This is a genomic window from Micromonospora sp. WMMD1120 (assembly GCF_029626235.1).
Taxonomy (GTDB): Bacteria; Actinomycetota; Actinomycetes; order Mycobacteriales; family Micromonosporaceae; genus Micromonospora.
Map to the genome: position 1 here is coordinate 5,813,628 of NZ_JARUBO010000005.1, position 115,343 is coordinate 5,928,970.

Here is a 115,343-nt window from a genome sequence, read left to right on the forward strand (position 1 = left end):
TTCGGCTCCTGGTCGCCCTACCTGGTCAAGGACGGCCGCACGTGCCTGGGCCTGGAGTACTTCGTGTTCGAGGACGACGAGATGTGGCGTACCCCGGACGCCGACCTGGTGGCGCTGGCCACCGCGGAGCTGGAGCGGCTGGGGTTGGTCCGCCCCGGTGTCGTGGAGGCCGGCTACGTCGTGCGCATGCCCAAGGCCTACCCGGTGTACGACGAGCGCTACCAGCACAACGTGGACACCATCCGGGCGTGGCTGGCCGAGGCGGTGCCGAACGTGCACCCGGTGGGCCGCAACGGCATGCACCGCTACAACAACCAGGACCACTCGATGCTGACCGCGATGCTGACAGCGGAGAACATCGCCACCGGCAGCACGCACGACGTCTGGTCGGTGAACGTGGAGCGGGACTACCACGAGCAGTCGTCCGGCGGCGACGGCCGGCGCGGCACCGGCCGGGACGCCCCGGTGCTGCCCCGCCGGGTCATTCCCGCGCCCGAGGGCGTCGGACCCAACGGTCAGGGCGACCGGCCAGCCCACCTGCCGCTGGGTTGAGCAGAGCGGCCGGTGCGCGGGACCCGCGGAACCGTCAGACGCCCCACCGAACGTCCTGGTGCGCCGCCGATCCCCCGCGACCGCAACCCCTCCGTCCGATCCGAACTCCGGCCACAGGGTCAGGTCATGGGCTTCTCGTCCAGGGTTCCCGCATCCGGGCTCTGAGCACGTCGAACTCGCACCCCGGCGCGTCCGGGTCGAAGCCGTGCTCGATCAGCCAGCGCGCCGCCACCAGGCTGCGCAGCGACCACCAGGCGCGGATCACGGTCCGGTCCACGTCGGTGCCGTAGCCGGCGAGCAGGTCGTCCAGGCGCTCCTCGTGGCCGAGCGTCAGGATGGCGAGGTCGAACATGGCGTCGCCGGGGGCGGCCTCGGACCAGTCGATGACCCCGGTGACCTGGTCGTCGTCGACGAACACGTGGGTGATCTGCAGGTCGCCGTGGATGAACACCGGTTGCCACTGTCGGAGCGCGGCCCCGGCGATCTCCCGGTTGCGCCGGATCACCTCGGCGGGCAGCACGGCGTTGGCGAGCAGCCACGCGCACTCGCTGTCGAGTTCCGCCGCCACGTCGTCGAGCCGGCGCCCCGGCCACTGTGGCAGCGGCGCGTCGTGCAGCCGCCGGACGACGGCGCCCGCGGCGGCCCACGAGGCCGGCGACGCGGGCGACGGTTCGCCGAGGACACCGAGCGCCGTGCCGGGCACGGCGGCGACAGCGAGTACGGGCGGCCGGTGCCAGAGGACCGCCGGGGTGGGTACCGGCGCCATCGCCATCGCCCGCACCTCGACGTCGGCGTGCGCCGGATCAGCGTCGACCTTGAGGAACACGTCGCCGACCCGCAGCGTCGCGCGCTGACGGTGCGCGACGACGATCTCAACCTCGTCCATGGGGGTCAGCCTCGCGTGGATGGCCACCGATGTCGCCGGATTTTGTCGGTGGCGGCGGGAAAACGCTTACCGGAGCGCTATTGACGCTCGTCACTGGCTGTCAGTACCGTGATGCGGGCAGCGAGAAAGCGCTTTCCGACCCTCACCGTCCGACAGGGAGCGCCCCCATGCCCCGACACCTCCGCACGTTCGGCCTCATCCTGCTCGCCATCGCCGCCGTGGTGAGCACCACCACCGCCCTGCCCGCCGAGGCGGCGCCCCGTTTCCGGGTGCTGGTCTTCTCCAAGATCACCAACTACTACCACGACTCCATCCCGGCCGGCATCGCCGCCATCCAGCAACTCGGCGCGGCGCACAACTTCGAGGTCGTCGCCACCACCGACGCGGGCGCGTTCACCGACGCCAACCTCGCCACCTTCGACGCGCTGGTCTTCAACAACACCAACTCACTGCCGACCTCCGGCGACCTGCTCAACGCCAGCCAGCGGGCGGCGATGCAGACGTTCATCCGCAACGGCGGCGGTTGGGCCGGCCTGCACGCCGCCTCGGCCAGTGAACGCGACTGGACGTGGTACGAGGGCCTGGTCGGCACGATCTTCGACTACCACCCGGACTTCTCGTCGACCGGCGGCACCTACCCCGGTCGGGTGAAGGTCCTCGACCGGGCGCACCCCTCCACCCGCAACCTGCCCGAGCTGTGGGAGCAGAGCGAGGAGTGGTACAACTGGCGGACCAACCCGACCGGCAAGGTGCACACCCTCGCGCAGATCAAGGTGCGCGACGGGATCAACGGCCTGGACGAGGGCGTCGACCACGCGTACTCCTGGTGTCAGCGCTACGACGGCGGCCGGTCCTGGTTCACCGCCGGCGGGCACGCCAGCTCCCAGTTCAGCGACGCGACGTTCCTGGAGCACCTGCGCTACGGCATCGAGTGGGCGGCCGGCGCCGTCGCCGGCGACTGCTCGGCCACCAAGACCGGCAACTTCGAACGGGTCGGCCTGGTCACCGAGAACCTGGCGGACCCCTTCGAGCTGGCCGTCGCCCCGGACCGCAAGGTCTACTACATCCAGCGCACCGGCGCGTTGAAGGTGGTCAACCAGGACACGCTCCAGGTGACCACGCTGCTGGACTTCGCGTACACCTCGGCAATGACCGACCAGTCCGACGGGCTGCTGGGGATGACCCTGGACCGGAACTTCGCCAGCAACGGCTGGATCTATCTCCTGTGGTCGGACAAGACACTCAAACAGCTCAACCTGTCCCGGTTCACCGTCGCCAACAACAGCGTCGCGCTCTCCTCGGAGAAGCGTCTGCTGGCCATCCCCACCTACCGGGGTGAGGGCCGGGCCAACTCGCACATGGGCGGCTCCCTGGCCATGGACGGGGCCGGCCGCCTCTACGCGGCGATCGGCGACAACACCGATCCGTTCGCCTCCAGCGGCTACACCCCGATCGACGAGCGCTCCGGCCGCGCCGCCTGGGACGCCCAGGGCACCGCCGGCAACACCAACGACCTGCGCGGCAAGATCCTGCGGATCACCCCGCAGGCCGACGGCACGTACACGGTGCCGAGCGGCAACCTCTTCCCGGCCGGCACCGCGCGGACCCGTCCGGAGATCTACGCGATGGGCATGCGCAACCCGTTCCGGATCACCATCGAACCGCAGACCAACGCCGTACTCGTGGCCGACTACGGCCCGGACGCCCGCGCCGCCGATCCGAACCGCGGCCCGGAGGGGACCGTCGAGTTCAACCGGATCACCACGGCCGGCAACTACGGATGGCCGTACTGCGTGGGCAACAACATCCCGTTCAACGACTACAACTTCGCCACCAACACCTCGGGGGCGAAGTTCACCTGCGCCGCGCCCGTCAACAACTCGCCGAACAACACCGGCCTGACCACCCTGCCGGCGGCGAGGTCGGCGCTGGTGTGGTACGCGTACTCCGCCTCCAGCCAGTTCCCGGAGCTGGGCACCGGTGGTGGCGGGCCGATGAGCGGGCCGGTGTACGACTACGACCCGGCCAACACCCGCACCACGAAGTTCCCGGAGTACTTCGAGGGCAAGTGGATCACCTACGAACTGACCCGCAGGTGGTTCAAGACGCTCTCCATCCACAAGACGGCGCAGACGTTCCGCAACACGCGCTTCGGCCCGACCGCCGTCGGCGACCTCCAGTCGATCAACGGCATCTTCGACAGCATGAGCTGGATCCAGCCCTTCGAGGCGGAGTTCGGCCCGGACGGCTCGCTCTACGTCATCGACTTCGGCGAGGGCACCGGCAGTGGCCGGGGCGGCAGCAACGCCGGCGCCGGCATCTACCGGATCGACTACGTGGCCAACGGCCGGCCACCGACCGCGAAGATCGCCGCCACCCCGGACAGCGGACGCGCGCCCCTCACCGTCACCTTCTCCTCGGCCGGCACGGCGGCGGGCGACGGCACGGCGCTCAGCTACGCCTGGGACTTCACCAACGACGGCAGCACCGACTCCACAGCCGCCAACCCGAGCTTCACCTACACCGCCGCCGGCAAACACACGGCCCGACTGACCGTCCGCAACAGCGGCAACGGGCTGACCGCGACGACGGTCACCGACGTGGTGGTCGGCAACACCCGGCCCACGGTGACCATCAACGTGCCCGACGGCGGCTTCTTCGACTTCGGCGACAAGATCCCGTACACGGTGACGGTCACCGACCCGGAGGACGGCACCATCGACTGCGCCAGGGTGACGGTGCAGACGCAGCTCGGCCACGACCAGCACGCCCACCCGCTGGACGTCTACACCGGCTGCTCGGGGCTGCTCGCCACCGAGGCGGACGCCGGTGACGGGCACGGACCGGGGCAGAACCTCTACACCCTGATCACCGCGCAGTACACCGACGGCGGCGCGGCCGGCGCTCCGGCGTTGACCGGCTCGACCCGGGTGCAGCTGCAACCCAAGAGCAAGGAGGCCGAGCACTTCAGCGCCCAGTCGGGGGTCACCGTCAACGACCGGGCCACCGCCCGCGCCGGCAAGCGGCTCGGCGACGTCGACCACAACGACTGGATCGCGTACGGGCCTGTGGACCTGCGCAACATCGGCTCGGTGACGCTCGGGGTGACCAACGGCGGCCTGGGCGGCACCATCGAGCTGCGCACCGGCTCACCGACCGGCACCCTGATCGGCAGTGCCGCGATCGGCTCGACCGGCGGGTGGGACAATCTCGTCTCCCCCACCGTCACGCTGACCAACAAACCGACCGGCACCACCACGCTCTACGCGAAGTTCGTCAACACCGCCCAGTCCGGCGGCACCCCTGACCTGCTCGCCCTGGACTGGCTGCGGTTCAACGGCGCCGGGATCAAACAGGAGCCGGGCGGTACGTTGTCACTGGCCGCCAACCCGGCCAGCGGCACCGGGACGCTGACCACCACGCTGACCGCCACCGCCACGGCACCGTCCGGGCAGAGCATCACCGACTACGCGTGGGACTTCGGTGACAACAGCGCCATCACGCACGGGGCGACTCTGCGGTCGATCGCCCACACCTATCCGCGCAAGGGCACCTTCACCGCCCGGGTGACCACCACCTACACCAGCGGCGAAACCCGCTCGATCAACCTGACCGTCACGGTCAACTGATCGCGGAGCGGTGGCGGGCGGGTAACCCCGCCCGCCACCGCCACCGCCACCGGGTCGGGCGTGAGTCGAGCGCCGAGATCTTGGACAGTTTCCGTTACGCGAGAACGGAAACTGTCCAAGATCTGCGTTGCGTGCCGTCGCCGACCGTTTCAGGGAGCCCGCGTGAGCAATCGGTACGTCGTCATCACGGGTGGGCCGGGATCCGGCAAGACCACGCTGCTCGACAGCCTGCGGAGTGCCGGACATGCCTGCGTCGAGGAGGCCGGACGACAGATCATCCAGGACCAGCTCCAGATCGGTGGTCAGGCCCTGCACGGCGCGGATTCGCGGCTGTACGCCGAGATCTCGCTGAGCTGGGAGATCCGCTCCTACCGCCAAGCCAGCCAGCACACCGGCCCGGTCTTCTTCGATCGCGGCATCCCGGACGTGCTCGGTTACTACCTCCTGCTCGGCTGGCCCGTACCGAACCACGTGGCGGCGGCGGCACGGCAGTTCCGCTACCACCGGCGTGTCTTCGTCGCCCCGCCGTGGCCGGCGATATACGCCAACGACAGCGAACGACACCAGAACTTCGCCGAGGCGGTGCGCACCCACGACGCCATGGTCGCCGCCTACACCCAGCTCGGCTACGAACTGAGTGTCCTGCCGCTGGGCGACGTCAGCTCGCGCCATGCCTTCGTCGAGCGAATGACAGGCTGATGGTGGCGGAACGATGGGACGTTGACCTGGGCACCGTCGGTCACCTCCCTGGGGGCCGATGCGGTAGCGAGCGGTATACCTCAGAGTCATACTTATACCTCTGAGGTATACCGCTCACATCAAGATGCCGGGCCAGCCAAAGGGGGCGGCCAGCGACCTCCGCGTCCAGGACCGTTCCGGCAGATGGAAGCCCGCGCGTCCGCCTCGCCCGAACCTGAGCCGGCCCAGCCCTGACCGACCCCGTTCACCGAGCCTCGGACGCGGTGGTCGCGACCGTGAGGCGGTGCCGAGCACCACTTCACGGTCGCGACCAAGGTCTACTCCCAGGAACTCTGTTGCGTGTAGACGAGGTTGCCGGGGATCACAGTGCCGTTGGTGTTCCACTCGGTGTACGCCCAGAAGTCGCCGTCGGCGAGCGGCTTCTTCGGCTTCAGCGTGAACCCGTAGGTCAGTCCGCGCTCCACGGTGGAGGGCGCCTCCAGGGTGGCACCCGCATACGTGGCGTTTCGGCTGATGATGGCGTGCCCGAGTTGGAAGTCGACGACCGGGCCGCCGGGGTACTGCGCGAACACGTACGCGGTGTAGCGTCCCGGCTCGGGCAGGAACTTGTAGGCCTGCTCCGCGCTGGTCCAGAACCGGTCACTGCTGTAGACCAGCTTGTCGCCCTTGTACAGGTACAGGTCGAGGTTCGTGTTCGGGTCGTCGGTGTTCGTCTCGACCACGATGCCCGCGGTGTTCGGCGGCACGATGAGGTCGAACGTCTTCACCCCGGACGCCTTCGGGTCGAAGACGCCGCCGTAGACGCCAGCCGGCATCGAGTACGAGTCGCGCCGCATCGGCGTGTATCCGGTGCTGCGACCGGCGAACGGGCCGGTGAAGCCCGGTTGGACCGAGCCGAACGCGCCGTTGGTCATCCGGCCGAACTCCTCGCCGTCGTCGGCGTACGGCCGGGGGCTGATGCCCCACGGACGGGCGGCGACCGGGATGCGGGCGCTGTGGGCCTTGCCCTGCCAGGTGATCGACCCGGTGACGTACCGGTCCCAGGGGGCGTTGGTCCGGCGCACCGTGATGGTCACCGTCGCGGATGTGCCGGGCGCCAGCGTCACCGCTGCCGGCGTCACGGTGGCCTTCATGCCGGGCAGGCCGGACACCGTCGACCGGTACGTCTCCCGCGTCTTACCGACGTTGGTCAGGGTGCGGGTGACGGTCACCGGGCGGGTGCCGTCGTACTCGCGCAGCGAGATGGCTGGCAGGTTGAGCTCCTTGCCGTCCGGCTGCGCGGTCTCGCTGAAGGTGGTCAGCTCGGCCGCCGTCGGCTGGATGACCAGGCCGGGGTCGGCGGCCTTGGTCAGGTTGATCAAACCGCTGCCCTGATCCAAGGGACTGCTGGTGCCGACGGTGTCGGTGGCCGTGGTGCGCAGCGCCGAGGCGACCGCGCCGGGTGACCAGTCCGGGTGGGTGGCGCGCAGGATCGCCGCCGCTCCGGCGACGTACGGCGAGGCCATCGAGGTGCCGGAGTACGCGTCGTAGCTCCGCCCGAAGTTGCCCGCCGGCGACACCGCCGCGATGATGTTCGACCCCGGCGCGACCAGGTCGGGCTTGAACACGCCGAGGGTGGTCTTGTCCGGCCCAGTGGAGGAGAAGTCCGCCACGCTGGGCAGGCCCGGGACGCTGGAGCCGTCGCCGCCGGTCCGCAGCGACACCGTCGCGTCGGTCGGGTGGCGCATCAGGTAGTTGAACAGCGTGCCGGCCTGCTTCTCGGTGGGCAGGTAGACCACCGGGAAGCTGAAGATGGAGTTGATCCGGTAGTTGCCGACCGGGTCGAAGACGACCATCGCCGCCCCGCCCTTGGCCTTGATCTCGGCGGCGGAACCGAACAGGTCGGACAGCGCGCAGGCGACCACCTTGCCCTTGATCTTGGCGGCGTCGAGGCTGCCGGGCTCACAGTAGACAGCGCCCAGATCGGGCGAGCCGGCCTGTTCGCCGAAGACCAGCGGGCGCGAGCCGCCGGGGATCATATCCAGGGACCCGCCGACGAGCGTGGTGCCGTCGCCCAGCTTGACGGTGGCCTCGTCGGGCTTCGTCACGGCCGCGCCGACGGTGGTCACCCAGGGCGCGGCGTTGCTGATCGCGCCGCTCACGATGCCGGTGTTGCCCGCCGACGCCGCCACGAAGACGCCGGCCAGCGTGGCGTTGAGGAACGCGATGCCGATGGGCGTGTTGGCCTCCCAGTCGCCGAGCTGCGAGCCGATCGAGAAATTGATCACCTGCACGCCGTCGGCGACGGCCGCGTCGATGCCGGCGATGATGTCGGCGTCGTAGCCCATGCCACCCCAGAGCACCTTGTAGACGGCGATCTGGGCGTCCGGCGCCACCCCGGTGACCGGGTCGAAGCGGCGGCCGTCGATGGTGACGTCCGCCACCGGCAGACCCGCCGCCGTGGAGGCGGTGTGCGTGCCGTGCCCGGACATGTCGCGGGGGGACAACATCTCGCCCTCGGGAATCGAGCCGCCGTAGGCGAGCCACGAGTCGGCGAAGTACCGCGCGCCGACGATCTTGCCGTTGCAGTGCTCGGCCACGAAGCCGACGCCGGTCTGGCAGGTGCCACGCCAGCTCGCCGGGGCGGGCATCGTCTTGGCGAAGGAGGCGCTCTCCGGCCAGATGCCGGTGTCCAGGACGCCGATCACCATGCCGGCGCCGGTGCCGGGACCGGGCTTGCCGGGCTTGCCGGGCTTGCCGGGCTTGCCGGTCGGGTCCGGCATCGTCGACCGGTCCGGCGTCGTCGAGCGGTCCGGCGTCGTCGAGCGGTCCGGCGTCGTCGAGCGGTCCGGCGTCGTGGCGGGCGGGGTGGCCGCCGTGGGTGGCGGCGTCGGGGTGCCGAGCGCCCGGGATTCGGTGACCGCGCGTACCCGCTTGTCCGCCCGCAGGGCGCTCACCTGGGCGGCGGTCAGCTGTGCCGAGAAGCCGTTGAAGGCGGTGGTGTAGACGGCGGAGACCTGGACCTTCGCGGCGGCGGCGACGGCGCCGCGCTGCGCGTCCAGGTGCTTACGGTACGCCTGGGCGGGCGCTCCGGTGACGTCCAACCGGTCGCCCGCAGCGGGGCGGGTCCGGGCCAGGCCGGACACGCCACCGGCGTACGAGGTCAGGGGCTCCTCGGCGAGCTCGACGATGTACCGGCCCGGACGGGTCTCGTCCGCCGTCCGCCGGTCGGCGGCGTCGCGGCCGCCCGGCCGGCGGTCGGCACCGTCGGTCAGGGTGACCTTCCGGTCGGACCCGTCGGTGAAGTACCCGGCGGCGTCGTTGCCCCCGGTCGGCCCCACCGGGGCCGCCGACGCCGTTCCCGCGACGGCGGTCGTGCTGGCGACCACGGCGAGGACCAGCGCCGGTAGCGCCGATCTCCGCAGTCTGTTTCCGCTCGTGCTTGTAGCCACGAGGCTCCCTTCGATGGCTCCCGTGTGGAGCGTTTCTCCGATCGCGACCCCCGCTCATGGGAGCGCTCCCCCACTCAAGCCGCCGACGGTTAAACAGCGGTTCGGGAGGTGTTACGGATCGCTGGTGCGAATAAGATCACGTTCGCGGAGCCACGACTAGATCATCTTTGTGCGACCCCGCCATAGCACAGTGCACACTCCGGCGAGGGCGAGGCCGAGCAGCGGGGCCACCGCCAGCCCGGCGAGCGTGCCGGCCACCGCGAGCAACGCCGGCGGCACCCAGCACCAGGCCGGCACCGTACGCGGCGCACGACCACGCCGGCGCGCGGCGGCCTCGGTCGCCATCGGCACCACGAGCACCGGCAGCGCTGCGGCCAGCACCGTCAGCCAGGGCAGCACCAGCCGGTCGAACCGCGCCACGGCGAGCATCCCGCCGAGCACCGCGACGGCGAGCATCGCACCCCGGGCCGGCACCCGCGGCGTCAGGCCGCGGATCGCCAGCGCCCCGGAGTACGTGGTGGTCAGCGCCGCGGCGAAGACCGCCACCGCGACGAACAGATTCGCGTACGCGGCGAGCCCCGACCCGGTCGCCAGCAGCGCCACCACGTCCGTCTCGCCGGTGCGCAGCCACAGGCCGGCCCCGGCGAGCACACCGAGCAACGCCGGCCCGACCAGCAGCCCCACGCACCAGGCCAGGTCCCGTGGCCGGGCGAGACCGACGCTGAAGTCCGGCGCGCGCAGCGCGAACACCGCCGCGTACCCGATCAGCGCGGCGGCGTCGGCGAGCCCGCCGGCGGCGGGGCGGACCGGCGTGCCCGGCGGCGGCAGCACGGTCAGGCACCACCCGACCAGCACCACCGCGCTGAGCGTGGTGACCACCGCGACCCGGTTGCCGAGCCGGGCCGGCGCCCAGGAGACGGCGAGGACCGCCACCTCCAGCAGGACCGGACCGGCCCAGCCCGGCAGGTGCGTCAGCGCGGCCAGGGACGCGCCGCCCAGCCCCACGTTGAAGCCGTTCCAGCCGACCATCGACACGGTCAGCACCGCCGCCAACAGCAACCGCGAGGTGTCGCCGAGGTACGCGGGCAGCACCGCGGTCAGCGTCGCGCCATCGCCGAGCGGTCGGCGCAGACCGACGCGGCCCTGCCCCCAGAGCAGCGCCGCCATCAGCGCCCCGCCGAGCAGCAACCCGCCGGCCGGCACCGCGCCGCCGTGCCGGGCGGCCATCGCCGCGCCGAGCACCAGGGTGGCGGGCGCGGTGCCGATGCCCAGCCACGCGCCGACCGCCGCCGACCAGTGTCGTGGCGCAGCCTCAGACAACGTGGCGCAGGTAGCCGTCGATCGCCGCGTCCAGCGCCTCGACGCCCGGACGCGCCCACACCTCGGCGGAGAACACCTCCACCTCGATCGGGCCGTGGTAGCCGGCCGCGTCCACCGCCTCGCGCAACCGGCGCAGCTCGATGCAACCGTCACCGGGCAGCGCCCGGCCGAGCAGCACCCCCTCTGGCAGCGGGGTCACCCAGTCGCAGACCTGGAACGCGGCGATCCGGTCGCCGGCCCGCGCGATCTGCGCGTAGACGGTGTCGTCCCACCAGACGTGGTACGCGTCCACGACCACACCGACGACGGTCGGGTCGAAGCGTTCGGCGATGTCGAGCGCCTGGCCCAGGGTGGCGATCACGCACCGGTCGGCGGCGAACATCGGGTGCAGCGGCTCGATGGCCAGCCGCACCCCGGCCGCCGCCGCGTGCGGGGCCAGCTCGGCGATGGCGTCGGCGACCTGACGCCGGGCGCCGTCGACGTCCCGGCTGCCGGCGGGCAGACCACCGGAGACGAGCACCAGCTCCGGCGCGCCGAGCGTGGCGGCCTCCTCGATGGCCCGCAGGTTCTCCGCCCGCCAGCCGTCGGCGGAGAAGAACCCACCCCTGCACAGCGAGGTGACGGACAGGCCGGCCTCGCGGACCAGCTTCGCCGAGCGGGCGAGCCCGTACTCCGCGACCGGCTCCCGCCACAGCCCGATACCGGGCACGCCGGCCGCCACGCACCCGGCCACCACGTCGGGCAGCGGCCAGCGCTGGGCGGTCGCCTGGTTGAACGAGAACCGCTCCAGGCTCATTGCGGCACGCCCGCGACGGTGAAGAACGCCCGTGCGCGGGCGGCGGCCAGGTCCGCGTCGGGCAGCAGGCCGGCCGCGTCGGCCAGGGTGAGCAGGGTCGCCAGGTGCGCCGGGGACCGGCCGGACTGTGCGCCACCGACCATGGTGAAGTGCTCCTGCCGCCCGGCCAGCCAGGCCAGGAACACGATGCCCGTCTTGTAGTGCCAGGTCGGGGCCGCGAACAGGTGCCGGGCCAGCGGCACCGTCGGCGCGAAGACCTCGTCGTACGCCGTCAGGTCGCCCCGGTCCAGCGCGGCCAGCGCGGCGGCGGCGGCCGGGGCGATGGCCGCGAACACCCCGAGCAGCGCGTCCGAGTGGCCCACCTCGTCGCCCCGGATCAGCTCCGGGTAGTGGAAGTCGTCACCGGTGTAGAGCCGCACCCCGGCCGGCAGCCGACGGCGCAGCGCGACCTCCCGGTCGGCGTCCAGCAGCGACACCTTGATGCCGTCCACCGTCGACTGGTGCGCCTTGATCAGCTCGACCACCGTGTCGGCGGCCACATCCAGGTCGACGGCTCCCCAGTAGCCGGTCAACGCCGGATCGAACATCGGGCCCAGCCAGTGCAGCACCACCGGCTCGTCGGCTTCGGTCAGCAGCTCGTCGTACACCCGCAGGTAGTCCTCGGGGCCGCGGGCGGCGGCGGCCAGGTGCCGGCTGCACATCAGCACCGGCCGGGCGCCGGCCGCGCGGACGTCGGCCAACTGTTCGGTGTACGCGGCGGTGACGGCCGCCAGGGTGGCCGGACCGGGTGGGAGCTGGTCGGTGCCGACCCCCGCGACGATCCGACCGCCCACCGCGCGGGCCTCGGCGGCGCTGCGCCGGATCAGCTCCCGGGTGGCCGGGTAGTCCAACCCCATCCCCCGCTGGGCGGTGTCCATCGCCTCGGCCACCCCGAGCCCGTACGACCAGAGGTGTCGCCGGAAGGCGAGGGTGGTGTCCCAGTCCACCACCGCCGCAGCGCCCGGCACGTTCTCGGCGGTCGGGTCGGCGACCACGTGCGCGGCGGCGTACGCGATCCGGCCGGTCGCCGGCGCGGCCGGACGGGCGAAGCCTCCGCCGCCGGTGAGCCGGTGCCGCCGCCCGCCGGGCAGCACCACCTCCGCCGTCACGGGCGCAGCTCCGGCACCTCGACGCGAACGCCCTCGCGGGCCGCGCGCAGCCCCAGCTCGGCGAGCTGCACACCGCGCGCGCCGGCCAGGAAGTCCCACCGGAACGGCGCGCCGGCGACGACGTGCCGCAGGTACGCCTCCCACTGCACCTTGAAGCCGTTGTCGAACTCCTCGTTGTCGGGCACGTCGACCCACTGCGCCCGGAAATCCTCGGTGACCGGCAGGTCCGGGTTCCACACCGGCTTCGGGGTCACCGCCCGGTGCTGCACCCGGCAGTTGCGCAGGCCGGCGACCGCGCTGCCCTCGGTGCCGTCGACCTGGAACTCCACCAGCTCGTCACGGTGGACCCGGACCGTCCAGGACGAGTTGATCTGCGCGATCACCCCGCCCGCCAGTTCGAAGATCGCGTACGCGGCGTCGTCGGCGGTGGCCGGGTAGGTGTGCCCGGCCTCGTCGACCCGCTCCGGCACGTGGGTGGCGGTCACGCAGGACACCGCCCGGACCGGACCGAACAACTCCTCCAGCACGTAGTGCCAGTGCGGGAACATGTCCACGACGATGCCGCCGCCGTCCTCGGCCCGGTAGTTCCACGACGGTCGCTGGGCGGGCTGCCAGTCGCCCTCGAAGACCCAGTAGCCGAACTCGCCCCGGATCGAGATGATCCGGCCGAAGAAGCCGCCGTCGACGAGGCGCTTGAGCTTGCGCAGGCCGGGCAGGAAGAGCTTGTCCTGCACCACCCCGGTGCGGACGCCGGCCGCGTCGGCGGCGCGGGCCAGGTCCAACGCGGCGGCGGTGTCCTCGGCGAGGGGCTTCTCGGTGTAGATGTGCTTGCCGGCCTCGATGGCCCGCCGGATCGCCTTCTCCCGCTGCTGGGTGACCTGGGCGTCGAAGTAGACCTCGACGTCGTCGCGGGCCAGCGCCGAGGTCAGGTCGGTCGTCCAGTCGGTCAGCCCGTGCCGCCCGGCGATCTCGCGGAGCTTCGTCTCGTTGCGCCCGACCAGCACCGGCTCCGGCCAGATGGTGGTGCCGTCGGCCAGCGGCACACCGCCGGATTCGCGGATCGCCAGCAGCGAGCGGACCAGGTGCTGCCGGTAGCCCATCCTCCCGGTCACGCCGTTGACGATGATGCCGATCGACCTGCGGGTCATGGTGTTCCTTCCGTCGTGCTGGTCGTGCCGATCCGCGCTCAGTGGTTGGCGGCCGCGCTGCCGAGCAACCCACGCAGGTCGGTGGCGAGCCGGTCGAAGCGGGGGTCCGACATCACCCGCGCGTAGTCGCGGTGTGCCGGCAACTCGACCGGGAAGGTGCCGATGATCCGGCCGGGACGGGCGCTCATCACCACGACCCGGGTGCCGAGGAAGACCGCCTCGGCGATGGAGTGCGTCACCAGCACCACGGTGGTGCCGGTCTCCCGCCAGATCCGGTGCAGTTCGGCGTTCATCTGCTCGCGGGTCAGCGCGTCCAGGGCGCCGAACGGCTCGTCCATGAGCAGCACCGGTGGCGAGTGCAGCAGCGCGCGGCAGAGCGCCACCCGCTGCTGCATGCCGCCGGACAACTCGTGCGGCAACGCCTTCTCGAAGCCGGTCAGCCCGGTCATCGCGATCAGCTCGTCCGCCCGGCGGGCCGCCTGCGCCCGGTCCATGCCACGCATCTCGGCCTGGAGCAGGATGTTGGCCCGCGCGCCGCGCCACTCGAGCAGCGCGGCCTTCTGGAAGACGAAGCCGATGTCCTTCTGCGGGCCGCGCACCGGGCGGCGCAGCAGCGAGACGTCCCCGGTCGTCGGCTTCACCAGACCCGCGACGATCTTGAGTAGGGTGGACTTGCCGCAGCCGGACGGGCCGACGATCGAGACGAACTCGCCGGGCTCGATGTCCAGCGACACGTCGTCGAGCGCCGTGGTCTGCGACCGGCGGGTGGTGAAGCGTACTGTCACGCCGGACATTCCGATGGCGGTGCCGGTGGCGGCCGGCGCGGCGGTCACCGGGTCACCCCTGCGCCGCGTACGAGGAGTCCCAGTACGCGTTGGGCGCGCCCGGGTCCTTCAGCTCCGCGTAGCGGGACATCAGGTCGATGGTCTCGGTCCACTGGGCCTCGGTGTTCACCCCGGGCGGGCCGTCGCCGCCGAGCAGCGGCAGGTTGAGGGTGAGCTGCTTGGTGAGGACCTCGGGCGCGGGCTCGTTCTCGGCGAGGGCGGCCATCGCGCTCACCGCGCCCGCCGGGTCGCGGGCGGCGTCGGCCCACGACTTCTGGGTGGCCCGGACGAACTTGCGGGCCACCTCCGGATCCTTCTGCAGGGTCTGGGTGTTGGCGATCAGGCCGGTGCCGAGCAGGTTCATCCCGTAGTCGGCGAAGAGCAGCACGTCGACCTTCTTGCCGGTCTTGCTCTCGATGGTCGGCGCCTGGTCGTGGAAGAAGCCCATGATGGCGTCGACCCTGCCCTCGGCCAGGGCCGCGATCTTGCCGGCGGCGTCGACGTTGACGACCTTGACGTCGTCCTTCTTCAGGCCGTTCTTCTCCAGCCAGGCCGGAAATGTCGCGTAGAGGGCGTCGCCCGGGGTGCCGCCGACGGTCTTGCCCTTGAGGTCCGCCGGGGTCTTGATGTTCTTCTCGGTGAAGAACTCCACCGAGGACGGGCCCTTCTCCAGGTACGCGCCGAGGCTGCGCACCGGCATCCCGCTGGCCACCGACTTGAGCAGCACCGGGCTGTCCGCCCAGCCGAAGTCGGTCTGCTTCTGGGCGACCTGCTTGACGGTGTTGCCCGAACCGTTGCCGGGCAGGATCTTCAGCTCGATGCCCTCGGCGGAGTAGTAGCCCTTCTGTAGACCGTAGTAGAAGGGGGCGTGCTCACCGTAGGGCACCCAGTTGAGGGTGAGGGTCACCTGCTTCCTGCCGTCCGTGCCGGTCGGGCCGGCGGAGTCGTCAGCGCCGCAGCCGGTGGCGGCGAGGAGCAGGGCGGCGACGGCCAGGATGGTGGTGGCGGTGCGTTTCATCGGTGCCTCCGTGATGGGGTCGGTCAGGAGGTGGTGAGGGACACGCCGGCCCGACGGCTGGCGTGCCACGGGATGAGCAGCGCCTCGGCGATCTCGACGAGGACGAACAGGACGATGCCGATGGCGGACATCAGGATCAGGTCGGCGAAGAGCAGCGGGGCGTCGAGGTTGCCGTTGGCCAGCAACAGGACGTAGCCGAGCCCTTCGCTGGCGCCGACGAACTCGCCGACCACGGCGCCGACCACGGCGAGGGTGACGGCCACCTTGAGACCGGCCATCAGGTGCGGCAACGCGTTCGGAAAGCGGATCTTGCGGAAGGTGCGCCACCGGCCGGCGCCCATCGTGGCGGCGAGGTCGAGCAGCTCCGGGTCGGTGGAGCGCAGCCCGGCCACGCCGGAGATGACCACCGGGAAGAACGCGATGAGCACCGCCAGGATGATCTTCGGGGTGAGGCCGAGGCCGAACCAGACCACCAGCAGCGGCGCGATGGCGATCTTCGGGATGACCTGTGCGAACAGGACGATCGGATAGAGCGCCTTGTCCAGCGTGCGGGAGTAGGCGATGGCGACGGCGGTGGCCAGCCCCAGCGCGGCGGCCAGCACGAACCCGAGCACCGTCTCGTAGAGGGTGACCAGCGTGTGCCGGGCCAGCTCGGACCACTGCCCGGTCATTGTCTCCCCGACCTGGCCGGGCGTCGGCACCAGGTAGTTCGGCACGTACTCCCGGGCGGCCACGAACCACCAGACAGCGAAGACCGCCGCCAGCACCAGGCCCGGACGCCAGAGCGAGTCGGCGAAGGCCACTGCCCGGCGACCGAGGGTGGGTCGGGGCGGGCGGCCACCGCCACCGGACGGCGGAACGGCCACACCGGACGGATACGGGCCGCCGACGCGAGGCGACGCCTCGGCCGATCCGGGCGACGATTCAGCCGTGGCGGCCGAGTCGGCTGCCTGATCGCCACCCGCCTGGTCGGCGGCGCGCCGGCCCGCCGTGTCCAAAGAGTTCTCGGTCACGCGAAACCTCCTCGGGTCCGGCACGGCGCTCGCAAGCCGGGCCGGTCGGCGGATCAGGCAAACGCTTTCCTGGAGCGTAGGCGGCGCCCAGACGGCAGGCAAGGCCTTTCCTCGATCTATTCGTCGCCGGGCGTGGCGTCAGATGACGGGACTCCCGAGGTCAACTCGGCTTCCTGGAAACCGCGCCATTCCGGCCCCGAGGACACCCCGACTTCCCTGATCCCGAGTGGACCATGACCGGCACGGTCCGAAGAGGACCAGAGCCGGGATCAGCCGGCCGCCGGATAGGTGTCGAGCAGGCCGCACATGCCCAGCCGACCGCGCTCGACCGGCGCGTCCACCGCGTAGACGCCCGCCGCGCCCAGGTATGCGGAATCGCCGCGCGCCAGGGCGTCCAGCTGCGCGCCGGTGTCGGCCGCGGCCCGACCCGCGCCGTCCGCCCAGCGCCGCCGCCACGCGGACAGCAGCGGCTGGCGCAGCGCCACCGCCGCGCTGTGGAACGCGGCCAGCGCCGCCGGACCGCCGGCCCGCAGCGCCTGGAAGCCGGTCACCGCGAGATCCCGTCGACGGTACGCCGTCCGCACGTCCGACCCCGGCGCTCCCCCGGCCGGCAGCGCCGCCGCCCGGGCGTACGCCTCGGGGTCGGCGAGCACCTCCGGCGGGAAGGTCAGCACCGCGTCGCCGGCCTCGGGCAGGCCGCTGTTCTGCATGAGCACCACGATGGACAGGTCACCGCCGTTGACCAGGCGGTGCACGGTGCCCGGCTCGAACCACACCACGGCGCCCGGACGCAGCGGGGTCTCCCGGAAGCCGGCGGCGCCGAGCGTCTGCACCGCCCCCTCGCCACCGGTCACCACGTACCCCTCGGTGCAGCACAGGTGCACGTGCGGGGTGCCGCCGACCACGCCGTCCGGCGCCTCGGTGTCGTAGACGCGCAGCCGGGACACCCCCACGCCGCCGGGCAACACCGCGAAGCGATCGGACACGGCCGGGCCTCCCTGCGGGAAAGGGCTTTCTCTGCGGTACCGTGACGCTAGCCGGCACGACGAAACGCCGTCAACAGACCGAGGGGGCGGGCTATGGCGACCCTGTCCGATGTGGCCCGCCGCGCGGGCGTCTCACCCGCCACCGCCTCCCGGGTCATCAACGGCAGCAGCAAGCCGGTCACCGACGAGCTGCGCGAGCGGGTGCTCGCGGCCGTCGCCGAGTTGCAGTACGTGCCGAACGCCCACGCCCAACTGCTGGCCCGCTCGCACCGCAGCGCCGTCGGCGTGATCGTGCACGACGTCTCCGACCCCTACTTCGCCGAGATCACCCGAGGGCTGCAACGGGTCGCCACCGACCAGGGCCGGCTGCTGATGATCTGCAACAGCTACCGGGACCCGGACCGCGAGCTGGAGTACGTCGAGCTGCTGCGCGGCCACCAGGTGGCGGCGCTGATCCTGGCCGGCTCCGGCTACCACGACGAGGCGTTCACCAGGCAGCTCAACGAGAAGCTCGCCGCGTACGGGGCCACCGGTGGCCGGGTGGCGGTGATTGGCCGACACGAGCACTCCGGCGACGCGGTGATGCCGGACAACCGCACCGGCGGCTACCTCGCCGGGCGCGAGCTGTGCGGGCTGGGGCACCGGGCCATCGGGGTGGTAGCCGGCCCGCGCATCCTGACCACCACCACCGACCGGTTGGCCGGGCTCCGGCAGGCGCTCGCCGAGCAGGGTCGCGAGCTGCCCGAGCGACGCATCCGGTACGCGGAGTTCGACCGCGACGGCGGCGCGGAGGCGACCGCCCGACTGCTCGACGCCGACCCGGAGCTGACCGCGATCGTGGCGCTCAACGACTCGATGGCCATCGGCGCGCTGGCCACGTTGCGCACGCGGTCGCTCGCGGTGCCGGGGCAGGTCTCGGTGGTGGGCTTCGACGACATGCCGATCGCCCGGGACGTCACCCCGGCGCTGACCACGGTGCGGCTGCCGCTCGTCGAGATGGGCGTGCGGGCGATGTCGCTGGTGCTCGGCGCGGAGGCCCCGGTGCCCCGGGTCGAGGTGCTCCCCGCCGAGCTGGTCCGGCGCGACACCGCCGGGCCGGTAGCGCCCACCGCCCGTGCCGGCGCGACGCCACGCCCACGAAGGGGGAAGGCGACCGCGTGATCGAAGCCAGTCCGACCCAACGGGACATCACCAGCGCCGACGTGCGCCGTCTGGTCCACACATCGTTCGGGCCGCAGGTCCGGGTCCGCGACACCGGCGCACTGACCGGAGGTGGATTCGCCACCGTCTGGTGGGCGTTGCTCGACGACGGCCGCCGGGTGGTGGTGAAGGTCGCTCCCCCGGCCGGTACGCCACTGCTGCGCTACGAGCGCGGGCTCTGCGCGGCCGAGGCGGACTACTTCCGGCTCGTCGCCGAGCACGCGCCGCAGGTGCCGGTGCCGACGGTGCTGCGGCACGACGCCGACCCGGCGTACGGCGAATGGTTGGTCACCACGATGCTGCCCGGCCGGTCGCTGGCCGACCTGGCCGGGACGGACGTCGCGCTCGACGACGCCCCGGCGCGGCACGACCTCGGGGCTGCCCTGGCCGTCTTGCACCGGATCACCGGCGAACGGTTCGGCTACGACGGCGACCGGGCGGCCGGGTCGACCTGGCGGGCGGCGTTCACCGCGATGCTCGACGCGCTGCTCGCCGACGCGGCCGACTGGGACGTCCGGCTGCCCTTCCCGCCGGACCGTCTGCACGCGCTGGTGGATCGGCACGCCGACGTGCTGGACGAGGTGCGCCGCCCGGCGCTGCTGCACTTCGACTGCTGGGACGGCAACGTGCTGGCCGCGCCCGACTCCGACGGTCGGCTGCGGCTGTCCGGCCTGGTGGACGGTGAGCGGTTCCTCTACGGCGATCCGCTGCTGGATCTGGTCTCGCCGTTGCTGTTCCGCCGCGCCGAGGACGAGCCGGAGCATCCGTTGCTGCGCGGCTACCGCTCGGCGGCCGCCGAGCCGCTGCTGCTGGACGCCTCGGCCCGCCGCCGGTTGGGTCTGTACCGCCTGCACCTGTACCTGTTGATGACGGTGGAGATGCCGAGCCGTGGCATGACGGCGCGCAGCCACCCGGGGCGGCACGCCCGGCTGGCGGAGCTGCTGGACCAGGAGCTCGCCGCGCTCGGCGCGGACTGACGGCCGGCCCGGCCACCGTCTGGACGCACCCGGGGATAACCGATTGTCCGGGGTCCATACCGGGCTTAACCTCCCCGCGTGCTGATTCGGAAGTTCGTCGACCGGGACTGGCCGCAGGTACGGCCGATCATCGAGGAGGTGATCCGGGCCCAGGAGACCTTCACCTACGACCCGGCGATGACCGCCGAGCAGTCGTACGCCGTCTGGGTCGAGGCGGCGCCGGGCCGGACCGTCGTGGCGGTGGCGGGCGAGCGGGTGCTCGGCACCGCGAAGATGGGCGTCAACCGGCCGGGCCCGGGGGCGCACGTCGCCACGGCGAGCTTCATGGTCGCCGCGGACGCCCGGGGCCGGGGCGTCGGCACCGCGCTGTGCCGCGACGCCGTGACCTGGGCCCGCGAGCAGGGGTACGCGGGCATGCAGTTCAACGCCGTCGCGGAGAGCAACAGCTCAGCGGTGCGGTTGTACCGGCGGGAGGGCTTCACGGTGATCGGCACGGTGCCGGGCGCGTTCCGGCACCCGACGCTGGGCCGGGTCGGCCTGCACGTCATGTACCAGGAGTTCTGACGGCCCGACTCGGCGCACGTGGTTCGCGGCGGGCGGGCACAGGATGTGGTCGGACTCCTGTCGAGCTGCCCCAGGAGTGGGGCAGGCCGTCCGTCGCGGCCGGCGGAAGGCTGCGGGCCGGGTGACACGCCTACGGCGGATATCTGGCAGGCCACCGGTCCCGGCCTGCCCCACATCTGGGGCAGCTCGACAGGCCGTGGGGTCCGAGGGGCCGCGCCACCGACCGGGCGCGGTGCCGGCTCAAGCCGTCGAGGACTGGCTCGCCGGTGGCTGACCAACCTGACCCACCACCGCCGGGGCGGGCGGACCGGGCGGCTGCGCGCCGGCGCGGCGGATCGGGGTGACGAGGCCGGCGACGGCGACCAGCAGGCACCCCGCTCCGGCCGCCAGCGTGACGGCGGCCACCCCGAACCGGGCGGCGGCCCAGGTCAGCACGACAGCGCCGGCCGGACCGAGCGCGTAGTGCGTGCTCCAGAACGCGGACGTGACCCGGCCGAGCAGGTGGTCGGGGGTGATCTCCTGGCGCAGTGACATCGAGCAGATCCCGCCGACGCTGAGGCAGCAGAGGTACACACCGGTCAGCGCGGTGACCGCCGGCACGCTCGTGGCGATGCCGACGCCGGCCACCGCGACACCGCAGACGGCGTGGGCGCCGATCCAGGTCGCCCCGAATCCGCGTCGTCGGCGCAGCGGGGCCACCAGCAGCGCGCCGGCGACGGTGCCCAGCGCCGCCAGGCCGAGGACGGCGCCGACGGTGCCCTCGGAGCCCCCGAGATCGTGGGTGACGTGGTAGATCAGCACGTCGGTGAAGCCGTAGGTGAGGAAGATGAAGACCGACAACAGCACGGTCAGCGCGCGCAGCACGGGCTGTCGCCACAGGAACCGCGCCCCGGCGAGGAACTCGGCCACCGGGCGCTCCCGGGGCGCCGGGGCGGCATCGGCCGGTCGCAGCCGGATCAGCCACAGCCCGGCGGCGGAGAGCGCGAAGCTCGCCGCGTTGACAGCGATGGCGGTCGCCGGGCCGAAGCGGGCCGCCACCACCCCGGCGAGCAGTGGCCCGAGGACGGCCGCCGCCGCGAAGGTGGCCTGCAACCGGCCGTTGGCCTCGGTGATCCGGTCCCGGTCGACGAGGTTGCGCACGGCGGTCACCGCGGCGACCTGGAAGACCATGCCGGCCGCCTCGCAGACCGGCAGCACGACGAAGAGCAGCCACACCTGCGGGCCGGCGAGCCAGGCCAACGGCACCACCGCGTAGAGCGCCAGCCGGATCAGGTCCGCCACGATCATCAACGTTCGGCGGTCGTACCTGTCGACGAGCACCCCACCGAAGATCCCGGCGACGACGGACGCCGCGCCGGCCACGGCGGTGAGCAGGCCCATCCGCGCCACCGAGCCGGTCGCCTGGAGCACCAGCAGCGGCACCGCGAGATAGGCGAAGGAGTCGCCGGCCGCCGAGAGCGACTGCGCGATCCAGTACGTGCCGAAGGCACGGTCCCGCCACAGCGGGACGCGCCGGTCGTCGGCGGCGGTCGGCGTACTCATCGCAGTGGATGGTGGCACGACCGGAAAAGCGCGGAAACGGCCGCGGGTCGTCCCGCGGCCGTTTCCGAAGGGCGGAAGGCTCAGGCCTTGCGCAGCGGGGCGAGCGCGCCGCTCCAGGCGACCAGCTGGTCGAGGGTGGTGTTCAGCGCGTCCTGCTGGAACGGGCCGGGCTTGAAGGTGCTGAAGTTCTCGAAGTCGGTGAAGAGCGACAGCGCGACCTGCGACCGCACGTCGGCCATCTGCAGCTCACCGGCGATCAGACGCAGGTGCTCCACGGCACGCGCGCCGCCCACCGAGCCGTAGCTGACGAAGCCGACGGCCTTGTTGTTCCACTCGGCGTACAGGAAGTCGATGGCGTTCTTCAGCGCGCCGGAGGTGGAGTGGTTGTACTCGGGCGTGACCATGACGAAGCCGTCGAACGAGGCGATCGTCTCGGCCCACCGCTTGGTGTGCGGCTGGGAGTACTGGCCCATCGAGGGCGGGTACGCCTCGTCGAGGTGCGGCAGCTGGTAGTCGAGCAGGTCGATCAGCTCGTACTCCGCGTCGTCGCGCTGCTTGGCGATCTCCAGCACCCAGCGGGCGACGGCCTCGCCGTTACGCCCCGGACGGGTGCTGCCGAGGATGATTCCGATCCTGGTCATGGTGGCGCCCTTTCAGAAGTCCGTGCCTGACGGGCAGAACGCTAACCGGTTCTTGATTGGTCAAGCAAATACCCACGCTATGGTCGTTGTCACACGCAGAGTAAGCATTTGCTCAGTCAAGCAAGTATGATATGGGGATGTCCAACCCCTCCGCAGCCACTCCAGAACCCCTCACCCCGGACGAGGAGGCCCTGGTCCGCGCCCTCGGCCAGGTGATGTACGTGCTGCCCCGCACGATCGACGCGGACATGGTCGGTGACCGTCAGCTACCACTGACCGAGTACACCGCCCTGATGAACCTCTCCGAGGCGCCGGACCGACGGCTGCGCATGCACGAGCTCGCCGCGCTCTGTTACCTCTCGCTCAGCGGGATGACCCGCACGATCATCCGGCTGGAGACGCAGGGCCTGGTCAAGCGGGAACGCTGCGAGGAGGACGCCCGCGGCTGGAACGCCGTCCTCACCGACGCCGGTTTCGCCCGCCTGGAGGAGTCCTGGCCGAGCCACCTGGCCGCCGTACGCCGCCGGTTCCTCCAGCACTTCGAGGGTCACGACCTGGCCCGGCTGGCCCAGGCGTTCCGGCAGGCCGGCGCGGCACAGCGGAACGACTGAGCCGCGCCGGCACAGCCGGCCGCCGACCCGCGCGCTCAGCGCGCCGGGGCGTGCGCGGCCAACGGGTTGGTGAGGGTGCCGACGAACTGGAGCGCCGCCGAGGGGTCGGCCAGGTCCACCATCTGCTGGTTGTTCCGCAACTGGAGCCGGTTGAGGCAGGACAGCGTGAACTCCGGGGCGAACAGGTCGTAGTGCCGGACCCGCTCGGCCAGGTGCGGCACCCGGTCGAAGTAGTCGGCGGCGCAGGCCGCCGCCATTCGCCACAGGTCGTCCGCGCCGATCACGCCGGCCTCGACCAGGACCGCGTTGAGGTGGCGCAGGAAGCAGTCCACCACGTCGGTGAAGATGGTCAGCAGCTTGGTGTCGTCGGGCACCTCGACCCGGATCCGCTCGACCGCCTCCGGCAACTCGACGTCGGCGCTCATCACCGCGATCTCCTCGGCGATGTCCTTGAAGATCACCCGCTCGACGGTGTCCGACTCGTCGAGGACGAGGATGACGTTCTCGCCGTGCGGCATGAACGCCAGGTCGTAGGCGTAGAAGCTGTGCAGCAACGGGGTGAGGTACGCGTCCAGGTAGCGGCGCAGCCACGCCTCGGGGGTCAGCCCGGACCGGGCGATCAGCGCCGCCGCCAGCGACTCGCCGTCAGCGTCGACGTGCAACAGCGCGGCCATGGTGGACAGTCGACGCCCTGGGCCCAGGTCGGGCACCGGGCTCTCCCGCCACAGGGCGGCCAGCATCTTGCGGTACGGGGAGGTGCGGTCGGTCGCGGCCTCGTACCGCCGGTGCCGGTAACCGACGGCGGCCCGCTCGCGGATCACCGTCAGGCCGGTGCCGGTCAGCACCTCGTCGCCGGCGATCAGGTCGGCCAGCCAGTCGTTGATCGCGGGGGTGGCCGCCATGTACGCGGCCGACAGCCCGCGCATGAAGCCCATGTTCAGCACCGACAACGCGGTCTTCACGTAGTGCCGGCGCGGCTCGCTGACGTTGAAGAAGGTGCGGATGGACTGCTGGGCGAGGTACACGTCCGGCCCGGGGCCCAGGTGCACCAGCCGGCGCTCGGCCAACTCCCCGGCGAAGGTGACCGCCAGCTTGTTCCACCACTGCCACGGGTGCGCCGGGATCAGGTGATAGTCGGCCAGGTCCAGGCCGAGATCGGCCATCGTGGCCGCGAACCGGGCCCGGGTCAGCGCGTCCAACTCGCCCTCGATGAGCGTGTCGTAGTCGAGGTCGGCCGCGCTGCTGAACACCGAGTGGTCGCGGTGGGCGGCCAACCACTCCAACCGGACCGGGGCGGCGGCCTCCGGGGCGTACCTGTGGTACTCGTCCAGACCGAAGCCGAGCCGACCGTTGTTGGCCACGAAGCAGGGGTGGCCCTCGGTCATCGACGTCTCGATGGTCTGGAAGTCCGCCGCGGCCAGCTCGGCGGCGCTCGGCGCCGCCTGGGCCAGCTTGTACGCCGTTCCGGCCAGCGTCGAGGTGATCTCCTCCAGGTAGACCGGGAGCACCTGCGCGGAGAGCCCGAGACTGTCGCGCAGCTCGGTGATCAGGTCCACCGCGTCCGGGGCGAGCGGGACGCCGTCGCGGTGCCGGGTGATGCTGTCCGCGTCGATCTGCCAGTGCTGCAGGGCGAGCACCCGCGCGGCGAACCGGTAGCTGACGGTGCCGTCGTCGCTGCGGACCTCGTACCACCGCCGGTCGTCGGGGCCCGGCATGGGCTCCGGGGTGAGCAGCCGCTCGTGGCTGAACTCGGCGAGCGCCTTGCGGACCAGCAACCGGTTGGCCCGCGCCCAGCGCTGCGGGGTGAGGTGGCCGACCGGGCTGCCGGCGGCGGGCCCGGTGGTGACGGACGTCGGGGTGGGGACGGCGGTGACGGTCACGCCGGGGCTCCTTCGACTCGGGCGGCGGTGGCAGGCCCGACGGCGGCCTGGAACTGCGCTCTGGTGCAGACGCTGAGCAACGCGTCCTTCTCCGGCTTGGTGATCGGGCCGACGACCTCGAAGCCCACGGCCGCGTTCAGCGCGTGGACCGCGGTGTTGCGCACGTCCGGCTCGACCACCACCCGCGCGGTCGCCGGGTCGGCGAACAGCCAGGCCATGACGGTGCCGATCACGGCCCGGGTGAACCCGTGCACCGGGGCGTCGACGGGCGCGCAGAGCAAGTGCATGCCCACGTCGCCGGGCTGGTGGTCGTACAGTCCGACCAGCTCGACGTGGGCCGGGTCGTAGCGTTCGGCGAGGAAGGCGGGGCTCCCCCGCCACAGCCCGAGGTACGCGTCGTGGTGCGGGTGCGCGGCGATGCGCCGGTACTCCTCGCGTACCCGGGCCGGGTCGGCGTCCTGCATCAGCCAGAACGCCGCCTTCGGGTGGGTCACCCAGCCGTGCAGCAGCGCCGCGTCGGCGTCCGGGTCGAGCGGGCGCAGCGCGAACGTTCCGAGCCGGTCGTCGACGCGGGTGAAGACGGCGTTCACGACGGGACCCCGAACTCCTGGAAGGTGATGCTCTTCTCGATCGGGTAGTGCTCGCGGCCGAGGAGTTCGGCGATGATCCAGGAGTTGCGGTACGCGCCCATGCCCAGGTCCGGTGAGGTGATGCTGTGCGTGTGGGTGCCCGCGTTCTGCAGGAAGATGCCCCGGCCGCCGTGGTCGATGCTGTAGTTGCGGGCCACGTCGAAGCGGCCGTGCGCGTCCCAGCGGATCCGGTCGCGCACCCCGTCGAGGAACGCCGGCACCCGGTAGCGGTAACCGGTGGCGAGGACCAGGCCCTCGGTCCGCAACGTGACGTCGCGCTCCTGCTCGACCTGCCGCAACCCCAGCGTGTACTCCCCGTCCCGGTGGTCGGCGCTGACCAGCTCGGTGTTGGTGAGCAGGCGGGTGTTCACCGGCCCGTTGACGCTGAGCGCGTAGAGCGTGTCGTAGATCTCGTTGATCAGGTCGGAGTTGATCCCCTTGAACAGGCCCTTCTGCGCGGACTCCAGCCGGTAGCGGGTCGCCTCGGGCAACGCGTGGAAGTAGTCCACGTAGTCCGGTGAGGTCATCTCCAGCGTCAGCTTGGTGTATTCGAGCGGGAAGAACCGTGGCGACCGGGTCACCCAGGTGAGCTGGTAGCCGTACCGGTCGATGTCGCCGAGCAGGTCGTGGTAGATCTCGGCGGCGCTCTGCCCGCTGCCGACCACTGTGATGCTGCGCTTGGTCCGCAGCGCCGTGCGGTGCTCCAGGTAGCGCGAGTTGTGCACGGCGTCGCCGGGCAGCTGGGCGACGGCGTCCGGCAGGTGCGGCGGGGTGCCGGTGCCGAGCACCAGGCGCCGGGCCCGGTACGCCACCGTCTCCCCCGCGCCGGTGCTGGCCCGCACCACGTACCGGTCGTCGGCGGCGTCGTACTCGACGGCGGTCACCGTCTGGCCGAAGCGCAGGTTCGGCAGCTTCGCCGCCGCCCACCGGCAGTACGCGTCGTACTCGCTGCGCAGCGGGTAGAAGCTCTCCCGGATGTAGAACGGGTAGAGCCGGCCGATCTCCTTGAGGTAGTTGAGGAACGAGTACGGCGACGTCGGGTCGGCGAGGCTGACCAGGTCGGCGATGAACGGGGTCTGCAACCGGGCCGACTCCAGCAGCATGCCGGGGTGCCAGGCGAGACTCGGCCGGGCCTCCAGGAACACCCCGTCCAGCTCGTCGATCGGCGCGGTCAGACAGGCCAGACCCAGGTTGTACGGGCCCAGTCCGATGGCGATGAAGTCGTGGGTGGACATCGGGGTCTCCAGACGCGGGTTGGTGCGCACCGGCGTCAGCCGACGGGGCAGGTTCATCGGCGTCAGCCGACGGGGCAGGTCAGGGCGGCGGTGTGGTCGTGCACGTACCGCCCGGCGTGGGTGGCGATCAGGTCGAGCACGTAGGCGACGTCGTCGCCGGTGGTGGCCGGGTTGAGCAGCGTGAACTTGAGAAAGTGCCGGCCGTCCACCCGGGTCCCGGCTACCACGGCGAGACCGGATGCCGCGAGGGCCTCCCGGGCGTGCAGGTTGGCCGCGTCGGCGAGCTCCCGGGCGGGGCCGGTGGGCAGGTAGCGGAAGACCACGGTGCTCAGTTCGGAGCGCGTCACCACCTCGAAGCGCGGGTCCTCGTCGACCAGCCGCCAGGCGTCGGCGGCCCGGTCGACGACCTCGTCGAACAGCCCGCCGAGCGCGTCCGGGCCCAGTACCCGCAGGGTGAGCCAGAGCTTCAGCGCGTCGAAGCGTCGGGTGGTCTGCAGGCTCTTGTCGACCTGGTTGGGGATGCGCTGCTCCACCATCCGCGCCGGGTTGAGGTAGTCGGCGTGGTAGGTGGCGTGCCGCAGCGTCCGTCGATCGCGGACCAGCAGCGCGCTGGAGCTGACCGGCTGGAAGAACGACTTGTGGAAGTCGACGGTCACCGAGTCGGCCCGTTCGATGCCGTCGAGCAGGTGCCGTCGCGTCGGCGAGACGAGCAGACCGCAGCCGTACGCGGCGTCCACGTGCAGCCAGACGCCCGCCGCCGCGCAGATCCCCGCGAGGTCGTCCAGCGGGTCGATCGAGCCGAAGTCGGTGGTGCCGGCGGTGGCGACGACGGCCATCACCACCAGCCCGGCCTGACGACAGCGGACGATCTCCGCACGGACGGCGTCCGGGTCCATGCGCCGCCGCGCGTCGGTGGGCACCGCGACCACCGCGTCCGGGGCGAGGCCGAGCAGCTTCGCCGACTTCTGCACGCTGAAGTGACCGGCGGCCGAGGTGAGCACGCGCAGCCGGGGCAGCAGTTCGGCGCGCGCCGCCGGGCCGATCGCGTCGACGCAGGCCTCCTCGCGGGCCAGCAGCAACGCCTGGAGGTTCGACTGGCTGCCACCGCTGGTGAAGACACCGTCCGCGAGGGGGCCGAGGCCGATCCGCTCGGCGGTCCAGTCGATCAGCCGCCGCTCGATGAGGGTGGCCCCGGCGCTCTGGTCCCAGGTGTCCAGCGAGGAGTTGACGGCGGTGAGCACCGCCTCGCCGAGCAGCGCCGGGATGGCCACCGGGCAGTTGAGGTGGGCGAGGTAGCGGGGGTGATGGAACCAGACGGCGTCGCGCAGGTAGACGGTCTCCAACTCGTCCAGCGCCGCCCCCGCGTCGCCGAGCGGGCGGTCCAGGTCCACCCGGTCGACCAGCGGGGCCAGCTCGGCGGGGGTGATGCCGGTGCCGGGGCGGTCCACCGCGGCGACCCGGCGGGCGACCCGCTGCACACCGTCGGCGATCGTCCGGCGGTACTGCTCGACCGAGCCGTCGTGCAGGAGCTGGGCCATGGCGGCGGCGGTGGACGCCGTCGCCGGCGCGGTGGTCTCGACCGGGTACGTCGGCACAGTCATGGCGTCAGCTGACCTTCTTCGCGTTGCGGATGGCGGTGGCGAGGTTCTCCAGCAGCGGGGCGGCGCCGGCGTACGAGAAGCGGGGCACGGCGTCCCACGGGGTCACCTGGTTGGCCCGGACCGCCGGCAGTTGCTGCCAGGTCGGCTTGGCGGTGAGGTCCTTGGGTTGCAGCGCGGTGCCGCGGTTGTCGAGCAGGATCAGGTCGGCCGGGAACTTGCCGGCGCTCTCCCAGCTCAGCGCCTCGAAGTAGTCGCCGGCCTCGAGCTTGGTCGGGACGACGATGTCGACGCCCAGCTCGGCGAAGTACATCAGGTCGGTGCTGACCTTCGGGTTGGAGACGTAGAAGAGGTCGGGGCTTCCGGAGCAGGCCATCACAGTGATGCCGGGGTTGGCCTTGACCGCCTGCCGGACGGCCTCGGCGGCGGCCTCGAACCGGGCCTTCGCGTCGGTGACCTTCCTCGCGGACAGGTCCGCGCCGAGCGACTCGGCCAGCGCGGCGTACCGCTCGATGGGCTTGGTCATCGGCACCCGGGCGGTGGTGATCGCCACACTGGGCGCGAGCGGAAGGATCTTGGCTTTGCTCTCGTCCGGCACGTACCAGAGCGCGTCCGGGTCGTACATGTGGGTGACCAGCAGTTCGGGGCGCAGCGCCGCGTACTTCTCCAGGTTGAACTCGCCCCACACGTTGCCGAGGATCTCGACGGCCTCGACGTCCAGGTCGCCGGCCTGCGGGTCGGCGGTGCCGTCCGCGCGCCTGGTTTCGCCGAAGACGCCCACGAGCTGCTTGTCCAGACCGAAATCGACCAGGGCGGCCGCCACGCCGGTGAAGGCCACCACCCGGGTGGGACGAGCCTTCGCCTGCGCCTTCGTCGCGCGGTCGTCGGTGAACGACCACGGGCCGCTTCCGTTGCCGGTGGCGGGCTTCGGGGCGTCGTCGGCGCCGCAGGCCGCGAGCAGGGTGGCCAGCGTGGCGGCGCCGCCGGCGGCCAGCAGGCCGCGACGGGAGAGGCGACGGGCGGACAGGGCATCGGGCATGACGGTGTCTTTCGATCAAAGGTGGGCCGGGGTCGACCGAGGCAGCGGGGTTAGGTTAGCCTAACCTCGGTCATTGTCAACAGCGGACCGCCGAGTCACCACCACCCCGGAGCCCACACTGGACGCCACACAGACCGTCACCGGACCGACACCACACGCGTCGGTCGTGGGCGCCCCTCCGACCCGGCGCGATCGTCGTACCCCGCGAGCCGTCGGTCTGGTCGCCGCCGTGGCGCTGCTCGCGGTGGTCGTGGTGCTGAGCGTCGCGATCGGCGCGAAGGCCATGCCGCTCGCCGACGTCTGGTCCGGGTTGCTGCACCGCGACGCCGCCGAGTACGCGGTGGTGCACCGGATGCGCCTGCCCCGCACACTGCTCGGGCTGCTCGCCGGCGCCGCGCTCGGCGTGGCCGGCGCGGTGATGCAGGCCCTCACCCGCAACCCTCTCGCCGACCCCGGTCTGCTGGGCATCAACGCCGGGGCATCCGCCGCCGTCGCCACCGCCGCCGCGTTCCTGGGCGTCACCGCCATCGGCGGGTACGTCTGGTTCGCGCTGCTCGGCGCGGCGGTGGTGACCGCGCTGGTGTACGTCGTGGGCGGTGGGCGGGGCGCGACCCCGGCGCGCCTGGCGCTGGCCGGCGCGGCGCTCAACGCCACCCTCTACTCGTACGTGAGCGCGGTGATGCTGCTCGACACCGCCTCGCTGGAGCGGCTGCGGTTCTGGACGGTCGGCTCGCTGGCCAGCGCCGACGGCGCGACGGTGACCCGGGTCCTGCCGTTCATACTGGTCGGCCTGCTGGTGGCGCTCGGCGCGGCCCGCCCGCTGAACGCGCTCGCGCTGGGCGACGACGCGGCCCGCTCCCTGGGGGCCCGACCCGCGCTGATCCGCGCCGCCGTGATCGTCGCGGTGACCCTGCTGTGCGGGGCGGCGACCGCCGCGTGCGGGCCGATCGTCTTCGTCGGGTTGCTGGTGCCGCACCTGGTCCGCGCCCTGACCGGGCCGGATCTGCGCTGGCTGCTGCCGTACTGCGCGGTGCTCGCGCCCGCGCTGCTGCTCGGCGCGGACGTGCTCGGCCGGGTGCTGGGCCGCCCCGGCGAACTCCAGGTCGGCATGGTCACCGCCGTGCTGGGCGGTCCGCTGTTCCTGTGGCTGGTCGGCCGCGCGAAGGTGGCCCACCCGTGACGGTCCTGCGTACCCCCGGTGGGTTGTCGCTGCGGTTCCGGCCCCGCGCCCTGGCCGTCGGCCTGGGCGCGGCGCTGCTCGCGGCCGGGCTGGGCCTGGTGGCCCTGGGCAGTGGGGACTACCCGATGGGGCCGGCCGACGTGCTGCGCGCCCTGACCGGCGGTGGGGGCCCGGCGGAGCAGTTCATCGTGCGGGAGCTGCGGCTGCCCCGGCTGGTCACCGCGGTGCTGGTGGGCGCCGCGCTGGCGCTCGCCGGCGCGGTCTTCCAGTCGCTGGTCCGCAACCCGCTGGGCAGCCCGGACATCCTGGGCTTCACCCAGGGCGCGACGGCCGGCGCGCTGGTGGTGGTCGTGGTCGGTGGCAGCAGCCTGGCGCTGGCCGGCGCGGCGGTCGTCGGTGGGCTGGTCACCGGCCTGGTGATCTACGCGCTCGCCTGGCGACGGGGCGTGCACGGCTACCGGCTCGTGCTGGTCGGCGTCGGCGTGTCGGCGATCCTGACCGGCGTCAACGGCTACCTGCTCACCCGGGCGCCACTGATGGACGCCGCCCGCGGGGTGCTCTGGCTCACCGGCAGCCTGGACGGGCGGGGCTGGGCCAACGCCGGGCCGCTGCTCGCCGTCCTGCTCGTGCTGGCGCCCCTGGTGCTGGTGGTCTGCGGCCCGGCGCTGCGGATGATGGAGCTGGGCGACGACACGGCCGGCGCCCTGGGCGTGCCGGTGCGCCGGCTGCGCCTGGCGCTGCTCGCCGCGGCGGTGCTGCTCGTCGCGTTCGCGGCCGCCGCCGCCGGACCGGTGTCGTTCGTCGCGCTCGTCGCGCCGCACCTGGCGAAACGGCTGACCCGGGCGCCCGGCCCGAACCTGCTGCCGTCGCTGGCCGTCGGCGCGGCGCTGCTGGTCGGCGCGGACCTGCTGGCCCAGCGCGCGTTCGCCGGGCACCAACTTCCGGTCGGTGTGGTGACCGGCGTGCTCGGCGGCGGCTACCTGGTCTGGTTGCTGGCGACGCAACGCCGGGCGGGCCGGCTGTGACCACCACTGACGCCTCACAAGGAGCTTCGATGCGACCCGGCGGAACCCGGCTCGGCGGCACCGCGCTGACCCTCGCCTACGACCAGCGCACCATCACCGAGAACCTGACGGTGGCGGTCCCGGACAACTCGTTCACCGTGATCATCGGGCCGAACGCGTGCGGCAAGTCGACGCTGCTGCGGGCGCTGGCGAGGATGCTGCGTCCGAGCGCCGGCGCGGTGCTGCTGGACGGGCGGGACATCCACCACCAGTCGGCCCGCGCCGTGGCCCGTACGCTCGGCCTGCTGCCGCAGTCGTCGATCGCCCCGGACGGCATCAGCGTCGCCGAACTGGTCGCCCGGGGCCGCTACCCGCACCAGGGGCTGCTGCGGCAGTGGTCCCGCGAGGACGAACGGGTGGTGCACGAGTCGATGGCCGCGACGGGCGTCGACGACCTTGCCGACCGGCCGGTGGACGAGTTGTCCGGTGGGCAGCGGCAGCGGGTCTGGATCGCGATGGCGCTGGCCCAGCAGACCCCTCTGCTGCTGCTCGACGAGCCGACGACCTACCTGGACATCGCCCACCAGATCGAGATCCTGGACCTCTGCGCCCGCCTGCACGAGGAGCAGGGCCGCACCCTGGTCGCGGTGCTGCACGACCTGAACCACGCGGCCCGCTACGCCACCCACCTGATCGCCATGCGCGACGGGCGGGTGGTGGCCGCCGGGGACCCGGGGTCGGTGGTCACCGCCGACCTGGTGGCCGAGGTGTTCGGGTTGCCCTGCCGGGTGATCGACGACCCGGAGACCGGCACCCCGCTGGTCGTCCCCGCCGCCCGCCGACGCGCCACCACGCCGGCATGAGCGCGCGGCGTTTCCGCGACGCGTGGGGCGTCCCCCACCTGCGCGCCGACGACCCGCTCGCGCTGGCGGCGGCGCAGGGCCGGGTGACCGCGTACGACAGGGCCTGGCAGATCGAGGTGGAGCGGCACCGCGCCCGGGGCACCAGCGCGGCCTTCCTCGGCGTGGACGCGCTCGGCTGGGACCGGTTCGTCCGGCAGGTACGCCTCGACGACACCGCACGCCGCTGCCACGCCGCGCTGGACCCGGCGACCGCCGAGTGGGTGGGCGCCTACGTGGCCGGGGTCAACGCGGGGCTCGACGCGGGCGCCGCCCGGTCGCCGGAGTTCGCCGCGACCGGGCTGACTCCGGGCCGGTGGGAGCCGTGGACGCCCCTCGCGGTCTGGCTGGGCCACCACATCCTGTTCGCGGGGTTCCCCGGCAAGCTCTGGCGCGAGCACGTGGCACGGGTGCTCGGGCCGCAGGCCGTCGACCTGTTCGCCACCGACGGCCCGGCCGTCGCCGGCAGCAACGGGTGGCTGCTCGCCGCCGAGCGCACCGGCACCGGCGGCGCGCTGCTCGCCGGCGACCCGCACCGGTTCATCGAGGTGCCCGGCGTCTACCAGCAGATCCGGCTCTCCTGCCCGGAGTACGACGTGGTCGGCCTGGCGGTGCCGGGCGTGCCGGGCATCGCGCACTTCGGGCACACCGGCGGCGTGGCCTGGGCGATCACCAACGCGATGGCCGACTACCAGGACGTGTACGCCGAACGGCTGCGCCGCGACGGCTCCGGGGTGTCGGCGTTCGGCCCGGACGGCTGGCGGCGGGCGCACCGCCACGTCGAGACGGTCGAGGTGGCCGGGGCGGACCCGGTCGAGGTCGAGGTGGTCGAGACCGACCGGGGTCCGGTGATCGCCGGCGGGCCGGACGACGAGACGGCCCTCAGCCTGCGCTACCCGCCCCGGGTGCGCGGCGACCTCGGGTTCGCGACACTGCCGGAGCTGCTGCGCGCCCGCACCGTCGCCGACGTCGACCACGCGCTGCGGCACTGGGTGGAGCCGGTCAACGTGGTGCAGGCGGCGGACACCGCGGGCGGGCTGCTGCACCGGGTCGCCGGCGCGGTGCCGATCCGGCACCCGGAGAACGGCCGGCGGGTGGTCCCCGGCTGGGACACCACGTACGACTGGCGCGGCTGGCACGCCCCGCTGCCCCGGGCCGAGGTGGCCGGTCGGGCGGTGATGGCCAACGAGCGCGGGCTGGCCGCCGCGCTCGGGGTGGAGTTCGCCGCACCGCACCGGGCCCGCCGCATCGCCGAGCTGCTCGACGCCCGGCCGACCTGGACCGCCGACGAGTTGACCGCCGTGCACACCGACACCCACCTGGGTTCGGCCGGGCCGCTGCTGGCGCTGCTGGCCGAGGCGACAGGGCTCGGCCCGGCCGCCGCCGCGCTCCGCGAACGGCTGTCCCGCTGGGACCGCCGGATGAGCGCCGACAGCACCGACGCGGCGGCGTACGCCGAGCTGCGGGCCGCTGTCGTACGCCGGATCGCCGCGCACCCCGCGCTGGCGGCGCTGGCCGAGACGCCCGCGTACCCCGAGGTGTTCGCGCCCTGGATGGCACTGACCCCACGGGTCGGCTTCGCGCTGGAGCACCTGCTCGGCGCGGCCCGGCTGCCCGGTGTGGACCTCGCCGCGGTGGTGGTCGCGGCGACCGAGGAGGTCGCGGCGGCCGGGGCCGGGCAGGCGCCCTGGGGCGACGTGCACCGGCTGACGCCGTGGCGGGCCCTACCCGACCCGGACGCCGCGCCGGGCCCCCGCCTGGACGGCGACCAGGACTGCGTGTTGGCCACCTCCAGCGTGCCCGGGGTCACCCACCTGTGCTTCCGGGGGCCGGCGGCGCGGTACGTGTGGGACCTGGCGCGACGCGAGGACAGCCGCTGGGTGGTCCCGTCGGGAGCGAGCGGGGTGCCGGGCGACAGGCACCACGACGACCAGCGCCCGGCGTGGGTGGCCGGTGAGTTGCTGCCGGTGGTCACGGACTGGGACCGCCTCGTCGAGGAACCGGACCAGGACTGAACCGGCCGACACCACGACGGCCGCCGGCCGGGACGCCCGCGGCGCCCCGGCCGGCGGCCGGTCCCGATGGCGTCAGCGCAGACCGAACGCCCGGGTGATGCGCTGGTCGACGGTGTTGCCGGCGGCGTCCCGCGCGGTGACGCGCAGGCTGACGAAACCGGCCTTCGCCGGTGCGGCCAGCGTGCTCCGCCAACCGTCGCCGTGCCGGGTCAGCCGCTGCCGCTGCCAGGTCGTCCCGTCGTCGTAGGACACCTCGACGGTGACCGCACCCACCGTGCCCGGCACGTCGGGCAGGTGCGAGGCGGCCACCGTCAGCGGGGCACGCCGGGACGCCTTCCCGTCCCGGTCGAGGTCCACCCGGTAGTCGAGCTGGATCATCGGCAGCACCTCCGCCGACTCCTCCCCGGTGGCCGCCGAGCTGAAGCCCCACTCGGTGCGGGTCTGCCGGGAGTACGGGTTGGTCCAGGCCGCCCTGTCGTTCTCCACCACCAACCGGTACGGCAGGCGCTGCTCGGCCAGACCGGCCACCTGGAGGTACTCGGCGTTGCCCCACTTCAGCTCGCTGTCGCCCTGGTACAGGGTGGTCCGGTTGACCATGTCGAAGTTGGCGTACGCCTCACCGACGTGGCCGCCACCGTCACCCCAGCCGGGTGCCGGCAGGTAGACGGTGTCCCGGTACCGCACGGGCGTGTAGCTCCCGCCCATCCGGGGGCGCTGGATCGGCCCGAACCAGGTGACGCTGCTGGTCCTACCGGCCGGGTACTCGGTCACCCCCATCAGGTGCTGGCCGGTCTCCCCAACGATGTACGCGTCGTCGACCCAGCGCTGGTCGGCGCTCACCCAGTCGGTCCGCCGACCCTGCGCCGGGGCGGGCTCCTGGTTGCTCGACGCCCAACCCCGCCAGACGTCGGTGCGGAACTCCAACGCCTTGCCCGGCCGGTAGTTGCGGAACTCGACGTCCACCCGGGCCAGTTGCCGCTTCGCGGGCCGGTAGGTGGGATCGGTCGGCACCGCGCCGGCCCAGTGGTGCGCCACGTCGTACAGGTAGTCGGTCTCCGGGTGCGACTCGACGGTCAGCCGTACCGGGCCGCGCCCGAGGGCCGCGATGAGCTGGTCGCCCTCGTCCGCGCCGACGGTGGCGACAGTCAGCGGGGCGGGGCTGTCCGGGTCCCAGGCGAACTCGTCCCACGGCTGGAGACGCCCGACGCCGTCGTTGACCACCAGCAGCAGCGTCGCGCCGGCCGCGGCGGCGGCCCGCGCCTGGGCGGCGATGTCCACAGTGTCGCTGCGCCGGACCACCACCGCCCGGCCCCGGACCGGCCGCTCGGCCAGCGCCGTCGCCTCGGCGACGTAGACCGCGTCGAGCCGGTGGCGACCGGCCGGCAACGCCGGGGTCGCCCGCTTCACCAGCAGATCGTCGTACGACCGGCCGCCCGCGCTGACGGTGAGCGCCGGCTGCTCCAGCCGCCACCGGGCGCCGAACTCGAACTCGCCGTCGGTGACCGCACGGCCCGTCGGCAACGCCCACATGCTGTCGTACGAGTCGTCCGGCAGCACCTGGCTCTCGGTGAGGCTGGCCCCGGTGGACCGGTGGATGTCCATCCGCAGCGAGGTGGCGGTGGACTCCTGCGGGACGACGGCCCGCACCTGCCGGGCGGCGCGCGCGTCCAGGGTGACGGTGCGGTCCCGGTCCAGGTTGACGTCGACGAAGCTCAACATCGCCATGCCCTTGGAGCGCGGTCCGTGCGCGCCGCGTACGTCGGCGGAGATCCAACCGGACCAGCTCGCCACCGGCAGCCGCAGCGTCGCGGTGCCGCTCTCCGGCAGGTCCACGGCGGTGAACAGGCCGTCGGTGGTGAGGATGACCTTGCCGACGAGCGGCTTGCCGTCGCGGTCCTTCGCGACCAGCGTCAGGTTCTGCCGCTGGCCCTCCTTACCCGCCCCGATCAGGGTGCGCCCGCGCACCGTTCCGGTGTCGTCGGTGGCGACCACCATGCCGCTGACCTGCTTCTCCACCGGCAGCTTGTCGTACGCCGCGGTGAGGGTGACGGTGGCGGCGCCGTTCGCGGGCACGGTGACGGTGCCGGCGGAGAGCGCGAAGAGGCCGGCCGGCGCGGTGGCGGCGTCGACGGTCAGCGTCAGGGTGACCGGCGCGCCGCCGACGTTGGTGTAGGTGACCGTCCGGTCGACTGTCGTCCCCGGCTGGTGCGGCCAGCCCTGGAAGCCGGAGTAGGCGCTGGGCGTGGCGAAGACCGTGGCGCGCGCGGCGGCGACCGCGTCCACCCGGCCGGCGCCCGCCTGGTACGGGGTGTACCCGGGGGTGGCGGTGACCGTGCTGACCAGCGCCTCCTTGATCCGCTGACCGGTCCAGTCCGGGTGCGCGGCGGCGACCAGCGCGGCGGTGCCGGCCACGTGCGGGGTCGCCATCGACGTGCCGCTCATCAGCGTGTAGTCGCCGGAGCCGCCGCGCACCAGGTGCGAGCGGGCGGCCAGGATGTCCACGCCGGGCGCGGTGATCTCCGGCTTGAGCCCACCGTCACCGGCGCGCGGGCCCTGGCTGGAGAAGTCGGCCAGCCGGTCGGCGGAGTCGACCGCGCCGACGGTCAGTGCCGAGTTCGCGGCACCGGGGCTGCCGATGCTGGCCGGGCCGCTGTTGCCGGCCGCGATGACGAAGAGAGCGCCGGTCTCGGCGCTGAGCCGGTCGACGGCCTGGCTCATCGGGTCGCTGCCGTCGGTGGCCTGACCGCCGAGGCTCATGCTGACGATGCGGGCCTTCCGCTCCCGGGCCGCCCACTCCATGCCGGCGATGATCCAGGAGTCCTGCCCGCTGCCCTCGCTGTTGAGCACCTTGCCGATGTGCAGTCGGGCGCCGGGCGCGACGCCCTTCTCGACGCCGTCGGAGGCCGCGCCGGTGCCGGCGATCGTCGAGGCGACGTGGGTGCCGTGCCCCTTGTAGTCGAGGATGTCGGGCTCGGACGGCACGAAGCTGGCGGACTCGGCGATCTGACCGGCCAGGTCCGGGTGCTCGGCGTCCGCGCCGGAGTCGAGCACCGCGACGTCGACACCGGCGGCCGTGTTGCCCTCGGCCCACAGCGTCGGCGCGCCGATCTGCGCGGTGGAGTCGGCCAGGTCGGCGCGCACCCGGCCGTCCAGCCACACCTTGGCGATGCCGTTGGCCAGGGTCGGCGCGCCGGCCGTACGCCGGGTCGAGCCGGCGGTGAGCGCGGTCCAGAACCGCTCGGCGGTGGCCCGCTGCCGGGTCAACGCCGCGCCCCGCACGCTGTCCAGGGGCCGGACCAGCTCGGCGCCGTCCACAGCCGGGCGGGTACGCGCCCGCGCCGCCGCCTCGGTCATGGTGACGATCAGCGGCAGCGCGTCGGTGTGCGCGTCGTCGTAGCCGTCGGCGATGAGGTCGGTGACGTTGAACAGCCGCCGGTCCAGCACCCCGCTCGTGACGTACGACAGCGCGCTGCCCGGGTAGACGTAGGTGTCGCCGTCGAGCACGGTCCGGTGGAAGCTCGGCGTGCTGCCGTCCGGCCGGCGCACCGTCGAGACGGTGCTGCCGTCCGAGGCCGTGCTGACCGTGACCGTGTCACCGGTGATCAGGGTGACGGTCGAGGCGCGTCCGGCGGCGGCGGGCGGAATACCGACCGGGCGCTGCGGGCTGGTGGGCGGGGCGGCGGCCGCTCCCGCGGCGGGTGGGGTGAACCCGGCCGCCAGGGTGAGGGCGGCGCCGAGGGCGATCAGCCCGGTGCGGCGACGCCGGTGAGACAGAGCCACGGTGACCTCTTTGCGTCGAGAAGTGGTACGCAGCACAGCATCGACGCCACTCCCACCCCACACCCCCACCACGCCCCGACGCATCACCGCCATGGCACAAACCCGCCACCCCACCCCCACCCCCGCGCGCCCCCAACCGCGCCGATCTTGCAGTTCCTGTGCCGACATAAGCCATGGATCGGGGCGATTCGACGACCGGAAGTGCAAGATCGGCGCGGTTGGGGGGCGGGGTGGGGAGGGACGGGTGGGGTTAGGGGTGGGTGGTCAGGGCGGCCAGGTGGTCGAGCTGGGTGGGGTCGGAGAGGGCGGAGCCGACTGCCACCACGCGTACTCCGGCCTGCAGGAACGCTCCCGCGTTGGTGGAGTCCAGGCCGCCGGTCGCGACGAAGCGCGCCTGCGGCAGCGGGCCGGCCATGGCCTTGAACCAGGCCGGGCCGAGAGTGATCGCGGGGAACGCCTTGAGCCAGGTGAGGCCGTGCCGTAGGGCCTGCTGCGCCTCGGTGGGGGTGGCCACGCCGGGCAGGTGCGGCAGACCACGCGCGGCGGCGGCGTCAGCGATCGTCAGGTCCAGGCCGGGCGCGACAGTGAACGCGGCCCCCGCGTCGGCCGAGGCGTGGACCTGCTCGACGTCGAGCACGGTGCCCGCGCCGACGATGCGGCCACGCGCGGCCCCGGCCTCGACGGCGGCCCGCAGCGCCGCCACCGCGTCGGCGGTGGCCACCGGCACCTCCACCACGTCGATGCCGAGGTCCCAGGCGCGCTCGGCGAGCCGTACGGTCTCGGCGACCGGCAGGCCACGCAGGATGGCCATCACCCGTGCGCCGCCGAAGATGTGGTCGAAGTCCGGTGTGGTCATGGTGCGCTCCATCCGAGGTCGCTGTGAAACGGTGGCCGGGGCTGCGCCGACGGCGGGTCAGGTCGTCGTCGACCCGTCGGTCAGGTCGAGCGGCGACCAGGCGTCGGCCGGAGCGGTGATCAGTCGCTCGAACCAGGCCCAGGGCGGGACGGGGGCGTTGTCGCCGGCGCTCGTCAACGCCTGCGCCGCGACGAGGTGACCGAGCCGCAGCCGGCGTACCGGATCGAGGTCGCGCAGCAGCCCCGCCAGGTAGCCGGCGGCGAACGCGTCGCCGGCGCCGACCGGCTCCACCACCGCCACCCGGGGCGCGGAAACGAAGACCGGCTCGGCGTCGCGGCTCAGCGCGGTGGCGCCGACCGCGCCGTCCTTGACCACGATCGTGCGCGGGCCGGGCAGCAACCGGCGTACGGCCGCGGGGTCGCTCGCGCCCCACAGCGTCTCCGCCTCGTCCTGACCGACGAAGACCAGGTCGCAGCGGTCGGCGAGGTCGCGCAGCACCGGGGCGGCCTGCGCGGCGGGCCACAGCCGGGCCCGGTGGTTGACGTCGAAGCTGACCAGCGCGCCGGCCAGGGGCCGATCGACCACCGCGTGCTCGACCAGCGCCCGGCAGGAGGCGGAGAGCGCCGCGGTGATCCCGGACAGGTGCAGCACCCGGACGCCGGCCAGCACCGGGTCGGCGAGGGCGCCCGGGGCCATCCGGGAGGCCGCCGAGCCGGCCCGGTAGTAGTGCACGGCGGTGCCCTGCGGACCCGGGTCCTTCAGGTAGAGGCCGGTGGGGGCGGTCGGGTCGACGACCACCTGGTCCACCCGTACACCGGCGGCGGCGACGTGCCGGACCACGGCCCGGCCGAAGGGGTCGTCGCCGACCCGGCTCACCCAGGTGGCCCGGTGCCCCAGTCGGGCCAGGTAACCGGCGACGTTGGACTCCGCGCCGCCGACCGACACGGCGACCCGTTCGGCGTGCTCCAGCGGCTCGCCCGGGTCGGGGCAGAGCACCACCATCGACTCCCCCACCGCGGCCACCTCGACCGGGGGACGGCCGGCCGGGACGCTCACCTGGTCGGGTCGGGGGTCGGTCGACATCGGGCACACGTCCTCGCGGCGGGGTCCTGGGCGGCGCCGCCGAGCCTAGGTGTCGGGCGCGGGACGGGCAACCCGTCGCGCCCCCGGTCAGGGGATCGTCAGCCCGTACGCGGCCAGCACCTCAAGGATCGGCTGGTAATAGGTGGTGCCACCGGCGGTGCAGTTGCCCGTGCCGCCGGAGAGGATGCCGAGGATGGTGCCGGTGGCGGCCACGTAGAGCGGCCCGCCGCTGTCCCCCGGCTCGGCGCAGATGTTGGTACGGATCAGCCCGTAGATCACCCCGGTGGCGTAGTTGACTGTCTGGTTGAGGGCGGTGACGGTCCCGCAGCGCACCCCGGTGGTGGTGCCGCTGCGACACACCGCCTGGCCGACGTACGCGTTGCCGGCCCCGTACACGGTGATCAGGCCGGGGTGGGTGTAGACGGCGCTCGGGTGGGCGATCCGGCTCGTGTAGCGGATCAGGCCGTAGTCGTTCGTGGGGTAGCTGGTGGCGGTACGGGTGCCGAGCACCGTGGTCTGGGCGCTGTCGGCGTACCAGGTGCTGGCGGCGGCGGTGCAGTGCCCGGCGGTGACCACGTAGTAGGTGCTGCCGCTGCGCACGTTCGCGCCCAGCGAGCAGCGCGCGCCGCCGCCGTAGATGCCCTGCCCGGCGGCGATGAGGGGGCGCAGCGTGCCGGGCTCGCGGCGCAGCAGCGCGCCGGCCCGCTCGGCCACCGCCCGCAGGGCGGTCAGCTCGGTGGGGGCCACTGTGTCGTCGACGGTGACTGCCATCCGGCCGGTGGCCGGGTCGATTCCCCAGGCGGTGCCGGGGGTGCGCACCCCGGCGAGCACGGACGCCGCGTCGGCGGCGGGCGTGGCGGTCCGGTCGGGGACGGCGGCCCGCGCCGCGCCCGGCGCGACGAGCAGCAGCACGGTCAGGACGAGGGCGGCGAGTGGGGAACGGCGCATCCGAACCTCCGCAGATACCGATATCGATCGATGCCGGCAAGCATCGCCCGCCGGGCGGGACCGTGGCAACCTCGGACCGCCCTGTTCCCCGATCGGCGGGAATCGTCGATCCGGGGGCGGGCCGCGCCGGCGCCGCCCGATAATCCTCGGAGACACGGCGGGAGGCCGGGCATGACCACCGGAGGCGGCGCGGCGCTGGTACGCCGTCTCTGGACGGGTCGACCCGGGCCACCCTGCTGGAGCTGATCCCCAGGGCCCGCGGCGGCCGGGAAACCCGACGCGGACTCACACCGCGTCGGCTGGGGGACTGAACCGACTCAGCCGAGGTGCCGACCGGCCCAGTCGGCGAGGTCGCGGGCGCACGCGTCCACCGACTCCCGCCAGGTCCGGGCGGCGCCCTCCCCCGCCTCGTCGCTGACCTGCTTCACCAGCCGGCACGGCACACCGGCCTGCGCGGCGGCCCACGCCACCGCGTACCCCTCCATGTCGACCAGGTCGGCGCGCCGGGCCAGCCGGTCGCGGGCCGTGTCGTCGGCCACGAACGTGTCACCGGTGGCCAGCACCACGCCCTCGTCGGCGAGGGACAGCGGGGCCCCGTACGTCTCGCCGGTGAGGGTCCGCAGCAGGTCGGTGTCCAGGTCGTGCTGGAGCACGGTGGCGACCTCGTGGATGCCGACCAGCCCCGGACGCAACGCCCCGGCCGTGCCCAGGTTGAGCAGCAGGGACGGGCGCGGACCGGCGGCCAGCGCCGCGGCCACCGCGCTGGCGGCGTTCACCTTGCCCATGCCGGTGAGCAGCACCGGCACCTCGGGCGGCAGGTAGCGGGCCTCCTCCCCGACGGCGAGGACCACCAGCGGACGATCGGCGCGGACCGTACCCCGAAGATTCACCGGAGCATCGTACGAGCCGGCGCCGGTACGGCGGCAGACACCTCTCAGTCAGCGGGCCGGACGGCGACGACCTGCCCTCCGCTGGTCTCGCCGGTCGGGCGGAAACCGAGTTTGAGGTAGAACTCCTCCGGGCCGTCCGCACCCGACTCCCAGGTCGTGTAGACGTACTCACGCCCGCGTCGGCGGGCCTCCGCACGGACGGCGTCCACCGCGAACCGGCCGTACCCCCGCCCCTGGTGGTCGGCGGCGATGTTCAGCCGCCACAGGCCGGAGCGGAGGTCGTCCGGCCGGTCCCACTCGATGTCGAAGAACCCCATCAGGAAGCCGACGATCTCGTCACCCTCGCAGATCAGGCGTGGCCAGGCGATCTCGGGCTGGACGTACGCCTCGGCGAGGGACCAGGCGACCGGAGACGAGTATTTCTCCTGCTCCGGTCGCACCGTCAGCCGGCACGCGTCCTCGACGTTGTGTTCCGTGATGGTCACCAGTCTGGGCACGGTCGCCACCCTAGCGAACCGGGTTCACCAACAGTCCGTCGAGCAGCGCGCCCAGACCGAAGTGGAACCAGGTGTCGAGGTCGGTGTCGAGCCTGGTCTGACCGGCCGCCGCCAGCCAGGGCCGTCGCCGGGCCCGGCCGGTGCGCTCCAACCGGTCGCGGGTCGCCGACCACCAGACGTGGTACGGCAGGTCGACGGGATCGCGCCGGATCAGCAGGGCCATGCCCTGCACGTAGCCGCTGAGCGCCAGGTAGGCGCGGAACGCCCCGGCGGGGTCGTATCCGGCGGCGGTGAACGCCGCCACCACCCGGTCGACCATGGCGAGCACTGCCGGGCCGGTCGGTGGCCGGTCGGTCGCGAGGACGGTGAGCAGCCAGGGGTGTTCGCGGTACATCGTCCACTCGTCCTGGGCCAGCCGTTCGAGCCGCTGACGAGGGTCCGGTGGCGGACCCATGTCGCCGGGCACGGGAACGGCGGTCACCCGCTCGGCCATCGCGCCGAGCAGTTCGGCCCGGTTGCGCAGGTGCCGGTACACCGCGTGCGCGGGCATCGCGGCGTGGTGGGCGAGGAGCAGCATGGAGACAGCGTCCAGACCGCCGGAGTCCGCCAACTCGACAGCGAGACCGATCAGCCGCTCGCGGGGGTCGGCGCCGGTGGGCCCGGACAGCTCGGGGGCGGGCCGCGGCGCGGTCGTCGGACCGTGGTCACGGCGCCTGCGGTACGCACGGGCCTGACAGCCTCGGGAGCAGTAGCGACGGGGGCGCCCTCGGCCGGAGCTGGCGGGCAACTCGCACTCGCACTCGACACATCGAGCGGTGAGCACAGCCACCTCCACTTTCGTCACGGCAGAGCGCGCGCCGAAAGTACTGCACCCCGCCGCGCTCGACGGACAGGATCAAAGACATGAATCCGTCCGGCCGCAGGACGCGCCCGTCAGGACGGGGTGGGTTCGGCGGCGTCCGGGCAGCGGCTGGAGAGGGCGTAGCGCAGCAGCACCACGTCACCGATCTGGCGGGCCTCGGCCAGTCGGGCCCGGCGGCCCGGGTGCCAGGGGAAGGTGCCCTCGCCGACGAACCGGGGCGCCCGACCGTCGCCGACGAAGAACGGGGCGACCACCAGGTGCAGCTCGTCGGCGAGGCCGGCGGCGAGGAACTGGGCGTGCACCGTCCCGCCGCCCTCCACCATCAACCGCCGTACGCCCCGCCCGGCCAGGTCGGCGAGCAACCATTCCGGGTCGACCGGCTCACCCGCGTCGACGACGGTGGCCAACCCGCCGATCCGTTCCCGGGTCTTCTCCAGCGCCCCGCTCGCGCAGTAGACGAGGCGGGCCGACTCGCCGACGGTGAAGAACCGGGCGGTCGGGTCGAGGTCACCGTGGGCGGTCAGGGTGACCTTGATGGGCGAGGCGGGCCGACCGGCCGCCACCCGTGCGGCCCGTCGGTCCGGCGCGCGGACCAGCAGCCGGGGGTCGTCGCGGCGAACGGTGCCGGCGCCGACCAGGATCGCGTCGCAGCTCGCCCGCACCGCGTCGACCCGGTCCAGGTCGTCCTCGTTGGACAGCAGCAACCGCTGCTCGGAGGCGTCGTCGATGTACCCGTCGATCGAGGTGGCGCAGCTCAGCAGCACGTACGGCCGGATCGTCCCCGCCGGGCAGCTCATTGCGACGTCTCCGCCGCCTTCGCCGCCTTCGCGGCGAGGTAGTCGGCGTTGGCCGACGACAGGAAGACGCTGGTGGGTAGCCGTTCGGCGACGCCGACGCCGAGCCGGTTCAGCTGCTCCTCCTTGTCCGGGTTGCTGCTCAGCAGCCGGATGCGTGGTACGCCCAGCGTGGTCAGCATCTGCGCGGCGGCGCTGTAGTCCCGCTCGTCCTCGCCCCGGCCCAGCGCGACGTTGGCCTGGTAGGTGTCCAGCCCCGCGTCCTGCAACGCGTACGCGTCGAGTTTGGCGTAGAGGCCGATGCCACGCCCCTCCTGCCGGAGGTAGAGCAGGAAGCCGCCGGCCTCGGCGATCCGCTGCACCGCCTCGCGCAGCTGCGGCCCGCAGTCGCACCGCTGGCTGCCGAACACGTCGCCGGTCAGGCACTCGCTGTGCGGGCGGACCAACGGCGGTTCGCCACCCGCGGCGAGCCGATCCAGCGCGCCCGCCCAGTCGCCGAGACCGAAGGCGAGGTGCTCCCGACCGTCCACCAGGCCCTTGAAGGAGAACACCCGCGCCACTGTGGCGTAGCCGTCGGGGAATCTCAGCGGCACTGTGACCTGGGTACGGATCGTGGCAATCGGCAATGCTTCGGGCATGGGGTTCCTCCGTCCGGCGCCACCGACGTCCGGCGGCGCGTACCGTCTCACCACTGACTCAACAGCCGCCGTCGGGGGCGGCTTCCCGGGCGGCGACCGGGACGCGACGCCGCCGGGCCAGCAGCACGGCGGCGCCGGGCAGGCTCGCCACCAACACCAGCGCGCCGTAGACGGTGGCGGTGGCGACGCCCTCGGCCGCGCTGAGACCGGCCGCGCCGAACACCCAGGCGGCCACCCCCTCCCGGGGGCCGAAGCCGGCGACGTTCAGCGGCAGGCCCATGGCCAGCAGGGCGAGCAGGGTCAGCGGCAGCAGCCGTGCCAGCGGGGCGTCCGATCCGGCGGTGCGGGCCGCCACCAGGAAGGTGGCCAGGTGACCGGCGACCATCACGGCGGACGCGATCAGCACACCGAACCAGGTGCGCCGGGCCAGCAGCCCGGACCGCACGTCCGTCACGGCGGTCCGCAGCCCCCGCGCCCAACGCGAGCGCCCCGCCTCCGGCACCGCGCGGGCCAGCAGCACGGTGACCAGACCGCCGGCGACCAGCAGCGCGGCCGCGAGTGGCAGATACTGCCGCACCGGCGACGGGAACGCCGCGAGCACCACCAGCGCGACGCCGAACAGGACCACCTGCCCGGCGGTACGCTCCCAGACCACCGCGCGGATGCCCCGGCTCACGTCACCGGCGTCGCGACCGTGGCGGACCGCCCGGTGCACGTCGCCGAGCATCCCGCCGGGCAGCGTGGCGTTGAGGAACACGGCCCGGTAGCAGTGCGCCACCGCCGTCGACAGGGGCAACCGCACGCCCAGGCCCCCGGCGACCAGGCTCCACCGCCATGCCGCGCAGACAGTGGTGAGCACCCCGATGACGAGCGCCGCCGCCAGTGCGGGCGCGTCGATGAGGCGTACTCCGGCGAGGAACGGCCCGGTGCCCACCTGCCACAGCAGGACGGCGAGCAGACCCGCCCCGCCGACCACTCGCGCCCAGGCCCAGACCATCGACGCCGGCCTCCCTTGAAGATCGTCCACTTGCCCTAGTCCACGTACCCCGCGTGGGATCGGTTCATCCTCCGGCGAGGAGGTCGATGTGCTCGACCCGTACCGCGAGCCGGCCGGCCGCCGCGTCGGCCAGCCGACGTCGGGCGTACGGCCGGGCCGGGCCGGCCAGGTCGGGCCGCTGTTCGCAGGCGGCCCCGAGCCAGCCCGTGAACCACTCGGCGGTCAGCTCGGCGTGCTCCGGGCCGAGGAGCCACGGGCTGGGCCGCTCCCGCACCTCGACGCCGTGCCGGGTGAACGCCGCGACGGTGGCGGCGACGGCGTCCGGGCCGAGCAGTCGCCGGCCGTCGACGGTACGCCGCTGGTGGTCGTTGAACGCGGCATCGACGGTCTCGTCGAACGGGTCGGCCGGGGTGAGCCGGACCCGGCCGGTCACCGAGACGGCGAAGAGGGCGGGGTGACCGACGCAGGCGGCGACCACCCGTTCGACCTCCTCCAGGGTCAGCATGTCCAGCAGCGCGGACGCGGTGACCAGGGTGGCGTCGGCGAGGTCGGCACCGGTCAGCCGGGTGAGGTCGCCGCGCCGGGTGCGGACGGTGACCGGGGCGCCGTCGGCGGCCCGTATCCCGGTCATCCCCTCGGCGGCTCTGGCGAGCAGGTCGGCGTCGCGGTCGTGCAGCACCCAGTGCTGCGGTCCGGGCAGCCGGGTGGCCAGCCAGCGCGCCATCGAGCCGGTGCCGCTGCCCAGGTCGTGGATCACCATCGGCGCGTCACCGACCAACCGGGGGCGGAGGGCGTCCAACAGATCCTCCGCGCGGGCCGCCGCGTCGGCCGGCTCGCGCAGCCGCAGCCACTCGGCGAACGGCACTGTCTCCTCGGCGGTCATCCCGCCACCTCCTTCAGCACGGCGGCCAGCAGCGCGGTGGTCACCGGCCAGTCGGTCAGGGTGTCGCGCCGGGCGAGGGCGGCCCGCCGCAGCCGGGCCCGCAGCGCCCCGTCGTCCAGCCAGCGGGTCAGCGCCCTGGCCAGCGCGGCGCTGTCGCCCGGGGGCACCAGCAGCCCCGGCAGCTCGCCGTCGGGGGCGCGACCGAGCGCCTCCGGCACACCGCCCACCCGGGTGGCCAGCACCGGCAGGCCACGGGCCAGCGCCTCGGTGACGACCATCCCGTACGTCTCGCCGCGCGAGGGCAGGACCAGCAGGTCGGCGTCGGCGTACGCGGCGTCCAGGGCCGCCCCGGTCAGCGGGCCGACGAGCCGCGCCCGCCCGGTGAGGCCCGCCGCGTCCAGCCGGTCACGGAGCCGGCGCACGAGATCCGGCTCCCGGGCCAGGGTGCCCGCGCCGACCATCGTCCAGGACCGGCCGGCCAGCGTGGACAGCGCGTCGACGAGCACGTCGTACCCCTTGTGCTGGGTGACCGCCGCGACGCAGAGCAACCGGTCGCCGGCCGCGGACCCGGGCGCGGGCGGCGCCGGCCGCACCCCCGGGGGCGCGGCCCGGACCCGGTCGGCGAGCGTCGGGTGGCGCGTCGCCAGGTGTTGGCGGGTCCACTCGCTGGTGGTGACGACGGCGCGTGCGGCGGCCAACGCGTGGGCCTCCGCCTCGTCGTCGAGCGGCAGGTGCACCAGGACGACCAGCCGCAGCCGGCGGGCGTGCGCGGCGAGCAGGTCGGGCACCGTCGAGGCGATCAGACCGTCGATCAGGACCACGGCGTCGTCGGGCGCGGCGGCGAGCACCCCGGCCAGCGCCGCCCGGGCGGCGGCGTCGGGGTGCGGCCACCCGCCGGGTACGGCGTGCTCGCGCACCGTCCAGCCGTGCTCGCCGAGCCCGGCGCAGATCCGCCGGTCGTAGGAGTTGCCGCCGCTCGGGGTGGCCGGGTCGTCGATGTCACCGGGCAGGACGACGTGCGCCGCCCGGCCCGCGTCGGTCACAGGGGCCGCTCGTAGCTGGCCCAGGCGATGTGCGACTCGTGCAGGGTGACTGTGACACCGGCCAGGTCGCGCGCGCCCGGGCCCAGCTCGCCCGCGTGCACCCGCTCGACCAGCCGGTCCGCGACCGTCCGGGCCAGCACCTCGGTGGTGGTGTTCACCCCGGCGAACGCCTGCTCGTCGTCGAGGTTGCGGTAGGTCAGCTCGCCCAGCACCGCCCGTAGCTGCTCGGTGGCCAGACCGATGTCCACCACGATGCCGTCGGCGTCCAGGTCGGGCCTGCGGAACGTGGCGTCCACGACGAACGTCGCGCCGTGCAGGCGTTGGGCGGGGCCGAACACCTCGCCCCGGAAACTGTGGGCGATCATCATGTGATCCCGAACGGTCACGCTGAACACTGTCACTCCCCGTCGTCGTAGGTGATGAGGTGGCAGAGGGCGGGCAGCTCACCCGAGGTGAGGTCGGCGAGCACGTCGGGCAGGTCGGCGAACCGGGACGCGCCGGTGATCAGGGCGTCGAAGGCCGGGTCGTCGAGCAGGTCCAGGGCCAGCGCGAGCCGGTCGGCGTAGCTGCGGCGCCCGCGCCGGGCCGGGGCGACCATGCCGACCTGGCTGCTGCGTACGGTGAGTCGTCCGGAGTGGAACGCGCCGCCCAGGGACACCTGCACCGGGCGGTCGCCGTACCAGCTCAGCTCGATGACGGTGCCCTCCGGGGCGAGCAGGTCCAGAGCCTGTTGCAGGCCGGCGCCGGTGGCGCTGGCGTGCACCACCAGGTCCCGGTCGCCGGACGCGTCCCCCGGGCCGGCGAAGTCGACGCCGAGCGCGCCGGCCACCCCGGCGCGGCGGGCGTCGGTGTCGACAAGCTCCACGTGCACGCCGGGGAAACGGGCGAGCAGCGCCGCCACGCAGCACCCCACCATGCCCGCGCCGATGACGGTGACCCGGTCGCCGAGCAGCGGCGCGGCGTCCCACAACGCGTTGACTGCCGTCTCCACGGTGCCCGCGAGCACCGCGCGGGCGGCCGGCACCCCGTCCGGGACCGGCACCACGGCGGTGACCGGCACGACGTACGCGCTCTGGTGCGGGTGCAGGCAGAACACCGTACGCCCGAGCAGGTCGGCGGGGCCCTGCTCGACGACGCCGACGCTGAGGTAGCCGTACTTGACCGGGCCGGGGAAGTCACCCTCCTGGAAGGGCGCGCGCATCGCGGCGTACTGGTCGGTCGGCACCCGGCCGGCGAAGACCAGCGTCTCGGTGCCCCGGCTGACGCCGGAGTAGCGGGCCTGGACCAGCACCTCGTCCGGTCCCGGGGCGGTCAGGGACACCGGCCGGATCTCCGCCACGCCGGGCTCCCGAACCCAGCAGGCGTACGCCTCGCGGTTCACCGTCGCGCACCTCACCCTCTGCTGCGGGCCACACCGTTCGGCCATGTCCGGCTCCCCCGGTCGGGTTGTCGATCATAGACACGGAGGTACGACGTCGGCAGTTCGACGTTCCTCCGAGTCAGCGAGTAGGACAAAAGCGACTTAAGGGCTTATATAGCCCTATAGGCTCCCGTCGCACAGGCGAACCAACGGGGGCGTGATGAGGATTTCGTGGTGGGATGGCCGCAGGCCACGGGCGACGGCGCTGATCGCGGTCGGCGGCGTGCTGGCGCTCAACGGTCTGCTGGTGCCGACGCCCGCAGCGCCCACATTGGCCAACCGAACGCTGGCCGCGGTTGACGAGGCCGTCGGGCCGGTCGACCCGGTCGCCGCGGCGCTGAGCTTCGGGGTGATGACCGAGGGCGACGCCAACGTCGTCAACGACGAGAACGAGGGCACCCTCGCCGTCGGCGGTAACCTCACCTTCGGCAACTACCAGCTCGCCGGGGTGACCGCCGGATCGTTCGTCGTGCCCGGCGACGCCAACCCGAGCGCCCTGGTCGTGGGTGGACGGGTGAACTTCGCCGGCAGCGTCGGCGGCAGCCGCCTCCAGGTGCTGTCCAACGGCTACGCCAAGGTCGGCGACCTGACCGGGACCTTCGTCCGCGACACCGACAACAACGGGGCACAGGTCAACACCCGGATTCTGCCGGCGAACAACTACGACGCCTCCCCCCGGGTCGAGCTGGTCACCCGGCAGCCCGTCGCGAGCGTCGGGCCCACCTCGCCGATCAACTTCGGGGCCGCCTTCGCCAGCTTCCGGGACACCACCGCCAGCCTCGCGACCTGCGACAACACGGTGGTGCTGCGGACTCCGAACGGGGACGTGCTGCCCCGACCGATCCCGCCGGGCAGCAACGCCGTCGTGACGTTGACCCCGGGCGTGACGAACGTGCTCAACCTGAGCGCGGCGGACCTGGCCAACATCCAGATCCTGACCTTCGCCAGCCAGCCGACCGCCAGCACCCCGCTGCTGGTCAACGTGGACACCAGTGGGGTGGGCAACACGTTCGCCTGGACCGCGCCGAACTTCGCCGGAATCGGCGGCGCGCAGGCCCGCTACGTGCTGTTCAACTTTCCGACCGCCACCGCGCTCACCCTCACCCCGAACGCCGCCACCGTCGAGGGCAGCATCTACGCCCCCAACGCCAGCCTCACCGACCTGTCCGCCAGCAACACCGAGGGCAGTGTCATCAGCCGTACGCTGGACCACCGCGGCGGTGAGATCCACTACTTCCCGTTCAGCACCACCCTCGCCTGCGAGGGCGCCACCCCGGCCGACATCGCCCTGATCAAGTCGTCGACGACAGCGCTGATCACCAGTGTCGGTCAGCAGGTGCCGTACTCGTTCCACGTGGTCAACACCGGCGGCGTCCCGCTGACCAACATCTCCGTCACCGACACCCAGACCCCGCCGTCGTCGAACGCCAACCTCGGCCCGATCACCTGCGCCGCCACCACCCTCGCCCCGGGCGCGCAGACCTCCTGCACCGCCACCTACACCGTCACGCAGGCCGACCTGGACAACGACGGCGTCACCAACACCGCCACCGCCCGGGGCACCCCACCCACCGGTCCCCCGGTGATCTCCGAGCCGGGCACCCTGACCATCCCGGCCGAAGGGCTTACCGCCGCCGTCACTGTCGTTAAGTCCTCCACCACCACGTCGATCACGTCGGTCGGGCAGCAGGTCCCGTACCGCTTCCTGGTCGCCAACACCGGTCAGCTCACGCTGACCACCGTCACCGTCACCGACACCCAGACCCCGCCGTCCTCCAACGCCAACCTCGGCCCGATCACCTGCCCGGTCACCACCCTCGCCCCCGGCGCCAGCACCACCTGCACCGCCACCTACACCGTCACCCAGGCCGACCTGGACAACGACGGCGTCACCAACGTCGCCATCGCCCAGGGCACCCCACCCGGCGGCGGCACCCCGGTCACCTCACCACCCTCGACGCTGACCATCCCGCAGGCCGGCCTGATCGCGTCGATCGCGATCACGAAGACCTCCACCACCACGTCCATCACCACCGTCGGACAGCAGGTTCCATACCAGTTCCACGTGCTGAACACCGGCGGGCTCACGCTGACCACCGTCACCGTCACCGACACCCAGACCCCGCCGTCCTCCAACGCCAACCTCGGCCCGATCACCTGCCCGGTCACCACCCTCGCCCCGGGCGAGAGCACCACCTGCACCGCCACCTACACCGTCACCCAGGCCGACCTGGACAACGACGGCGTCACCAACGTCGCCACCGCACGCGGCACCCCGCCGGGCGGCGCCCCTGTCGACTCCGCGCCCGCGACGCTGACCATCCCGGAGAGCGGCCTGGTCGCCGCCATCGCGATCATCAAGACCTCCACCACCGCGTCGATCACCACGGTCGGGCAGCAGGTGCCGTACGCGTTCCACGTCGTCAACACCGGTGGCTTCACCCTGACCAACGTCAGCGTCACCGACACGCAGACCCCGCCCTCGTCGAACGCCAACCTCGGCCCGATCACCTGCCCGGTCACCACCCTCGCCCCCGGCGCGAGCACCACCTGCACCGCCACCTACACCGTCACCCAGGCCGACCTGGACTTCGGGTCGGTCCGGGACAGCGCGACCGCGCAGGGCACCCCGCCCGGCGGTGGGACACCCGTGCAGTCGCCGCCGGCGACGCTGACCATCCCCGCCGACGTCGCCGTCCCCGGCATCTCGGTGGTGAAGTCGTCGACCACCCCGTCCATCACGTCGGTCGGGCAGCAGGTGCCGTACCGGTTCCTGGTCGCCAACACCGGCGGCGTGACGCTCAACGGGGTGAACGTCACCGACGCGCAGACCCCGCCGTCCTCGAACGCCAACCTCGGCCCGATCACCTGCCCGGTCACCACCCTCGCCCCGGGCGAGAGCACCACCTGCACCGCCACCTACACCGTCACCCAGGCCGACCTGGACAACGACGGCGTCACCGACGTCGCCACCGCGCACGGCACGCCGGCCGGCGGCGACACACCCATCGACTCGACGCCCTCAACGCTGACCATCCCGGCGGCCGACCTGATCCCGTCGATCTCGGTGCTGAAGTCGTCCACCACCGTGTCGATCAGCACCGTCGGGCAGCAGGTGCCCTACCGGTTCCTGGTCGCCAACACCGGCACGGTGACGCTGACCTCGGTGAACGTCACCGACACGCAGACCCCGCCGTCCTCGAACGCCAACCTCGGCCCGATCACCTGCCCGGTCACCACCCTCGCCCCCGGCGCGAGCACCACCTGCACCGCCACCTACAGCGTCACCCAGGCCGACCTGGACAACAACGCGGTCACCAACGTCGCCACCGCGCACGGCACCCCGCCGGGCGCCACGACGCCGATCGACTCGACGCCGTCGACGCTGACCATCCCGGACGCGGGGATCGTGGCCGCCATCCAGGTCGTGAAGACCTCGCCGACGGTGTCCATCGACATGGTCGGGCAGCAGGTGCCGTACCGGTTCCTGGTGGTGAACACCGGTCAGCTCACGCTGGCGAACGTGTCCGTCACCGACACCCAGACCCCACCGTCGTCCAACGCCAACCTCGGCCCGATCACCTGCCCGGTCACCACCCTCGCCCCCGGCGCCAGCACCACCTGCACCGCCACCTACACCGTCACCCAAACCGACCTGGACAACGACGGCGTCACCAACGTCGCCACCGCCCAGGGCACCCCACCCGGCGGCGGCACCCCGGTCACCTCACCACCCTCGACGCTGACCATCCCGCAGTCGGGTCTCGTCGCCGCCATCCAGGTGATCAAGTCGACGACCACCGTCGCCGTCACCGCGCCGGGCCAGCAGGTCCCGTACACCTTCCTGGTCGTCAACAGCGGCGGCTTCACCCTCACCGGGGTGACGGTCACCGACACCGTGCTGCCGCCGGCCGTGCGGGGCGTGCTCGGGCCGATCACCTGCGGTCCGCAGGACATCCCGAACGGACAGGTGACGCTCGCGCCGGGCGCCTCCATCCAGTGCCGGACGACCTACACGGTGACGGAGGAGGACTTCGCCGGCTCGTCGCTGCGCAACGTCGCCACGGCCACCGGCACCCCGCCGTTCGGGCCGCCCCCGGTCTCGCCGCCGTCGCCGCTGGACATCCCGATCCCGCACCCGTCGATCGCCATCACCAAGTCGGTGACGCCCACTGTGGTGTCCGCGGCCGGTGACGTGGTCACCTACCGGTTCGTGGTGACCAACACCGGCAACACCCCGCTCGGCGCGGTGACCGTCGACGAGACCGACTTCTCCGGCACCGGCACCCCCGGGGAGATCACCTGCGGCACCCCACCGGTCGTCAACGGCTCCGTCACGCTGCCCGCCGGGGCCAGCACCACCTGCGCCTCGACCTACGCGGTCACCGCCGCCGACATCGAGGCCGGGCGGATCACCAACACGGCCGTCGCCGTCGGCACGCCGCCGACCGTCCCCGGGCAGGAACCACCCGCACCGGTACGCTCCGCGCCGGCCACCGCCGAGGTCACCGCGACCCGGGGCGCGGCGATCACCGTGGTGAAGTCCAGCAGCACCGGGAAGATCAGCCACCCGGGGCAGCGGGTCCCGTTCCAGTTCGTGGTCACCAACACCGGGCAGGTCCCGCTGACCGCTGTGACGATCACCGACGTCCCGAGCGCCCCCGCCTCGGCGGCCAACCTCGGGCCGATCACCTGCGGGCCGGAGCGGACACCGAACGGCTCGGTCACGCTCGCGGCGGGTGCCGCGGTGACCTGCACGGCGACGTACACGGTCAGCAAGGCCGACTACCACCACGGCTCGCTGCGCAACACAGCGACGGTTACCGGCACCCCACCGGAGGGCCCGGCGCCGGTCTCCCCCGAGTCCACCATCACCATCCCGGTGAAGGGGAAGCTCCCGGTGACCGGCACGGCGTTCCCGATCGGCGGCTGGATGGCCGCCGGCGTGCTCGCGGTGCTGCTCGGGGCGGCCCTGCTGCTGATCGTGCGGCAGCGCAGGATTCGCGCCTAGCGCGGATTGGTCGCGAGGGTCGGACCGGAGGGGAACCGGTCCGGCCCTCGCGGCGTGTGCACCCTGTTAGGAGATCCGCACCAACCCGCTCAGCCCATCCCGAGCCGGACGGCGAGCTGAGCGATCGTGGTCGGGGCGCGCGGGTCACGGGCAACCTCGGCGACGACGTCCCGGGCGACAGGCCGACAGCTGATCTCAGCCGGTGCGGTGCGCTCGACCTCGGTCACCATACGGGCGGCGTTGCCCACGTCTCCGGCGTGCAGGTAGGCGCGGGCAATGTCCAGCAAATGCGCGGCGCGGTGCTCGGTGGGTAGCCATCGCCAGCCGGAGCGCGCGATGGCCTTCTCATGCCAGGCGATCGCCGCACAAGCGTCACCGAATTCGACGGTCACAGCGGCGCGGGCCAGGTCGACGGCGGTGGGACCGAAACCGGTGCGGTGATGGTCGTACCCATCGCCAACACGCTCCGCCATGCCGGCGGCCTCGTCGATCAGCTCGTCGGCGGCGGACTCGTTCCCGTCCTGCGCCGCCGCCAGGCCGGCGTGGATGAGCAGGGTCCCGCACAGGGACAGTTCCGCAGGCGTGCCGGACTCGATCATGGGCGGAGCGCTCCGGGACGCGGCGGCGCGCATCACCGACCCCGCCTCCCGCGTGCGACCGAGTGCGCGCAACACCTGGCCGAGCTGGACCGCTGCGGCGGCCACCAGCTCCCGATCATCCGTGGCGACCAGCATCGCCCGATCCACGGCCAGCCAGGCCAGCTCGGCATCACCGAGCTTGACCAGCAGAGCAGCGGTGAGCCGGTACGCCTCGACCAGCGCCACGCGACCCGAGCGCTGATCGTGGGCACAGGTGCGCTGCGCGTTGGTGAGCAGGCCCGGCATCAGGTTGACCACCTGTGGGTAGCGGGCGTGCTGAAACGTCGTCCACGCGTACCCCACGTCGCCCAGCAATCGGTCCACCGGCAATACCGGATTGCCTGCCGGCCTGCCGAACGGGATCTCGTAGCGGGACAGCGCGGCCCTGATCCGCTCGACGCCGTCGCCGCGACCCATTGCCGGAACCGGCACGACGTCCTGGCCGACGAGGGCGGCGGTGTCGATGCGGAGCACGCGGGCGATCTCCTGAAGCGTCGACAGCCTGTCCAGCGACCGCACACCCCGCTCGACCTTGTCGACCCAACTTTTCGACTTGCCGAGCCGGTCGGCGAACACCTGCTGCGACAGCCGCCGCCGACCCCGCCAGTACGCCACCCGCCGCCCCACCGGCAACAGCTCAACGCTGCCCAAGACGCCACCGCCGATCCGGAATCGCCCGCGTCGTCTCCTCGGCTGGTATCCGATCCGCCTCCGCCTCGGCGAGAAGCCGCCGCTTGGCAGCCGCCCGCTCGGCCGCCTGGATCTGCTCGCCCCGAGTCATCGCGCGCTCGTCGTCCGCACCCGGCATCTCACACCTCCGCCAGTAGAAAGCGGCGGCACGCCGACCGTCGCAGATCCACAGTGACGTCGGGTTGTCACCTGCTGCGACGGCACAACAGCCGACAATCAGACCACTTGACCGGCGACATTGGGGCGACACATAGCTATGGTGACAGTCATGGCCGCCCCCAACACCGCCCTCCGCGCCGTCCGCACCGGCATGCGCATGTCTCAGGACGACTTCGCTCGCGCCCTCCAGGCCGCCGGCCACCGCGTCGGCGAGCCCAATGACGCCAACAAGAGACTCGTGCAGCGATGGGAGTCCGGCGCGATCGCCGCGCCGCGTCCCGTCTACGCCCGCGCGCTGGAGGTCGTCACCGGCCTACCCATCTCACTGCTGGGCTTCGTCGCGGTTCCTGACGGTCATGTCACTGACGACGAACACGGGGGCCATGACCTGACCTCGCCCGTCTCCAGCCTGGCCACGCCGACACCAACGGCCAAGCCGGCCACGGCCCACCGGTCGTACGAGGGTGTGTGGCTCAGCCGCTACCAGTACTACTCCAGTGGCCGGGACGACTCTTTCGCCGGGCAACACTTCGTGGTTCTGCTTCAGCACGGCGATCGTCTGACCGCGCGCAGCCTGCCCGGCTCAGCGGCGTCATCTCTCTCACTGGACCTGACGGTGGACGGTGCCGTCGTCACCGGCACCTGGGTGGAGCAGACCGATCCAGCCGGTTACTACCGGGGCGCCCGGTACCACGGTGCGATCCAACTCCTCGCCGAGCCGACGGGTCGACGGATGGCCGGAAAGTGGGTTGGTTTCGGCAAGGACATGGACGTCAACACCGGCCCGTGGGAACTCGTCTTTCAGGACGCCTCGACGTCCAAGGCGACGCTCGACCGCTACAACACGTCCGCGACGTAGCGCGCTGAGGCGCGGCGCGGCCGGCTGCCGGCTCGCCTCAGCGGTTCTGTGTCGTAAGCTGGCCGACTTTGATTCTTCGGGGAGGTCGGGTTGGCTCAGTACCCGCAGGAGGTCGTACACCGCTTTCATGCACCGCCTGAGCAGGCAGATGGCGGCTTGGTGGGGGAAGCCCCGAAAAGCTGGCAGTCGATCAGCATCCAGGATTACGACCCGGCGTGGACTGCTCGATACGCTGCCACCAACGCCCTGCTGAATGAGGTCTTGGGCGAGCTGATCCTGCACAGCGAACACGTGGGATCCACATCGGTGCCGGGCCTGGCGGCCAAGCCCATCATCGACATCGACCTCCTCCTCGAAGACACGGCGGACGAGTCCCGCTACGTCCCCGCCCTTGAAGGAGTCGGCTACCGACTGGTTCTCCGCCAGCCGTGGTGGCACGGGCACCGGATGTTGGTTGGCCCCGCGGAGGACATCAATCTTCACGTTTGGCCGCAGGACGCGCCCGAACCGATCAGGCACAGGCTCTTCCGCGACTGGCTGCGCTCGCATCCAGAAGACCGAGAGCTCTACGCCGCGACCAAGCGGCGCCTGGCGCGGGAGACGGCCCACCGAGCCGATGACTACAGCCTGGCGAAGAACGACGTCATCGACCGGATCCTTGCCCGCATCTTCGCGGCAGCCAGCGTCTAGGCAGCCAGGGTCCGGTTGAAGAACGCCAGAGTGTCGCGGATCAGCGGCTCCAACGGCACTCCGCCGAAGCAGTGGTCGGCCCCCCGCACCACCGACAACTCGACATCGACTCCCGCCCCGGTCAGCGCCGCGGCGAACTCCTCGCTCTGCCCCACCGGCACGACAAGGTCCTCATCGCCGTGGATCAGCAGCATGGGTGGGGCCTGGGCGGTGACGTAGGTGATCGGACTGGCCGCCCGACCCAGCCCCGGGTTCTCGGTCAGCGGAGCACCGATCAGCAGGGACTCCGGCGAGTCCGCCGCGTCGTGGTCGATCGTCCCGGCCGGATGGGCCTGCGACTGCATGGTCAGCAGGTTCGACGGCGCGTACCAGCAGACGGCCGCCTGGACAGCGCTGTCGTCCTGGTCGTTGCCCGTCAGCGCGACCAGGGCGGCCAGGTGACCGCCGGCCGACTCGCCCCACACCCCGATCCGCTCCCGGTCCACGCCGACCGTGTCACCCTGCCGACGCAACCAGCGCACCGCCGCCCTGACGTCGTCGAGCTGCGCGGGGAACGGCGCCTCGCCGCTGAGCCGGTACTGCGCGGAGGCGACCGCGAACCCGGCGCGGATCGCGGCGGTGAACGGGTCCGCCGCCATCAGCCAGTCCGGCGGCTGCTTGGGCGAGCCGTACAGCCACGCGCCGCCGTGGATCCACACGAGGACCGGCACCGGTCGGGGTGCTGCCACCGGCACGACGAGGTCCAGTGTCAGGGGGCGGTAGCCGGGGACCTCGTGTACGACGATGTCGCGGTGTTCGATCCGGTCGTTCCGGTGGTGGTGCGCCGCATCGGTCATCGCGCCATCCTCACACCGACGGTTCCACGGTGCCGCACGCGGCGTGGTCGTCCCGCAGCCAGTCGGTGAAGGAGATTTCCGACGTCGCTGGGTCCCGGCGGCCTGGATGACCCGGGTTCACTGCTCACGTGTGGACCCGACCGGTCGGGCGCGCACGTGCAGCCGCTCCCCCTGCGGCCCGAACAGGCTGAGTGCCTCGGCGGCGCCGGGGCCGGGGTTGAGGATGAGGTGCGGTATCCGGGTGTCGAACTCGGCCACCTCGCCCGGGTGGAGCGTCAGGTCACGGTCACCGAGCAGCAGGCGCAGCCGGCCGGAGAGCACGTAGAGCCACTCGTACCCCTCATGGGTCTGCGGGGTTCGCTCCCCGGCGGTCGGGTCCGGCGGAAAGATCTGCTTGAACGCCTGCAATCCACCCGGACGGCGGGTCAGCGGCAGGAACGTGATGCCGTGCCGGACGATCGGGGTGGGGCGGACCCGGGGGTCGCCGGTGGCCGGGGCGTCGACCAGCTCGTCGAGCGCCACCTGGTAGGCGCGGGCCAGCGGGAGCAGCAGCTCCAGCGTGGGTCGGCGACTGCCGGATTCGAGCCGGGACAGGGTGCTCACCGAGATGCCGGTCAGGTCGGCGAGCTGGGTCAGCGTGATCGCGCGTTGCTGCCGCAGGGCACGCAGTCGGGGGCCGACTGCCGCCAGCGCGGCGGCGTCCTCGTTTGCCATAACAGCAAGGATAGTTGCCACCCCGCCGAGGGTGACGGATGGTGGGCCCAGTTCCAACGAGCACGAGGGAGACACGACGGTGGACGAGACATACGACGTGGTGGTGGTGGGCGGCGGCGCCGCGGGGCTCAGCGGCGCGCTTGCGCTGTCCCGGGCCCGCCGGTCGGTGCTGGTGGTCGACTCCGGCGAGCCGCGCAACGCGCCGGCCGACCGGGTGCACAACTATCTGGGCCGGGAGGGGACCCCGCCGGGTGACCTGCTCGCCGCCGGACGTGCCGAGGTGGCGCAGTACGGCGGGCAGTTGCACACCGGGCGGGTGAACCTCGCGGCCCGGGAGGACGAGGGTTTCCGGCTCACCCTCGACGGCGGCGAGTCGGTGCGGGCCCGGCGCCTGTTGGTGACCACCGGGCTGACCGACGAGCTGCCCGACGTTCCCGGGCTGGCCCAGCGGTGGGGCCGCGACGTGCTGCACTGCCCGTACTGCCACGGCTGGGAGGTCCGGGACCGGCGCATCGGCGTCCTGGCGACCGGGCCGCTGGCCGTACACCAGGCGGAGATGTGGCGGCAGTGGAGCCCGAACGTGCTGCTCCTGCTGCACGACGCCCCCGCGCCGGACGAGGAGGCCGCCGAGCGGCTCGCCGCCCGGGGCATCGCCGTGGTGCCCGGTCCGGTCGCCGCCGTCGAGGTCACCGACGACGCCCTGACCGGGGTACGGCTCGCCGACGGCCGGGTGGTGGCGCTGGACGCGGTGGTCGTGGCGACGCGCCTGACCGCCCGCGCCGACCTGCTCGTCGGGTTGGGTCTGGCCCCGGAGGAGGTGACCATGGGCGAGCACGTGATCGGCGCGCAGATCCCCGCCGACGCGACCGGCGCGACGGCGGTGCCGGGCGTCTGGGTGGCGGGCAACGTGGCCGATCTCCGCGGGCAGGTGATCACGTCGGCCGCGGCCGGCCTGAACGCCGCAGCGGCGATCAACGGCGACCTCATCGCGGAGGACACCCGTGTCGCCGTGCGGGCGTACCGGCAGACGATCGCCACGATGTTCGAGGAGCCGGCGTGGGAGGAGCGCTACCGGTCCCGGCAGTCGGTGTGGAGCGGCCGGCCGAACCCGCAACTGGTCGCCGAGGTCGCGGACCTGACCCCGGGGCGCGCGCTGGACGTGGGCAGCGGCGAGGGCGGCGACGCGGTGTGGCTGGCCACCCGCGGCTGGCGGGTGACCGCGGTGGACATCTCCGCCACCGCGCTGGAGCGGGCCGCCGCGCACGCCGACGATGCCGGTGTCCGCGACCGCATCGAGTTCACGCACGCCGACCTGCGCGACAAGCCGCCCGCCGAGGAGGCGTACGACCTGGTGTCCGCGCAGTTCATGCACCTGCCGCCGGCGCCGCGGCGGGAGTTGTTCGCCCGGCTGGCGGCGGCGGTGGCACCGGGTGGCGTCCTGCTGATCGTCGGGCACCACCCGTCGGACCTGTGGACCTCGGCGCGCCGGATGCACCTACCGACCATGATGTACACCGCCGATGAGGTGGCCGCCGACCTGGACCCGACCCGCTGGGAGGTGCTGGCCGCCGAGGCCCGCCCGCGCACCGCCACCGACCCCGACGGCGGGGACATCACCATCCACGACGCGGTCCTGCTGGCGCGCCGCCGCTAGGCGGTGGTGGGCGGTGGCCGGGGCAGGACTTCTCGTGCGGTCGGCGCGGCGGTAGCGTTGCGCGACACTGACGACCCGCGGGGCAGGCGACCGCCCACCCTGACGCCCCGATCGTACGGAGGATGGTGCATGTCCATCGGCGCTGAGCCGCACGCAGCACGCGACGATGCGGCCTCGCGGCCGAGCTTCGAGCTCGCCCTGCGCGGTTACGACAAACGCCAGGTGGACCGGCACCTGGAACAGCTCGACGGTCAGATCGCCATGCTCAGCGGGGAGCACGGGCGCTCCGCCGCCCGTGTCCGTGAGCTGACCGCCGAGGTCCAACGCCTGCGCGCCGAGCTGGCCGAACTGAAGGAGCAACCGGTGCAGGTCGACCGCGCGTCGTTCCACGATCTGGGTCCGATGGTCGGCGAGATCATGGCGCTGGCCGAGAAGCAGGCCGGGATCATCACCGAGTCGGCCACCGACCGGGCGAACGAGCTGCGCAGCGAGGCGGAGCGGATTCTCGCCGACACCCGGGAGCGGGCCGCCCAGGCACGTCAGGACCTGGCCGAGGAGCTGGCCGCCCGGCGCGCCGAGCAGGACCAGGCGTACGAGGAGCGCCGTACCCTGGCCGAGGCCGAGTTGACGGCGATCCGGGAGCACGCCGAGCAGTTGCGCGCCGACGGTGAGGCCGCGCACGAGCGCGCCCAGCACGAGGCGAAGCGGATCACCGAGCAGAGCGCGCAGCAGCTCAACCAGACCCGGGTCGCCGCCGACGCGCTGATGAAGTCGGCGCGTACGCAGATCCAGCAGGAACTCCAGTCGGCCCGCGCCAAGAACCAGCAGGAAATGATCCAGTGGCAGGCCACTGTGGAGCGCGAGGTCAACGAGCGGCGTACCGCCGCCGAGCAGGACATCGCCGAGCAGCAGGCCGCCGCCGAGCAGGAGTTGGCCGAGCAGCGCGCCGACACCGAGCAGCAGATCGCCGCGCTGCTGGCCGAGGCGCAGCAGCACGTCACCGAGCTGCGCAACCGCGCGGACGAGCAGGCCGCCAGCCACCAGCAGCAGCTCGCCGCCCTGCAACAGGAGCTGGCGGAGCGCCGGCAGGAGTCCGCCGAGCTGAACGCGGAGCTGGACACCGCCCGCCAGCAGCTCGACGCGATCCGCCAGGAGGGCACGACGCTGGAGAACGAGCTGTCCCGGATGCAGCAGCGGCTCACCGAGGTCCGCCGGGACCTCACCGCCGAGAGCGCCCGGCTGGACGAGGCACGCCGGGCCGGGGACTCCGCCGAGCGGCACGCCAAGGAGGTCCGCGCCCGCGTGCAGCGGGAGGCCAAGCGGGTGGCCGACCTGGCCGCCGCCGCGGTGATGGCGGCGGCAGCCGGCGGTACGGAGACCGCCGAGTACCCGATGGTGGGCGCCCGGTCCCACACCGAGCGGCCCGCCCCCGAGCGGGCGGGTGTCGAGCGGCTCACCGTCGACCGCACCGGGGTCGACCGTTCGCCCGCGGAGCAGCCCATCATGGACGACACGGGCGCCGACCCGGCCCCGGCCGACCGCGGCCCCGCCGAGTTCGCCGACCAGCCGCCGTCCTACGCCCCCGACCAGCTCGCGGCCACCCCCGAGCCCACCGAGCGGACCAGCGGCGAGCCCGCCGATGCGGCGACACCGACGGACGAGCCGGCCGCCGACCGTCCGGCCGCCCAGGAGGTACGCCCCGAGCCGACCTTCCCCCGGCACATCGGCACGGACGCGCCGACGCCCGTGCCGTTCCTGGCCTTCGGGCAGCCGGTCAGCGAGAACGGCGCCGCCCGCCACTGACGTCGGCCCGCGCCGCCCCGGTGTCCGGTCGGGGCGGCGCGCGGCACGGTGGCGCGGCCGGGCGCGTGATGATCCACTCGGCTTCCTGGAAGGCGGGGCATCCGGCACCGGCGGATGGCACGGTTTCCAGGAACACGAGTGGATCGAGGCCGCGCTGGTCGTAATGTGCGCCGAACCGGACCACCACCTGCGGTGGAGCTGGCAGGCTGGGCTGGCCGCCCCGCGCCAGCGACGGCGACCCCGCCCCGGCCGCGCACCGGCGGCGGGCACCCGCACCGAGAGGAGCGCCCGGTGACCGACCGGCCGGAGGAGTTCGACCTGCTGGTCGTGGGCGGCGGCAAGGCCGGCAAGACGCTCGGCATGGACGTCGCCCGGTCCGGGCGACGGGTGGCCATGGTCGAACGCGGCATGATCGGCGGTAGCTGCATCAACGTCGCGTGTATCCCGACGAAGGCACTGGTGACCAGCGCCCGGGCGGCCCGCCAGCTGCGCGACGCCTCGACGCTCGGGGTGGTGGTGCGGGACGCCCGCGTCGACGTGGACCTGTTGCGCGCGCACAAGCAGGACGTGGTCGAGGGGATGGTGGCCGCCAACCGGCAGCAGTTCCTCGACTCCGGTCTGCACCTGGTGATCGGCGAGGCCCGGTTCGTGGGTCCCCGCACCGTACGGGTGACGCTCGCCAACGGCGGTGAGCGGCTGCTGCGCGGCACCGACGTGGTGATCAACACCGGCACCCGCCCACGGTTGCCGTCGGTGCCCGGGATGACCGAGGCCGGGGTGCTCACCAGCGACACGCTCCTGCGGCTGGACCGGCTGCCCGGTCGGCTGGTGGTGCTGGGCGGCGGCACGGTCGGGGTGGAGTTCGCGCAGATGTTCGCGTTCTTCGGCAGCGCGGTGACCCTTGTCGAGGGCGGCCCGCGACTGCTCACCCGGGAGGACCCCGACATCAGCGACGCGGTGCTGCGGGTCTTCCTCGACGACGGCATCGACGTCCGGGTGGGCGTCTCGGTCGCGCGCGTCGACCGCGACGCCGACGGAACGGTCCGGGTCACGCTCGACGACGGCAGCCTGGTGACCGGTGACGACGTGCTGGTGGCGGCCGGCCGGGACCCGGTCACCGACGGGCTGGACCTGGACGCGGCCGGCGTACGGCTGGACGACAGGGGGTTCGTGCGGGTCGACGAGCACCTGCGCACCACCGCCGAGCGGACCTGGGCGGCCGGAGACGTCGCCGGCAGCCCGCAGTTCACGCACGTCTCGCTGGACGACTACCGGATCATCCGGGCGAACCTCGCGGGAGGACAGCGCAGCACCGCCGACCGGCTGATCCCGTACACCGTCTTCACCACCCCGGAGCTGGCCCGGGTCGGTCTCACCGAGACCGAGGCGCGCCGGGCCGGGTACGACGTCCAGGTCGCCCACCTGCCGGTGGCCGCGATCCCCCGGGCGCGCACCCTGCGGCAGACCACCGGCAGGTGGAAGGCGGTCGTGGACGCCGGCACCGACCGCATCCTCGGCGCGGCGCTGCTCGGCCCGGAGGCCGGTGAGGTGATCACCTCGGTGCAGATGGCGATGCTCGCCGGCATGCCGTGGACCGCGCTGCGCGACGCGGTCATCACCCACCCGACCATGACCGAGGGCCTCAACCTGCTGTTCGCCTCGCTGGAGTCCCGCCCGGTCCGCTGACCGCCGCCGTCGGACTGCGGTTGTGCTCATCAGCTTCGCGGGTGGGAGGGGTGCTTCCGCCGGGCCCAGGTCACAAAGCGGTCGAACAACTCGCGTGGGTTGATCTGGTGGAGATCCTGGCTTGCCTCATGGAACAGGGCGGCGAGATAGGTGGTCAGTCCGGACAGGTCACCCTCGAACTCGGTCTTCAGCAGCAGTCTGGCGTCCGGGCAGGGCCACTGCTGGCCGTCAGCCCGGCAACACCAATTCGGGCGCAGTGGAGTGTGCGTCTCGCCGCTACCTCCCCGGCCAGCCCGAGATGGTGTTGGCCGCGCCGCGCTCATCTCTGACCAGCCAGGTTCAGGCGGATCGCCGAGTCGAGCACCTCGTGCTCGAAACAGAACCCTGTTCCGCAGTCTGGGGGATCCTGCCCCCGGCACACATGCCCCCTGACCCACACCCGACCGCTGATCGTGCCTCGGGTGGTGGCCATGACGATGACCACCTCATCCCGCCGAGCAGGCACCGTGGGCTCGCAGAACCACTCTCCGGCAAGGAGGAAGAGTTTTGTTCCGGCGGCAACTTCACAATCGGCATTCACGGTCACCGGCTTCCCGACCCAACCCATGACTGCGCACCTTCCTGGCCGTGACCCGCCACGCAGGTCCGGGTCGGCGGCAGATCGATCGATATGGGTAGCGTGGCCGCTACCCTCGGGGTTGTGGCAGCCGTGAGCAGTGGGCCCACACAGCAACCCACAGGCCGGGGGCGCGATGCGAGATCTCGGAGAAACACTCAGGCAGCACCGCAGGGCCGCCGGCCTGTCGCTACGGAGACTCGCCGAGTTGACGGCGTACGACTTCGGCTACCTCGGACAGATCGAACGCGGCGACCGCCCCGCCACCGCCGCGGTGGTGGTCGCCTACGACCGGGCGCTGTCCGCCGGCGGTGCACTGGAGACGGCATTCCAGACCAGGCATGAAGGCGACAGGGACGTGCGCAGACGGTCCGTGCTCCAGGCGATGGGTACGCTCGCCGCGGCGCCCACTACCGATCGGCTCGTGGATTGGGAGGCACTGCGGCACGGGCTCGGCACCGCCGTCGGTGTCGGCGTCGACGAGTGGGCCGAGATAGTTACGGACTACGGACGTGGCTACTACCGTCACCCGCGCGATCAACTCATGGCCCAACTCGGACGGGATCTGCGTCTGCTGCAGCTCCAGATCGCCACCGACGCCGACCGTCGTTCCCTGTTGCTTCGTGCCGCCGCCCGCCTGTCAGTGGTGGTAGCGCTGAGCCTGAACGCGTGCGGTCAGGTCGTGCTGGCCGGCAGGTGGCGGGCGAGCGCACGGCGGGCCGCCGACGAGTCCGGCGACGCGGAGACACGGGTGCTCACCGGCGCGTGGGACGTGGTCAACGGTTGCTACGACGGTCGATCACCGGCGGCGGTGATAGCGCGCGCTGACCAACTGTTGCCGCTGGCCAACGGCAAACCCTCGGCAGCGACGTGTGGGCTGCTGGCAGGCCGAGCGCAGGCACTGTCGCTCGCCGGCCGGCACACCGAGGCGGTGGCGTCGGTGCGCGCTTTGGCGGACAAGGTGGACGCTCTGTCCGCCTCGGTCACCGCTGATGTGGAGTCGCTGTGGGCCTGGCCAGAGCACCGGCTGCGGCATACGGAGTCATGGGTTTACGCGCACGCCGGGCAGCGGCGGGCCGCCGAGGCCGCACAGCAGCGCGCCCTCGAGCTGTACCCGCCATCGCAGCAGCGGTTACGCGCACAGGTGCGGCTACACCAGGCTGCGGCGTTGTGTCGTGATGGGCACATCCCCGAGGGATTGCACCTCGCTGCTGACCTGCTCGACCAGCTACCCGCCGACCAACATAACGAGCTCGTGCGGGCGGTCGCCCGGCAGGTCGTCGCCGCCGTACCTCCCATCGAGCGATACCGCGCGGTCTACGGTGAGCTGGTGGAACGTGTACGCGAATAGCATTCCGGTATGGAGGTGTTCTACACCGTCAGCCACGGCCACGACGCGGCCAGCTTCTTCGATCCGTTGGTCGACCTCTACGCACGTGTCTACGTCGAACCGCCGTACGAGGAGCACAGCGACCAATTCTCACGCTTCCGGGACCGCCTGCCCGACGAGGCTGATCGACCCGGGTTCACCCTCGTCACCGCGACAGTGGACTCGACCCTGGCAGGTGCCGCTTACGGATGGACGATGCCGGCCGGTGACTGGTGGTCCCGGGCGGACGGCGACCCGCCGATCGAAATCCGTGCGGCGGTCAAGCTGGCCGTGATGGAGTGGATCGTCCATCCGCATCGGCGCGGCGCGGGAGTCGGCGCGGGACTGATGCGCCGGCTGCTCGCCGATCGATCGGAACGGTACGCCACGCTCGCCTCGGACCCCCGATCCTCCGCGCGGCAGGTGTATGCCCGGAACGGGTGGCGACAGGTCGGCACGTCAGTCCTCCCGTGGGGTCCGCCCATGGACCTCCTCGTCCTCGACCTCCGGCCGGAACGGGCCCGCTGATCACCGCCGCGACAAGCGTGGGCCTTTTCGGCTAGCCGGCGATCTCGTCGCGTACCCGTCGCTGGAAGGCGCGGGCCTCGGCCCCGCTCGGCGGTGGCCCGCCGTGCCGCGCGGCGACCGCCCGACGGACCACGTCGGTCCGCTCGCCCGCGTCGAGCAGCCGCTGGCCGGCCGCCACCTTCGCGAGCCACACGCCGTCGCGGTGCCGGACCAGGGACCGGCAGGCGCCGAGCACCGCGTCCTCGGCGCCGGGGGCGGGCTGGTCGCCCGGCGGGGTCGGCAGGGCCAGCCACCAGGTCAGCGCCTCGACGAGCAGCCGGCGCAGGTCGGCCGGGGCGAGGTCGGCGAAGACCTCCCCGGCCGGGGGGCCGAGCAGCGACAGCCCGCTCTGGTGCAGGATGCTGCGGTCCAGCCCGTACCAGAAGAGGCCGTCGGCGGCGGGTCGCCCGGCGGGGTCGAGGGTGCGCCGGAACGGCATCGCGGCCCCGGTGTTCAGCTCCACCTCGAAGCCGGGCTCCGGGGTGCCGGAGGCGGCGACGGCCCGGTCGTAGGCGACCAGCTCCAGGCCCCGCGCCGGGCAGGGCAGCGCCTCGTGTCGCAGCCGCGCCACCAGCGCCCTCTTGGTGTCCCCGGTGAGCGGCCCGGCGCTGACCAGTGCCACGTCCACGTCGCTGCGGCCGGGCTGGTACGCGCCGAGCCCCACCGAGCCGGCCGCGTACGCGCCGACCAGGTCGTCGCCGAGCACGTCCCGGGCGGTGGTGACCAGGTCGTCGAGGTAACGCTGGAGATCACGATCCACAGGCCCATGGTGGCGTGCCGGCGGCGGCGCCCCGACGCGGGGTCGGCCCGGCCGGGCGGTGCAGCGTCGCCAACCGTGGACCGCCGCAGCCGGCATTCCACGCGTACCGCCGCGAACTTTCGCACGTTCATTGAGAACTTTTGATGCATCGAGGCGAAGCCATGGACAGCGGCATCGAAACGGCTTAATGTCTCGACCCATCCACCCGATGTTTCCGCAACGTCACTCGTCGGCGTCGAGGACGTTACGGGGCCGGGGCCGACGGCCCGCACCGCCTCACCGCGCCGGCCGTCGGACACTCCACTGCCTCCTGGAGGAACGATGGGCACACGCCTGCAACGCCGACTCCGTCCACCCGCGCTGGGCGCGTTGGCGCTCGCCCTCACCGCCGGCCTCTGGGCCGCCCCGGCCGCCGCCGCCCCCGCCCAGGAACCGGGCGTCACGCTGCGCGTCTTCGACGTGCAGGTGCCGCTCTCCGAACTCTGCACGCTCAAGCCCGCGCAGACCCCGAACGTGGACCGGCTGATGTCCACCATCAACTGGACCTCGGCGGCCGACTTCGGCTTCGAGGACAACTTCGTCTCGCAGGTGCTCGGCAACATCACCACCACCCAGGCCGGCAGCTACACGTTCCGGCTCAGCAGCGACGACGGGTCGAAGCTGACGATCGGCAACACCGTGGTGATCAACCACGACGGGCTGCACGGCGCGACCCCGCCCAAGGAGGGCACCGTCACGCTCACCGCCGGCCTGCACCCGCTGCGCATCGACCACTTCGAGCGGGGCGGCGAGCAGCAGATCACCCTCGAATGGAAGACGCCCGGCTCGTCGTCCTTCGTTGTCGTCCCCAACTCCGCGCTGAGCACCGACGCGGGCGTGGTCCGGGTGACCGCGCCGGGCCGCAAGGAGTGCGAGGGCGTCTCCGACACCCCCGGTGACGGCCTGCCGCTGAACGGTGTGCACCCCGGCTACACGCTGACCAACCTGCGGCCCAGCGGCTTCCAGCCGAAGGTCACCGGAATGGACTGGCTGGCCGACGGCCGGCTGGTCATCAGCACCTGGGGTGGCAGCGACCAGTCCGGCACCTCGCAGGACGGCGAGGTGTGGATCCTCGGCAACACCGGCGGCGCGACCAGCCCGGGGACCGTGACCACCAAGAAGATCGCCGGCGGTCTGAAGGAGCCGATGGGGCTCAAGGTCGTGGACGGGGTGGTCTACGTCTCGGAGAAGCAGCGGTTGACCCGACTGGTCAACACCGGCGGCGACGAGGTGGCCGAGCGGCTGGAAACCGTCGCCACCTGGCCGTACGGCGGCAACTTCCACGAGTTCGCGTTCGGCCTGCTCTACGCCGACGGATTCTTCTACCTGAACCTGTCGGTGTCGATCAACTCCGGCGGCGCGACCACCAACCCGCAGCCCGCCACGAACCGGGGCACCACCCTCAAAATCAACAAGGACACCGGCGCGGTCACCTACGTCGCCGGTGGCCTGCGCACCCCGCACGGCATCGGCTGGGGCCCGGAGAACGGCATCTTCGTCACCGACAACCAGGGCGGCTGGCTGCCGTCGTCGAAGTTGCTGCACGTCAAGCAGGGCCGCTTCTTCAACCACTACACCAACCCGGCCGGCCCGTTCGACACCGCCCCGGTCACCCCGCCGGTGCTCTGGATGCCGCAGAACGAGATCGCCAACTCGCCCAGCACGCCGCTCTACCTGACCAGCGGCCGGTACGCCGGCCAGTTCGTCATCGGCGACGTGACCTACGGCGGCCTGCAACGGGCCTCGGTGGAGAAGGTCAACGGCGAGTACCAGGGCGCCCTGTTCCGGCTCACCCAGGGCCTGGAGGCGGGCGTCTCGGAGGTCAACATCGGCCCGGACGGCGCGATCTACGTCGGTGGGCTCGGCGCGGGCGGCAACTGGGGGCAGAGCGGCAAGCTGTCGTACGGCCTGCAGAAGCTGGCCCCGAACAGCACCACCGCGTTCGAGATGCTCGCGATGCGGGCCACCACCACCGGCTTCGAGGTCGAGTACACCCAGCCCGTCTCGGCGGAGACCGCCGCCGAGCTGGCCGCGCGCTACAAGATCAAGCAGTGGCGGTACGTGGCCACCTCGGCCTACGGCGGGCCGAAGATCGACGAGGAGACCCTGACCGTCACCTCGGCCACCCTCTCCTCGGACGGCAAGAAGGTCACCCTCGTGGTGCCCGGTCGCAAGGCCGGCCGGGTGGTCCACCTGCGCTCGCCGCGCCCGTTCAGCTCCACCAGCGGCCAGTCGCTGTGGAGCACCGAGGCGTGGTACACGCTCAACTCGATCCCGGGCAGCCCTCCGCCCCCGGCCGGCGGCACCATCACCGGCGTCGGCGGCAAGTGCCTGGACGTCGACAACTCCGGCACCGCCGACGGTACGAAGATCCAGCTCTACACCTGCAACGGGACCGCCGCCCAGTTGTGGACCCGGGTCGGCGACACGTACCGGGTGCTGGGCAAGTGCCTGGACGTGGACAACGGCGGCACCGCCAACGGCACCAAGGTGCAGCTCTGGACGTGCAACGGCACCGGCGCGCAGGTCTGGCAGCCGCAGAGCGACGGCTCGATCCGTAACCCGCAGTCCGGCAAGATCCTGGAGGCCGCGGGTGGCGCCACCGCCAACGGCACCCAGATCCAACTCGGCACGTACTCGGGCGGCGCCCACCAGAAGTGGACGGTCAGCGCCGGTGTGACCGGCTGACGTCGACGTGCGGGGCGCGGTCCGACGATTCGGTCAGGCCGCGCCCCGACCCGCCCGGCGCAGCTCGCCGGCGAGCACCGCGTAGAACGCCAGCGCCCCGGCGAGCACTCCGGTCACCGCGATGACGAACCCGCGATCGACGCCGCTCGGCGCCGACGCGACACCGACCATCAGCGCGACGAGCGCGGCCAGCCCCATCAGCAGGCGCGCCGCGTCCTCCAGCCGGCGGGACCGGCGTCGGGCCGCGAGCAGGACCGCCGACGTGCCCAGCGCGCCTCCGACGCCGACGATCGCCCAGGTCAGCGCGAATCCGGGGCTCGGCCCGTCGAGGGTGGTCCCGCCGACGTACGCCAGCAGGCCGAACGCCACGACCAGCAGGCCGCCGCGCAGCAGGGTCCGCCGTCCGGACCCACCATCCGGGGTACGCGTCACCACCGTGGCACCTCCACCGTCGGGCGGCCCTGCTCGCCGTGGCCGCTACCGCCAGTAGACCGACACTCGGGGGCGGCGCGCCAGCGACCGAACGGCCATCGACGGCGGCGCCGGTCAGGGGCCGTGCGGCAGCGGCTGCGCCAGCGCCCGCAGGTCCGCCGGGAGCTGGGCCAGCGCCTCCTCGAACTCCCGGTGCCCGACCACCCGGTGCAATGTCTGGAGCACCGCGCGAACGCCCCGCTCGGCGGCCGGACGGTCGACGTTGGCGCGGTCGGCCACCCGGCGCAGGAACTCGTCGTACCCGAACGCCTCCGGCGGCTCGGCGGCCTTGGTGAGCAGCGGGCTCAGCTCCTCGGCCAGGTGGGGCGCCAGGGCGCTCGCCTCGCCGCCGCTGAGCCGTTCGGTGAGGGTCCGCAGGACCGCCTCGGCCAGCGGGCGTGCCTGCTCGGGCGGGATGCCCGCCCGTGCCGCAACCTTGTCGACGAACGCCAGCTCGGCCATGCCCCCGCCCTTCGGTTTCGGAGACGCGTGGCTACCCGGGCCCACCGGCGGCAAACACCGGTGGGCGTTCTGCCTGTTGCGGCGCGCCGTTCCGCCCCCTTCTCGTACGGTGGGGTCGGACCGGGAAGCCCTGCCCCGCGCCGCCGAAGGAGCACCATGACGGTCGACCTGCCCGACGTGATCGACAGGTACTTCCGTGCCGTCAACGACCGGGACCTGGACGCGTTCGTCGCCTGCTTCGCGGACACCGCGAGCGTGGCCGACGAGGACCGGCTGTACGACGGACGGGCCTCGATCCGGGCGTGGCGGCAGAAGACGCAGGAGTCGTACGCGTACAGCGCGGAGGCGGTGCAGGTCACCCCGCAGGCGGGCGACTCGTATCTGGTCCGCACCCGGGTGTCCGGCGACTTCCCGGGCAGCCCGATCGAGCTGCGGTACCGGTTCACGCTGCGCGACGACCTGATCGGCGCCCTGGACATCCGTCAGTAGGGGCGACCGCCGCTACCACCCGGGAGGGATCACGTGCCGCGAGTCTGGCTCATCACCGGTTGTTCCCGCGGCCTCGGCCGTGCGCTCGCCGAGGCCGTGCTGGCCGACGGCGACCAGTTGGTCGCCACCGCCCGCGACCCGGCCCGGCTCGACGACCTGGTGGACAGGCACGGCGAGCAGGTCCGGACGATCGCCCTGGACGTCACCGACCCGGCCGCCGGTCGGGCGGCGGTGGACATCGCGGTGGACACGTTCGGCAGCCTGGACGTCCTGGTCAACAACGCCGGGTACGCCGACGTCGCCTCGATCGAGGACATGCCCGAGGACGTCTTCCGCGCGCAGGTCGAGGCCAACTTCTTCGGGGTGGTCAACCTGTCCCGCGCCGCCCTGCCGGTCATGCGGGAGCAGGGGCGCGGGCACATCCTCCAGATCTCCAGCGTCGGCAGCCGGGTCGCCAGCGTCGGCCTGGGCGCGTACCAGGCGGCGAAGTGGGCGGTGAGCGGCTTCTCCGGGGTGCTCGCCCGGGAGGTGGCCGGGTTCGGCATCCGGATCACCAGCGTCGAGCCCGGCGGGCTGCGCACCGACTGGGCCGGCTCGTCGATGAGCATGTTGCCGATCAGCGAGCCGTACCAGCCGGTCATCGATCCGGCCGTGCGACGCCTGCGCGAGACCAGCGGGAACCAGCCCGGCGATCCGGCCAGGGCCGCCCAGGCGATCATCCGGATCACCCGGGTGGACGACCCGCCGCTGCGCCTGTTGCTCGGCGCCGACGCCGTGGCCGCCGCCTCGGCGGCCGCCGAGACCCTCGCCTCGTCCGACGCGCGGTGGCGGGAGCTGAGCGAGTCCATCGTCTTCGACACGTCCTCCTGACCGGCGAGGCGCTGTCGGGCCGGCTCGCCGCCGATCGACCCCGAACGGACGAGACAGTCGAGGGGCCGGTGGGTGACATGATGGGGCGGCAACAGCGACGAGGAGGTTCCCCGGCCCAATGGCGCACTTCGAGGGACGGGAGGCCGTGGTCGAGCAGAGTGCGCCCACTCGTGCGACGGACACCATGACGTACCGGGTGGCCACCGACGTGCGGGCGCTGCGCGCGTTCGTCAGCGCCGGGGCGCTGGAACGGGGCCTGTCGGCCGAACGGGTCGAGCTGCTGACGCTGGCGGTCAGCGAGCTGGCCACCAACACCCTGCAACACACCACCGGCGGCGGCCGGGTGCGGCTCTGGGCCGAGTCGGGGCAGCTCTACTGCGACGTCGTCGACCAGGGGCCGACGCGGTCGCTGGGCCGGAGCATGCCGTCCGCCGACGCGGTACGCGGCCGCGGGCTGGCGATCGTCGAGCAGATCTGTGACGACGTCGCCGTGCTGGCCAGCCCCGGCGAGACGGTCGTCCGGATCCGTCTGAGCCTGTGACGCGGCGGCGATCCGCACCCGTGCGGAGCACGACGGCTGCCACAATGTCGACAGGCCGGCCCGCCGGGCGCGACCCGAGCGGGAGGACGGTGCGATGCCGGACAGCGCACGCGAGGCGGAGCTGCTCGACGCCGAGCGCACCCTCCAGGCGGCACAGCGGGCCGGCGACGTCGACGCCCTCGACCAGTTGCTCGTCGACGAGCTGATCGCCGTCGGTCCGGACGGCCGGACGTACACCAAGCAGGACGACCTGGCCGCGTACCGGGACGGCCGCTCGGTGGTGCGGGAGCTGGTCGAGGAGGAGCTGAGCCTGCTGGTCGCCGGGGAGGCCGGAGTGACCTTCTTCGTGGGCCGGGTGTCCGGCGTGTTCGAGGGCGCGCCGTTCACGGCGCGGCTGCGCTACACCCGCACCTGGGTGCACGACGACCCGCACGGCTGGCGGGTCCTGGCCGCGCACATCAGTCCGGTCTGACCGCCACCCGCGCGGCCGGCGTCAGGCGGACACCCGTTCGACGCTGACCGCGAGCGGGCCGACCCGCAGGGTGCCGTCGGTGAGCGGCGTGCACCGGATGCCGCCGGTGGTCCGCAGCGCCTTCCAGGCTCCCGGGCCGACGGTGACGTCCATCCAGGCGCACGGTCGGGCCGCCCGGTTGACCCGCAGGCTGACCGGGCCGTCGCCGGAGTCCAGCACCAGCACCCTGCCGATCAGCTCGTCCACGGCGATCCCCTTGGTGAGGATGTTGCGGCGGACCTCCGCCAGGCCGATGCCGGCCGGCAGCGACTCCTGGGCGATCACGGTGACGCTGGCGTCGCGGTGCGCCTGCTGGCCGAAGTACCGGTCGCCGACGATGCCGAGGCCCGCCCGGACGCGGACCACGTCGACCAGCTCACCCGGCGGAGCGGGCGCCGGACCGTCGGCGGGCCGGCCCAGGAAACGGTGTACGGGCGAGGCCAGCAGCTCGACGATCTCCGGCATGGCAGGAATTGTACGAAGTGGGTGGGTGCCGCGGAGCGGGAAGACGGACGACCCGGCGCGTCCGCTGTTGCCATGGCGCACCCCGCTGTTCTATAACAGTGGCATGAGTTCTATAACAGTACGACCTGTGGACACTCCCGGACGGTTCGGCGGCTACGGCGGGCGGTACGTGCCGGAATCCCTGGTCCCCGCCTGCGAGGCGGTCGCCGGGGCCTTCGCCCAGGCGTGGGCCGATCCCGGGTTCCGCGCCGGCTTCGCCGCGCTGCTGTCGGCGCACGTGGGACGACCGACCCCGCTGACACCGGCCCGGCGACTCTCGGCCGAACTCGGCGTGACGGTGCTGCTCAAGCGGGAGGACCTGACCCACACCGGCTCACATAAGATCAACAATGTGCTCGGTCAGGCGTTGCTGGCCCGGCGGATGGGGCGTACCCGCCTGATCGCCGAGACCGGAGCCGGCATGCACGGCGTCGCGACGGCGACGGCCGGCGCCCTGCTCGGGTTGCCGGTGACGGTGTTCATGGGCGAACGCGACATGGAACGCCAGGCGCAGAACGTCTTCCGGATGCGGTTGCTGGGCGCCGAGATCGTCGCGGTGAGCACCGGCAGCCGCACCTTGAAGGACGCCACCAGCGAGGCCCTGCGCCACTGGGTGACCGACGTCGACGAGGCGTACTACTGCGTGGGCTCGGTGATCGGCCCGCACCCCTATCCGACGATGGTCCGCGAGTTCCAGCGGGTCATCGGCGACGAGGCCCGGCGGCAGTGCGCCGCGGAACTGCCCGCCGCCGTCCCCGACCACGTGGTCGCCTGCGTCGGCGGCGGCAGCAACGCGGCGGGCACCTTCGCCGGGTTCGTCGACACGCCCGCGCAGCTCGTCGGGGTGGAGGCCGAGGGCGGCTCCGGCGCCGCGAACGGGCAGCTCGGCGTGCTGCACGGCTTCCAGTCGCTGTTCCTGCAGGACGAGCACGGGCAGGTCAGGGAGGCGCACTCGATCGCGGCCGGGCTGGACTACCCCGGCGTCGGCCCCGAGCACGCGTACCTGCGCGACCTGGGGCGGGCCCGGTACGTCACCGTCTCCGACGGGGAGGCGATCGCGGCAGCGGTCCGGCTCGCGCGGACGGAGGGCGTGCTGCCCGCCATCGAGTCGGCCCACGCGCTCGCCTGGGTCGTCCGCGCCGCCGGCACGCCGGAGCTGCCCACCGATTCGACGGTGCTCGTCACCCTCTCCGGGCGCGGCGACAAGGACGTCACCACCCTGATCGCGGAGGCGGACCTCGGATGAAGCTGCTCATGCCCTACCTCACCGGCGGGATCGTGCCCGGCTGGACGGCATTTCTCAGCGCCTTCGAGCAGGCCGGAGCCGACCTCGTCGAGATCGGCCTGCCGTTCTCCGACCCGACGGTGGACGGTCCCACCATCCAGCGGTCCTCGGACGCGGCCCTCGCCCGGGGCACCACGCCCACCTCGGTCCTGGCGGACCTCGCCGACGTGCGCGTCGGCATCCCCCTCGTCGCCAGCACGTACGCCAACATCGCCCTGCGGCCCGGGTTCGGCGACGCGCTGACGGCGGCCGGGGTGACCGGGCTGATCGTGCCCGACCTGCCTCTGGACGAGCTGGCCGGCCTGGACGTGCCGGGCGTCCGGGTGAGCCTGCTCGCCTCGCCCGCCACGCCGGACGACCGGCTCGCCGAGATCGGTCGGCGCAGCCAGGGTTTCGTGTACGCCGTCTCGATCATGGGCACGACCGGCGAGCGCGACCGGCTCGCGCCCTCGGCAGCCACCCTGGCCGCCCGGCTCAAGCAGGTCACCGACCTACCGGTGCTGGTGGGCTTCGGCATCTCCACCCCGCGGCAGGCGGCCGAGGCGGCGGCGGTCGCCGACGGCGTCATCGTCGGCGCGGCCGTCATGCGGCGCATCCTCGCCGGGGCGGGTCCGGCCGAGGTCGGCGCGTTCGTGGCGTCGCTGCGGGCCGCGCTCTGCGCGGTGGCTCCCGTGCGATGATCGGCGGTGCCCGTCGACGACGGGTGCGGCAGTCGACGCGTCGGGAGGCGAGGCAGACCAGTGGCACGCTACCGGGCCATCGCCGCCGACCTCGCCGCCAAGATCCGCGACGGACACTACGCGCCGGGCGCGGCGCTGCCCGCGCAACGCGAGCTGAGCACCGCGTACGGCGTCACCCTGATGACGCTGCGGCAGGCCCTGCGCGAGCTGAGCGCCGAGGGGCTGATCGTCCAGCGGCCCGGCAAGGGCACCTTCGTCGCGCCGTCCCACGCCGCGTACCAGCTCGGGTCGCTGCGCAGCTTCGACGACGACCTGCGCGAGCAGGGCCACCAGGTGCACACCACGGTGGTCTCCCGCGCGCAACGCCGGCTGCCCGCGGGTGTCGCGGCCCGGCTGCGGGTCCGCGAGGACGAGACGGGCCTGCGCCTCGAGCGGGTCCGCACGTTCGCCGGCCGCCGCGCCATCCACCAGATCTCCTGGGTACGCGAGCCGCACGCGCGCCGGCTACACGACGTGGACTTCACCGGCACCTCGTTGTACGCGGCCCTGGCCGACCTCGGCGTGGTGGTGGCCCGAGCGGCGGAGACGATCCGACCTGAGGTGTTGGGCGCTGACCTGGCCCGGCATCTGGACGAGGCCGAGGGAGCGCCGGTGCTGATCAGCGACCGGATCACCTACGCGCCCGACGGGACGGCCCTGGTGACGGACCGGGCGACGATGGTGGGCAGCCTGCTGCAGATCACCGCCGACCGGGCCGCCACCGGACTGTCCCTGCACTACGCGGCCGTCTAGCGCGGAACCCGGCCACCTCGACGAGGTCGTCCGGCTGATCCGTGACCTCCTCGGTCGCGTCCAGCCCTGACCCGCCGGGCTCAGACCGCCAGGGCCGCCCGGACCTCCTGCTCGGCGGTCACGCCGCCGTCGCCGTGCGAGGTGACGCGACCGGACTCCAGCACGTGGTAACGGTCGGCCACCCGCAGCGCGAAGCCCAGGTGCTGCTCCACGAGCAGCACGCTGAAACCGGCCTGCCGGGTCAGCTCGACGATCCGCTCCTGGATCTCCGCGACCACCGACGGCTGGATGCCCTCGGTGGGCTCGTCGAGCATCAGCAGCCGCGGCCGGGTGATCAGCGCGCGGGCGATGGCCAACTGTTGGCGTTGCCCGCCGGACAGCAGGCCGGCCCGCCGCCGCAGCAGCGGGCGCAGCGCCGGGAACAGGTCCAGCGCCTCCGCCGTGGCCACCGCCCCGTCGCGCCGGCCGTCGGCCACCAGCCGCAGGTTCTCCGCGGCGGTCAGGTGCGGAAAGCACTGCTGGCCCTGCGGCACGTACGCCATGCCCCGGGCCACCCGCTCGTGCGGCCCGAGCCGGGTGACGTCCTCGCCGTCCAGCTCCACCGTTCCGGCGCTCGGCCGCAGCAGCCCGGCCGCGACCCGCAGCAGCGTGCTCTTGCCGGCGCCGTTGTGCCCGAGCACCGTGGCCACCCCGTCGGGCGGTACGGCGAGGTCGACCCCGTGCAGCACCCGGGAGCGCCCGTATCCGGCGTGCACGCCGCGCAGCGTCAGCATCACGCCTCCGAACCGGTGCGGGCCGACCCGGCGTCGACCGGGTGGCCGAGATAGACCTCCTGCACGCGCGGGTCCGCCTGGACCTGGGCCACTGTCCCCTCACTGAGCACCCGTCCGGCGTGCAGCACGGTGACGCTGCGCGCGAAGCGGCGCAGGAAGTCCATGTCGTGCTCGATCACCACCACCGTGCGGTCCCGGCTGACCGTCTCCAGCAGCGCGCCGGTGGCGTCGCGTTCCTCGTGACTCATCCCGGCGACCGGCTCGTCGAGCAGCAGCAGTCGCGCGTCCTGCACCAGCAACATGCCGATCTCCAACCACTGTTTCTGGCCGTGGGAGAGCGTCCCGGCGAGGTGTTCGGCCCGCCCGGTCAGCCCGATGGTCTCCAGCGCGGCGGCGACCTCGTCCGGCACGCCGCGCCGGCGTCGGGCCAGGGTGAGCCAGCTCCGCCGGGCGCCCGCCGCGATGTCGAGGTTCTGCAACACCGACAGCTCCTCGAAGATGGTCGAGGTCTGGAAGGTCCGCCCGACACCCAACCGGCTGATCCGGTGCACCGGTCGGCCCAGCAGCTCGTGGTCACCGAACCGGACCGAACCGCTGGCCCGGACCAGGCCGGTGATCGCGTCGACGAGGGTGGTCTTGCCGGCCCCGTTCGGCCCGATCAGGAACCGGATGTCACCGGCGGGCACCTCCAGCGAGACGCCGTCGACGGCGGTGAAGCCGTCGAAGCTGACCCGCACGTCGCGGACGGACAACCCGTCCAGCCGCTCGTCGCTCATGCCGTCGTCACCTCCCGCTCGGCGCGTCGTCGACGCGGCGGTGACCACCACCGCCGCGCTGGTGCGTCGCTGCCGTCACGGCGGCGGGCCAGCGCCCACAGCGACGCCAGGCCGCCGGGCAGGAACGCCACCACCACCACGAACAGCAACCCCTGAAGGTACGTCCAGGTGCCCGGGAACCGTTCGGAGAGCGCGGTACGCGCCCAGGCCACCGCCACCGCGCCGAGCACCGGGCCGAGCAGTGTGGCCCGGCCGCCCACCGCGACCCCGATGACGAACTCGATCGACGGGACGATGCCGATCAGCGCGGGCGAGATGATGCCCACCGCCGGCACGAACAGCGCCCCGGCCAGCCCGGCCATGCCCGCCGCGACCACGTACGCCACCAGCTTGACCGTCGCCGGGTCGTAGCCGAGGAAGCGGACCCGCTCCTCACCGTCGCGGACCGCCACCAGCAGTTCGCCGTAGCGGCTCTGGATGAGCTGGCGGGTGAGCGCGAGCAACGCCAGCAGGGTGCCGGCGATGATGAAGTACACCATCCGCTGGTTGACCGGGTCGTCCAGGTCGTAGCCGAAGAAGCCCTTGATGTCGGTGAGCCCGTTGGTGCCGCCCGTGGTGCCCTGCTGGCCGATCAGCAGGATCACCATCGCGGCGGCGAGCGCCTGACTGAGGATGGCGAAGTACGCGCCGCGCACCCGGCGACGGAAGACCAACGAGCCGAGCCCGAAGGCGACGGCCATCGGCAGCAACACCGTCGCGGGCAGCGCGAACCAGGGGCTGGCGAACGGTCGCCACCACACCGGCAGCTCGTCGAGTTGCCCGTACAGTTGCATGAAGTCGGGCATCCCACCCGGGCCCGCGTCGGCCAGCTTGAGGTGCATGGCCATCGCGTAGCCACCGAGACCGAAGAAGACGCCCTGGCCGAGGGTGAGCATCCCGCCCCGCCCCCAGGCGATCCCGATGCCGACGGCGACCATGGCGACGCAGAGATACTTCGCGAGCAGGGAGAGCCGGAAGTCCGACAGCACCAGCGGGGCGACGGCGAACAGCAGCGCCGCGCCGAACGCGAAGCCGGCGAGCGTCCGCAGCCGGGAGCGGTCACCGGATCGACGAGGTGGCTCGGCGTCGGCTGTCGTCGCGCTGGCGGCGGCGCGGGGCGGCGCGGGGGTGACGGCGGTCATGCGAGGCTCCTGGTCCGCAGGGTGAACAGGCCCTGGGGTCGCCACTGGAGGAACGCGACGATCGCCACGAACACGATCACCTTGGCGACGCTGAGGGTGGTCAGGTACTCCCCGGTGGCCTGGAGCACGCCGAGGGCGAAGGCGACGATCACACTGCCCTTGAGCTGGCCGATCCCGCCGACCACGACGACCAGGAAGGCGTCGATGATCAGGTTGGTGCCCATCGTCGGGCCGATCGGTCCGAGCAGGGTGAGCGCCACCCCGGCGAGCCCGGCCAGGCCGGAGCCGATGAAGAAGGTCGTCCGGTCGACCCGGGCGGTGGCGATGCCGGACACCGCGGCGAGGTCGCGGTTCTGCACCACCGCGCGGATGCGCCGCCCGAGCGGGGTGAGCCGCAACGCCAGGGTCAGCGCGGCGACGGCGGCCAGCGCCAGGGCCAGAATGAACAGCCGGTTGGTGGCGATGGTCAGCCCGCCGGGCAGCGCCACGTTCCCGGTCAGCACCTCCGGCGCGCGGGTCTGCACGTTCGGGCTGCCGAAGATGTCCCGGGCCAGTTGCTGGAGCATCAGCGACACGCCCCAGGTGACCAGCAGGGTGTCCAGCGGCCGGGCGTAGAGCCGGCGGATGAGCAGCATCTCCAGCAGCACGCCCATCGTGCCGGCGACCACGAACGCCACCGGCAACGCCACCAGCAGTGACACGCCGGCCCCGGTGATGCCCTGTTGCAGGACGTAGGTGGTGTACGCGCCGGCCATGATGAACTCACCGTGCGCCATGTTGATCACGTTCATCTGGCCGAAGGTCAGCGCGAGGCCGAGCGCGATGAGCAGCAGCACCGCGCCGATGCTGATGCCGGTGAAGAGTTGACCGAAGAGGACTGTCACTGTGGGTACTCCGAACTGCTGGTCGGGTGGCCCGGGCGGGGGCGCGTCGTCGCGCTGACCGCCCGGGCCGGCGTCGTCAGCTCAGGCCGCTCGCCCACGGGTAGGTCTTGAGGAACGGGTCCGGCGCGACCGGCTGGCCGGAGTTCCAGACCTCGGTGATCAGGCCGTCCGCGCCGATCTTGCCGATCCGGGCGGTCTTGGCGATGTGCTGGGTCTTGCCGTCCACGGTGACCAGGCCCTCCGGCGCTTCGAAGGTGATCCCGTCCGAGGCGGCGCGGACCTTCTCCACGTCGAAGGCGCCGGCCTTCTCGACCATCGCCTTCCACAGGTAGACACCGACGTACGCGGCCTCCATCGGGTCGCTCGTCGGCTTGTCCGCGCCGTACTTCGCCTTGTACGCGGCCACGAACTTCGAGTTCGCCGCGCCCGGCGTGGTCTGGTAGTAGTTCCAGGCGGTCAGCTGGCCCTCCAGGTACTGGGTGCCGATGCCCTTGACCTCCTCCTCGGCGATCGACACCGACACCACCGGCATCGCGGCGGCGGTCAGGCCGGCGGACTTGTACTCCTTGAAGAAGGCCACGTTGCTGTCCCCGTTGAGGGTGTTGAACACCGCGGCGGCGCCGGACGACTTGACCTTGTTGACGATCGTGCCGAACTCGGTGGAGCCGAGCGGGGCGTAGTCCTCCCCCGAAACGGTCATCCCGTTCGCCGCCGCGTACGCCTTGATGATTTTGTTGGCCGTGCGCGGGAAGACATAGTCGCTGCCGACCAGGTAGACCGACTTCACGCCCTTGGACTTGAGGTAGTCGAGACCGGGAACGATCTGCTGGTTCGTCGTCGCCCCGGTGTAGAAGATGTAGGGCGACTGCTCCAGACCCTCGTACTGCACCGGGTAGAACAGCAGCGCCTTGTTCTTCTCGAACACCGGCTTGACCGCCTTGCGGCTGGCCGACGTCCAGCAGCCGAAGACGGCGGCGACCCGGTCCTCGGAGATGAGCTTCTCGGCCTTCTCGGCGAAGGTGGGCCAGTCCGAGGCGCCGTCCTCACCCACCGGCTGGATCTTCTTGCCGAGGACGCCGCCCGCGGCGTTGATCTCCTCGACGGCGAGCATGATGGCGTCGCGGACGGTGACCTCGCTGATCGCCATGGTGCCGGAGAGCGAGTTGAGCAGGCCGATCTTGACGGTGTCGCCGGAGACGTCAGCGGTGACGCCGGACGCGTTCGACGCGTCGGTGGTCTTGCTGCCGCACGCGGTCATCGCGGCCACGGCGACCACTGTCATGGCACCCGCCAGGATGCGGCGGCCCCGGAATAGTGACATCTAATCTCCCTGCGATGCGCTCAAGTGGCGAGAGGACGGTCGGTGCGGTCCGGTGGAGCTGAGGTGACGGTGCCGCAGTCGACGGGTGGACGCCGACCGCGGCACCGGAACTGTTCTGGGCAGGGAAAGCGTTGACCGACATGATTGCGCGCGTGTTTCCCGGCCCTTAATTGACTGTTTCCCGCGCCGCCCAATGGACACCCGCCACAATGGCCGGCAACGTCCACCCATGACGTTGCCGGCCAGCGCAAACTCGGGGATAAAAATGGCACCACAATGGTCGGCGAGCAGATTCCGCCGTCGGTGGGCGCAGATTCGCGGCATCCGACTCCCGGTCAGATGCTTCACGCAGGAAGCATCTTAGGCTCGGCGCGGGCGGGGCTGTCAAGCTCCCGCGTCAGAGTTGGGCGAGCACGTGGAAGTCGAGCCCGTCGGCCTCGGCCAGATAGATGCGCTGCCGTACGTGCCGCTGCCGCAACCCCAACCGCCCGCGCGGCCCGTGGTAGGCCACCGTGTCCGCTGCCGTCTCGATCGCCCGCACGTCGAGGGTGCGGGCCCGACCGATCAGGGCGGCGAGCAGCATGACGCCCTCGTAGCAGGACTCCCCCAGGCTGCCCAACGGCGGCGCCTCCACCCCGAAGCGCCCCGCGAACTCACCGTGGAAGTCGAGATTCTCCTGGGTCACCAGGCCGGCGAAGAAACCCGCCGTGCTGTAGAGCCGCCCTGTCGCGCCGGCACCGCTGGCCAGCAGCATGTTCTCGTCCATCAGGGTGCTCAGCCGCAGACACCGCACGTCCAGACCGGACCGGGCGAACGCCCTGTTGAACCGGACCGCGTCCGCCCCGACGAGCAGCATCAGCACCGCGTCGGCGTCGCTGTGCTCGATGCGGCGCAGCACCTCCCGGAAGTCGTGCGCGTCCAACGGCAGGAAGTGCCGGCCCACCACCTGACCGCCCGCGCGCAGCGCGTACCGCTGGGCCGCGCGCGCCGTCCGCCTCGGCCAGACGTAGTCGTTGCCGACCACGAACCAGCGGCGCACCCCCTGCTCCCCGGCGAGCAGCCGCATCGCGGGCCACAACTGGGCGTCCGGGGTCTCGCTGGTCAGGAACACCCCCTCGGTACGCTCACCGCCCTCGTAGAGCGCGGTGTAGACGTACGGCACCCGGTGCGCGACGCGGGGTGCGAGCGCCTGGCGCACCGAGGAGATGTGCCACCCCGTCACCCCCTGCACGGCCCCCACCGACACCAACGCCTCGACCTCGGCGGCCACCTCGGCCGGCGGCGCGCCACCGTCGACCGGCACCAACCGCACCTCCCGGCCCAGCACGCCGCCACCGCGGTTGATCTCCTCGACCGCGAGTTGGGCACACAGCTCGCAGGTGGGGCCGAACATGCCGGCCGGCCCCCGCATCGGGTAGACCAGCGCGACGCTGACCACATCGGGGTCGACGGTCAGCCACGGCGATGCCGGCGCGGACATGAGCACATGATTGCCGGGCCCCGGGCGGAAGACCAGCACTCCCCACGGACCGGGACGACTCGGTACCATGACCGGGCCACCGGCCCAGGGAGTCCCATGTCAGACGTGCCCGGGGCGTCAGCCGACCTGCTGCGCTCGCTCACCCGCGCCGAACGGCTGCTCTCCCGCCGGGTGGGCGCCGTCCTCGCCGAGGACGCGCTGACCGTCGAGGCGTGGCGGGTGCTCTGCCTGCTCGCCGACGGTCAGGGTCACCCGATGAGCGAGGTGTCCACGGAGGCGTCCCTGCCGCCGGGCACCCTCACCAAACTGGTCGACCAGCTCGTCGACCGCAATCTCGTCTACCGTCGGATCGACCCGGTGGACCGGCGCCGGATCCGGGCGTACCTGACCGCCCGGGGCCGCCGCGAGCACGCCCGTCTCGACGAGCGGGTCCGGGCCAGCCTCGCCGAGTGGGGCGCGCTGCCGGTGGCCGAGCTGATCGACCAGCTCGACGACCTGACGGGCCGCCTCGACCCGACCCGCCAGCGGCAGCAACCCGCCTCGACCGCCCCACACCGCTGACCGCCCAGCCGGCGACGGCGGTCGGCGCAGAGGGACCGGCCTCGGACGAACCCGTCAGCCGGAGGCTGTCGAAACTGCCGGCAGGACCAGGGCACACCCCTAGACCGTGAGGTGGGTGCGCAGGGTGTGGCCGTCCGGGGCGGTGGCGGTCCAGAGCGTCGCTGGGCCACCGGCGAGCGGCAGCCCGGCGACCGCGCCGTCGGCCCGCACCACCGCCGGTCGCACCGGTCGGGACGGGTCCACCACCAGCAGCGAGCCGGTGGCCGTGGCGCCCCCGAGCACCGCCGGGCCGGCCCAGCCGGGCGCCCGCGGTCCGACCGCCAACGACTGGCGCAGCAGCGGCCGGTCCGCGTAGTCGACCTGGGTGTGCACCACGGCCCCGCCCGGCGCCTCGCCGTACCGGCCGCAGACCAGCTCGTCGCGCCAGCGCAGGCTGGCCCCGGCCGCCAAATCGATCCGGGACTCGGCGAGGTGCGCGCAGCCGGCCGCCGCCACCAGCTGTTCGGGCTGCCAGTCCAGCCTGGCCTCGGCGTGCACCACGGCCCGCACCGCCATCCGGGACACCGCGCCCGGCCGGCCTGGCAGGGCGATCGAGGCGGCGACGCTGCGCACCCGCACCGCCGCGCCGGGGCCCACCTCGATCTCCAGCCGCAGGTCGTCCCCGGCGAGCGGGCCGGCCGCCCCGCCGACGAGGTGCACGGTGGCGACACCGTCCTCGACGGGGGTCTGCCGCAGCAGGAGCGGCGTCTCGCCGGACAACTCGACCAGCGTGGTGCCGCCCCGGCCGTCGCTGCGGGCGACCAGCCGGGCGCGTGCCCGCATCAGGCGGAGCCGGCCGGGGCGGCGAGCGGGTGCCGGGCGGCGTGGTGGGCCAACTCGTGCCGGACCCAGTCGGCGACCCGGCTCGCCAACGGGTCGCCCACGATGGACAGGAACAGCGTCGGGAGGTCGCCCCGGCGGGCCCGCGCGTCCCGCTCCATCACGGAGAGGTCGGCGCCCACCAGCGGGGCGAGGTCGGTCTTGTTGATGACGAGCAGGTCGGCGGAGGTCACCCCGGGCCCACCCTTGCGCGGCACCTTGTCCCCGCCCGCCACGTCGACGACGAAGATCTGCCGGTCGACGAGCCCTCGACTGAAGGTCGCGGTCAGGTTGTCCCCACCGCTCTCCACGAGGACCAGGTCCAACGGGCCGACCGCCTCGGCCAGCTCGTCGACGGCGTCCAGGTTGGCGCCGATGTCGTCGCGGATCGCGGTGTGCGGGCAGCAGCCGGTCTCCACCGCGCGGATCCGGGCCGGGTCCAGCACCCCGGCCCGGCGGAGGAAGTCGGCGTCCTCGGTCGTGTAGATGTCGTTCGTCACCACGCCGAGCCGCAGCTCGTCGGCGAAGGCCCGGCAGAGCGCGGCCACCAGGGCGGTCTTGCCGGAGCCGACCGGGCCGCCGATGCCGACCCGCAGGGCACGACCGGCGGGCGCCAACGGGGGATGTGGGTCCACCCCCGGCTCCGGGTGGGTGTGCGGAACCGTCTCGTCGTGCGGTGGGGCGATCGGGTCGACGGCGGGCACAGCGCTCGGCACAACGGTGTCAGGACGCAAAGAGACGCACCTCCCAGGTGGCATGGACTTCGGCATGGATGTCGGCGAGCGGAGCGGCGGCGGCCGGCAGCCGCTCCGGTGGGTCGTCGGCGGCCCGCGCCGCGTCGGCGGCGGTGCCGTCGCAGGCGTCGGCGAGGCCGACCAGCAGGGCCTGGACCCGGTACGGGTCGAGGCCGAGCAGACGTACTCCGGCGCTGGCCGCCCCGGTCACCGTCCCGTACGCGGCGACCGTCGCGGTCTCGACGCGGGACAGCCCGGCGGCGGCGCAGAGCAACCCGAGCACCAGGGGCTGGTGTGGACCGGCGGTGTTCGCGGGCAGATCACCGAACGGGGCGACCGGCCAGATGCTCCGGCCGGCGCGCAGCAGCGCCCGCCCCTGCCGACGGGAGACCGTCCGCAGGGCGGGTGCCGCGGTACGCGCGTCCAGCTCCGCGTCGAGCCGGGCGAGCACGTCCGCGCGGGCGCTGGACCCGGCCGCCCGGTGCGCGGCCGCCGCGAACGCCGCGCCGACCAGACCGGCGGTGGCCAAACGCCCGGTCAGGAACGCCTCCAACGAGGCGAGGTCGGTGACCCTGCCGGCGGCGACGGCCGCTTCCAGACCTCCGGAGTGCGCGTGCGCCCCGGCCGGGAAGCGTCCGTCGGCCACCAGCAGCAACAGGCTCGGCGTGACCATCAGAACAGGAAGTACCGCTGGGCCATCGGCAGCCGGGTCACCGGGTCCGGCTCGACCACCACACCGTCGATCCGCACGGTGAAGGTGTCCGGGTCCACCTCGATGCGGGGCATGGCGTTGTTCTCCGGCAGGTCGGCCTTACCCCGGGAGCGCACGTCACGCACCGGCACCACCTGGCGGCGTACGTCCAGGCGGAGCCCGGCGTCCAGGGCCGCCGGGGCCACGAAGGCCAGGCTGGTGGCGGCCGCGGCGACGCCGTACGCCCCGAACATCGGTCGCGGCAGCATCGGCTGCGGCGTCGGGATGGACGCGTTGGCGTCACCCATCTGGGCGTACGCGATCATGCCGCCCTTGAGCACCAGATGCGGCCGTACGCCGAAGAACGCCGGGTCCCAGAGCACCAGGTCGGCGAGCTTGCCCGGCTCGACCGAGCCGATGTGGTGCTCCAACCCGTTGGCCATGGCCGCGCAGATGGTGTACTTCGCCACGTACCGTCGGGCCCGGTGGTTGTCGGCGGCCCCGTCACCCGGCAGCGCGCCGACCCGGTCCTTCATCACGTGCGCGCTCTGCCAGGTGCGCAGGATGACCTCACCGACCCGGCCCATCGCCTGCGCGTCCGAGCCGATGATGGAGATCGCGCCGAGGTCGTGCAGCAGGTCCTCGGCGGCCATCGTGGACGGTCGGATGCGGCTCTCGGCGAAGGCGAGGTCCTCCGGCACGGACGGGTTGAGGTGGTGGCAGACCATCAGCATGTCCAGGTGCTCGGCGAGCGTGTTCGCCGTGTACGGCCGGGTCGGGTTGGTCGACGACGGCAGCACGTTCGGCTCGCCGGCGACGGTGATGATGTCCGGCGCGTGCCCGCCGCCGGCCCCCTCGGTGTGGTACGAGTGGATCGCCCGACCACCGATCGCGCGCAGCGTGTCGGCCACGAAACCGGCCTCGTTGAGGGTGTCGGTGTGGATCGACACCTGCACCCCGGACTCGTCGGCCACCCGCAGGCAGGCGTCGATCGCCGCCGGCGTGGTGCCCCAGTCCTCGTGCAGCTTGAAGCCACCCGCGCCGGCCCGCAACTGCTCCCAGAGCGCCTCGGTGGAGACGGTGTTGCCCTTGCCGAGCAGCAGCACGTTGACCGGCATGGTGTCCAGCGCCTCGTGCATCCGGGCCAGGTGCCAGGCGTTCGGGGTGACAGTGGTCGCCCGGGTGCCCTCGGCCGGCCCGGTGCCGCCGCCCACCAGCGTGGTGATGCCGCTGGCCAGCGCCTCGGTGACGATCTCGGGGCAGATGAAGTGCACGTGGGTGTCCACCGCGCCGGCGGTGAGGATCCGCCCGTTGCCCGCGATCACCTCGGTCGCCGGGCCGATGACCAGGTCGGGATGGACGCCGGGCATGGTGTCCGGGTTGCCGGCCCGGCCCAGCGCCACGATCCGGCCGTCGCGCAACCCCACGTCGGCCTTGATGACACCCCAGTGGTCCAGCACCACGGCGCCGGTGATGACGGTGTCCAGCGCGCCCTCGGCGCGGGTGGTACGGGCCTGGCCCATCGACTCGCGGATCACCTTGCCGCCGCCGAAGACCGCCTCGTCGCCGCCCACGCAGTGGTCGGTCTCCACCTCGATCAGCAGGTTGGTGTCGGCCAGTCTGATCCGGTCGCCGGTGGTGGGGCCGTACAGGTCGATGTAGCGGTCCCGCCGCACCGCGCTCACCGTGGCGGCCCGTCGGTCGTCGGGGTGTCCAGCGGCCCGGCGCACTCGCCGCGCAGACCGGGGACGACGCGCGCGCCGCCCAGCGGGACGAGGTCGACGCTGCGGCTGATGCCCGGCTCGAAACGGACCGAGGTGCCCGCCGGTACGGCGAGGCGCTGCCCCCAGGCGGCACCCCGGTCGAAGGAGAGCGCCGGGTTGGACTCGGCGAAGTGGTAGTGCGAGCCCACCTGGACCGGGCGGTCGGCGGTGTTGACCACGAGCAGCGTGGTCACCGGACGCCCCACGTTGATCTCGACCGGCCCGGCCGCCGGCAGGATCTCCCCCGGGATCACGGGATCGGGTGGTGCACAGTCACCAGCTTGGTGCCGTCCGGGAACGTCGCCTCCACCTGCACCTCCCTCAGCAGCTCGGGAATGCCGTCCTGGACGTCGTCGCGGCCGAGGACCGTCCGGCCGGCCGACATCAGGTCGACCACCGACCGGCCGTCGCGGGCCCCTTCGAGCAGGAACGCGGTGAGCACCGCCACGGCTTCGGGATAGTTGAGACGCAGGCCGCGTTGGCGGCGGGCGCGGGCGACATCGGCCGCGACGTGGATGAGCAGGCGGTCCTGCTCGTGCGGGCTGAGGAACACGGGCTCTCCCGGTGGGGGTCGGCGTGGCCGGCTCGCCGTCGGCTCCGCGCGGAGCCGCACCGGGCGGCAACGCCCGGGGACGAGCTGGAGGTCACACGACCGCCGGGACGCCGCCGACGGGGCGACCCGGGACTCCACCATCCCGGCCCGCGCAACGGGCAACCGGCGGTGTCGGGTCGGATGCGGACCGCACCGCCCACCGCTGAGCAGACCGTAGAGGATCGTGACCGGCCGGGGCAACCGTGCTGATGCGACGATCACGTCATGACGGCGACGACTGGTACGCGCGCACTGCCCGGTGTCCTGTTCCTGGCGGCGGCCACGGTCGGGGCGTGGGTGCTCTGGCTGGGCTGGGACACCGAGTACACGGTCGACGCGGAGACCGGCGCGAGCAGTGGCCCGTACCAGGCGTGGCAGGTGATCGGCTGTGTGCTGACGCTGGTGGCGCTGGCCGCCCTCGCCGGAACCCGGCTGAGCCCCTGGCTGGTCGCGCCGGTGATGACAGTGGCGTTCACGGCGGCGTGGTCCTGGCGGGCCGCGTCGACCGACGACAGCGGGCTGTGGGTGATCGGCGGGATTCTGGTGCTGGTCGGGATGGCGGCCGGCAGCTTCCTGGTCAGCCTCGCGGGGCGGCGGCTCGGTCGACGGGTGGCCGACCGAGCCGCCTGACCGACGCCGGCGACCTCGGTGTGTCTGCCCACGAGCGCGGTGCCGTCCCGCTGGGCGTGACCGACGCTGACACCCGGCCCCGGTGCGAACCGTGGGCCGGGTGCCGCTGCGCCCTCGCGGCGCTGGTGTCCGATCGGCTACCGGGCAGGGTCAGGCGCGAGCCTTCGCCGGCTGCTTCATGAAGTCCATGATCGCCTTGTTGATGTCGTTGGCGTTGGTCCACGGCAGACCGTGCGGCGCGCCCTTGAGCGTGATGAGCTGCGAGGTCGGCATCATCGGCGCGAGCCGCTGGCCGGTCACCGGGTAGGGCAGCACGTTGTCCTTGTCGCCCTGCACGATCAGGATCGGCACGTCGACCTTCGGCAGGTCCGGGCGGAAGTCCTCGAGCCAGGCGTCCACGGAGTCGTGGGTGGCCTTGGCGGAGGCCATCGCGCCGATCTGCCAGTGCGCCCGGTACGCCTCCTCGCTGACCAGCTTGCCCTTGTTCTCGCTGTAGTTGAAGAACGCGTCGCAGAACTGGGTCAGGTAGGCGAACCGGTCCTTGATGATGGCGTCCTGGAACCCCTTGAACAGGCTGAGGTCGACGCCCTCCGGGTTGTCCTTGGCCTTGCCCAGCATCGGCTCCAGCGGGCTCAGCAGCACACCCCGGCTCACCCGCCGCGAGCCGTAGTTGGCCAGGTAACGCACGACCTCACCGGTGCCCATCGAGTGACCGACAAGGGTCACGTCGGTCAGGTCCAGCTCCGTCATCAGCACGTCCAGATCGGCGGCGAACGTGTTGTAGTCGTACCCGAACGCCGGCTGGGCGGAGTTGCCGTATCCGCGCCGGTCGTAGGTGATCGTCCGGTATCCGGCGTTGAGCAGCGCGGTGGTCGTCTTCTCCCAGGTCGCCCCGTTGAACGGGAAGCCGTGGATCAGCACCACCGGCTTACCGGAACCGTGATCCTCGTAGTACAGGTCGATGGGCGCGGAGTTCTCCGTCCCCACGGTGATGAAAGGCATGTTTGTCTCCCTGCTCCGCTCTCGGGCTGTCGGACGTCAGCGCTTTCCCACCCGCCCGCCGGATATGCGGACCACCGCAGGCCCGCGACCGCCCGGCCCGCCCGGCCGCCGAGATCAACACGAGTTCACGGAAGTCGGGGCATCAATCGCGCTCGGATGCCCCGGCTTCCATGAAAGCGAGTTGATCATGTGACGGTGAGCGGCGGGTCAGCTCTGGTAGACCTCCAGTGCGGACATTTGGCCGGCGGGCCAGCCGGTGTTGCCGGTGACCGTGACGCGCACGTAGCGCGCCTGCGCGGCGGTGAGCGCGAGGCTCACCTGGTTGCCGGTGGCCGGGTCGAACGTCCGCCCCGCCGAGCCGACGAGGGTGCCGAAGCTCGACCCGTCGGTGCTGCCCAGCACCGACAGCGTCTGCGTGCGAGCGCCCCAGGCGCTGGACGGCGGCAGCTTCAGCACCACCCGGCCGACAGCGCGCGAGGACCCCAGGTCGACCTGGACCCACTGCGGGAACGCGTTGTTGGCGCTCTCCCAGTAGCTGTTCGCGTCACCGTCGACCACGTTGCCGGAGGCGTAGCTCTGCACATGGCTGCTCGCGCTGGTCGACCGCCCCCGGGCCAGGTCGGTGTTGGCCGCCGCGTCGGTGGTGGCGGTGACCGCGTTGGACGCGCCGGAGGTGTTGCCGGCGGCGTCGCGGGCGACGACCGTGAAGGTGTACGCGGTGGACGGGTTCAGCCCGCCCACCGTCGCCGTGGTGCCGGTGACGGTGGCGACCACGGTGCCACCCTGGCGCACCTGGTAGCCGGTGACCCCGGTGTCGTCGGTGGACGCCGTCCAGGACAGGGACACACTCGTCGACGTCCTACCGGTCACGGTGAGGCCGCTCGGCGCGGTCGGCGGGTTGTCCGGGACGGTGCTTCCCGCGTACACCTCGACCTTGGCGAGCTGGCCCGCCGGCCAGCCGGTGTTGCCGGCGATGCTCAGCCGGATGTGGCGGGCCGTGCTGGTCGTCAGCGTGCGGGTCACGGTGTTGCCGGTCGCCGGGTCGAAGACGAACGGCGAGGCCCCGGCGATTGTCGAGAAGGAGCTGCCGTCGACGCTGCCCAGCACGGTGATGGTCTGGGTACGCGCGCCCCAGCCGGCGGGCAGCCGCAGCACGAGCTTGTTGACCAGGTGGCTGGCGCCGAGGTCGACCTGCCACCAGTGCGGGAACGCGCCGCCGCCGCTCTCCCAGTAGCTGCCGGCGTCGGAGTCCACCGCGTTCGAGGCCGCGAACGGGCCGTTCTGGCTGCTGGCCGAGGTGGACCGGCCGGCCGCGAGGTCGCCGCCGGTCGGGGGTGGGGTGCCGAGGGTGGGCGGGGTGGGTCGTGTCGCGGTGAGGGCGAGCTGGCCCTTGAGCATCCGGCCGCCGTCGGCGGTGATCCGCAGGTAGTAGTCGGCGGAGCAGGCCACGCCGTCCTCGTCGAGCGCCCGGATGTTCGCCCCGGCCGGGGTGGTGGCCTGCGTCTCGGAGGTCTTGGCGATCTGGTTGCCCTCGTTGTACTCGTCGAACATGGACACGTAGAGGCCCTGCGAGCCGAGCCTGACCATGTTGTAGATGTGCCGCCAGTAGAAGTCACCGTGCCTGCGGTGCCCGCCGGCCAGGTCGCCGGGCATCACGCAGGGCAGGTAGTCGATGCCGCGCGCCGCGCAGTCGGCCATGTCGCCGACGTTGACGTTCGTGTAGTACGAGTCCAACTCCTCGACGGTCCGGGCCCGGTAGACCATCCACGGCGAGATCGCGTGGAACGCGTGGTAGACGTCGAGGAAGCCGGGGCGGGAGTCCTCGATGCCCTGCCGCCACCAGGTGGGCACGCCGCCGATGACGTAGCAGCCCTGCGCCTTGAACCAGTTGATGACCTCCAGGCACGGCCCGGGGGTGAAGGGCCGGCTCGGCTCGCTGAAGCCGAACCCCCAGATGCAGACGACCGGCTTGCCGTTCTGCCGGGCGTACGCGGACGACGCCACGTGCGCGGACATCTTCGTCGTCCAGTCGGTCTTGATCTCCGACTGGAAGCTCAACCAGTCGGTGACGTCGTACATGATGTAGAACTTGCGGTTGAAGCGCTCGGCGGCGGAGCGCACCTTCTGGGCCATCGCGTCGCGGGTCGGGCCCTCGTCGCCCATCGGGTTGAACCGTTGCAGGGCTGCGGTGTCGCACCCATACTCCTGCATCCACCGGAAGTGGGTGTCGACCGTCTGCTGGTCGTAGGAGGAGAAGAGGGTGGCCGGCTGGCCGTTGCCGAGGTTGGGGTACGCGGTGGGGTAGCTGCGGGTGTACTCGCGCATGTCCGGCCAGGACACGATGGTGGTGTTGGCCGGCGACGGGGGCTGGAACCGGTCCCGGCTCCAGTGCCACCACCCGCCGATCGGCGCCCCGTCGCCGGGCGCGCTGAACCAGCCCTGGTAGCCCACCGTCACCTTGCCGACCACATCCCCGGGAGGGCTGGCGGCGTGCGCGGGGCTGCCCAGCGTGGTGAGCAGTTCGGTGGTGGAGGCGGTGGCGAGGGCGGACCCGGCCAGCACCGACGTGACGAACCTGCGGCGGGAGACCGCCATGACGACCACTCCTTCGGGACGGAAGGCATTGACGGTCATCGTGGCAGCAGTGGATAGCGGACCGCAAGAGTCGGACTGATCGATGAAATCTGCGATCAGATGACGGGAATTACGCGCGGAAGGGCGTCAACGACTCAGCGCGCCCTCCAGCGCCCGCGCCGGCGACAGGATCTGGCCACCGGCCCGGCGGCGGCGGGCGTCGCGCACCGTCATCCGTACGCCCTCGGTGAAGCCCACCTTCGGATACCAGCCGAGCAGCTCCCGCGCCTTGCGGATGTCCAGCGCCATGTGCCGGATCTCGCCGGGCCAGGGCAGCGGCTCGTACCGCGCCGCGGTGCCGACGCCGGACGCCTCCCGGACGGTGTCGTACACCTCGTTGACGCTCGTCTGCCGACCGGAGCCGATGTTGACCATTCCCACCCCGTTGTGGTGGCAGGCCACCGCCACCGCCTCGGCGACGTCGCTGACGTGAACGAAGTCGCGGGTCTGCGTGCCGTCGTCGTGAATGACCACCTGGCGACCGGCGAGCAGCGCGTCGGCCATCAGGGACACCACGCCACAGTCGCCACCCTCCTGCCGCGGCCCATAGACGTTGCCGAACACCATCGAGGTGTACGACAGACCGTGCTGGCGGCCGTACCAGTCCAGGTAGTGCACGCCGACGGCCTTGCTGATGCCGTACGGGCTCACCGGGGAGATCGGGTGGTCCTCGCGCACCGGCAGCTCGTGGGCGGCGACACCGCCGAAGATGGCGCTGCTGGCCGCGTTGAGCACCAGCCGCACACCGCTGCGGACGCAGGCGTCCAACACGTTGACGGTGCCGAAGACGTTGACGTCGGCGTCGTACAGGGGTGACCGGCGGGCCGCGGGCACGCTCGGCTGCGCGGCGAGGTGCACCACCACGTCCGGCTGCCACTGGTGGATGACCTCGACACCCTCCGGCGTACGGATGTCGCCCGAGACGACGTCCGCCTCGGTCAGGCCGCCGTACGCCGCGTCGGCCAGGTTCTCGATCCGGCCGGTGGAGAAGTTGTCGAGCACCCGCACCTGGGTGCCCATCAGCATCAGTCGGGCGACCACGTGGCTGCCGACGAAACCGGCGCCTCCGGTCACCAGGACGCGCCGGGGCATGAGGTCTGTCGGCGGCGCCGCGCCGGCGGCAGGTACTGGCAGGTCCATGTGGCCTCCTTGGAACGACCGGACTGTCGGCCCGCCGTGGCATCCAGACGGCCGGGCCCGACGGTAACCCACCAAACGCCACCTAATTGGACTTTTCGCTCAACGCGACGTGGAGTTACGAGAGGTTCGCTGCCTTAAGTCCCATTTTAACCGATATGGGGCTGTTGGGGTGTTTGGGGTGATTAACGTACTCCCGGGCTGCTCGCCCGCATGCCCGCACCTGACGGAGGAGGAGGTCCGCGCGTTGCGAGAGACACCGGGTCCCATCACCGCGGGCGCGGTTCCCCCACCGGACCCCGCCAGCGCCGCCGACGTCAACACGACGCCGAGGCAGGCGCGACCGGTGCCGGACATCCCGCCGGGGCTACCGGACTTCCTCGCCGTACGCCAACGGCCCAGCCGGTCGCACCCGCAGGGCCGGCGGGCACGTGTCGTCGTGCTCGAACCGAACGACACCGGCACCGTGCCGGATCGGCTCGCGGAAGAGTTCGAGGTGGTCGCCCGGCTCCCGGTGCCGGCCTGCGCGGAGGACTTCACCCGGCTGCTGGCCCGCGTCCGCCCCCGGCTGCTGCTGCTCAAGCACTCGCTGGAGAGCGTCGACGACCGCATCATCACCGGCTGCCTCAGCGCCGGCGTCGAGATCCTGGTGCTGGCGCGGCCCGTCTACGGCCTGCTGCGGGCGCCCGCCATGGCCCGCTTCGGTGGGCTGCCCTGGATCCGGCTCCGGTCCGCCGCCCGACCACGGGGCGAGCGGCTGAAGAGGCTCTTCGACCTCAGCATGATCCTGCTCAGCGCGGCGGTGGTGATCCCGCTGATCGCGGTGATCGCCGCCGTCGTGTCGTTCACCGGTCCACCGTTCTACCTCCAGGACCGGGTCGGGGCGGGCGGCCGGCTGTTCCGGGTGGTCAAGTTCCGGACCATGCGGGTCGGCGCCGAACAGGCCACCGGTCCGGTCCTGGCCCGTCCGGACGATGTCCGGATCACCCGCGTCGGGCGCTGGCTGCGACGCTCCCGGTTGGACGAGCTGCCCCAGTTGTGGAACGTGGTGCGCGGCGACATGAGCCTGGTCGGCCCCCGCCCGGAGCGCCCCGAGTTCATCGCCGGCTTCGACCGGCTGCCGCACTACGACCTGCGGCACCTGATCCGGCCCGGACTGACCGGCATCGCCCAGCTCACCGGCGGTTACGCCGCCACCGTCGAGGACAAGCTCCGCTGCGACCTGCTCTACCTCAACTGCCGCTCGATGCGGGTCGACCTGGCCCTGCTGCTGCTCACCGTCGTCGAGCTGTTCCGAGGTTTCCCCCGTGGGTAGTGCCGCCACCGCTGTCGAGACCCGGGTCACCCGCAACACCGCCAGCATGCTCGCCGCACGGGTGATCATGGCGGTGGCCGGGTTGGTCTCGGTGCCTGTCGTCTACCAGGGTCTGGGGCCCCGGGAGTTCGGCATCTGGGTCGTGCTGACCGGCCTGCTGGCGATGGCCGCACTGATCGACCTCGGGCTCGGCTCCGCGCTGGTCCGCGAGGTGGCCCGGGCCGAGAACGCGGCCGACCGGGATCTGGTGCGGCGCCTGCTCGGGCTCGGGCTCGGCTGGGCCGGACTGCTGGGCCTGCTCACGGTCTCGGCGCTCGGCGCGTGCTGGCCGTGGCTCGCCGGGCTGCTACGCCTCGGCGACCGGGCCGACGAGGCATGGCACGCCACCCTATGGCTGGTCGTCGGGCTGGTGGCCGGCGGCGTCGAGTTGCCGTGGCGGGCCGTGCTCGAAGGCGGTCAGCGGTACGGCTCACTCGCCGCGATCAGCGCCGGCACCGCGATTCTCGGGGCCGCGCTGGCCATCGTGGTGGTACGCCTCGGCGGCGGCCTGGTGGCGCTGGCCGCCTGCGCCGCGGCCACCGGGGCGATCCGTACGCTGCTGCTTGCCGCGACCACCCACCGCCGGTGCCCGGACCTCTCCCCCCGCTGGGGCCGGACGGACCTGGGCGACATCCGCCGGATCGGCGGCTACGGCCTGCGGGTGCAGGTCTCCAGTGGCGCCGGCATGGTCAACGTGGAGCTGGACAGGCTGGTCCTCGGTGGGGCCTTCGGGCCCGCCGTCGCCGGCGGCTTCGACCTCGGCACCCGCCTGCTCAACCTGCTCCGCCTCCCCCCGGGCTTCGCGCTCATCGTGCTGTTCCCCGCCGCCGTCGCCCGCACCGTGGCCCGGGGCAACGGTTGGCTGGACCGGTTCTACCTGACCACCACCCGCTACCTGGCGCTGTTCCTCGCCCCGGCCACCGCTGCCCTGATGGTCAGCGCCGACCCGCTGGTCCGACTCTGGCTGGGTCACCAGGTGCCGTGGGCCGCGGCGAACATCGTGATCCTCGCGCCCGCGTACGCCCTCAACCTGATCACCGGGGCGGCGACGATCGTGGCGCGCGCCGAGGGCCGCCCCGGGCTGGAGACGCGCTACGTGCTGCTCTCCGTCGTGCTCAACCTGGCCCTCACCGTGCCGATGCTGCTGCTCTGCGGGCCGCTCGGCGTACCACTCTCGACAGCGCTGGCGGTGGTGCTCAGCACCGGCTACTTCCTGGCGTACTTCCACACCGCCACGGCCCGGCCGCTGACCCCGCTGGTCCGGGCGAGCTGGCCGCCGCTCGCGGCGGCGGTCGCGGCCGGGGTGGTCACGGCGGCGGCCAGCCGGTACCTGCCGGACGGGCCGGGACGGCTGGATGCCGCCCTCGCCGTGACCAGCCGGGCCGGCCTGACGGTGCTCGTGGCCGGCACGCTGCTGGCTGTCGGCGGGCATCTGGGGGCGAGCGACCGGATGCGGCTGCACCGGTTGCTGCGCGCGCCGGCGACGGTGCTCTCACCGACCGGAGGTGCCCGGCGATGAGCGTCGATCACCGCACCACGCACTGCCTCGTGTGCGGGCCCCGGCCGGCCCACCGGCCGCGACTCGGCGGGCTGCTGCGCCGCTGCGACGGCTGCGGTTTCACCTGGACGACCCAGGAACAGGCAGAGGAGGACGGTCGCTACGACGAGGACTACTTCGCCGCCGGTGGCTACGACGACTACTTCCGGTCCGCGCCCCGCCGGTTCGAGGCCGGGCGGCGGTTGCGGTGGCTGCTGTCCACCGTCCGCCCCACCACACTGCTCGAAGCCGGCTGCGCCGGCGGCTACTTCCTCGAAGCCGCCCACCACGCCGGCATCACCGCCACCGGCATCGAAGTCAGCCACGCCGCCGCCACCTTCGCCCGCGACCACCTCAACATGCCCGTGCACCAGGGCTACTTCGAAACCGTCGCACCCACCCTCACCGCCGACACCATCTGCGCCTTCCACGTCCTCGAACACGTCGAAGACCCCCGCGCCTTCCTGCACGCCGCCCACACCACCCTCACCCCCGGCGGCTGGCTCGCCCTCGAAGTCCCCAACATCGCCTCCGCCGCCGCCCACCGACTCGGCGTCACCTGGCCGGGTCTGCAACCGCGCTACCACCGTTGGCACTTCACCCCCGGCAGCCTGGCCCGGCTGGTGACCGACGCCGGCTTCGAGGTGGTCCGGCAGGACACCGCCGTCTTCCGCTACTACATGCCGCTCGGCTACCGACTGCGGCACGCCCGACACCTCCTGCCCGCCGACCTGATCGGGCTCCGCTCACCGCGGTTGACCCACCCACGGCGCGGCGACCTACTCCGGGTGATCGCCCGGGTAGCCCGAACCGGACGGAGCACCTGATGAAACTCGACGAGATCGAGCTGGTCCGCTGCCAGCTCTGCGGTCGTGCCGGCGGGCACTCGCCGACCCTCGGCGACCTGCTGTGGAGCTGCCCGGACTGTGGCTTCGTCTGGACCGCCGGCAGCGCCCCGGCACCGGAGGAGCTGTACGACGAGGCGTACTACACCACCGACGGCTACCAGGACTACTTCGCCTCGGCGGGGCAACGCCGGTTCGAGGCCAAGCGGCGGTTGCGGTGGCTGCTGTCCACCGTCCGCCCCACCACACTGCTCGAAGCCGGCTGCGCCGGCGGCTACTTCCTCGAAGCCGCCCACCACGCCGGCATCACCGCCACCGGCATCGAAGTCAGCCACGCCGCCGCCACCTTCGCCCGCGACCACCTCAACATGCCCGTGCACCAGGGCTACTTCGAAACCGTCGCACCCACCCTCACCGCCGACACCATCTGCGCCTTCCACGTCCTCGAACACGTCGAAGACCCCCGCGCCTTCCTGCACGCCGCCCACACCACCCTCACCCCCGGCGGCTGGCTCGCCCTCGAAGTCCCCAACATCGCCTCCGCCGCCGCCCACCGACTCGGCGTCACCTGGCCGGCGATCGCCCCCGAATACCACCGCTGGCACTTCACCCCGCAGACGCTCAGCCGCATGCTCGTCGAGTCCGGCTTCCGGGTGATCTCGCACGACACGGTCTTCTCCCGGTTCTACTGGCGTCCGGCGGCGCGGCTGCGCAACGCGCGCGACCTGCTGGTGGCCGACCTGGCCGCCAGCGGCTCACCCCGGATGACCCACCCCCGGCTCGGCGACCTGCTGCGGGTCTTCGCCCGCCGCGACGACCGGGCCGTGTCGTGATGGGCGCTCCGCTGCTGTCGGTGCTGCTGGTCAGCTGGAACACCCGCGAGCAGACCCGGCAGTGCCTGGAGTCGCTCGCCGCGACCGCCGACCCGGACCTGGAGTACGAGGTGGTGGCCGTGGACAACGGCTCGTCCGACGGTTCGGCCGACATGCTCGCCGACCAACCCCGGGTCCGGCTGATCCGCAACCACCACAACACCGGCTTCGCCGCCGCGGTGAACCAGGCGTACCGCCGGGCGAACGGGGAGCTGATCCTCCTGCTCAACAGCGACGTCCGGTTCCACCCGGGCGCGCTGAACCGGATGGTCGGCCACCTGCGGGAGCGGCCGGACGTCGCCGGGGTCAGCCCGCTCTACCTGAACCCGGACGGCACCTTCCAGCAGCACTACGTGCAACAGCCGAACTTCGCCGCCACCATCGCGCTGGTCACCGCGCTGCGCCGGCTGCCCGTGTTCCGCCAGGCGCTGCACCGGTTCCAGATGCGCGGCGCGGACTTCAGCCGCCCCCGCCGGCTCGCCTCCGGCAGCTGCATGCTGCTGCGGCGCAGCGTGCTCGGCCAGCAGACCATCTTCGACGAGACCTTCCCCGTCTACTGGAACGACGCGATCCTCGCCCGCCAGCTCGACCAGGCCGGGCACGAGCTGTGGATGATCCCGGACGCGGTGGTGACGCACAGTCGGGGCGCGTCCTGCCGGCTGCTCGGGCCGACCATCCGCTACCGACACCTGCTGGGCAGCCTGGTGGGCTACCTGCGGGTCACCCAACCCCGGCACCGGTTGGCGCTGTTCCGGGCCGCCCTGCTCGGTGACCACCTGGTCAAGCGGCTCTTCGGCCGATCCGTACAGCTGGGTCTGGGCGACCTGCTCGCCGCGCTGCGCGGCGACGTCGGCCCGCTGCCCGACGGCGACACCCGCGACTGGGTGGTGCTGTTCAGCCGCACCCGGTGGTCGGTCGACGCGCACTCGGCGGTGCTCGGGCAGTTGACGCCCCGGCAGCGGTTGCTCTTCGTCGACCCGCCGGGGCGGCGGCCCCGGTGGCGGTGCGCGCTGACCCCGATCGGCTCCACCGCCTGGCACGCCGTCGTGCCGACCGCGCTGCCCCTGGGCGACATCGTGCCGCTGGTCAACTGGATCAACCGGCGGATCGCGGCCGGTGTCCTGCGCGGCTGGCTGGACCGGCACGCCGGCGCCCGTCTGCTGCGCCTCGACGACGAGCGCGCCCGCCCGGTGCTCGGCCGCCTCGGCGAGGACGAGGTGCTGCCCGCCGCGGCGACGCGGCCGATGGAACGGTCCGGCCGTGGCTGAGCGCGGCGCTCTCGTCGAGGTGGCGCCCACGCCCGTCGCGTCCACCGACGACCGGCAGTGGGTGGTCGTCCTCAGCGGCACCCCGTGGGCGGGCGGGGCGCACCGGCAGCACGCGCTGGCCCGTGAACTGACAGTCGATCACCGGGTGCTCTTCGTCGACCCGCCCGGACACCGCCCCCGTTGGCGGGTCCGGGTCCGGCAGGTCGCCGACGGCCTGTGGCAGTGCTCCGGACCGGCGCTGCTGCCGTTCGGCAGGCACCTGCCGCCGGCCAACCGGGCCAACCGCTGGTTCGCGGCGCTCCTGCTGCGCCGCTGGTTGCGGCGGCAGGCCGCCACGGTACGACTGCTGTGGCTGGACGAGGACCTGGCCGCGCCGGTCGCCGGCCGGCTGGGCGCGTCCGCCGTCGTCTACGACGCGACCGACCTGGACTGGACGTTCACCCGGCGGTGGAACCGTTGGCACCTGCGCGCGGCGCTGCGCCGCGCGGTCGGCGCCGCCGATCTGGTGCTCGCCTCCTCCGCCGCGCTGCCGGAACGGATGCCCGCCTGCGACCCGGCCCCGGTGGTGCTGCCCAACGGCTGCGACCCGGAGCGTTTCGCCCCGGACGGTCCGGTCGCGCCCTGGCTGCTCGGGCAGCGCCGGCCGGTGATCGGCTACAGCGGGGCGATCGACACCCGGGCCTTCGACGCGGACCTGGTCGCCGAGGTGGCGCGGGCGCACCCCGGATGGACGTTCCTGCTGATCGGCCCGTCCACCCGGACCGGCCGCGCTCCGCTGGCCGGCCTGTCCAACGTGACGGTGCTCGACGCCGTGGCGTTCGCGGACGTGCCGGGCATCCTGCGGGCCTGCGACGTCACCATCATCCCGTACCGGGTCGGCGGTCTGGTCGACTACGTGCACCCGAAGAAGTGCTACGAGTACCTGGCCCTCGGAAAGCCCGTCGTCGCGACGCCGCTGCCGGCGCTGCGGCCGCTGGCCGGCACCATCGCCCTCGCTGGCGACCCGCAGGCGTTCGGCGCGGCGCTGGCCGACGCGCTGGACCGTGCCGACGCGCCCGAGGAGGCGGCCCGCCGCCGGGAGCTGGCCAGCCGCAACAGCTGGTCGGCCCGGGGCGTCCAGCTCCGCACCCTGTTGGCGGGGTTGCCGCGATGAGAGTGCCGATCGTCGCGCCCACGGTGCTGCTCACCGGCGGCGGCCTGGGGGCCGTGGTCACAGTGGTCACCCTGCTGCCCGGACCGGTCGGCCTGGCCGCCAGCGTCGGGGTGCTGAGTTGGGGCGTGTTCCTGCTCTGGCCGTGGACCGTGCTGCCGGTGGGCATCATCGGCGGGGCCGTCGTCGGGGTCCTGCTCAGCGGCGGCGACGTGCGCGGATACATCGCGGTGAAGGTGCTGCTGCTGGCCGCCGGCGGCGCCGCGCTCGCCGTACGGCACTGGTTGCGGGTGGAGACGCCGGGCCGACGTACCGCCGCCGACCTGGGGATGCTCAGCCTGATCGGGGTGACGGTGGTGGCGGCGGCCTACGGCCTGGCCGTCGGGAACCTTCCGGCGGAGGTGCTGGTCGCCGCGTACCAGGTGGCCACGATCCCGGTGTACTTCTTCGTCGCCACCCACACCCTGACCACGCCCCGCCGGATCATCTCCGCCGGCATTCTCTACGTGGCCCTGGCCGGCGTCTTCAGCGCCATCTCGGTGGCCGCGCCGGGGCGGCACGGCGGGCTGATCACCCTCATGGCGATTCCGGCGCTGATCTGGCTCGCCGGGAGGCTGGCGGGGTGGCGGCGGGTCGGCGTCCTGCTGCTCGGTGGGTTCTTCGCCGTCGACGTGCTCCTCGCGTCGTACCGGGGAATCTGGCTCGCGGCGGCGCTCACCGTGCTGATCATGCTGGTCCGCGGCGGCCGCACGGTCCGCGCCGGCCTGGCCGCCACCGCCGCGGCGGCGGTCGCGGTGGCGGCGGTGCTGGCCCTGCAACCGGGGGTACGCGAGCGCGCCGGCGAGGTCACCAAGGGGTTCGAGCAGTCCGCCGGCTACCGGGGGGTCGAGTCCGCCGTCGGCCTGAGCGTCTTCGCCGACCAACCACTCGTCGGCGCCGGGCTCGGGCAGACCACCAGGGACATCTACCTGTCCGGCTTCACGTTCACCGACGTCGGTCCGGTGTACCACGCCTTCTACGTCACGGTGCTCGCCAACCTCGGTCTGGTCGGTCTGCTGTTCGTCCTCTGGCCGATAGTGCGCAGTGTCCGCGTCGGCCTGGGCGACCGGGACGGGATCGCGCTGCCGCTCGCGGCGCTGTCCTGCGGGTTCCTGGCCGCCGCCCTCTTCGCGGCGCCCACCGACGGGCACTGGGAGCTGGGCCTCCTGCCGGCGCTGACACTGCTCACCGCGCACCACGGACGGGCCCGGCGGCGGCGACTCGCGCGGTCCGCGCCGCCGCTCGCCCCGGTCGCGTCGGGAGTCACCGCGTGAGCCCCGCCGACGCCACCGCCATCGTGGTCACGCACAACTCGGCGGGACAGATAGTGGCCAACCTGCACGCGCTGCGCCGGGCGGGGGTACCGGTGCGGCTGGTGGACAACGCCTCCACCGACGGCACCGTCGCGCTCGTGCGGCGCTACTTCCCGGAGGTGACGGTCCTCGCCAGCGCGACGAACAGCGGGTTCGCCAGCGCGGTGAACCGGGCCGCGGCCGGCGTCGACACCGACGTCGTCCTGCTGGTCAACCCGGACTGCGTGGTCGCCCCCGGCACCGTGGCGGAGCTGGTCCGGGTGCTGCGCAGCCGCGACTCGGTGGGCATCGTCGGCCCGCGCCTGATCGACGCGCACGGCCGGGTCGCGATCAGCGCCCACCGGTTCGAGTCGCTGGCGACCGTGCTGGCCAGTCGGTTCGGTGGGGCGTTGGTGCCGGTCGCGCTCCGCCGGCTGTTCGGCGGACGGCAGCGCCGGGCGGCGTACGACGCCTGTGTGCGGGGCGCGCGGCCGGTGACTGTGGACTGGGTGTCCGGCGCCTGCCTGGCGGTACGCCGGGAGGTGCTCGAGGCCGTCGGCGGCCTCGACGAGGGCTACTTCCTGTACTACGAGGACGAGGAGCTGTGCCTCCAGGCCACCCGGCGGGGGGCCGGGGTGCTGTACGTGCCGACCGTGACCGCGGTGCACACCGGCGGCGCGAGCAGCTCCGACCCGACCTGGATCTGGCCCCACCTGTACCGCAGCATGCTGCGGTTCTTCGCCCGCCACCGCGCCGGCACCCTGCGGGCCGTACGCGGAGCGGTGCTGCTGCGCGCGCTGATCGGTATCGGACTGGCCGGGGTGCGGATGCCACTGCAACCCCGGGCCGGGACGGCACGGTTGCGGGCCTGGACCCGCGTCGGCCGGATCGCCGTCAACCCCATCGAGACGAGAGGAGAAGCGTGATGCACGTCCTGACCACTGTCGTCGGCAAGCGCACCGAACACTGGACCGACCTGTTCGACGTCCTGTGTGAGCAGCCCGACGTCACGCTCAGCGTGCTCGCCGCGGACGTGTCCCCGGGAACGCGACGCGAGTTGGCCCGGCTGGCCCGACGGCACCCCCGGCTGCGGTACCACATCGTCGGGCACCTGCTCGGTGAGTCGCTGACCGGGCACATGGCCTCGGTGCTGTTCCGGTTGCCCGGCAACCACGACGTGACCACCGCCCGACCCGACATCCTGCACGTCATCGGGGAGGCGGCGTACCTCACCACCTGGCAGGCCCTGCGGCTGCGGCAGCGGTGCTGGGCCGGGGTGCCCACCACGTTGTACGCCGCGCAGAACGTGGTCACCCGGTTCCCGGTGCCGTTCCCCCGGATCGAGCGGCAGTCGTACCTGTCCGTCAACCACGCCTTCCCGATCACGCCCGCGGCGCTGAACGTGCTGCGGATCAAGGGCTACCGGGGTCCGGCGACGATAGTGCCGCTCGGCGTCGACACCCGGATCTTCCGCCCGCTGCCCACCGAGCCGGCCGCCCACCCCTTCACCGTCGGCTTCGTCGGCCGGTTCGAGCCGCACAAGGGCGTCGTCGACCTGCTGCGCGCGGCCGAGTTGATCGACTGTGACGTGGCGCTGGTCGGCGACGGCAGCCTGACCGGTGAGATCGAGCGCGCCGCCGCGCGCCGGCCCGGCCGGGTGCACCGGCACGGCTGGGCCGGGCACGACGAGTTGCCCGCGCTGCTCAACGCGATGGACGTGCTGGCGATGCCGTCGGTCGAGGTGGTGCAGCGCAACACGGTGCCGTGGATCGGCATCCCGCTGCGCGAGCAGTTCGGCCGGGTGCTGGTGGAGGCGATGGCGTGCGGCGTACCCGTCGTGGGCAGCGACGTCGGCGAGATCCCGTACGTGGTGGGCGAGGCCGGTCTGGTCTTCCCGGCCGGCGACGTCTCCGCGCTGGCCGACCGCCTGGCGCGGCTGCGCGACGATCCCGCTCTCGCCGGTGAGCTGGCCAACCGGGGGCTGCGCCGGGCCGGCGCCGAGTTCGGCTGGGACCGCGTCGCCGACACCCTCTGCACGACCTGGCGTGGGCTGCTGTCCCCGACCGGGTCCACCCGCACACCGCCCGTCGACACCGGGCAACCAACCAGAGAGGCGATCACCTGATGAGCGCGTCGATAGATGTCAAAGGGCTGCTCGGTGTCTCGTGGCGCCGGGTGGGCGTACCACTGCTCGGCCTGTGCGCGGGCCTGGCCGCCGCCCAGGGGGTGACCCAGCTGCTACCGGCCCGGTACGAGGCGGAGGCCTCCGTGCTGGTCAGCGCGGAGCAGACGGCCGACGACCGGCCGGCGGACCTGGCTCTCGCCCAGAACCTCACGCCGACGATCGCCCGGCTGGTCGGGTCCCGGGAGGTCGCGCTCGACGCGGCGCGGGCCCTGGGCCTGCCGGAGAGGGCGGTGCTCGGTCACGTCAGCGGCGAGTACGAGCTCGGTCTCCAGATCATCACCGTGCACGCCAGCGCCGCCACCGGCACGCAGGCCGCCGCGATAGCGAACGCGGCCTCGCGCGCGGTCAGCCAGCAGCTCGGCCGGCTGGACATGGGTGGTTCGACGAGCATCAACGCCCGGGTGCTCGACACCGCCAGCCCACCGGCCCTGCCGGCCTTCCCGAAGCCGCTGCTGAACGGCGTGCTCGGCGCGCTGGCCGGGCTCCTGGCCGGCTGGGGCGCGACGATGCTGCGCGATCGGTTCGACAGTCGCCTGCGCGCCGTCGGCCAGATCGAGGCGCGCCTGGGCCTGCCGGTCGTCGGTGTGCTGCCGAAGTTGCCGCGCCGCTTCGCCCGCCACCACGCCGCCGCGCTGTACGCCCGCACCGACGTCGCCGACGCCGTCCGCGCCGCGATCTCGACGCTCAGTGTGCTCACCGCCCCGCTGCCGCGTCGACGGCTGCTGGTCACCAGCGCCCACGACGACGACGGCAAGGCGTTGGTGACCGCCCTGCTCGGTCTCGGCCTGGCCGACGAGCACTGCCGGGCCACGCTCGTCGACGGGGCGGTGCGCGACCCGGTGCTGTCCGGCCACTTCCCGGAGGCGCCGCACACCTGGCAGCAGGTGTTGACCCAGCAGTGCCCGCCGGTGCGCCTGGCCGACTTCCCCACCCTGACCGTGTTGCCGGCAGAGCCGCGCGAGGGCGCCGACACGGAGGCCCTGCACGAGCTGGGTGGGCTGCTCAACGCCCTCGGCGAGGACGAGGACTGCGTGCTGGTGCACGCGCCGCCGATCCTGGCGGGACGGGAGATCGCGGCGTTCGCGCAGCACGCGGACGGTGTGCTGCTGGTCGTCCGGGCCGGTCGGACGGACCTCGACGACAGCACCCGGGCGGCCCGGCTCGTGCAACGGCTCGGGTTGCCGCTGGCCGGTGTCGTGGTGATCGGCGCGGTGTCCCGGACCGACCACCGGCCGGACGGCGGGCACCCGGCCCCGACGCCGGGCCTGGCCGCTGACACAGTGGTGCTGCCGACCAAGGCGAGCGCCCAGGGCGCGGTCATCCGGGAGCTGGTCAGCGCCCTGATCGAGGACAACTCCGGGACGCCGGGCCGGCACCGCCGGCAGGGTTCCGGCGAGCCGGCCGGAAGGGGCAGGACCGTCGAGGGTACGGCGGTGGAGCGCAAGCCGGTCACGCAGGAGCCGACGGCGCAGCGGCAGGCGGTCCCGGAGCCGGTCGGCGTCGTGCCCGCCGCCGAGGCGCCGGCGCAGCCGACCCGGCTCGAGGACGCGATCACCGAGCAGAACCCGGCGGTGCGGGACGTACCGGAGCCATCCGAGCAGGCGCCGACGCCCGGTGAACCGTCCGCTCCCGCCGCGCCGGTCTGGGGCGCCCCCGCCGTGGTGGGCGCGCTCGGAAGACCGTTGGCCCGACCCGAGCGGACACCGTCGGCGGCCGCCGTACCGGAGCCGTCGCCGGACGCCCCGGCGGCCCCGCTGGCGGACCGCTGGCCGGTATTCGGCCAGGAACTCCTGGCCGCCGGACGCCCGAGCGTGGAACGACCGTCCACCGGATCCATCGTCCTGCGCCGGGCGGTGGCCGTCGGTGACACCGACCGCTGGGCCTGACGGGCCGGCCGGCGCCCCCTGACCACACCCGACACTGACAAGGAGAAACTGCCGATGAGTGAGATGTTGGTGCCCGCGCAGGCGTCGAAGCCGACGCTCGACGACCCTCGCGCGCTCTACTGCGACCTGCTGAAGAAGGCGCTGACCAGGTACGTCTTCCGCGAGACGTGGATGCCCTACCAGCCCCGCCAGGGGTCCCTGCACGGCCGGCTCTACCAGCGCGGCCGGCACCTGCTGCAACGCAGGGGACTGGAGCTGGTGCTCCGGTTCCCGTTCGACGCGGAGGCACGGGCCACCGGCCGGGACTGGCCGCCGGAGGCGGAGACCATGATCGGCCTACGCCGGCTGGACAACCTGGAGCGGTGCATCGCCGACGTGCTGGACCGGGGCGTGCCCGGCGACCTGATCGAAACCGGTGTCTGGCGGGGTGGCGCGACGATCTTCATGCGCGGGATGCTGCGCGCGTACGGCGACCGGGACCGCACCGTGTGGGTCGCCGACTCGTTCCGCGGCCTGCCGAAGCCGGACCCGCGGCGGGTCGAGGATGTCGAGGACGCGCTCTGGCAGCAGCCCTTCCTGGCGGTGTCGTTGGAGCAGGTGAGGGCGAACTTCGAGCGGTACGGGCTGCTCGACGACCGGGTGCGTTTCCTCAAGGGTTGGTTCGAGGACACCCTGCCGGACGCTCCGGTGGAGCGGGTCGCGGTGATGCGTCTCGACGGCGACCTCTACGACTCCACGATGGTCGCGCTGCGCTCGCTCTACCCGAAGCTGTCCGTCGGCGGGTACGTCATCATCGACGACTACCACGCGGTGCGCGGCTGCAAGCAGGCCGTCGACGACTTCCGTGCGGAGCACGGCATCGTCGACGAGTTGCACCAGGTGGACTGGACGTGCCGGTACTGGCGGCGGTCGCGCTAGCCGGGAGTCCTCGGCCCCGATCGGGGCGGCCGTGCTCCGTGAAGCGGTATACCTCAGAGGCATGTTCATGCCTCTGAGGTATACCGCTCACTATCGTCTCCGCCCCGGGTGCGGTGACCGTCGGCCACCGCCGCCGCGACGGCGGGCGGGGTGGCCGGCTAGTTGGCCGGTGGCGTCTGCGGGTTCGCGGCGAGCCACTGCGCCACGCGGTCCTCGCGCAGCGCGGCGAAGAGCGCCGGGGCCCGCGCCTCGTCCAGTCGCACCGCCGACCCGGCCGGGGTCTGCAGGTTGGGGTCGCTGAACGGGACGGTGACGAACTGCACCGACTCGGGCTTCACCCGTCGCAGCGCGAGGGCGAGGTCGGTCAGGTTCAGGTCGCGGTCGACGATCAGCGACTCGGCCGCCGTGGTGAGCACCCGGTCGAGCCGGGTCGGGCTGGTGAGCAGGCTCGTCGCGGTGACCCGCTCGGCGATGGCGCGCACCACCAACTGCTGGTCGTGGATCCGCCCGAAGTCACCGCCGGGCACGCCGTGCCGCTGCCGCATCAGGTCGTCGGCCGCCTTGCCGTCCAGGTTGTGGCATCCGACCGGCCAGGTCACGCCGGTGTCCGAGGACGTGACGGTGTACGGCAGGCAGACGGTGACGCCCTCCACGGCGTCCACGAGCTTGCGTACGGCGGCGAAGTTCGCCACCAGCACGCCGTCGAGGGGCAGGCCGGTGAGCTTGGCGACCGTCTCGGCGGCCAACGCGGGGCCGCCGAACGCGAACGCCGCGTTGATCTTGTTCGGTCCGCCGGCCCAGGCCTCCCCCGCCGCCGGCACGTCGACGTAGCTGTCCCGGGGGATGGAGACGACAGTGGCGCCGTCGCGCGCGGCGTTCACGTGCACCAGCATGATCGTGTCCGACCGTTGCCCCGGGTAGCGGCCCTGGTCCGGCTCGCCGTCGCGGGAGTCCGACCCCAGCAACAGGAGGTTGAGCGGGCCCGACTCCCACCGCCGCTCGTCGCGCGGGCCGGTGCCCGGTCCGAGGATGTCCTGGCGCTGCACCCGGCTCTCGTACCGGTGCTTGAGGCCGAAGCCGGCCGCGACCAGGCCCGCGCAGAGCACGGCGAGCAGGACGAGCAGGGCGATGCCCGCCTTCTTCCAGCCCGCCATCGACCGCCACCGGGACGTCGGCGGGACCACCCGGCTGGGGGTACCGACCACCATCTCGACCACCTCCGCACCACTGTCGGAAACGCCGGAACCTGTTGTGGGGCAAGGGAAACCGCGCCGGCCTTCCCACCCTCGGGGGCATTTAATCACTCTTTAGGGTCTCTATGCTCTTTTATCCTTTTTGACCGATTTGGCGGTGCCATCCTGACCTTCGAGTTGACGAGGGAGTGGGCATGTACGGAGTACCTACCAAGGGGCCACACATCGGCGGCGGCCTCGCCGCCACCGGGGTCGCCATCCAGTCCTGGCTGCTGGTCGGCGTCGGACTGGTCGTGCTGGGCGTGGCGTTGTGGCTCGTCGCCATGCTGGGTCGCGAGCGATGACCGGATCCCGCCGTGGGTCCTGGCTGCGCGCCTGCGCGGGCGGCCTGATCGGCGTCGCCGTCGCCGTGGTGACACTGTGGCGCTGGCACGACATCGCCAGCGGCGAGGCGTGGCTGAACGCCCAGCTCGTCAGGGCCGCCGGCCTGGCGGACACGAAGTCGATCGGCGCCGCCGTCATCTTCCCGCTCGACGAGCGCTGGGTCGGCTTCATGGTCTCCAGCGGCTGCTCGGTCGCCCTGCTGCTGATCCCGCCGATCGTGCTCGCGTCGACCCTGATCGGGTTCCGGCGCATTTCGATGTCCCGGGGACTGAACGCCCTGGCGCTGGCCGTCGTGCTGCTGGTCACCGTGAACCAGATCCGCCTCGCGGCGGTGGTGGTGTCGATGCAGACCTGGGGCTTCCAGCTCGGCTACGAACGCAGTCACGTGCTGATCGGCTCGGTGATCACCACCGCCGGCCTGATCGCCGTGACCATCCTGTTCGTCGTCCTGGTCGGTCGGACCAAGCGGATCCGTGGGGCGGTCGCCGGTGTCCACTGAGACGCAGTCGCTCGCGCTGCTCAACACGGCGGCGTTCCTGCTGTGCGTCAGCTTCTGCGCGTACGTGCTGAGCATCCTGGTGTTCCACCTGAAGAGCGGGCGTAGTCGGGGTGGCAGCCCGGACGGCTTCGACTGGCACGTCATCGTGCCCTGCCGCAACGAGGCGTCGGTCATCGGCGAGACCGTGCGGCGGCTGCTCTGCGACTTCCCGCAGGTGACCGTCTGGTGCGTCGACGACGCGTCCGACGACGGCACGCTGGCCGAGCTGGAGGCCTTCGCCGACCAGCCACGGGTGCACGTGGTCCGGCGTCAACTGCCGGACGCGCGCCAGGGCAAGGGCGCCGCGCTCAACGCCGCCTGGCGGCGTATCGAGCAGTGGCTGCCCGCCGACGCGGACCGCACCCGGGTGATCGTCGGCGTGCTGGACGCGGACAGCCGACTCGACCCGCAGGGCCCCGTCGCCCTGGCCGGCCGGCAGTACTTCGGCACTCCGGACGTCGGCGCCGTACAGGTCGAGGTGCGGATGCTCCAGTGCGCGCCGCGCCGCTACGCCCAGGCGACAGCCACCAGCCGGTGGGGACGACTGCTGGTCCGGCTGCAGGACATGGAGTTCCGCGCGCCGATCGCGGCCATGCAGTCGCTGCGCCGGCGTACCGGCAGCGTCGCCATGGGCGGCAACGGGCAGTTCACCAGGCTGTCGCTGCTCGACGAGATCGCCGAGCAGCACGGCACGCCGTGGCACGGGGCGCTGTTGGAGGATTTCGAGCTGGGACTGCACATCCTGCTGGCCGGCGGGCGCACCGAGTACTGCGCGGAGAGCTGGGTGGCCCAGGAGGCGCTGACCCGGATCCGCCCGCTGGTCCGCCAGCGCACCCGCTGGGCCCAGGGATCGATGCAGTGTGGCCGCTACCTCGGCCGGGTGCTGCGCTCCTCGCGCATCCGCAACTCCGCGACGCTGGAGATCGCGCACTTCCTGGCCGCGCCGTGGACCCAACTGCTGGGCACGCCTGTCTACCTCGCCTGCCTGGTGGTGTTGACCTACTACATCGACAACACCGCCGGCGGCCTGCGGGGCTGGTGGAACAGTGGCGGCTGGGGCGTACCCCCGTTGGTGCTCGTCTTCGGCATCGGACCGTTCGCCCTCTGGGGCATCGTCTACCGGGCCCGGTGCGAACCGCAGCTGTCGGTGTCCAAGGCCCTGCTGCTCGGCATCTGCCACTGGCTCTACAGCTACGCCCAGTCGCTGGCGGTCTGGCTGGCCTTCGCCCGCATGCTGACCGCCCGTACCGACTGGCAGAAGACAGCGCGTGCCGCCGACCCGCAGCCACCGTCGGCCCCGGTCCGGGCCGTCGGCCGGGCGTCCGTGACCGCGACGCCGGCACCCCGGTCAGCCTCCGTCGGCACGGCGACCGTGCCGCCCCAGCCGCCCCAGCCGCGCCGGCTGCTCCCGGCGCGGCGGCCCCGCCGAGGCGGCGACGGGCCACGGTCCATCCGGCCACCCCGGCACCTGAGCCACCTCACCCACCCGACCACCCCCACCACAGACCGCCCCACCATCGCCCACGTCAGAAAGTAGACATCTATGCCACGAGTTAGATCCGGCCTCGCCCGCACCGCGGCGGTGCTGGCCGGCGGCCTCGCCCTGGCCGTCCTGGCGGCCTCCCCGGCCATGGCGGACACGTCCCAGTCCTCGGCGTCCGCGCTCCAGATCAGCCTGCTCGGTGGTGGTGTCGCCAGCTCCGGCACCGCGTCGGCCAGCAACGACGGCACCACCGAGTCGATCTCCGGCAACCAGAATCCCCCACTGGCCGTGCTCGGCGGCCAGACCGTCATCACCGCCGGGGTACTGGCCCAGAACGTCCGGGCCTTCAACGACGGCACCTCGGCGGCCTGCGCCGGCGTGCTCGGCGTGGGCGGCACGGTGACCATCGGCCCTGGCGGATCGTGCCTGGTCACGCCCGGCGCCGCGGTGACCCTCAACCTCGGCACCAACGGTCTGGCCACCATCGCCCTGGTCGCCGATGCCATCTACTCGTCGTGCACGGCCACCAGCAGCCCATCGGCGACCGGCACGACCTCGCTGGTCAACGCCCGGATCACCTCGACCCTGCTGGGCATCGAGACGACGCTGCTGAACCTGCCGGCGAACCCGGCGCCGAACACCGGACTGAGCGTGCCGGGGCTCATCGACCTGACGCTCAACGACCAGACCAGCTCGGACGTCGGCCAGCTCACCGTCACCGCGCTGAACCTCACGGCGCTCGGCGGCGCGCTGGCCGGGGTGACCATCGGCACGTCGAGCTGCGGCGTCAACGCTGTCGCGCCGCCCATCCCGGTGATCCCGCTCGCCGGGGCGCCGCTCGCGCTCGGCATCGGCGCGCTCGTGGCCGGCACCACCGGCGGGTTCTCGCTCTACCGGCGTCGCCGCGCGGCACCCGGGAGCTGACCCGACATGTGTGCGAGCAGGTCGACCACGCGAGAGGTCCTGATCCTGGCCGGCACCAGGCCGGAGGGCGTCAAGACCGCGCCTCTGATCCGCCGTCTCCTCGACGATCCGAGGTTCACGGTACGGGTGGCGGACACCGGCCAACAGCCGGGACGCGTCGCCGAGGCACTCGACCCGTTCGACCTCCGTCCGGAGGTGAGCCTGCGCCCGCAACGGCGCACCGGCTCGCTCGCCGAGCTGGCGGCGGCCCTGATCACGGGGATCGACGACCTGCTCACACACCACCGTCCAGCGGCGGTCGTGGTGCAGGGGGACACCACGACCGCCCTGGCCGGCGGGACCGCCGCGTTCTGGCGGCGCGTACCCATCGTCCACCTGGAGGCCGGCCTGCGGACCAACGACCTGGACCGGCCGTTCCCGGAGGAGGCCAACCGGGCGATGCTCGCCCGGATCGCGGCGCTGCACCTGGCGCCCACCGAGGCGGCCCGGGTGAACCTCCTCGGCGAGGGCATCCCCGCCTCCGCCATCGCGGTGACCGGCAACACCGTCGTGGACGCGCTCGCGGACCTCGTCGACAGGGGCGTGGCCCGGCCGCCGGACTGGATCGATCCGGCCCGAAGGCTGGTGGTGGCCACCGCGCACCGGCGGGAGCACTGGGGGCACGGGGTGGCGGCCACCATCGACGGGCTCCGCCGTCTGGCACGACGGCGCCCCGACCTCCAGATCGTGATGGTCGCGCACCCGAACCCACGCCTGAGCGCGGAGGTCACCGCGGGCCTCGCGGGCGTCGCCAACGCCCGCGTCACCCCGCCGCTGGCGTACCCGCAGATGGTCGGGCTGCTCCGGGTGGCCGACCTGGTCGTCACCGACTCCGGTGGGCTCCAGGAGGAGGCCGCCACCCTGGGGGTTCCGTTGCTGGTCACCAGGGACACCACGGAACGTCCGGAGGCGCTGGCGGCCGGCCGGGGCGAGCTGGTCGGCACCGATCCGGAGCGACTGCTGTCGGGAGCGCTCCGGCGCCTGGCCACGGGTCGCGGGTCGGCGGTCGGCTCGCCGTTCGGTGACGGGCGGGCCGCGCACCGGTGCGTCACCGCGATGGCGGGGCTGCTGGGTGTGCCGACCCCGCGCATCACCCAGCGCCACCGGACGGCCGCAGCGGTCCCGTGACGCCCTCCCGATTTGGACAATCATCCGAATATCCGGACAAACCTCCTTTACCGCCTGATAATTGGCACATCGATCGGTGGCGTTCCCACCGACGGTCCGAACAGGTCAGTGATCAGAGGAGTCGTCAGGTGCAGGCGTGGTTCAACGGGCAGCGGTCTCCGACTCTGCAGGGCAGATACTCGGCCCGGCACAACGCCTTCGGCGTGCTGCGCCTGGCGATGGCCTGCGGTGTGATCATCGCGCACGCCGGGCCGCTGGGCTTCGGCCAGGCGAACGTCGGGGCCGCGACGTTCGGCCGACAGAGCGACCTCGGCACCATGTGCCTGTACGGGTTCTTCCTGATCTCCGGCTTCCTCATCACCGACAGCGCGCTGCGCTCCACGCTGCGCCAGTACGTCCGTGCGCGCGTCCTGCGGGTCTTCCCGGGGCTGTGGGTCTGCCTGCTGGTCACCGCCTTCGTCTTCGCCCCACTGGCGGCGCTCTACGAGAACGGCAACCTCGACGGGTTCTGGGGGCACCCGGAAGGGCCGTTCGACTACGTCACGACGAACATCCTCGCCTCGATGGAGCAGTTCCCCATCTCCGGGCTGCTGGCCGACACCCCGTACGGGCAGATCGTCGGCGGGCCGAGCGCGTTCGACGGGTCACTGTGGACCCTTCGGTACGACCTGGCGCTCTACGCGGTCGTCGGCATCCTCGTGGTGACCTCGGTGTTGCACCGCGCCCCGCGCGCGGTGCTCGTCCTGACCGTGGGCAGCTACGCGCTGATCCTGGCGGACTTCCTCGCCGCGCCGACCTGGACCTCCCGCCCCGCGCAGCACGGCGCGATCGGGCCGTTCCCGCTGATCGGGTCGTTCGCCGCGGACTGGACGTTGATGCTCGGCTTCTTCTTCCTGCTCGGCGCCGCAGCACGCCTGTACGCGCACCGCGTCCCGATGACCTCCGAGCTTGCCGTGTTGGCCGGTGTCGTGCTGGTCGGCTCGCTGTGGCTGGGCGGGTTCTTCGCCGTGGGCCTGCCGGCGTTCGCCTACCTCGTGCTCTTCGCGGCGGTAGCGCTGCCGAAGCGGCTGTCCACGATCAGCCGTCGCAACGACTACACCTACGGCATCTACATCTACGGCTTCCCGGTACAGCAGATGGTCGCCCTGTTCGGCGGCGCCCGGTTCGGGATGCTCGGTTACATCGTGCTGAGCCTGCTCGGCGCCCTGCTGTTCGCCGCCCTCTCCTGGCACCTGGTGGAGCGTCCCGCGCTCGGGCTGAAGACCGGCAGCGGGCGCGCGCGGCACCGGGTCGCCAGGCAGGCCGCCCGCCGACGCCCGCTGACGACTCCCGGCCCGGAGACCGTGCGGAGCCCGGAGGGACGCCCGGGAACCAGTCGCGCCGGGCGACACCAGGCCGGTGCCCGGCACAGCCGGTCGGCCAGGAACGCGCTGCCGGTGCGGAGCACGTCGCGTCGCGCCAGCCGGTCCCGCGAGACGGACCTGACGTTCCTGGTCGCGCCGGGACGGGCGCCGCAGGGGGCCGCGCCAACCGGTTCGGGAACGCCGAGCGGGCAGGCCCCGACGGAACGGTCGGACCGCGAGCAGATCACCGTCACGCCGTCAGCACAGTGATGCCGACGGGGCCGGAGCCATCGCGGCTCCGGCCCCGTCGGTACGCCTAGATTCGCTACGACGTCGGATACTCCCGCAGGTAGACCGGAGCGCCGACCCTTGTCGTGTCGGCCGGATCGCCGACGCCGTTGACCACGTGGTCGATGGTCCCGGCGCTGAGGTTGACGGTCATGATGTGGCGCAGCCGCACACCCGGCCGGTTCGGCACCTCGAACCCGTTCTCGGTGTGGATCGACGGGTTGTTCTGGTTGAAGACGTACACCCCGCCGCCGTGCAGGGTGTGGTGGCGCACCCGGTCGGCGACCTTGTAACCGGCCCACCCCTCGACCGCGCCGTTCATCCAGTCGGCCTGCGTCGGCGGGTCGTACGGCAGCTCGTTCTGATAGAGGATCGTGGTGCCGTGCTCGCCGTTCCAGACCGTGTTGTAGCGCTGGAAGTGCTCGACGAACAGACCGGTCGCGGTGACGTGGTCGCCGTTGATGACCGCGCCGTAGCGGCCGGTGTTGGTGCGCCACCGGTCGGTGTCGCCGTTGACGCCCTCGGTGAAGCCCTCCACGCCGTGGTCGCCGCGCCACACCCAGGTGTGGTCGATGAGCACGTCGTCGCTGTTGACCTCCAACGCGGTGTGCGTCCGGCCGATGTGCGGGCCGCCGACCCGGAAGTACACGTCGGACAGCGTTGTCGGGTTGGCCGGGCTGCTGGCGTTGTGACCGTGCGGACGGCCGACACGCAGCAGCACCGGCGACTCGACGGTTCCGGCGTCGATGGTGACACCGGCGACGATCACACCGGGCACACCGGCGACGTCCAGCGGGACCGCGCCGTTCACGGCGGTGAGCGTGGCGTGCCCGATGCCGAGCACCACGGTGTCCGGACGTCGGACCTCGATACTGCGCGCGATGTCGTACACACCGGGGGTGAGCAGCAGGTGCTTGCCCCGCGCGAGCTGACTGTTGATCACGCGCACCGGGTCGGACGGCTTGGCGACGAAGAAGTCGTCGATCCCGATGGTTCGCCCCGGCGTCAGGCCGCCGGCCCAGGAGACGCCCCGGCTGTCCCGCCGCGCCGAGGGCACCCGTACCTGGTAGCGACCCTTGCCGTCGACGAAGAGGTACGGCTTCTCCCGACTGACCGGCGTG

General features: G+C 72.8%; 101 protein-coding genes and 1 pseudogene (2 of these 102 cut by a window edge). 47 read left to right on the forward strand and 55 right to left on the reverse strand.

Features of this window, described 5'->3' with window-relative positions; genetic code table 11:
• On the forward strand, window positions 1-552 hold the 3' portion of the coding sequence (locus tag O7634_RS26925; protein WP_278152917.1) for an NAD(P)/FAD-dependent oxidoreductase. The gene continues 996 nt to the left of window position 1, outside the view; only the last 552 of its 1,548 coding nucleotides appear in the window; its start codon lies beyond the left edge, outside the window; its stop codon occupies window positions 550-552.
• 124 nt (window positions 553-676) lie between these two features.
• Here O7634_RS26925 and O7634_RS26930 read toward each other — a convergent pair whose 3' ends face one another.
• The gene (locus tag O7634_RS26930; protein ID WP_278152918.1) at window positions 677-1,438 is read right to left on the reverse strand and encodes a phosphotransferase; all 762 of its coding nucleotides are present in this window, start codon (window positions 1,436-1,438) and stop codon (window positions 677-679) included.
• A gap of 167 nt (window positions 1,439-1,605) precedes the next feature.
• Between O7634_RS26930 and O7634_RS26935 the strand changes: the two genes are divergently transcribed.
• Both O7634_RS26935 and O7634_RS26940 read left to right on the forward strand, forming a co-directional pair.
• Complete coding sequence (locus O7634_RS26935; RefSeq protein ID WP_278152919.1) at window positions 1,606-5,067, forward strand: ThuA domain-containing protein; 3,462 nt, start codon at window positions 1,606-1,608, stop codon at window positions 5,065-5,067.
• Between the two features lie 162 nt (window positions 5,068-5,229).
• The gene (locus O7634_RS26940; protein WP_278152920.1) at window positions 5,230-5,766 is read left to right on the forward strand and encodes an AAA family ATPase; all 537 of its coding nucleotides are present in this window, start codon (window positions 5,230-5,232) and stop codon (window positions 5,764-5,766) included.
• Window positions 5,767-6,083: 317 nt separating this feature from the next.
• On the opposite strand, the gene O7634_RS26945 is transcribed toward O7634_RS26940, so the two are convergent.
• The 9 genes from O7634_RS26945 to O7634_RS26985 all read right to left on the reverse strand — a co-directional run bounded on the left by O7634_RS26945 (window position 6,084) and on the right by O7634_RS26985 (window position 17,450).
• Window positions 6,084-9,197 carry a S8 family serine peptidase gene (locus tag O7634_RS26945; RefSeq protein WP_278152921.1) on the reverse strand — a complete coding sequence of 1,038 codons (3,114 nt, stop codon included), beginning with the start codon at window positions 9,195-9,197 and terminating at the stop codon, window positions 6,084-6,086.
• A gap of 156 nt (window positions 9,198-9,353) precedes the next feature.
• On the reverse strand, window positions 9,354-10,517 hold the full coding sequence (locus O7634_RS26950; protein WP_278152922.1) for a hypothetical protein: 1,164 nt from the start codon (window positions 10,515-10,517) through the stop codon (window positions 9,354-9,356).
• Window positions 10,510-11,313, reverse strand: a complete 804-nt coding sequence (locus tag O7634_RS26955; protein ID WP_278152923.1) for a sugar phosphate isomerase/epimerase — start codon at window positions 11,311-11,313, stop codon at window positions 10,510-10,512. Before O7634_RS26955 ends, O7634_RS26950 begins: the two co-directional genes overlap by 8 nt.
• On the reverse strand, window positions 11,310-12,461 hold the full coding sequence (locus O7634_RS26960) for a dihydrodipicolinate synthase family protein (RefSeq protein ID WP_278152924.1): 1,152 nt from the start codon (window positions 12,459-12,461) through the stop codon (window positions 11,310-11,312). Before O7634_RS26960 ends, O7634_RS26955 begins: the two co-directional genes overlap by 4 nt.
• Window positions 12,458-13,609 carry a Gfo/Idh/MocA family oxidoreductase gene (locus O7634_RS26965; protein ID WP_278152925.1) on the reverse strand — a complete coding sequence of 384 codons (1,152 nt, stop codon included), beginning with the start codon at window positions 13,607-13,609 and terminating at the stop codon, window positions 12,458-12,460. The genes O7634_RS26960 and O7634_RS26965 overlap by 4 nt, the downstream gene beginning before the upstream one ends.
• A 38-nt stretch (window positions 13,610-13,647) precedes the next feature.
• Window positions 13,648-14,442 (reverse strand): ABC transporter ATP-binding protein, encoded by a 795-nt coding sequence (locus O7634_RS26970; protein WP_278152926.1) that lies wholly within the window; start codon window positions 14,440-14,442, stop codon window positions 13,648-13,650.
• A 4-nt stretch (window positions 14,443-14,446) separates the two neighbouring features.
• Window positions 14,447-15,451, reverse strand: coding sequence for an ABC transporter substrate-binding protein (locus O7634_RS26975; protein WP_278152927.1), 1,005 nt, complete (start codon window positions 15,449-15,451; stop codon window positions 14,447-14,449).
• 23 nt (window positions 15,452-15,474) lie between these two features.
• Window positions 15,475-16,464: an ABC transporter permease gene (locus O7634_RS26980; RefSeq protein WP_278152928.1), complete on the reverse strand. Its 990-nt coding sequence runs from the start codon at window positions 16,462-16,464 to the stop codon at window positions 15,475-15,477.
• A gap of 269 nt (window positions 16,465-16,733) precedes the next feature.
• Window positions 16,734-17,450 carry a cupin domain-containing protein gene (locus tag O7634_RS26985; RefSeq protein WP_278152929.1) on the reverse strand — a complete coding sequence of 239 codons (717 nt, stop codon included), beginning with the start codon at window positions 17,448-17,450 and terminating at the stop codon, window positions 16,734-16,736.
• A 93-nt stretch (window positions 17,451-17,543) separates the two neighbouring features.
• Between O7634_RS26985 and O7634_RS26990 the strand changes: the two genes are divergently transcribed.
• From O7634_RS26990 to O7634_RS27000, 3 genes are all read left to right on the forward strand, one after another.
• The gene (locus O7634_RS26990) at window positions 17,544-18,611 is read left to right on the forward strand and encodes a LacI family DNA-binding transcriptional regulator (RefSeq protein ID WP_278152930.1); all 1,068 of its coding nucleotides are present in this window, start codon (window positions 17,544-17,546) and stop codon (window positions 18,609-18,611) included.
• Window positions 18,608-19,627, forward strand: coding sequence for a phosphotransferase (locus O7634_RS26995; RefSeq protein ID WP_347404286.1), 1,020 nt, complete (start codon window positions 18,608-18,610; stop codon window positions 19,625-19,627). Before O7634_RS26990 ends, O7634_RS26995 begins: the two co-directional genes overlap by 4 nt.
• A gap of 78 nt (window positions 19,628-19,705) precedes the next feature.
• Window positions 19,706-20,191, forward strand: a complete 486-nt coding sequence (locus O7634_RS27000) for a GNAT family N-acetyltransferase (protein WP_278152931.1) — start codon at window positions 19,706-19,708, stop codon at window positions 20,189-20,191.
• A 240-nt stretch (window positions 20,192-20,431) separates the two neighbouring features.
• Here O7634_RS27000 and O7634_RS27005 read toward each other — a convergent pair whose 3' ends face one another.
• Together O7634_RS27005 and O7634_RS27010 are read right to left on the reverse strand one after the other, a co-directional pair.
• On the reverse strand, window positions 20,432-21,733 hold the full coding sequence (locus tag O7634_RS27005; RefSeq protein ID WP_278152932.1) for an MFS transporter: 1,302 nt from the start codon (window positions 21,731-21,733) through the stop codon (window positions 20,432-20,434).
• 80 nt (window positions 21,734-21,813) lie between these two features.
• On the reverse strand, window positions 21,814-22,374 hold the full coding sequence (locus O7634_RS27010) for an NAD(P)H-dependent oxidoreductase (RefSeq protein ID WP_278152933.1): 561 nt from the start codon (window positions 22,372-22,374) through the stop codon (window positions 21,814-21,816).
• A 137-nt stretch (window positions 22,375-22,511) separates the two neighbouring features.
• Here O7634_RS27010 and O7634_RS27015 point away from each other — a divergent pair, with 137 nt between their 5' ends.
• Window positions 22,512-22,985 carry a MarR family transcriptional regulator gene (locus tag O7634_RS27015; RefSeq protein ID WP_278152934.1) on the forward strand — a complete coding sequence of 158 codons (474 nt, stop codon included), beginning with the start codon at window positions 22,512-22,514 and terminating at the stop codon, window positions 22,983-22,985.
• A gap of 35 nt (window positions 22,986-23,020) precedes the next feature.
• On the opposite strand, the gene O7634_RS27020 is transcribed toward O7634_RS27015, so the two are convergent.
• The 5 genes from O7634_RS27020 to O7634_RS27040 all read right to left on the reverse strand — a co-directional run bounded on the left by O7634_RS27020 (window position 23,021) and on the right by O7634_RS27040 (window position 29,366).
• Complete coding sequence (locus tag O7634_RS27020; protein ID WP_278154093.1) at window positions 23,021-24,760, reverse strand: IucA/IucC family siderophore biosynthesis protein; 1,740 nt, start codon at window positions 24,758-24,760, stop codon at window positions 23,021-23,023.
• A gap of 101 nt (window positions 24,761-24,861) precedes the next feature.
• Entirely contained in the window at window positions 24,862-25,455 is a 594-nt protein-coding gene (locus O7634_RS27025) for a GNAT family N-acetyltransferase (protein WP_278152935.1), read from the reverse strand.
• Complete coding sequence (locus O7634_RS27030; RefSeq protein WP_278154094.1) at window positions 25,452-26,729, reverse strand: SidA/IucD/PvdA family monooxygenase; 1,278 nt, start codon at window positions 26,727-26,729, stop codon at window positions 25,452-25,454. Before O7634_RS27030 ends, O7634_RS27025 begins: the two co-directional genes overlap by 4 nt.
• A gap of 62 nt (window positions 26,730-26,791) precedes the next feature.
• Window positions 26,792-28,330 (reverse strand): aspartate aminotransferase family protein, encoded by a 1,539-nt coding sequence (locus O7634_RS27035; protein ID WP_278152936.1) that lies wholly within the window; start codon window positions 28,328-28,330, stop codon window positions 26,792-26,794.
• Between the two features lie 4 nt (window positions 28,331-28,334).
• Window positions 28,335-29,366: an ABC transporter substrate-binding protein gene (locus O7634_RS27040; RefSeq protein ID WP_278152937.1), complete on the reverse strand. Its 1,032-nt coding sequence runs from the start codon at window positions 29,364-29,366 to the stop codon at window positions 28,335-28,337.
• A 166-nt stretch (window positions 29,367-29,532) separates the two neighbouring features.
• On the opposite strand from O7634_RS27040, the gene O7634_RS27045 reads away from it, so the two are divergent.
• Genes O7634_RS27045 through O7634_RS27060 form a run of 4 tightly spaced genes read left to right on the forward strand, consistent with a single transcriptional unit; the run spans window position 29,533 to window position 34,464 of the window.
• Complete coding sequence (locus tag O7634_RS27045; protein ID WP_278154095.1) at window positions 29,533-30,546, forward strand: iron chelate uptake ABC transporter family permease subunit; 1,014 nt, start codon at window positions 29,533-29,535, stop codon at window positions 30,544-30,546.
• Window positions 30,543-31,571: an iron chelate uptake ABC transporter family permease subunit gene (locus O7634_RS27050; RefSeq protein ID WP_278152938.1), complete on the forward strand. Its 1,029-nt coding sequence runs from the start codon at window positions 30,543-30,545 to the stop codon at window positions 31,569-31,571. The genes O7634_RS27045 and O7634_RS27050 overlap by 4 nt, the downstream gene beginning before the upstream one ends.
• 29 nt (window positions 31,572-31,600) lie before the next feature.
• A complete protein-coding gene (locus O7634_RS27055) occupies window positions 31,601-32,413 on the forward strand; it encodes an ABC transporter ATP-binding protein (RefSeq protein ID WP_278152939.1) in 813 nt (270 codons plus the stop codon).
• Window positions 32,410-34,464, forward strand: coding sequence for a penicillin acylase family protein (locus O7634_RS27060; RefSeq protein WP_278152940.1), 2,055 nt, complete (start codon window positions 32,410-32,412; stop codon window positions 34,462-34,464). Before O7634_RS27055 ends, O7634_RS27060 begins: the two co-directional genes overlap by 4 nt.
• 72 nt (window positions 34,465-34,536) lie before the next feature.
• Here the strand turns inward: O7634_RS27060 and O7634_RS27065 are convergent, their stop codons facing one another.
• The 14 genes from O7634_RS27065 to O7634_RS27130 all read right to left on the reverse strand — a co-directional run bounded on the left by O7634_RS27065 (window position 34,537) and on the right by O7634_RS27130 (window position 49,116).
• Window positions 34,537-38,244 (reverse strand): S8 family serine peptidase, encoded by a 3,708-nt coding sequence (locus O7634_RS27065; RefSeq protein WP_278152941.1) that lies wholly within the window; start codon window positions 38,242-38,244, stop codon window positions 34,537-34,539.
• Window positions 38,245-38,494: 250 nt separating this feature from the next.
• The gene (locus O7634_RS27070) at window positions 38,495-39,100 is read right to left on the reverse strand and encodes a bifunctional 4-hydroxy-2-oxoglutarate aldolase/2-dehydro-3-deoxy-phosphogluconate aldolase (protein WP_278152942.1); all 606 of its coding nucleotides are present in this window, start codon (window positions 39,098-39,100) and stop codon (window positions 38,495-38,497) included.
• Between the two features lie 57 nt (window positions 39,101-39,157).
• Window positions 39,158-40,183 (reverse strand): sugar kinase, encoded by a 1,026-nt coding sequence (locus O7634_RS27075; protein ID WP_278152943.1) that lies wholly within the window; start codon window positions 40,181-40,183, stop codon window positions 39,158-39,160.
• Between the two features lie 87 nt (window positions 40,184-40,270).
• A complete protein-coding gene (locus tag O7634_RS27080) occupies window positions 40,271-41,131 on the reverse strand; it encodes a S1 family peptidase (protein ID WP_278152944.1) in 861 nt (286 codons plus the stop codon).
• 317 nt (window positions 41,132-41,448) lie between these two features.
• Window positions 41,449-42,021, reverse strand: coding sequence for a nucleosidase (locus O7634_RS27085; protein WP_278152945.1), 573 nt, complete (start codon window positions 42,019-42,021; stop codon window positions 41,449-41,451).
• A gap of 44 nt (window positions 42,022-42,065) precedes the next feature.
• Window positions 42,066-42,518 (reverse strand): GNAT family N-acetyltransferase, encoded by a 453-nt coding sequence (locus O7634_RS27090; protein WP_278152946.1) that lies wholly within the window; start codon window positions 42,516-42,518, stop codon window positions 42,066-42,068.
• A gap of 10 nt (window positions 42,519-42,528) precedes the next feature.
• Window positions 42,529-43,341, reverse strand: coding sequence for a TetR/AcrR family transcriptional regulator C-terminal domain-containing protein (locus O7634_RS27095; protein ID WP_278152947.1), 813 nt, complete (start codon window positions 43,339-43,341; stop codon window positions 42,529-42,531).
• A gap of 110 nt (window positions 43,342-43,451) precedes the next feature.
• Complete coding sequence (locus O7634_RS27100) at window positions 43,452-44,177, reverse strand: dihydrofolate reductase family protein (RefSeq protein ID WP_278152948.1); 726 nt, start codon at window positions 44,175-44,177, stop codon at window positions 43,452-43,454.
• Window positions 44,174-44,812: a GTP cyclohydrolase II gene (gene ribA / locus O7634_RS27105; RefSeq protein WP_278152949.1), complete on the reverse strand. Its 639-nt coding sequence runs from the start codon at window positions 44,810-44,812 to the stop codon at window positions 44,174-44,176. Before ribA ends, O7634_RS27100 begins: the two co-directional genes overlap by 4 nt.
• 58 nt (window positions 44,813-44,870) lie before the next feature.
• The gene (locus tag O7634_RS27110) at window positions 44,871-45,809 is read right to left on the reverse strand and encodes a lysylphosphatidylglycerol synthase transmembrane domain-containing protein (RefSeq protein ID WP_278152950.1); all 939 of its coding nucleotides are present in this window, start codon (window positions 45,807-45,809) and stop codon (window positions 44,871-44,873) included.
• A 64-nt stretch (window positions 45,810-45,873) separates the two neighbouring features.
• Window positions 45,874-46,692, reverse strand: a complete 819-nt coding sequence (locus tag O7634_RS27115; RefSeq protein WP_278152951.1) for a class I SAM-dependent methyltransferase — start codon at window positions 46,690-46,692, stop codon at window positions 45,874-45,876.
• The gene (locus tag O7634_RS27120) at window positions 46,689-47,735 is read right to left on the reverse strand and encodes a glycosyltransferase family 4 protein (protein WP_278152952.1); all 1,047 of its coding nucleotides are present in this window, start codon (window positions 47,733-47,735) and stop codon (window positions 46,689-46,691) included. Before O7634_RS27120 ends, O7634_RS27115 begins: the two co-directional genes overlap by 4 nt.
• Window positions 47,732-48,130: a 6-carboxytetrahydropterin synthase gene (locus O7634_RS27125; RefSeq protein WP_278152953.1), complete on the reverse strand. Its 399-nt coding sequence runs from the start codon at window positions 48,128-48,130 to the stop codon at window positions 47,732-47,734. Before O7634_RS27125 ends, O7634_RS27120 begins: the two co-directional genes overlap by 4 nt.
• Before the next feature lie 2 nt (window positions 48,131-48,132).
• Window positions 48,133-49,116, reverse strand: a complete 984-nt coding sequence (locus tag O7634_RS27130; protein WP_278152954.1) for a zinc-binding alcohol dehydrogenase — start codon at window positions 49,114-49,116, stop codon at window positions 48,133-48,135.
• 346 nt (window positions 49,117-49,462) lie between these two features.
• Between O7634_RS27130 and O7634_RS27135 the strand changes: the two are divergent.
• A pseudogene (locus tag O7634_RS27135) lies at window positions 49,463-50,602 on the forward strand (choice-of-anchor A family protein); the annotation flags it as partial.
• A 954-nt stretch (window positions 50,603-51,556) separates the two neighbouring features.
• Window positions 51,557-54,166 (forward strand): hypothetical protein, encoded by a 2,610-nt coding sequence (locus O7634_RS27140; protein ID WP_347404318.1) that lies wholly within the window; start codon window positions 51,557-51,559, stop codon window positions 54,164-54,166.
• Window positions 54,167-54,255: 89 nt separating this feature from the next.
• Here O7634_RS27140 and O7634_RS27145 read toward each other — a convergent pair whose 3' ends face one another.
• On the reverse strand, window positions 54,256-55,455 hold the full coding sequence (locus O7634_RS27145; protein WP_278152955.1) for a helix-turn-helix domain-containing protein: 1,200 nt from the start codon (window positions 55,453-55,455) through the stop codon (window positions 54,256-54,258).
• A 307-nt stretch (window positions 55,456-55,762) separates the two neighbouring features.
• Here O7634_RS27145 and O7634_RS27150 point away from each other — a divergent pair, with 307 nt between their 5' ends.
• A complete protein-coding gene (locus O7634_RS27150) occupies window positions 55,763-56,512 on the forward strand; it encodes an XRE family transcriptional regulator (protein ID WP_278152956.1) in 750 nt (249 codons plus the stop codon).
• 90 nt (window positions 56,513-56,602) lie between these two features.
• The gene (locus O7634_RS27155; RefSeq protein ID WP_278152957.1) at window positions 56,603-57,202 is read left to right on the forward strand and encodes a GrpB family protein; all 600 of its coding nucleotides are present in this window, start codon (window positions 56,603-56,605) and stop codon (window positions 57,200-57,202) included.
• Here the strand turns inward: O7634_RS27155 and O7634_RS27160 are convergent.
• Window positions 57,199-58,038 carry an alpha/beta hydrolase gene (locus tag O7634_RS27160; protein WP_278152958.1) on the reverse strand — a complete coding sequence of 280 codons (840 nt, stop codon included), beginning with the start codon at window positions 58,036-58,038 and terminating at the stop codon, window positions 57,199-57,201. The two genes, O7634_RS27155 and O7634_RS27160, sit on opposite strands and share 4 nt — an antisense overlap.
• Before the next feature lie 117 nt (window positions 58,039-58,155).
• Window positions 58,156-58,752, reverse strand: coding sequence for a helix-turn-helix transcriptional regulator (locus tag O7634_RS27165; RefSeq protein WP_278152959.1), 597 nt, complete (start codon window positions 58,750-58,752; stop codon window positions 58,156-58,158).
• Between the two features lie 79 nt (window positions 58,753-58,831).
• Here O7634_RS27165 and O7634_RS27170 point away from each other — a divergent pair, with 79 nt between their 5' ends.
• The 5 genes from O7634_RS27170 (at window position 58,832) to O7634_RS27195 (ending at window position 66,408) form a co-directional block, all read left to right on the forward strand.
• Window positions 58,832-60,406, forward strand: coding sequence for a bifunctional NAD(P)/FAD-dependent oxidoreductase/class I SAM-dependent methyltransferase (locus O7634_RS27170; RefSeq protein WP_278152960.1), 1,575 nt, complete (start codon window positions 58,832-58,834; stop codon window positions 60,404-60,406).
• A gap of 129 nt (window positions 60,407-60,535) precedes the next feature.
• Entirely contained in the window at window positions 60,536-62,209 is a 1,674-nt protein-coding gene (locus tag O7634_RS27175; protein WP_278152961.1) for a hypothetical protein, read from the forward strand.
• A gap of 291 nt (window positions 62,210-62,500) precedes the next feature.
• Window positions 62,501-63,895: an FAD-dependent oxidoreductase gene (locus tag O7634_RS27180; RefSeq protein WP_278152962.1), complete on the forward strand. Its 1,395-nt coding sequence runs from the start codon at window positions 62,501-62,503 to the stop codon at window positions 63,893-63,895.
• 752 nt (window positions 63,896-64,647) lie between these two features.
• Window positions 64,648-65,862, forward strand: a complete 1,215-nt coding sequence (locus O7634_RS27190) for a helix-turn-helix transcriptional regulator (RefSeq protein WP_278152963.1) — start codon at window positions 64,648-64,650, stop codon at window positions 65,860-65,862.
• A gap of 9 nt (window positions 65,863-65,871) precedes the next feature.
• Window positions 65,872-66,408, forward strand: coding sequence for a GNAT family N-acetyltransferase (locus O7634_RS27195; RefSeq protein ID WP_278152964.1), 537 nt, complete (start codon window positions 65,872-65,874; stop codon window positions 66,406-66,408).
• A 31-nt stretch (window positions 66,409-66,439) separates the two neighbouring features.
• On the opposite strand, the gene O7634_RS27200 is transcribed toward O7634_RS27195, so the two are convergent.
• On the reverse strand, window positions 66,440-67,207 hold the full coding sequence (locus tag O7634_RS27200) for a nucleotidyltransferase domain-containing protein (RefSeq protein ID WP_278152965.1): 768 nt from the start codon (window positions 67,205-67,207) through the stop codon (window positions 66,440-66,442).
• Between the two features lie 321 nt (window positions 67,208-67,528).
• On the opposite strand from O7634_RS27200, the gene O7634_RS27205 reads away from it, so the two are divergent.
• Complete coding sequence (locus O7634_RS27205) at window positions 67,529-69,934, forward strand: ricin-type beta-trefoil lectin domain protein (RefSeq protein ID WP_278152966.1); 2,406 nt, start codon at window positions 67,529-67,531, stop codon at window positions 69,932-69,934.
• A 33-nt stretch (window positions 69,935-69,967) separates the two neighbouring features.
• Here O7634_RS27205 and O7634_RS27210 read toward each other — a convergent pair whose 3' ends face one another.
• Both O7634_RS27210 and O7634_RS27215 read right to left on the reverse strand, forming a co-directional pair.
• Window positions 69,968-70,369 (reverse strand): hypothetical protein, encoded by a 402-nt coding sequence (locus O7634_RS27210; RefSeq protein ID WP_278152967.1) that lies wholly within the window; start codon window positions 70,367-70,369, stop codon window positions 69,968-69,970.
• A 111-nt stretch (window positions 70,370-70,480) separates the two neighbouring features.
• A complete protein-coding gene (locus O7634_RS27215; RefSeq protein WP_278152968.1) occupies window positions 70,481-70,867 on the reverse strand; it encodes a DUF2267 domain-containing protein in 387 nt (128 codons plus the stop codon).
• Window positions 70,868-71,023: 156 nt separating this feature from the next.
• Between O7634_RS27215 and O7634_RS27220 the strand changes: the two genes are divergently transcribed.
• From O7634_RS27220 to O7634_RS27235, 4 genes are all read left to right on the forward strand, one after another.
• Entirely contained in the window at window positions 71,024-71,356 is a 333-nt protein-coding gene (locus O7634_RS27220) for a nuclear transport factor 2 family protein (protein ID WP_278152969.1), read from the forward strand.
• Window positions 71,357-71,389: 33 nt separating this feature from the next.
• Entirely contained in the window at window positions 71,390-72,226 is an 837-nt protein-coding gene (locus O7634_RS27225) for an oxidoreductase (RefSeq protein ID WP_278152970.1), read from the forward strand.
• A 118-nt stretch (window positions 72,227-72,344) separates the two neighbouring features.
• Window positions 72,345-72,767, forward strand: a complete 423-nt coding sequence (locus O7634_RS27230) for an ATP-binding protein (RefSeq protein ID WP_278152971.1) — start codon at window positions 72,345-72,347, stop codon at window positions 72,765-72,767.
• Between the two features lie 94 nt (window positions 72,768-72,861).
• Window positions 72,862-73,239: a nuclear transport factor 2 family protein gene (locus O7634_RS27235; RefSeq protein WP_278152972.1), complete on the forward strand. Its 378-nt coding sequence runs from the start codon at window positions 72,862-72,864 to the stop codon at window positions 73,237-73,239.
• A 21-nt stretch (window positions 73,240-73,260) separates the two neighbouring features.
• Here O7634_RS27235 and O7634_RS27240 read toward each other — a convergent pair whose 3' ends face one another.
• Window positions 73,261-73,743, reverse strand: a complete 483-nt coding sequence (locus O7634_RS27240) for a molybdenum cofactor biosysynthesis protein (RefSeq protein ID WP_278152973.1) — start codon at window positions 73,741-73,743, stop codon at window positions 73,261-73,263.
• A gap of 103 nt (window positions 73,744-73,846) precedes the next feature.
• Here O7634_RS27240 and trpB point away from each other — a divergent pair, with 103 nt between their 5' ends.
• The 3 genes from trpB to O7634_RS27255 are packed head-to-tail and all read left to right on the forward strand — an operon-like array spanning window position 73,847 to window position 76,539.
• Window positions 73,847-75,028, forward strand: a complete 1,182-nt coding sequence (trpB, locus tag O7634_RS27245; protein ID WP_278152974.1) for a tryptophan synthase subunit beta — start codon at window positions 73,847-73,849, stop codon at window positions 75,026-75,028.
• Window positions 75,025-75,747, forward strand: coding sequence for a tryptophan synthase subunit alpha (trpA, locus tag O7634_RS27250; protein WP_278152975.1), 723 nt, complete (start codon window positions 75,025-75,027; stop codon window positions 75,745-75,747). The genes trpB and trpA overlap by 4 nt, the downstream gene beginning before the upstream one ends.
• A gap of 60 nt (window positions 75,748-75,807) precedes the next feature.
• Window positions 75,808-76,539: a GntR family transcriptional regulator gene (locus O7634_RS27255; protein WP_278152976.1), complete on the forward strand. Its 732-nt coding sequence runs from the start codon at window positions 75,808-75,810 to the stop codon at window positions 76,537-76,539.
• An 80-nt stretch (window positions 76,540-76,619) separates the two neighbouring features.
• Here O7634_RS27255 and urtE read toward each other — a convergent pair whose 3' ends face one another.
• The 6 genes from urtE to O7634_RS27285 form a co-directional block, all read right to left on the reverse strand.
• Window positions 76,620-77,312, reverse strand: a complete 693-nt coding sequence (urtE, locus tag O7634_RS27260; protein WP_278152977.1) for an urea ABC transporter ATP-binding subunit UrtE — start codon at window positions 77,310-77,312, stop codon at window positions 76,620-76,622.
• Window positions 77,312-78,088, reverse strand: a complete 777-nt coding sequence (urtD, locus tag O7634_RS27265; protein WP_278152978.1) for an urea ABC transporter ATP-binding protein UrtD — start codon at window positions 78,086-78,088, stop codon at window positions 77,312-77,314. The genes urtE and urtD overlap by 1 nt, the downstream gene beginning before the upstream one ends.
• On the reverse strand, window positions 78,085-79,269 hold the full coding sequence (urtC, locus tag O7634_RS27270; protein WP_278152979.1) for an urea ABC transporter permease subunit UrtC: 1,185 nt from the start codon (window positions 79,267-79,269) through the stop codon (window positions 78,085-78,087). Before urtC ends, urtD begins: the two co-directional genes overlap by 4 nt.
• Window positions 79,266-80,153, reverse strand: a complete 888-nt coding sequence (urtB, locus tag O7634_RS27275) for an urea ABC transporter permease subunit UrtB (RefSeq protein ID WP_278152980.1) — start codon at window positions 80,151-80,153, stop codon at window positions 79,266-79,268. The genes urtC and urtB overlap by 4 nt, the downstream gene beginning before the upstream one ends.
• A gap of 76 nt (window positions 80,154-80,229) precedes the next feature.
• Window positions 80,230-81,474 carry an urea ABC transporter substrate-binding protein gene (urtA, locus tag O7634_RS27280; RefSeq protein ID WP_278152981.1) on the reverse strand — a complete coding sequence of 415 codons (1,245 nt, stop codon included), beginning with the start codon at window positions 81,472-81,474 and terminating at the stop codon, window positions 80,230-80,232.
• A gap of 397 nt (window positions 81,475-81,871) precedes the next feature.
• Window positions 81,872-82,954: a substrate-binding domain-containing protein gene (locus tag O7634_RS27285; protein ID WP_278152982.1), complete on the reverse strand. Its 1,083-nt coding sequence runs from the start codon at window positions 82,952-82,954 to the stop codon at window positions 81,872-81,874.
• A 96-nt stretch (window positions 82,955-83,050) separates the two neighbouring features.
• On the opposite strand from O7634_RS27285, the gene O7634_RS27290 reads away from it, so the two are divergent.
• Complete coding sequence (locus O7634_RS27290) at window positions 83,051-83,515, forward strand: MarR family winged helix-turn-helix transcriptional regulator (RefSeq protein ID WP_278152983.1); 465 nt, start codon at window positions 83,051-83,053, stop codon at window positions 83,513-83,515.
• Between the two features lie 99 nt (window positions 83,516-83,614).
• Here the strand turns inward: O7634_RS27290 and O7634_RS27295 are convergent, their stop codons facing one another.
• Genes O7634_RS27295 through O7634_RS27320 form a run of 6 tightly spaced genes read right to left on the reverse strand, consistent with a single transcriptional unit; the run spans window position 83,615 to window position 88,114 of the window.
• Window positions 83,615-84,337, reverse strand: coding sequence for an urease accessory protein UreD (locus tag O7634_RS27295; protein ID WP_278152984.1), 723 nt, complete (start codon window positions 84,335-84,337; stop codon window positions 83,615-83,617).
• Complete coding sequence (gene ureG / locus O7634_RS27300) at window positions 84,337-85,107, reverse strand: urease accessory protein UreG (RefSeq protein WP_347404290.1); 771 nt, start codon at window positions 85,105-85,107, stop codon at window positions 84,337-84,339. Before ureG ends, O7634_RS27295 begins: the two co-directional genes overlap by 1 nt.
• Window positions 85,097-85,780, reverse strand: coding sequence for an urease accessory UreF family protein (locus O7634_RS27305; RefSeq protein WP_278152985.1), 684 nt, complete (start codon window positions 85,778-85,780; stop codon window positions 85,097-85,099). The genes ureG and O7634_RS27305 overlap by 11 nt, the downstream gene beginning before the upstream one ends.
• The gene (locus tag O7634_RS27310; RefSeq protein ID WP_278152986.1) at window positions 85,780-87,483 is read right to left on the reverse strand and encodes an urease subunit alpha; all 1,704 of its coding nucleotides are present in this window, start codon (window positions 87,481-87,483) and stop codon (window positions 85,780-85,782) included. The genes O7634_RS27305 and O7634_RS27310 overlap by 1 nt, the downstream gene beginning before the upstream one ends.
• Window positions 87,480-87,815, reverse strand: a complete 336-nt coding sequence (locus tag O7634_RS27315; protein ID WP_347404292.1) for an urease subunit beta — start codon at window positions 87,813-87,815, stop codon at window positions 87,480-87,482. The genes O7634_RS27310 and O7634_RS27315 overlap by 4 nt, the downstream gene beginning before the upstream one ends.
• The gene (locus O7634_RS27320) at window positions 87,812-88,114 is read right to left on the reverse strand and encodes an urease subunit gamma (RefSeq protein WP_278152987.1); all 303 of its coding nucleotides are present in this window, start codon (window positions 88,112-88,114) and stop codon (window positions 87,812-87,814) included. Before O7634_RS27320 ends, O7634_RS27315 begins: the two co-directional genes overlap by 4 nt.
• Before the next feature lie 264 nt (window positions 88,115-88,378).
• On the opposite strand from O7634_RS27320, the gene O7634_RS27325 reads away from it, so the two are divergent.
• Window positions 88,379-88,783, forward strand: coding sequence for a hypothetical protein (locus O7634_RS27325; protein ID WP_278152988.1), 405 nt, complete (start codon window positions 88,379-88,381; stop codon window positions 88,781-88,783).
• 150 nt (window positions 88,784-88,933) lie between these two features.
• On the opposite strand, the gene O7634_RS27330 is transcribed toward O7634_RS27325, so the two are convergent.
• From O7634_RS27330 to O7634_RS27340, 3 genes are all read right to left on the reverse strand, one after another.
• The gene (locus O7634_RS27330; protein ID WP_278152989.1) at window positions 88,934-89,785 is read right to left on the reverse strand and encodes an alpha/beta hydrolase; all 852 of its coding nucleotides are present in this window, start codon (window positions 89,783-89,785) and stop codon (window positions 88,934-88,936) included.
• A 207-nt stretch (window positions 89,786-89,992) separates the two neighbouring features.
• Window positions 89,993-92,380, reverse strand: a complete 2,388-nt coding sequence (locus O7634_RS27335; RefSeq protein ID WP_278152990.1) for a discoidin domain-containing protein — start codon at window positions 92,378-92,380, stop codon at window positions 89,993-89,995.
• Window positions 92,381-92,506: 126 nt separating this feature from the next.
• Complete coding sequence (locus O7634_RS27340; protein ID WP_278152991.1) at window positions 92,507-93,559, reverse strand: NAD-dependent epimerase/dehydratase family protein; 1,053 nt, start codon at window positions 93,557-93,559, stop codon at window positions 92,507-92,509.
• A gap of 244 nt (window positions 93,560-93,803) precedes the next feature.
• Here O7634_RS27340 and O7634_RS27345 point away from each other — a divergent pair, with 244 nt between their 5' ends.
• The 11 genes from O7634_RS27345 to O7634_RS27395 are packed head-to-tail and all read left to right on the forward strand — an operon-like array spanning window position 93,804 to window position 106,902.
• Entirely contained in the window at window positions 93,804-94,871 is a 1,068-nt protein-coding gene (locus O7634_RS27345; protein ID WP_278152992.1) for a sugar transferase, read from the forward strand.
• Entirely contained in the window at window positions 94,864-96,429 is a 1,566-nt protein-coding gene (locus O7634_RS27350; protein WP_278152993.1) for an oligosaccharide flippase family protein, read from the forward strand. The genes O7634_RS27345 and O7634_RS27350 overlap by 8 nt, the downstream gene beginning before the upstream one ends.
• A complete protein-coding gene (locus tag O7634_RS27355) occupies window positions 96,426-97,274 on the forward strand; it encodes a class I SAM-dependent methyltransferase (protein WP_278152994.1) in 849 nt (282 codons plus the stop codon). The genes O7634_RS27350 and O7634_RS27355 overlap by 4 nt, the downstream gene beginning before the upstream one ends.
• On the forward strand, window positions 97,274-98,125 hold the full coding sequence (locus O7634_RS27360; RefSeq protein WP_278152995.1) for a class I SAM-dependent methyltransferase: 852 nt from the start codon (window positions 97,274-97,276) through the stop codon (window positions 98,123-98,125). The genes O7634_RS27355 and O7634_RS27360 overlap by 1 nt, the downstream gene beginning before the upstream one ends.
• Entirely contained in the window at window positions 98,125-99,432 is a 1,308-nt protein-coding gene (locus tag O7634_RS27365) for a glycosyltransferase family 2 protein (RefSeq protein WP_278152996.1), read from the forward strand. Before O7634_RS27360 ends, O7634_RS27365 begins: the two co-directional genes overlap by 1 nt.
• The gene (locus O7634_RS27370; RefSeq protein ID WP_278152997.1) at window positions 99,425-100,585 is read left to right on the forward strand and encodes a glycosyltransferase; all 1,161 of its coding nucleotides are present in this window, start codon (window positions 99,425-99,427) and stop codon (window positions 100,583-100,585) included. Before O7634_RS27365 ends, O7634_RS27370 begins: the two co-directional genes overlap by 8 nt.
• Entirely contained in the window at window positions 100,582-101,895 is a 1,314-nt protein-coding gene (locus tag O7634_RS27375) for an O-antigen ligase family protein (protein ID WP_278152998.1), read from the forward strand. The genes O7634_RS27370 and O7634_RS27375 overlap by 4 nt, the downstream gene beginning before the upstream one ends.
• The gene (locus O7634_RS27380; protein ID WP_278152999.1) at window positions 101,892-102,839 is read left to right on the forward strand and encodes a glycosyltransferase family 2 protein; all 948 of its coding nucleotides are present in this window, start codon (window positions 101,892-101,894) and stop codon (window positions 102,837-102,839) included. Before O7634_RS27375 ends, O7634_RS27380 begins: the two co-directional genes overlap by 4 nt.
• Window positions 102,839-104,038: a glycosyltransferase family 4 protein gene (locus O7634_RS27385; protein WP_278153000.1), complete on the forward strand. Its 1,200-nt coding sequence runs from the start codon at window positions 102,839-102,841 to the stop codon at window positions 104,036-104,038. The genes O7634_RS27380 and O7634_RS27385 overlap by 1 nt, the downstream gene beginning before the upstream one ends.
• Window positions 104,038-105,984, forward strand: coding sequence for a hypothetical protein (locus O7634_RS27390; RefSeq protein ID WP_278153001.1), 1,947 nt, complete (start codon window positions 104,038-104,040; stop codon window positions 105,982-105,984). Before O7634_RS27385 ends, O7634_RS27390 begins: the two co-directional genes overlap by 1 nt.
• Before the next feature lie 54 nt (window positions 105,985-106,038).
• Entirely contained in the window at window positions 106,039-106,902 is an 864-nt protein-coding gene (locus O7634_RS27395; RefSeq protein ID WP_278153002.1) for a TylF/MycF family methyltransferase, read from the forward strand.
• 158 nt (window positions 106,903-107,060) lie between these two features.
• On the opposite strand, the gene O7634_RS27400 is transcribed toward O7634_RS27395, so the two are convergent.
• A complete protein-coding gene (locus O7634_RS27400; protein ID WP_278153003.1) occupies window positions 107,061-108,110 on the reverse strand; it encodes an LCP family protein in 1,050 nt (349 codons plus the stop codon).
• Window positions 108,111-108,289: 179 nt separating this feature from the next.
• Between O7634_RS27400 and O7634_RS27405 the strand changes: the two genes are divergently transcribed.
• From O7634_RS27405 to O7634_RS27430, 6 genes are all read left to right on the forward strand, one after another.
• Entirely contained in the window at window positions 108,290-108,439 is a 150-nt protein-coding gene (locus O7634_RS27405; RefSeq protein ID WP_157563444.1) for a peptidase, read from the forward strand.
• Entirely contained in the window at window positions 108,436-108,978 is a 543-nt protein-coding gene (locus tag O7634_RS27410; protein ID WP_278153004.1) for a hypothetical protein, read from the forward strand. The genes O7634_RS27405 and O7634_RS27410 overlap by 4 nt, the downstream gene beginning before the upstream one ends.
• Complete coding sequence (locus O7634_RS27415) at window positions 108,968-110,554, forward strand: glycosyltransferase (protein ID WP_278153005.1); 1,587 nt, start codon at window positions 108,968-108,970, stop codon at window positions 110,552-110,554. Before O7634_RS27410 ends, O7634_RS27415 begins: the two co-directional genes overlap by 11 nt.
• 6 nt (window positions 110,555-110,560) lie before the next feature.
• On the forward strand, window positions 110,561-111,424 hold the full coding sequence (locus tag O7634_RS27420) for a choice-of-anchor P family protein (protein WP_278153006.1): 864 nt from the start codon (window positions 110,561-110,563) through the stop codon (window positions 111,422-111,424).
• Between the two features lie 6 nt (window positions 111,425-111,430).
• Entirely contained in the window at window positions 111,431-112,591 is a 1,161-nt protein-coding gene (gene wecB / locus O7634_RS27425; protein WP_278153007.1) for a UDP-N-acetylglucosamine 2-epimerase (non-hydrolyzing), read from the forward strand.
• Between the two features lie 128 nt (window positions 112,592-112,719).
• Window positions 112,720-114,204, forward strand: coding sequence for an acyltransferase (locus O7634_RS27430; RefSeq protein ID WP_278153008.1), 1,485 nt, complete (start codon window positions 112,720-112,722; stop codon window positions 114,202-114,204).
• A 55-nt stretch (window positions 114,205-114,259) separates the two neighbouring features.
• On the opposite strand, the gene O7634_RS27435 is transcribed toward O7634_RS27430, so the two are convergent.
• Window positions 114,260-115,343, reverse strand: partial view of an adenylyl cyclase gene (locus tag O7634_RS27435; protein ID WP_278153009.1) — the 3' portion only. Its footprint extends 791 nt past the window's final position; the window shows 1,084 of its 1,875 coding nt (coding positions 792-1,875); its start codon lies off the right edge, out of view; its stop codon occupies window positions 114,260-114,262.

What these genes read in the sequence shown, in the direction of transcription:
- O7634_RS27395 (WP_278153002.1), top strand. Translation starts at nt 106,039, where the DNA reads ATGAGTGAGATGTTGGTGCCCGCGCAGGCGTCGAAGCCGACGCTCGAC.
- O7634_RS27190 (WP_278152963.1), top strand. Translation starts at nt 64,648, where the DNA reads ATGCGAGATCTCGGAGAAACACTCAGGCAGCACCGCAGGGCCGCCGGC.
- O7634_RS27010 (WP_278152933.1), bottom strand. Translation starts at nt 22,374, where the DNA reads ATGACCAGGATCGGAATCATCCTCGGCAGCACCCGTCCGGGGCGTAAC.
- O7634_RS27055 (WP_278152939.1), top strand. Translation starts at nt 31,601, where the DNA reads ATGCGACCCGGCGGAACCCGGCTCGGCGGCACCGCGCTGACCCTCGCC.
- O7634_RS27405 (WP_157563444.1), top strand. Translation starts at nt 108,290, where the DNA reads ATGTACGGAGTACCTACCAAGGGGCCACACATCGGCGGCGGCCTCGCC.
- urtE (WP_278152977.1), bottom strand. Translation starts at nt 77,312, where the DNA reads ATGCTGACGCTGCGCGGCGTGCACGCCGGATACGGGCGCTCCCGGGTG.
- O7634_RS27165 (WP_278152959.1), bottom strand. Translation starts at nt 58,752, where the DNA reads ATGGCAAACGAGGACGCCGCCGCGCTGGCGGCAGTCGGCCCCCGACTG.
- O7634_RS27340 (WP_278152991.1), bottom strand. Translation starts at nt 93,559, where the DNA reads ATGGACCTGCCAGTACCTGCCGCCGGCGCGGCGCCGCCGACAGACCTC.
- urtD (WP_278152978.1), bottom strand. Translation starts at nt 78,088, where the DNA reads ATGAGCGACGAGCGGCTGGACGGGTTGTCCGTCCGCGACGTGCGGGTC.
- O7634_RS27110 (WP_278152950.1), bottom strand. Translation starts at nt 45,809, where the DNA reads ATGGTCTGGGCCTGGGCGCGAGTGGTCGGCGGGGCGGGTCTGCTCGCC.
- O7634_RS27005 (WP_278152932.1), bottom strand. Translation starts at nt 21,733, where the DNA reads ATGAGTACGCCGACCGCCGCCGACGACCGGCGCGTCCCGCTGTGGCGG.
- O7634_RS27360 (WP_278152995.1), top strand. Translation starts at nt 97,274, where the DNA reads ATGAAACTCGACGAGATCGAGCTGGTCCGCTGCCAGCTCTGCGGTCGT.
- urtC (WP_278152979.1), bottom strand. Translation starts at nt 79,269, where the DNA reads ATGACCGCCGTCACCCCCGCGCCGCCCCGCGCCGCCGCCAGCGCGACG.
- O7634_RS26975 (WP_278152927.1), bottom strand. Translation starts at nt 15,451, where the DNA reads ATGAAACGCACCGCCACCACCATCCTGGCCGTCGCCGCCCTGCTCCTC.
- trpB (WP_278152974.1), top strand. Translation starts at nt 73,847, where the DNA reads ATGAGTTCTATAACAGTACGACCTGTGGACACTCCCGGACGGTTCGGC.
- wecB (WP_278153007.1), top strand. Translation starts at nt 111,431, where the DNA reads ATGTGTGCGAGCAGGTCGACCACGCGAGAGGTCCTGATCCTGGCCGGC.
- O7634_RS27215 (WP_278152968.1), bottom strand. Translation starts at nt 70,867, where the DNA reads ATGGCCGAGCTGGCGTTCGTCGACAAGGTTGCGGCACGGGCGGGCATC.
- O7634_RS27235 (WP_278152972.1), top strand. Translation starts at nt 72,862, where the DNA reads ATGCCGGACAGCGCACGCGAGGCGGAGCTGCTCGACGCCGAGCGCACC.
- O7634_RS26935 (WP_278152919.1), top strand. Translation starts at nt 1,606, where the DNA reads ATGCCCCGACACCTCCGCACGTTCGGCCTCATCCTGCTCGCCATCGCC.
- O7634_RS27410 (WP_278153004.1), top strand. Translation starts at nt 108,436, where the DNA reads ATGACCGGATCCCGCCGTGGGTCCTGGCTGCGCGCCTGCGCGGGCGGC.
- O7634_RS27195 (WP_278152964.1), top strand. Translation starts at nt 65,872, where the DNA reads ATGGAGGTGTTCTACACCGTCAGCCACGGCCACGACGCGGCCAGCTTC.
- O7634_RS27355 (WP_278152994.1), top strand. Translation starts at nt 96,426, where the DNA reads ATGAGCGTCGATCACCGCACCACGCACTGCCTCGTGTGCGGGCCCCGG.
- O7634_RS27305 (WP_278152985.1), bottom strand. Translation starts at nt 85,780, where the DNA reads ATGGTCACGCCGAGCCTGTTGCTGCTGGTGGCCGACGGACGCTTCCCG.
- O7634_RS26930 (WP_278152918.1), bottom strand. Translation starts at nt 1,438, where the DNA reads ATGGACGAGGTTGAGATCGTCGTCGCGCACCGTCAGCGCGCGACGCTG.
- O7634_RS27115 (WP_278152951.1), bottom strand. Translation starts at nt 46,692, where the DNA reads ATGACCGCCGAGGAGACAGTGCCGTTCGCCGAGTGGCTGCGGCTGCGC.
- O7634_RS27290 (WP_278152983.1), top strand. Translation starts at nt 83,051, where the DNA reads ATGTCAGACGTGCCCGGGGCGTCAGCCGACCTGCTGCGCTCGCTCACC.
- O7634_RS27075 (WP_278152943.1), bottom strand. Translation starts at nt 40,183, where the DNA reads ATGTCGACCGACCCCCGACCCGACCAGGTGAGCGTCCCGGCCGGCCGT.
- O7634_RS27015 (WP_278152934.1), top strand. Translation starts at nt 22,512, where the DNA reads ATGTCCAACCCCTCCGCAGCCACTCCAGAACCCCTCACCCCGGACGAG.
- O7634_RS26990 (WP_278152930.1), top strand. Translation starts at nt 17,544, where the DNA reads ATGGCGACCCTGTCCGATGTGGCCCGCCGCGCGGGCGTCTCACCCGCC.
- O7634_RS27230 (WP_278152971.1), top strand. Translation starts at nt 72,345, where the DNA reads ATGGCGCACTTCGAGGGACGGGAGGCCGTGGTCGAGCAGAGTGCGCCC.
- O7634_RS27325 (WP_278152988.1), top strand. Translation starts at nt 88,379, where the DNA reads ATGACGGCGACGACTGGTACGCGCGCACTGCCCGGTGTCCTGTTCCTG.
- O7634_RS27160 (WP_278152958.1), bottom strand. Translation starts at nt 58,038, where the DNA reads ATGACCGATGCGGCGCACCACCACCGGAACGACCGGATCGAACACCGC.
- O7634_RS26965 (WP_278152925.1), bottom strand. Translation starts at nt 13,609, where the DNA reads ATGACCCGCAGGTCGATCGGCATCATCGTCAACGGCGTGACCGGGAGG.
- O7634_RS27420 (WP_278153006.1), top strand. Translation starts at nt 110,561, where the DNA reads ATGCCACGAGTTAGATCCGGCCTCGCCCGCACCGCGGCGGTGCTGGCC.
- O7634_RS27390 (WP_278153001.1), top strand. Translation starts at nt 104,038, where the DNA reads ATGAGCGCGTCGATAGATGTCAAAGGGCTGCTCGGTGTCTCGTGGCGC.
- O7634_RS27030 (WP_278154094.1), bottom strand. Translation starts at nt 26,729, where the DNA reads ATGTCCACCCACGACTTCATCGCCATCGGACTGGGCCCGTACAACCTG.
- O7634_RS27070 (WP_278152942.1), bottom strand. Translation starts at nt 39,100, where the DNA reads ATGACCACACCGGACTTCGACCACATCTTCGGCGGCGCACGGGTGATG.
- O7634_RS27175 (WP_278152961.1), top strand. Translation starts at nt 60,536, where the DNA reads ATGTCCATCGGCGCTGAGCCGCACGCAGCACGCGACGATGCGGCCTCG.
- O7634_RS27365 (WP_278152996.1), top strand. Translation starts at nt 98,125, where the DNA reads ATGGGCGCTCCGCTGCTGTCGGTGCTGCTGGTCAGCTGGAACACCCGC.
- O7634_RS27040 (WP_278152937.1), bottom strand. Translation starts at nt 29,366, where the DNA reads ATGCCCGATGCCCTGTCCGCCCGTCGCCTCTCCCGTCGCGGCCTGCTG.
- O7634_RS27080 (WP_278152944.1), bottom strand. Translation starts at nt 41,131, where the DNA reads ATGCGCCGTTCCCCACTCGCCGCCCTCGTCCTGACCGTGCTGCTGCTC.
- trpA (WP_278152975.1), top strand. Translation starts at nt 75,025, where the DNA reads ATGAAGCTGCTCATGCCCTACCTCACCGGCGGGATCGTGCCCGGCTGG.
- O7634_RS27400 (WP_278153003.1), bottom strand. Translation starts at nt 108,110, where the DNA reads ATGGTGGTCGGTACCCCCAGCCGGGTGGTCCCGCCGACGTCCCGGTGG.
- O7634_RS27240 (WP_278152973.1), bottom strand. Translation starts at nt 73,743, where the DNA reads ATGCCGGAGATCGTCGAGCTGCTGGCCTCGCCCGTACACCGTTTCCTG.
- O7634_RS27150 (WP_278152956.1), top strand. Translation starts at nt 55,763, where the DNA reads ATGGCCGCCCCCAACACCGCCCTCCGCGCCGTCCGCACCGGCATGCGC.
- O7634_RS27285 (WP_278152982.1), bottom strand. Translation starts at nt 82,954, where the DNA reads ATGTCCGCGCCGGCATCGCCGTGGCTGACCGTCGACCCCGATGTGGTC.
- O7634_RS27335 (WP_278152990.1), bottom strand. Translation starts at nt 92,380, where the DNA reads ATGGCGGTCTCCCGCCGCAGGTTCGTCACGTCGGTGCTGGCCGGGTCC.
- O7634_RS27100 (WP_278152948.1), bottom strand. Translation starts at nt 44,177, where the DNA reads ATGAGCTGCCCGGCGGGGACGATCCGGCCGTACGTGCTGCTGAGCTGC.
- O7634_RS27385 (WP_278153000.1), top strand. Translation starts at nt 102,839, where the DNA reads ATGCACGTCCTGACCACTGTCGTCGGCAAGCGCACCGAACACTGGACC.
- O7634_RS27060 (WP_278152940.1), top strand. Translation starts at nt 32,410, where the DNA reads ATGAGCGCGCGGCGTTTCCGCGACGCGTGGGGCGTCCCCCACCTGCGC.
- ribA (WP_278152949.1), bottom strand. Translation starts at nt 44,812, where the DNA reads ATGCCCGAAGCATTGCCGATTGCCACGATCCGTACCCAGGTCACAGTG.
- O7634_RS26955 (WP_278152923.1), bottom strand. Translation starts at nt 11,313, where the DNA reads ATGAGCCTGGAGCGGTTCTCGTTCAACCAGGCGACCGCCCAGCGCTGG.
- O7634_RS27375 (WP_278152998.1), top strand. Translation starts at nt 100,582, where the DNA reads ATGAGAGTGCCGATCGTCGCGCCCACGGTGCTGCTCACCGGCGGCGGC.
- urtA (WP_278152981.1), bottom strand. Translation starts at nt 81,474, where the DNA reads ATGTCACTATTCCGGGGCCGCCGCATCCTGGCGGGTGCCATGACAGTG.
- O7634_RS27205 (WP_278152966.1), top strand. Translation starts at nt 67,529, where the DNA reads ATGGGCACACGCCTGCAACGCCGACTCCGTCCACCCGCGCTGGGCGCG.
- O7634_RS27330 (WP_278152989.1), bottom strand. Translation starts at nt 89,785, where the DNA reads ATGCCTTTCATCACCGTGGGGACGGAGAACTCCGCGCCCATCGACCTG.
- O7634_RS27035 (WP_278152936.1), bottom strand. Translation starts at nt 28,330, where the DNA reads ATGACTGTGCCGACGTACCCGGTCGAGACCACCGCGCCGGCGACGGCG.
- O7634_RS27295 (WP_278152984.1), bottom strand. Translation starts at nt 84,337, where the DNA reads ATGCGGGCACGCGCCCGGCTGGTCGCCCGCAGCGACGGCCGGGGCGGC.
- O7634_RS27220 (WP_278152969.1), top strand. Translation starts at nt 71,024, where the DNA reads ATGACGGTCGACCTGCCCGACGTGATCGACAGGTACTTCCGTGCCGTC.